Origin of the sequence: Butyrivibrio fibrisolvens, from assembly GCF_023206215.1 — a bacterium.
Lineage (GTDB): Bacteria > Bacillota > Clostridia > Lachnospirales > Lachnospiraceae > Butyrivibrio > Butyrivibrio fibrisolvens_C.
On record NZ_CP065801.1, the window covers coordinates 230,686 to 336,856 of the forward strand.

The 106,171-nt window shown below is 39.7% G+C and carries 117 protein-coding genes and 5 pseudogenes; 19 read left to right on the plus strand and 103 right to left on the minus strand.

Annotated elements, in window-relative coordinates:
• Positions 1-171 precede the first annotated feature (171 nt).
• The 6 genes from I7804_RS18310 to I7804_RS18335 form a co-directional block, all read right to left on the minus strand.
• A complete protein-coding gene (locus tag I7804_RS18310; RefSeq protein ID WP_248406031.1) occupies positions 172-1,335 on the minus strand; it encodes a tocopherol cyclase family protein in 1,164 nt (387 codons plus the stop codon).
• Between the two features lie 89 nt (positions 1,336-1,424).
• Positions 1,425-1,868 (minus strand): DUF3237 family protein, encoded by a 444-nt coding sequence (locus tag I7804_RS18315; protein WP_248406033.1) that lies wholly within the window; start codon positions 1,866-1,868, stop codon positions 1,425-1,427.
• 59 nt (positions 1,869-1,927) lie between these two features.
• Positions 1,928-2,599, minus strand: a complete 672-nt coding sequence (locus I7804_RS18320; protein ID WP_248406035.1) for a hypothetical protein — start codon at positions 2,597-2,599, stop codon at positions 1,928-1,930.
• Between the two features lie 15 nt (positions 2,600-2,614).
• The gene (locus I7804_RS18325) at positions 2,615-3,280 is read right to left on the minus strand and encodes a hypothetical protein (protein WP_248406037.1); all 666 of its coding nucleotides are present in this window, start codon (positions 3,278-3,280) and stop codon (positions 2,615-2,617) included.
• Positions 3,277-4,206 (minus strand): ATP-binding cassette domain-containing protein, encoded by a 930-nt coding sequence (locus I7804_RS18330; protein ID WP_092046558.1) that lies wholly within the window; start codon positions 4,204-4,206, stop codon positions 3,277-3,279. Before I7804_RS18330 ends, I7804_RS18325 begins: the two co-directional genes overlap by 4 nt.
• A gap of 3 nt (positions 4,207-4,209) precedes the next feature.
• Entirely contained in the window at positions 4,210-4,587 is a 378-nt protein-coding gene (locus tag I7804_RS18335; protein WP_022754496.1) for a GntR family transcriptional regulator, read from the minus strand.
• A gap of 312 nt (positions 4,588-4,899) precedes the next feature.
• Between I7804_RS18335 and I7804_RS18340 the strand changes: the two genes are divergently transcribed.
• On the plus strand, positions 4,900-6,420 hold the full coding sequence (locus tag I7804_RS18340) for a 4Fe-4S dicluster domain-containing protein (RefSeq protein ID WP_334303710.1): 1,521 nt from the start codon (positions 4,900-4,902) through the stop codon (positions 6,418-6,420).
• 170 nt (positions 6,421-6,590) lie between these two features.
• Here I7804_RS18340 and I7804_RS18345 read toward each other — a convergent pair whose 3' ends face one another.
• Entirely contained in the window at positions 6,591-7,196 is a 606-nt protein-coding gene (locus I7804_RS18345) for an LURP-one-related/scramblase family protein (RefSeq protein ID WP_092046552.1), read from the minus strand.
• Between the two features lie 221 nt (positions 7,197-7,417).
• Between I7804_RS18345 and I7804_RS18350 the strand changes: the two genes are divergently transcribed.
• The 3 genes from I7804_RS18350 to I7804_RS18360 all read left to right on the plus strand — a co-directional run bounded on the left by I7804_RS18350 (position 7,418) and on the right by I7804_RS18360 (position 11,432).
• Positions 7,418-8,890, plus strand: a complete 1,473-nt coding sequence (locus I7804_RS18350; RefSeq protein ID WP_143057290.1) for a glycosyltransferase — start codon at positions 7,418-7,420, stop codon at positions 8,888-8,890.
• Between the two features lie 52 nt (positions 8,891-8,942).
• Positions 8,943-10,637: an alpha-glucosidase gene (locus I7804_RS18355; protein WP_248406040.1), complete on the plus strand. Its 1,695-nt coding sequence runs from the start codon at positions 8,943-8,945 to the stop codon at positions 10,635-10,637.
• Positions 10,638-10,823: 186 nt separating this feature from the next.
• Positions 10,824-11,432 (plus strand): 5' nucleotidase, NT5C type, encoded by a 609-nt coding sequence (locus I7804_RS18360; protein WP_248406042.1) that lies wholly within the window; start codon positions 10,824-10,826, stop codon positions 11,430-11,432.
• Between the two features lie 187 nt (positions 11,433-11,619).
• On the opposite strand, the gene I7804_RS18365 is transcribed toward I7804_RS18360, so the two are convergent.
• Positions 11,620-12,177, minus strand: coding sequence for an ECF transporter S component (locus tag I7804_RS18365; protein ID WP_022757679.1), 558 nt, complete (start codon positions 12,175-12,177; stop codon positions 11,620-11,622).
• Positions 12,178-12,640: 463 nt separating this feature from the next.
• Between I7804_RS18365 and I7804_RS18370 the strand changes: the two genes are divergently transcribed.
• Together I7804_RS18370 and I7804_RS18375 are read left to right on the plus strand one after the other, a co-directional pair.
• Positions 12,641-14,248 (plus strand): CTP synthase, encoded by a 1,608-nt coding sequence (locus tag I7804_RS18370; protein ID WP_248406051.1) that lies wholly within the window; start codon positions 12,641-12,643, stop codon positions 14,246-14,248.
• 137 nt (positions 14,249-14,385) lie between these two features.
• Positions 14,386-15,624, plus strand: a complete 1,239-nt coding sequence (locus tag I7804_RS18375; RefSeq protein ID WP_092046506.1) for an LL-diaminopimelate aminotransferase — start codon at positions 14,386-14,388, stop codon at positions 15,622-15,624.
• A 168-nt stretch (positions 15,625-15,792) separates the two neighbouring features.
• On the opposite strand, the gene I7804_RS18380 is transcribed toward I7804_RS18375, so the two are convergent.
• Positions 15,793-17,493, minus strand: a complete 1,701-nt coding sequence (locus I7804_RS18380; protein WP_248406053.1) for a methyl-accepting chemotaxis protein — start codon at positions 17,491-17,493, stop codon at positions 15,793-15,795.
• A gap of 364 nt (positions 17,494-17,857) precedes the next feature.
• Between I7804_RS18380 and I7804_RS18385 the strand changes: the two genes are divergently transcribed.
• Positions 17,858-18,991: a hypothetical protein gene (locus I7804_RS18385; RefSeq protein WP_248406054.1), complete on the plus strand. Its 1,134-nt coding sequence runs from the start codon at positions 17,858-17,860 to the stop codon at positions 18,989-18,991.
• A gap of 81 nt (positions 18,992-19,072) precedes the next feature.
• Here I7804_RS18385 and I7804_RS18390 read toward each other — a convergent pair whose 3' ends face one another.
• From I7804_RS18390 to I7804_RS18410, 5 genes are all read right to left on the minus strand, one after another.
• Positions 19,073-19,396, minus strand: coding sequence for a hypothetical protein (locus tag I7804_RS18390; RefSeq protein WP_110074381.1), 324 nt, complete (start codon positions 19,394-19,396; stop codon positions 19,073-19,075).
• 239 nt (positions 19,397-19,635) lie between these two features.
• Positions 19,636-21,414, minus strand: a complete 1,779-nt coding sequence (locus I7804_RS18395; RefSeq protein ID WP_248406055.1) for an ABC transporter ATP-binding protein — start codon at positions 21,412-21,414, stop codon at positions 19,636-19,638.
• A gap of 29 nt (positions 21,415-21,443) precedes the next feature.
• Entirely contained in the window at positions 21,444-23,180 is a 1,737-nt protein-coding gene (locus tag I7804_RS18400) for an ABC transporter ATP-binding protein (protein ID WP_110074383.1), read from the minus strand.
• A gap of 51 nt (positions 23,181-23,231) precedes the next feature.
• Complete coding sequence (locus I7804_RS18405; protein ID WP_248406056.1) at positions 23,232-24,383, minus strand: class I SAM-dependent methyltransferase; 1,152 nt, start codon at positions 24,381-24,383, stop codon at positions 23,232-23,234.
• Positions 24,384-24,393: 10 nt separating this feature from the next.
• Positions 24,394-25,059, minus strand: coding sequence for a YoaK family protein (locus tag I7804_RS18410; RefSeq protein ID WP_022755489.1), 666 nt, complete (start codon positions 25,057-25,059; stop codon positions 24,394-24,396).
• Positions 25,060-25,398: 339 nt separating this feature from the next.
• Here I7804_RS18410 and I7804_RS18415 point away from each other — a divergent pair, with 339 nt between their 5' ends.
• Together I7804_RS18415 and I7804_RS18420 are read left to right on the plus strand one after the other, a co-directional pair.
• Entirely contained in the window at positions 25,399-25,836 is a 438-nt protein-coding gene (locus I7804_RS18415; protein ID WP_022755490.1) for an Hsp20/alpha crystallin family protein, read from the plus strand.
• Between the two features lie 164 nt (positions 25,837-26,000).
• Positions 26,001-26,435 carry an Hsp20/alpha crystallin family protein gene (locus I7804_RS18420; protein ID WP_248406057.1) on the plus strand — a complete coding sequence of 145 codons (435 nt, stop codon included), beginning with the start codon at positions 26,001-26,003 and terminating at the stop codon, positions 26,433-26,435.
• 135 nt (positions 26,436-26,570) lie between these two features.
• Here the strand turns inward: I7804_RS18420 and I7804_RS18425 are convergent, their stop codons facing one another.
• The gene (locus tag I7804_RS18425) at positions 26,571-26,810 is read right to left on the minus strand and encodes a hypothetical protein (protein WP_092046534.1); all 240 of its coding nucleotides are present in this window, start codon (positions 26,808-26,810) and stop codon (positions 26,571-26,573) included.
• 447 nt (positions 26,811-27,257) lie between these two features.
• Positions 27,258-35,540 carry an Ig-like domain-containing protein gene (locus I7804_RS18430; protein WP_248406058.1) on the minus strand — a complete coding sequence of 2,761 codons (8,283 nt, stop codon included), beginning with the start codon at positions 35,538-35,540 and terminating at the stop codon, positions 27,258-27,260.
• Between the two features lie 395 nt (positions 35,541-35,935).
• On the opposite strand from I7804_RS18430, the gene I7804_RS18435 reads away from it, so the two are divergent.
• Together I7804_RS18435 and I7804_RS18440 are read left to right on the plus strand one after the other, a co-directional pair.
• Positions 35,936-36,961: a J domain-containing protein gene (locus tag I7804_RS18435; protein ID WP_282570534.1), complete on the plus strand. Its 1,026-nt coding sequence runs from the start codon at positions 35,936-35,938 to the stop codon at positions 36,959-36,961.
• Positions 36,962-37,059: 98 nt separating this feature from the next.
• A complete protein-coding gene (locus I7804_RS18440; RefSeq protein WP_248406060.1) occupies positions 37,060-38,247 on the plus strand; it encodes an acyltransferase family protein in 1,188 nt (395 codons plus the stop codon).
• A 132-nt stretch (positions 38,248-38,379) separates the two neighbouring features.
• On the opposite strand, the gene I7804_RS18445 is transcribed toward I7804_RS18440, so the two are convergent.
• Together I7804_RS18445 and I7804_RS18450 are read right to left on the minus strand one after the other, a co-directional pair.
• Positions 38,380-38,874, minus strand: coding sequence for a hypothetical protein (locus I7804_RS18445; protein WP_092046545.1), 495 nt, complete (start codon positions 38,872-38,874; stop codon positions 38,380-38,382).
• A gap of 190 nt (positions 38,875-39,064) precedes the next feature.
• Positions 39,065-40,459: an MATE family efflux transporter gene (locus tag I7804_RS18450; protein WP_248406061.1), complete on the minus strand. Its 1,395-nt coding sequence runs from the start codon at positions 40,457-40,459 to the stop codon at positions 39,065-39,067.
• 341 nt (positions 40,460-40,800) lie between these two features.
• Between I7804_RS18450 and I7804_RS18455 the strand changes: the two genes are divergently transcribed.
• Together I7804_RS18455 and I7804_RS18460 are read left to right on the plus strand one after the other, a co-directional pair.
• Positions 40,801-41,292, plus strand: a complete 492-nt coding sequence (locus tag I7804_RS18455) for a hypothetical protein (protein ID WP_248406062.1) — start codon at positions 40,801-40,803, stop codon at positions 41,290-41,292.
• A 222-nt stretch (positions 41,293-41,514) separates the two neighbouring features.
• Entirely contained in the window at positions 41,515-41,874 is a 360-nt protein-coding gene (locus I7804_RS18460; protein WP_248406063.1) for a hypothetical protein, read from the plus strand.
• A gap of 113 nt (positions 41,875-41,987) precedes the next feature.
• Here the strand turns inward: I7804_RS18460 and I7804_RS18465 are convergent, their stop codons facing one another.
• From I7804_RS18465 to I7804_RS18630, 36 genes are all read right to left on the minus strand, one after another.
• Complete coding sequence (locus I7804_RS18465; protein WP_074757477.1) at positions 41,988-42,185, minus strand: hypothetical protein; 198 nt, start codon at positions 42,183-42,185, stop codon at positions 41,988-41,990.
• Positions 42,186-42,198: 13 nt separating this feature from the next.
• The gene (locus I7804_RS18470) at positions 42,199-42,420 is read right to left on the minus strand and encodes a hypothetical protein (protein WP_026661844.1); all 222 of its coding nucleotides are present in this window, start codon (positions 42,418-42,420) and stop codon (positions 42,199-42,201) included.
• A gap of 112 nt (positions 42,421-42,532) precedes the next feature.
• Positions 42,533-42,772 carry a hypothetical protein gene (locus tag I7804_RS18475; RefSeq protein ID WP_248406064.1) on the minus strand — a complete coding sequence of 80 codons (240 nt, stop codon included), beginning with the start codon at positions 42,770-42,772 and terminating at the stop codon, positions 42,533-42,535.
• Positions 42,773-42,801: 29 nt separating this feature from the next.
• Positions 42,802-43,407 (minus strand): class I SAM-dependent methyltransferase, encoded by a 606-nt coding sequence (locus tag I7804_RS18480; RefSeq protein WP_331477892.1) that lies wholly within the window; start codon positions 43,405-43,407, stop codon positions 42,802-42,804.
• 197 nt (positions 43,408-43,604) lie between these two features.
• Positions 43,605-44,330, minus strand: coding sequence for a MerR family transcriptional regulator (locus I7804_RS18485; RefSeq protein WP_248406066.1), 726 nt, complete (start codon positions 44,328-44,330; stop codon positions 43,605-43,607).
• Between the two features lie 195 nt (positions 44,331-44,525).
• The gene (locus I7804_RS18490) at positions 44,526-44,882 is read right to left on the minus strand and encodes a dihydropteridine reductase (protein ID WP_027218515.1); all 357 of its coding nucleotides are present in this window, start codon (positions 44,880-44,882) and stop codon (positions 44,526-44,528) included.
• A gap of 36 nt (positions 44,883-44,918) precedes the next feature.
• A complete protein-coding gene (locus tag I7804_RS18495; RefSeq protein ID WP_248406067.1) occupies positions 44,919-45,938 on the minus strand; it encodes an NAD-dependent epimerase/dehydratase family protein in 1,020 nt (339 codons plus the stop codon).
• A gap of 201 nt (positions 45,939-46,139) precedes the next feature.
• Positions 46,140-47,342, minus strand: a complete 1,203-nt coding sequence (locus tag I7804_RS18500; protein WP_248403507.1) for an IS110 family transposase — start codon at positions 47,340-47,342, stop codon at positions 46,140-46,142.
• A 350-nt stretch (positions 47,343-47,692) separates the two neighbouring features.
• Positions 47,693-47,827, minus strand: coding sequence for a hypothetical protein (locus I7804_RS19020; RefSeq protein ID WP_278246684.1), 135 nt, complete (start codon positions 47,825-47,827; stop codon positions 47,693-47,695).
• Positions 47,828-47,839: 12 nt separating this feature from the next.
• Complete coding sequence (locus I7804_RS18505; RefSeq protein WP_248406068.1) at positions 47,840-48,058, minus strand: hypothetical protein; 219 nt, start codon at positions 48,056-48,058, stop codon at positions 47,840-47,842.
• Positions 48,055-48,606, minus strand: coding sequence for a flavin reductase family protein (locus I7804_RS18510; RefSeq protein WP_027218519.1), 552 nt, complete (start codon positions 48,604-48,606; stop codon positions 48,055-48,057). Before I7804_RS18510 ends, I7804_RS18505 begins: the two co-directional genes overlap by 4 nt.
• A gap of 27 nt (positions 48,607-48,633) precedes the next feature.
• A complete protein-coding gene (locus tag I7804_RS18515; protein WP_248406069.1) occupies positions 48,634-48,864 on the minus strand; it encodes a hypothetical protein in 231 nt (76 codons plus the stop codon).
• A 437-nt stretch (positions 48,865-49,301) separates the two neighbouring features.
• On the minus strand, positions 49,302-50,645 hold the full coding sequence (locus I7804_RS18520; protein WP_331477893.1) for an MATE family efflux transporter: 1,344 nt from the start codon (positions 50,643-50,645) through the stop codon (positions 49,302-49,304).
• 37 nt (positions 50,646-50,682) lie between these two features.
• On the minus strand, positions 50,683-50,817 hold the full coding sequence (locus tag I7804_RS19025; RefSeq protein WP_282570535.1) for a hypothetical protein: 135 nt from the start codon (positions 50,815-50,817) through the stop codon (positions 50,683-50,685).
• Positions 50,818-51,061: 244 nt separating this feature from the next.
• On the minus strand, positions 51,062-52,057 hold the full coding sequence (locus tag I7804_RS18525) for a serine hydrolase domain-containing protein (RefSeq protein ID WP_248406071.1): 996 nt from the start codon (positions 52,055-52,057) through the stop codon (positions 51,062-51,064).
• 323 nt (positions 52,058-52,380) lie between these two features.
• Positions 52,381-52,995: an MBL fold metallo-hydrolase gene (locus I7804_RS18530; RefSeq protein ID WP_248406072.1), complete on the minus strand. Its 615-nt coding sequence runs from the start codon at positions 52,993-52,995 to the stop codon at positions 52,381-52,383.
• A 69-nt stretch (positions 52,996-53,064) separates the two neighbouring features.
• On the minus strand, positions 53,065-53,751 hold the full coding sequence (locus I7804_RS18535; protein ID WP_248406073.1) for an MBL fold metallo-hydrolase: 687 nt from the start codon (positions 53,749-53,751) through the stop codon (positions 53,065-53,067).
• Positions 53,752-53,825: 74 nt separating this feature from the next.
• Positions 53,826-54,413, minus strand: coding sequence for an HD domain-containing protein (locus I7804_RS18540; RefSeq protein ID WP_027218524.1), 588 nt, complete (start codon positions 54,411-54,413; stop codon positions 53,826-53,828).
• Positions 54,414-54,427: 14 nt separating this feature from the next.
• Positions 54,428-54,595 carry a hypothetical protein gene (locus tag I7804_RS18545; RefSeq protein WP_248406074.1) on the minus strand — a complete coding sequence of 56 codons (168 nt, stop codon included), beginning with the start codon at positions 54,593-54,595 and terminating at the stop codon, positions 54,428-54,430.
• A complete protein-coding gene (locus tag I7804_RS18550; RefSeq protein WP_027216758.1) occupies positions 54,567-55,079 on the minus strand; it encodes an NUDIX hydrolase in 513 nt (170 codons plus the stop codon). Before I7804_RS18550 ends, I7804_RS18545 begins: the two co-directional genes overlap by 29 nt.
• 51 nt (positions 55,080-55,130) lie before the next feature.
• Positions 55,131-55,376 (minus strand): hypothetical protein, encoded by a 246-nt coding sequence (locus tag I7804_RS18555; protein WP_248406075.1) that lies wholly within the window; start codon positions 55,374-55,376, stop codon positions 55,131-55,133.
• Positions 55,377-55,563: 187 nt separating this feature from the next.
• Complete coding sequence (locus tag I7804_RS18560) at positions 55,564-56,310, minus strand: N-acetyltransferase (protein WP_027206936.1); 747 nt, start codon at positions 56,308-56,310, stop codon at positions 55,564-55,566.
• Between the two features lie 140 nt (positions 56,311-56,450).
• On the minus strand, positions 56,451-57,140 hold the full coding sequence (locus tag I7804_RS18565) for a GyrI-like domain-containing protein (RefSeq protein ID WP_248406076.1): 690 nt from the start codon (positions 57,138-57,140) through the stop codon (positions 56,451-56,453).
• A 12-nt stretch (positions 57,141-57,152) separates the two neighbouring features.
• Complete coding sequence (locus tag I7804_RS18570; protein WP_248406077.1) at positions 57,153-58,079, minus strand: helix-turn-helix transcriptional regulator; 927 nt, start codon at positions 58,077-58,079, stop codon at positions 57,153-57,155.
• 246 nt (positions 58,080-58,325) lie between these two features.
• Positions 58,326-59,453, minus strand: coding sequence for a hypothetical protein (locus I7804_RS19195; RefSeq protein WP_331477894.1), 1,128 nt, complete (start codon positions 59,451-59,453; stop codon positions 58,326-58,328).
• Positions 59,454-59,461: 8 nt separating this feature from the next.
• Positions 59,462-60,004 (minus strand): flavodoxin family protein, encoded by a 543-nt coding sequence (locus I7804_RS18580; RefSeq protein ID WP_248406078.1) that lies wholly within the window; start codon positions 60,002-60,004, stop codon positions 59,462-59,464.
• Complete coding sequence (locus I7804_RS18585; protein WP_248406079.1) at positions 60,001-61,134, minus strand: hypothetical protein; 1,134 nt, start codon at positions 61,132-61,134, stop codon at positions 60,001-60,003. Before I7804_RS18585 ends, I7804_RS18580 begins: the two co-directional genes overlap by 4 nt.
• Before the next feature lie 107 nt (positions 61,135-61,241).
• Entirely contained in the window at positions 61,242-61,664 is a 423-nt protein-coding gene (locus tag I7804_RS18590; RefSeq protein WP_027218531.1) for a hypothetical protein, read from the minus strand.
• Positions 61,665-61,688: 24 nt separating this feature from the next.
• Positions 61,689-62,150 carry a GNAT family N-acetyltransferase gene (locus I7804_RS18595; RefSeq protein ID WP_248406080.1) on the minus strand — a complete coding sequence of 154 codons (462 nt, stop codon included), beginning with the start codon at positions 62,148-62,150 and terminating at the stop codon, positions 61,689-61,691.
• Positions 62,151-62,320: 170 nt separating this feature from the next.
• Positions 62,321-62,824: a GNAT family N-acetyltransferase gene (locus I7804_RS18600; RefSeq protein WP_027218532.1), complete on the minus strand. Its 504-nt coding sequence runs from the start codon at positions 62,822-62,824 to the stop codon at positions 62,321-62,323.
• A 27-nt stretch (positions 62,825-62,851) separates the two neighbouring features.
• Entirely contained in the window at positions 62,852-64,114 is a 1,263-nt protein-coding gene (locus I7804_RS18605) for an ATP-binding protein (RefSeq protein ID WP_248406081.1), read from the minus strand.
• A 226-nt stretch (positions 64,115-64,340) separates the two neighbouring features.
• On the minus strand, positions 64,341-64,526 hold the full coding sequence (locus I7804_RS18610; RefSeq protein ID WP_074758683.1) for a hypothetical protein: 186 nt from the start codon (positions 64,524-64,526) through the stop codon (positions 64,341-64,343).
• Positions 64,527-64,531: 5 nt separating this feature from the next.
• Positions 64,532-64,951, minus strand: coding sequence for a DUF523 domain-containing protein (locus I7804_RS18615; protein ID WP_248406082.1), 420 nt, complete (start codon positions 64,949-64,951; stop codon positions 64,532-64,534).
• A 17-nt stretch (positions 64,952-64,968) separates the two neighbouring features.
• Positions 64,969-65,274: a hypothetical protein gene (locus I7804_RS18620; RefSeq protein WP_248406083.1), complete on the minus strand. Its 306-nt coding sequence runs from the start codon at positions 65,272-65,274 to the stop codon at positions 64,969-64,971.
• Between the two features lie 107 nt (positions 65,275-65,381).
• Positions 65,382-65,750, minus strand: a complete 369-nt coding sequence (gene crcB, locus I7804_RS18625; RefSeq protein WP_074758679.1) for a fluoride efflux transporter CrcB — start codon at positions 65,748-65,750, stop codon at positions 65,382-65,384.
• A gap of 313 nt (positions 65,751-66,063) precedes the next feature.
• Positions 66,064-66,834, minus strand: coding sequence for an ATP-binding protein (locus I7804_RS18630; RefSeq protein ID WP_248406084.1), 771 nt, complete (start codon positions 66,832-66,834; stop codon positions 66,064-66,066).
• A 106-nt stretch (positions 66,835-66,940) separates the two neighbouring features.
• On the opposite strand from I7804_RS18630, the gene I7804_RS18635 reads away from it, so the two are divergent.
• Positions 66,941-67,600, plus strand: coding sequence for a Crp/Fnr family transcriptional regulator (locus I7804_RS18635; RefSeq protein WP_248406085.1), 660 nt, complete (start codon positions 66,941-66,943; stop codon positions 67,598-67,600).
• On the opposite strand, the pseudogene I7804_RS18640 reads toward I7804_RS18635, so the two are convergent.
• The 19 genes and pseudogenes from I7804_RS18640 to I7804_RS18730 all read right to left on the minus strand — a co-directional run.
• A pseudogene (locus I7804_RS18640) lies at positions 67,597-67,743 on the minus strand (TIGR04076 family protein); the annotation flags it as partial. The gene I7804_RS18635 and the pseudogene I7804_RS18640 sit on opposite strands and share 4 nt — an antisense overlap.
• Positions 67,744-67,842: 99 nt before the next feature.
• Positions 67,843-68,313, minus strand: a complete 471-nt coding sequence (locus I7804_RS18645; RefSeq protein ID WP_026508169.1) for a GNAT family N-acetyltransferase — start codon at positions 68,311-68,313, stop codon at positions 67,843-67,845.
• Between the two features lie 80 nt (positions 68,314-68,393).
• Entirely contained in the window at positions 68,394-68,849 is a 456-nt protein-coding gene (locus I7804_RS18650; RefSeq protein ID WP_248406087.1) for a GNAT family N-acetyltransferase, read from the minus strand.
• On the minus strand, positions 68,850-69,638 hold the full coding sequence (locus tag I7804_RS18655) for a GNAT family N-acetyltransferase (protein WP_331477895.1): 789 nt from the start codon (positions 69,636-69,638) through the stop codon (positions 68,850-68,852).
• Positions 69,639-69,810: 172 nt separating this feature from the next.
• Complete coding sequence (locus tag I7804_RS18660; RefSeq protein WP_248406088.1) at positions 69,811-70,254, minus strand: GNAT family N-acetyltransferase; 444 nt, start codon at positions 70,252-70,254, stop codon at positions 69,811-69,813.
• A 158-nt stretch (positions 70,255-70,412) separates the two neighbouring features.
• Positions 70,413-70,856, minus strand: coding sequence for a hypothetical protein (locus I7804_RS18665; protein WP_248406089.1), 444 nt, complete (start codon positions 70,854-70,856; stop codon positions 70,413-70,415).
• A complete protein-coding gene (locus tag I7804_RS18670) occupies positions 70,843-71,058 on the minus strand; it encodes a helix-turn-helix transcriptional regulator (protein ID WP_248406090.1) in 216 nt (71 codons plus the stop codon). Before I7804_RS18670 ends, I7804_RS18665 begins: the two co-directional genes overlap by 14 nt.
• A 698-nt stretch (positions 71,059-71,756) precedes the next feature.
• Complete coding sequence (locus tag I7804_RS18675; protein ID WP_248406091.1) at positions 71,757-72,143, minus strand: hypothetical protein; 387 nt, start codon at positions 72,141-72,143, stop codon at positions 71,757-71,759.
• A gap of 328 nt (positions 72,144-72,471) precedes the next feature.
• Positions 72,472-73,269, minus strand: a complete 798-nt coding sequence (locus I7804_RS18680) for an ATP-binding cassette domain-containing protein (protein WP_248406092.1) — start codon at positions 73,267-73,269, stop codon at positions 72,472-72,474.
• A gap of 763 nt (positions 73,270-74,032) precedes the next feature.
• Positions 74,033-75,568, minus strand: coding sequence for a hypothetical protein (locus I7804_RS18685; protein ID WP_248406093.1), 1,536 nt, complete (start codon positions 75,566-75,568; stop codon positions 74,033-74,035).
• Between the two features lie 113 nt (positions 75,569-75,681).
• A complete protein-coding gene (locus I7804_RS18690; RefSeq protein ID WP_248406094.1) occupies positions 75,682-76,701 on the minus strand; it encodes an NAD-dependent epimerase/dehydratase family protein in 1,020 nt (339 codons plus the stop codon).
• A gap of 220 nt (positions 76,702-76,921) precedes the next feature.
• Positions 76,922-77,236 carry a hypothetical protein gene (locus I7804_RS19200; protein WP_331477896.1) on the minus strand — a complete coding sequence of 105 codons (315 nt, stop codon included), beginning with the start codon at positions 77,234-77,236 and terminating at the stop codon, positions 76,922-76,924.
• On the minus strand, positions 77,223-78,170 hold the full coding sequence (locus I7804_RS18700; protein WP_248406095.1) for an L-lactate dehydrogenase: 948 nt from the start codon (positions 78,168-78,170) through the stop codon (positions 77,223-77,225). The genes I7804_RS19200 and I7804_RS18700 overlap by 14 nt, the downstream gene beginning before the upstream one ends.
• Positions 78,171-78,251: 81 nt before the next feature.
• Positions 78,252-79,022 carry an ATP-binding protein gene (locus I7804_RS18705; RefSeq protein ID WP_248406096.1) on the minus strand — a complete coding sequence of 257 codons (771 nt, stop codon included), beginning with the start codon at positions 79,020-79,022 and terminating at the stop codon, positions 78,252-78,254.
• Positions 79,023-79,202: 180 nt separating this feature from the next.
• Positions 79,203-79,400 carry a hypothetical protein gene (locus tag I7804_RS18710; protein ID WP_248406097.1) on the minus strand — a complete coding sequence of 66 codons (198 nt, stop codon included), beginning with the start codon at positions 79,398-79,400 and terminating at the stop codon, positions 79,203-79,205.
• On the minus strand, positions 79,397-79,582 hold the full coding sequence (locus I7804_RS18715) for a hypothetical protein (RefSeq protein WP_248406098.1): 186 nt from the start codon (positions 79,580-79,582) through the stop codon (positions 79,397-79,399). Before I7804_RS18715 ends, I7804_RS18710 begins: the two co-directional genes overlap by 4 nt.
• Positions 79,583-79,687: 105 nt before the next feature.
• On the minus strand, positions 79,688-79,924 hold the full coding sequence (locus tag I7804_RS18720; RefSeq protein WP_248406099.1) for an L-2-amino-thiazoline-4-carboxylic acid hydrolase: 237 nt from the start codon (positions 79,922-79,924) through the stop codon (positions 79,688-79,690).
• Positions 79,925-80,155 carry a hypothetical protein gene (locus tag I7804_RS18725; protein WP_248406100.1) on the minus strand — a complete coding sequence of 77 codons (231 nt, stop codon included), beginning with the start codon at positions 80,153-80,155 and terminating at the stop codon, positions 79,925-79,927.
• 128 nt (positions 80,156-80,283) lie between these two features.
• Positions 80,284-80,970 carry an alpha/beta hydrolase gene (locus I7804_RS18730; protein WP_248406101.1) on the minus strand — a complete coding sequence of 229 codons (687 nt, stop codon included), beginning with the start codon at positions 80,968-80,970 and terminating at the stop codon, positions 80,284-80,286.
• Between the two features lie 120 nt (positions 80,971-81,090).
• Between I7804_RS18730 and I7804_RS18735 the strand changes: the two genes are divergently transcribed.
• Positions 81,091-81,579, plus strand: coding sequence for a TetR/AcrR family transcriptional regulator (locus tag I7804_RS18735; protein WP_022759583.1), 489 nt, complete (start codon positions 81,091-81,093; stop codon positions 81,577-81,579).
• Positions 81,580-81,634: 55 nt separating this feature from the next.
• On the opposite strand, the gene I7804_RS18740 is transcribed toward I7804_RS18735, so the two are convergent.
• The 16 genes and pseudogenes from I7804_RS18740 to I7804_RS18805 all read right to left on the minus strand — a co-directional run bounded on the left by I7804_RS18740 (position 81,635) and on the right by I7804_RS18805 (position 93,349).
• Positions 81,635-83,185: a TipC family immunity protein gene (locus I7804_RS18740; protein WP_248406102.1), complete on the minus strand. Its 1,551-nt coding sequence runs from the start codon at positions 83,183-83,185 to the stop codon at positions 81,635-81,637.
• Between the two features lie 107 nt (positions 83,186-83,292).
• Positions 83,293-83,415 (minus strand): hypothetical protein, encoded by a 123-nt coding sequence (locus I7804_RS19030; protein WP_282570537.1) that lies wholly within the window; start codon positions 83,413-83,415, stop codon positions 83,293-83,295.
• 130 nt (positions 83,416-83,545) lie between these two features.
• Positions 83,546-83,845 (minus strand): TraX family protein, encoded by a 300-nt coding sequence (locus tag I7804_RS19335; RefSeq protein WP_278247036.1) that lies wholly within the window; start codon positions 83,843-83,845, stop codon positions 83,546-83,548.
• A gap of 198 nt (positions 83,846-84,043) precedes the next feature.
• Positions 84,044-84,433 carry a hypothetical protein gene (locus I7804_RS18750; protein WP_248406103.1) on the minus strand — a complete coding sequence of 130 codons (390 nt, stop codon included), beginning with the start codon at positions 84,431-84,433 and terminating at the stop codon, positions 84,044-84,046.
• Positions 84,434-84,528: 95 nt separating this feature from the next.
• On the minus strand, positions 84,529-85,056 hold the full coding sequence (locus I7804_RS18755; protein ID WP_331477897.1) for a methyltransferase domain-containing protein: 528 nt from the start codon (positions 85,054-85,056) through the stop codon (positions 84,529-84,531).
• A complete protein-coding gene (locus I7804_RS19460; protein ID WP_331477898.1) occupies positions 85,046-85,288 on the minus strand; it encodes a hypothetical protein in 243 nt (80 codons plus the stop codon). Before I7804_RS19460 ends, I7804_RS18755 begins: the two co-directional genes overlap by 11 nt.
• A gap of 36 nt (positions 85,289-85,324) precedes the next feature.
• A pseudogene (locus tag I7804_RS19340) lies at positions 85,325-85,648 on the minus strand (flavodoxin family protein); the annotation flags it as partial.
• Positions 85,649-85,771: 123 nt separating this feature from the next.
• Positions 85,772-86,518, minus strand: a complete 747-nt coding sequence (locus I7804_RS18765; RefSeq protein ID WP_248406230.1) for an N-acetyltransferase — start codon at positions 86,516-86,518, stop codon at positions 85,772-85,774.
• Between the two features lie 121 nt (positions 86,519-86,639).
• Positions 86,640-87,563, minus strand: a complete 924-nt coding sequence (locus I7804_RS18770) for a radical SAM mobile pair protein B (RefSeq protein WP_248406104.1) — start codon at positions 87,561-87,563, stop codon at positions 86,640-86,642.
• On the minus strand, positions 87,539-88,237 hold the full coding sequence (locus I7804_RS18775; protein ID WP_022762011.1) for a radical SAM mobile pair protein A: 699 nt from the start codon (positions 88,235-88,237) through the stop codon (positions 87,539-87,541). The genes I7804_RS18770 and I7804_RS18775 overlap by 25 nt, the downstream gene beginning before the upstream one ends.
• Positions 88,234-88,671 (minus strand): radical SAM mobile pair system MarR family transcriptional regulator, encoded by a 438-nt coding sequence (locus I7804_RS18780; RefSeq protein WP_013282512.1) that lies wholly within the window; start codon positions 88,669-88,671, stop codon positions 88,234-88,236. Before I7804_RS18780 ends, I7804_RS18775 begins: the two co-directional genes overlap by 4 nt.
• Positions 88,672-88,812: 141 nt before the next feature.
• On the minus strand, positions 88,813-90,021 hold the full coding sequence (locus I7804_RS18785) for a condensation domain-containing protein (RefSeq protein ID WP_248406105.1): 1,209 nt from the start codon (positions 90,019-90,021) through the stop codon (positions 88,813-88,815).
• A gap of 39 nt (positions 90,022-90,060) precedes the next feature.
• Positions 90,061-91,251, minus strand: coding sequence for a winged helix-turn-helix domain-containing protein (locus tag I7804_RS18790; protein WP_248406106.1), 1,191 nt, complete (start codon positions 91,249-91,251; stop codon positions 90,061-90,063).
• A gap of 190 nt (positions 91,252-91,441) precedes the next feature.
• A pseudogene (locus I7804_RS19345) lies at positions 91,442-91,708 on the minus strand (hypothetical protein); the annotation flags it as partial.
• Positions 91,709-91,794: 86 nt separating this feature from the next.
• Positions 91,795-91,956 carry a hypothetical protein gene (locus I7804_RS18800; RefSeq protein WP_248406107.1) on the minus strand — a complete coding sequence of 54 codons (162 nt, stop codon included), beginning with the start codon at positions 91,954-91,956 and terminating at the stop codon, positions 91,795-91,797.
• Positions 91,957-92,557: 601 nt separating this feature from the next.
• The gene (locus tag I7804_RS18805) at positions 92,558-93,349 is read right to left on the minus strand and encodes an HAD-IIB family hydrolase (RefSeq protein WP_248406108.1); all 792 of its coding nucleotides are present in this window, start codon (positions 93,347-93,349) and stop codon (positions 92,558-92,560) included.
• Between the two features lie 232 nt (positions 93,350-93,581).
• On the opposite strand from I7804_RS18805, the gene I7804_RS18810 reads away from it, so the two are divergent.
• Positions 93,582-94,385 (plus strand): DeoR/GlpR family DNA-binding transcription regulator, encoded by an 804-nt coding sequence (locus tag I7804_RS18810; protein ID WP_248406109.1) that lies wholly within the window; start codon positions 93,582-93,584, stop codon positions 94,383-94,385.
• Positions 94,386-94,505: 120 nt separating this feature from the next.
• Here the strand turns inward: I7804_RS18810 and I7804_RS19350 are convergent.
• The 14 genes and pseudogenes from I7804_RS19350 to I7804_RS18885 form a co-directional block, all read right to left on the minus strand.
• Positions 94,506-95,493: pseudogene (locus I7804_RS19350) on the minus strand (guanosine polyphosphate pyrophosphohydrolase).
• Positions 95,494-95,604: 111 nt separating this feature from the next.
• Positions 95,605-97,506: pseudogene (locus I7804_RS18820) on the minus strand (NAD(+) synthase).
• A 172-nt stretch (positions 97,507-97,678) separates the two neighbouring features.
• Complete coding sequence (locus tag I7804_RS18825) at positions 97,679-98,179, minus strand: ABC transporter permease subunit (protein ID WP_248406110.1); 501 nt, start codon at positions 98,177-98,179, stop codon at positions 97,679-97,681.
• Complete coding sequence (locus tag I7804_RS18830; RefSeq protein WP_248406111.1) at positions 98,157-98,504, minus strand: hypothetical protein; 348 nt, start codon at positions 98,502-98,504, stop codon at positions 98,157-98,159. The genes I7804_RS18825 and I7804_RS18830 overlap by 23 nt, the downstream gene beginning before the upstream one ends.
• Complete coding sequence (locus tag I7804_RS18835) at positions 98,501-99,370, minus strand: carbohydrate ABC transporter permease (RefSeq protein WP_248406112.1); 870 nt, start codon at positions 99,368-99,370, stop codon at positions 98,501-98,503. The genes I7804_RS18830 and I7804_RS18835 overlap by 4 nt, the downstream gene beginning before the upstream one ends.
• Before the next feature lie 115 nt (positions 99,371-99,485).
• Entirely contained in the window at positions 99,486-99,785 is a 300-nt protein-coding gene (locus I7804_RS18840) for a hypothetical protein (RefSeq protein ID WP_248406113.1), read from the minus strand.
• An 11-nt stretch (positions 99,786-99,796) separates the two neighbouring features.
• Positions 99,797-100,315 carry a hypothetical protein gene (locus I7804_RS18845; protein WP_248406114.1) on the minus strand — a complete coding sequence of 173 codons (519 nt, stop codon included), beginning with the start codon at positions 100,313-100,315 and terminating at the stop codon, positions 99,797-99,799.
• 52 nt (positions 100,316-100,367) lie between these two features.
• Positions 100,368-101,246 (minus strand): sugar ABC transporter substrate-binding protein, encoded by an 879-nt coding sequence (locus tag I7804_RS18850; protein WP_248406115.1) that lies wholly within the window; start codon positions 101,244-101,246, stop codon positions 100,368-100,370.
• A 399-nt stretch (positions 101,247-101,645) separates the two neighbouring features.
• On the minus strand, positions 101,646-101,810 hold the full coding sequence (locus tag I7804_RS18860) for a hypothetical protein (RefSeq protein WP_248406232.1): 165 nt from the start codon (positions 101,808-101,810) through the stop codon (positions 101,646-101,648).
• 143 nt (positions 101,811-101,953) lie between these two features.
• Positions 101,954-102,166: a hypothetical protein gene (locus I7804_RS18865; protein ID WP_248406117.1), complete on the minus strand. Its 213-nt coding sequence runs from the start codon at positions 102,164-102,166 to the stop codon at positions 101,954-101,956.
• Positions 102,109-102,393 carry an alpha-amylase family glycosyl hydrolase gene (locus I7804_RS19360; RefSeq protein ID WP_334303711.1) on the minus strand — a complete coding sequence of 95 codons (285 nt, stop codon included), beginning with the start codon at positions 102,391-102,393 and terminating at the stop codon, positions 102,109-102,111. Before I7804_RS19360 ends, I7804_RS18865 begins: the two co-directional genes overlap by 58 nt.
• Complete coding sequence (locus tag I7804_RS18875) at positions 102,360-102,917, minus strand: alpha amylase N-terminal ig-like domain-containing protein (RefSeq protein ID WP_248406118.1); 558 nt, start codon at positions 102,915-102,917, stop codon at positions 102,360-102,362. Before I7804_RS18875 ends, I7804_RS19360 begins: the two co-directional genes overlap by 34 nt.
• A 136-nt stretch (positions 102,918-103,053) precedes the next feature.
• Positions 103,054-103,515, minus strand: a complete 462-nt coding sequence (locus I7804_RS18880; RefSeq protein ID WP_248406119.1) for a hypothetical protein — start codon at positions 103,513-103,515, stop codon at positions 103,054-103,056.
• A complete protein-coding gene (locus tag I7804_RS18885) occupies positions 103,427-103,723 on the minus strand; it encodes a hypothetical protein (RefSeq protein ID WP_248406120.1) in 297 nt (98 codons plus the stop codon). The genes I7804_RS18880 and I7804_RS18885 overlap by 89 nt, the downstream gene beginning before the upstream one ends.
• A gap of 620 nt (positions 103,724-104,343) precedes the next feature.
• Between I7804_RS18885 and I7804_RS19465 the strand changes: the two genes are divergently transcribed.
• The 3 genes from I7804_RS19465 to I7804_RS19035 all read left to right on the plus strand — a co-directional run bounded on the left by I7804_RS19465 (position 104,344) and on the right by I7804_RS19035 (position 106,129).
• Positions 104,344-104,418: a LacI family DNA-binding transcriptional regulator gene (locus tag I7804_RS19465; protein WP_420314871.1), complete on the plus strand. Its 75-nt coding sequence runs from the start codon at positions 104,344-104,346 to the stop codon at positions 104,416-104,418.
• A gap of 118 nt (positions 104,419-104,536) precedes the next feature.
• Complete coding sequence (locus I7804_RS18890; protein ID WP_248406121.1) at positions 104,537-104,935, plus strand: hypothetical protein; 399 nt, start codon at positions 104,537-104,539, stop codon at positions 104,933-104,935.
• Between the two features lie 1,068 nt (positions 104,936-106,003).
• Complete coding sequence (locus I7804_RS19035; protein WP_282570538.1) at positions 106,004-106,129, plus strand: hypothetical protein; 126 nt, start codon at positions 106,004-106,006, stop codon at positions 106,127-106,129.
• The last annotated feature ends 42 nt before the right edge of the window (positions 106,130-106,171 follow it).

Here is a 106,171-nt window from a genome sequence, read left to right on the forward strand (position 1 = left end):
TACTGTATAATGTTTTTTTCTTTTACAGATTCAGAATTATCAATAGTGCCAAAAAGCCAGTAAATAGGCCCAATGCCTTTGGCATTGGGCCTATTTACTGGCTGATTCATTGAATTACGAAATCTGCAGCTGGTGCGTATTTCTGTAATATACTCACAAGAATACATACCTTTATTCGCCGTATTCTCCATATTCACAGCCGATATGCGTTGCTTCGATCTCATCTACCAAGACAAGGTCATCACCTTTTTTGTCATAAAGCTTTATGATCCCGTATCCATTACCGCCATTCCACAGGCGATTGTGGTTTTTCCTGCCGTCAGGTGATTCATAGTTTATGAAGAGCATGTCCTTCTTAAGACAGTGAACTTCTGTCTCCATAACAGCATGGATGTTCTCCTGTCTTACATGCCAGATGACTTCGGTTTCTTTTTCCTCAAAACTAAAATCAGTCTTAACATGAAGATGCAGTTTGGAGAAATTAAAGTCGTATTCTTTGCCCTCGTAATACATAACTCCAAGAAGGCGCCTGTCAAGGGGCACGAAGTAGATCTTAGGACGTCCGCCGCCTATATCGAAGACACTGTTTGTAAGGAGCCTGCCTGTCTTTTTGCTAACAAGACAGTTAGATGACAGCCATACCCAAGGGCTTGTGAAGTCCCTGCCCCAGTTCTTGTCAGCGTAGCCGTAGCTCTTGCCGGGAGTTACTATGTAGGTTCTGCCATTGAAGGTCACGGTTCCGCCGTAGGCACTCTTCATACCCTCAGCATGCCAGTACATTGCAAATGCCTCCATGTCGCGCAGAGGCTTACTTGCGCCGTATCCTACATTGAAGGCTATCTGCTTGTCTATTACAAGGTCAAAAGATATCTCGCCTGCATCGCACATCCATTCTGGGTGAGCCATAACCTCTTCTTTTGATATACATATGTGACCCTTAAGTGCAGTCTCACAGGCAAGGCAGTCGTCAGCACTTATCCTGTAGGGAGCGCTTTTATGGATCTTAACATCTTTTAAGGAAAAAAATCTGTGGAGTTGACAGGCATCTTCGCCCCAGGTTCCGGCCTTGACCATCAGATAGGATGGGTGTTTGCCGGATGCTTGATTGGCCGGGAGCTGGCCAAGTACAGGCTTATCCTCTGCAAGTGCAGGATTACAGATGAAGAATTCTATAAAAAATGGCTTATCCTCTCCTGTCTCTATGTCCTGCGCAGTGAACGAATGCCACCACCAGTCATATCCAAGATGGGCAAGTGGACCATGTAGCATCAGTGCATTTCTTCTCTTATTATGGACATTGAATCTATCTATCTTCATTTCCAAACTTAACCTCATATACGACATAACTATTGCTTTTTATTCTGGGGTCCCAACTCGCTTTTCTCAGACATGTGGACTCCGGGCAGAATGAAAAACTCCATCTTTTATTTTACACAGATATGGATCTGTATATGACCTTCTTCGTCCGTGCCGCTGATACTTCCTATAAGATCAGTATCTTCGAGATCTTTTAAAGCTTCGCTGTCTGTGAGGATCTTTGGAGTTGTTGTAAATCTGCCGCCATCAGACGTGCCATTATTCTCAATAAAAATGCGGCATTCTTTGCCTTCAAAATCCTTGCCCTTAAGGATATATCTTGCGGACAGAGTCCTTAAATTACTGCCTGCATCTTGCTTTTGAGTATCAACGCCGCCGTTTAATATATCTCCATCAAATATATCGCTGTGGCAATATCCGTCAAAGAGTATCATTAGAGCTTCGCCATTGTGTCCTTTGACTTCGTTAAACTCTTTTAACAGTACATCTATAGTAAGAATTTCTGTGCCTTGATCAAGGCATTCTTTTAAATTTGTAATCTGTGAGTTCATTAGATATGCTCCTGCTTTTTATTCTTACTCTATCACTTGAGATTATATCTAACAAGCTATTACCATTGCATTTTGCCAACGCTTCTTTTGATCATATATTCTGATAGGCTGTATTTATATACTAAATTGGATATTATAAGCGATACCAGATTGCCACTTATAAATAGTATGATCGTAGCTATTACAGCTGACCTGAAATCGATTGCCAATAATCTGGAGATTCCAAAAGTGTCGTTCTGAACTATAACCATACCAGGAATCATAAATGCGATAAAAAATATAAAAGATGGGGCATAAAACTTATATACTAATGCAAAATATATAAAGCAAAAGAACATAAAAATGCCTATCTCAAGGAGCGATGTCGACTGGATCATGCGGTTTTCTGCATCAGTAAGACCTTCTACACCATTATGAATAAGCCATACGCGATGAGCGATCACAACAAGCAGTGACAATAACATCAGTGGAAAGGATACAACATAAGGATATAATACCTGCAGTTTTTTCTTTAAAACTGATGACTGAATAAGGCCTGACATAGAAAGAGATATAAACATATGTCCTATAGTTATAGGGAATAGGAATATATAAAAGCCTCCGATAAAACTATTTATCGATCTAAATTCAAGTATCATACCTATTACAGCTATGACCAGCATAAATGTCAGCTGTTTTCTTACGCAGCTTCCGTATTTTAAAAGTTTCAAACATCTTATAAATGATCTCATTTTCAAAAATCCTCCTTAGCTTCTTCGAGATACCACATCCAAAAAGCTCTTATCATAACTATGACTTGCATGAAGATAACTGATAATAGTTACGATGATCCCCAGTACAAGTGCTGCTAACATGAATATCCCCAGCTTTAAGGCGTCAAATCTGATACCAAGAGCTGTTAAAAAGGCTACCGGTATAATAGTCAATATAACGAAGGGGGTAGATATTATCGGATATATGGTAAAAGTACCAAAGTATCTGACTACATTCACTGCAAGTGTATTCATGGTATATGCTATTAGCACTACTATTACTTTAATTGGTATATAATATGGATCATAGTGATCTGCAAAAGCTGTAATAACTGAGCATATGCCGATCACTAGCACATAATGTACAAAGTTTCTGGCATGTTCCTGCATGATACCATTTATGAAGGTTCTTTTGCCATAAAATGAGCTTCTAAGGATAGTATTGTGTGAGTCACTGGAGTATGCTCCGTTAAAGCTAAAATAATCTCTGAATATCTCTGCGATCATGGTATAACATAATGTTATGCCGGTAGCTCCCTCTACAAGGCCAAGCGTTATAAAAAAGTGAACGACGATGATGACGATAGGGGCAGCTAATCCGAAGAGCAGTGTATCCCAGATGCTATGATACATATTGTATGTCTTTATAGCGTTTTTCATGATGCTTCCCTCTTATTATTGACGCCTCCTAAAACGGAGTACTCTTTCATTATGTGTACTGAAATCTGAGAAAGTGTAGGTCTTTCTACTGCAATATCCATACCTGATAATTTATCGAGATCATCTGAAAGGCAGATTCCTTCGAAGCCAAATGAGTTTGTAGAAATATTTCTGATGACTTTTGATGCGTAGCTTTCGTCTTTTTTCTCGCCTTTAACGAGGATATATTTTTCTTTTAAGTCTTCTACAAAGCCCTGTTCAACTATCCTGCCCTGCTCTACTATAATGACGTAATCTGTGATATTCTCCATATCAGAGATATTGTGAGTTGAGAAAAGAACACTTCTTTCGCCATCATTCTCACTAAGATAATCACGAAGCATATTGCAAAGCTTATCTCTCATAAGAGGATCAAGGGGTGATGCGGGCTCATCCAGTAACAGAAGATCTGTATCCCTTGCAAGGATTCCTGCCAGCATGAGCTTTACTTTGTTACCATCAGAGAGGTCTTTGACTTTTTTATTTTTTTCAAAAACACCGCCCTGGTAAAGAGCCAGATCGTTGCATATCTGTGTGTATCTATCAAGATGGAAATTGTCGAACAAAAGGCTCTGCAGATCTTCTATCTGACTTAAAGTCCAATGAGGGAAGAAATAGTTGCCTGTTCCAAGATATCCGATCCTGTTCTTGACATCAGCAATCTTCTCTCTGTCCTTGTCATTGTATTGGTCAAAAAATCTAAGGCTTCCTTTGTAATCCAGTTTGATACCTGCAAGGATATCAAGAAGCGTTGTCTTACCTGCGCCGTTCTCGCCAATAAGTGCGGTTGCAAATCCTTTGGGAATCTTAAGATTCTCTACATCCAGTGTGAAATTCTTATATTTCTTGATAATATTGTGACCTTCTATTACATAATTGCATTCCATAACTTATTCCTCCAAATCAAGACTTAATAATGTCTGTAGTGTCTGGGTGAGCTCTTCACCTGTCATGCCGGCAAGCTTGGCGGAGTTTATAGCGCTAAGCAGAGCGTCCTCTACCTTGCGTCTGTGCTGCTCGATGAGCATCTGCGTATCCTGGGCATTGACATAGTAGCCCTTGCCTTGAACTGCTGTTACAAGTCCTTCCTGCTCCAGCTGTTCATAAGCTTTAAGCGTTGTTATAACGCTTATCTTCAGATCTTTGGCAAGTCCTCTGATAGAAGGAAGATACTCTCCTTGAGCTAGTCTTCCTTCCAGGATATCTGATCTGAAGCTATCAGCAATCTGCTGATATATTGGTATCCCTGATGACTGTAATATTTTCATTACTTCCTCCGGATTAGCATAGATTGAGATTGCTTTGTTCTATAAACAGAAAATGTAAAGCATGTATAACTGTTTATGTGTTATATATACACCTATAACAGATTGGTGTCAAGCCATCCCCTGGAAATAATTTTTAGAAATAATTGTTAGAACTGATATTTAGAAATGATTTTTAGGGTACAAAACTAAGATTACTCAGTATATAATAGTTTTGTAAACAATTTATAGTTAATGGCAGATTGGCAACTGCAGTATTAACCTGTTTCTATAAATATCAGTTTTAAAAGCTAAAACAAGGAGATTTATATGAGTATTCGTGGTATTTATACGTCGGTCAATGATATCCGTAAGCGTGTATTTACAGAAGTAGCAAGATTGTCATACAACTATAAAGATGGCGATCTGTCTGAGATGGAGATGATTCCATATCGCATAGTCCCCGGTGAAGAGTCCAAATACAGGGAGAGCGTATTCCTTGAAAGGGCTATCGTTAAAGAAAGAATGCGTCTTGCTATGGGTCTGTCCCTTAGAAGCGCTGCAGAGCATGCTCCGGTATCTACAGGTGCTGAAGAATGTGTTAAACCGGAGAAATATTATCAGCCTCCGCTTATAAATATCATTAAATTCGCATGTAACAAGTGCCCTGACAATGTTGTTACAGTCAGCAATCAGTGTCAGGCATGTCTTGCTCACCCTTGTCATGAGGTATGTCCTCGTGATGCTATCAAATTCGATCACGGTAAATCTGTCATAGATCAGGAGAAATGTATCAAGTGTGGCAGATGTATAGAGGTGTGCCCTTACAATGCTATCATCCGTATGGAAAGACCATGTTCCAAGGCTTGCGGAGTTAAGGCTATAGGTACAGATGAACATGGACGTGCAGATATCGATTATGATAAGTGTGTAAGCTGCGGTATGTGCCTTGCCAACTGTCCGTTTGGCGCTATCGCTGATAAAGCTCAGATATTCCAGACAATTCAGGCTATAAAGAGTGATACACCTGTATATGCTGCTATCGCTCCTGCTATTGTAGGTCAGTTCGGACCGGATCTTACTCTTGATAAGATGCGCTATGCATTTAAGGCCCTTGGCTTTGAAGATGCTGTAGAAGTTGCTATTGGTGCAGACCTTTGTACACTTCAGGAAGCAGATGACTTCATCAAAGAAGTTCCTGAGAAGCTTCCATTTATGGGTACTTCCTGCTGTCCTGCCTGGTCAGCTATGGCCAAGAGAGACTTCCCGGAGCAGGCTAACTGTATATCCATGGCCCTTACTCCTATGGTTCTTACAGGAAGACTTCTCAAACAGCAGCATCCTGACTGCAAGATCGCCTTTATAGGACCTTGTGCTGCTAAGAAGCTTGAAGCTATGAGAAAATCTGTTCGAAGTGATATTGACTTCGTTCTTACTTTTGAAGAAGTTATGGGTATGTTCGAAGCTAAGGGTGTTAACTTCGCAGAGTTCGAGACACATAACACCATGCATGGCGGCTCCGGTGATGGTAGAGCCTTTGCTATAGGCGGCGGTGTTGCCAATGCTGTGGCCAATGTTATCAAAGAAAGATATCCTGACAGAGAGGTTAAGGTAGAACGTGCCGAAGGTCTTGATGAATGTAAGAAGATGCTGATGATGGCCAAAGCCGGCAAATATAACGGCTATCTTCTTGAAGGAATGGCTTGCCCAGGAGGCTGCATCGGCGGTGCCGGAACTGTAATGCCTATTGCCAAGTCCAAGGCTGCCGTACTTCAGAACCAGAAGCAGTCAAGTAAAGCTCATGCATATGACAGTACATATGAAGAGTGGCTTGAAGAGCTTGCAGAAAGAGACTGAGTTTAACCTCATGTTTTTTACAAACAAACTTTAAATTAATAAAAATAAAGCGCCGAGGTAATAGTTCCTTGGCGCTTTGATACATTAATATGATCGTTTATGCAAAAGATATAATAGCACAGGTTATTTTATCAGAAAGACTTTATTATTAAGCTTTTGTTTTGTAGCTTTTAATTTGAAGATGATGAAGACGATGATGATGAAGCAGAAGCACTCTCCCTGTCTCTTATCATATGCTGAAGTGTTATGAGTATAGCTACGATTATCTTCTCATATTCAGGCTTATATATATCAACACAATACTTGTCGTGGATAGACAGCATCTTTTGGGATATAACTGCGATAATATCGCCGTTTTGATCATATATCTCGAAGTTAAGACCCAGTATATTGCCCTTGAGCTGCCAGCCAAGACCGACTATATTGGTGATATCCTTGATGATATGGAACAGTTCGTTGGACAGCTCAAAGGAAAGACCATCATCCATGGTGATGTAATGTCTCTCATGCAGGGAAAAGAATTTTTTCTCAATATGAGCAATCTTGCGGTCCTGAGCATCGAATACATCAGTTTTGTCATGAAGTGAGAGAAATTTAGTCCAGGTATGATATACGATATTCTCATGCTGATCTGTTATATCGATCTTATGATGAAGTGTAAAAACTTTGGTACTTGTAAATAAGGACTTGGCAGGAGCCCCGAAATGATCTACATTATTGACATTGGCTTCTTGTCCTGCCTCGCGGTATCTGTGAACTTTAGAAAATACACCCATTTTTTAAAAACCTCCCACTGGTATATTTGATTTTTTGAGTCATGAGGTACAAAATATGAGTATAAAGGTCATAAGTAATATCGATTCAAGCCTTCTCGAAAATGAATCTGAATGTGACTATGAATAAGAGTATTTGACCCGGCTCATAAAGTATATTGATAGTACATATAAGTTGTAATAAGTATAATTGGTATTGGCTTGTACAGCAATACTAATTATGTTTGATCAATAAAAAGTATAAGGAGATAAGAGCTGATAGATTCTCTATCAAGGCTCATAAAGGACACGTATATATGAAGATAAGTCTTTTGAATGATTCTTTTCCACCGGTTATAGACGGAGTTGCCAATGTAGTCATGAACTACGCTTCTATCCTCAATGATATGGATGGCAACAGTGTTATGGTCGCAACTCCCAAGTATCCTGAAGCTGATTATTATCAGTACCCATATCTTGTTATCCCGTATCAGAGCTTTGATACAACTCAGATCATAAAAGGATATAGAGCAGGCAATCCTTTTGCCATAAGAGAGTTTCAGGATATGAAGGAATTCGCTCCGGATATCATACACTCTCACTGCCCTGTCTCATCTACTGTACTTGCAAGGCTCCTTCGCCGTGATACAGGGGCTCCTATCGTCTTCACATATCACACTAAGTTCGATGTAGATATTGCAAGGGCTGTTAAGGCACAGATAATCCAGAAGGAAGCCATAAACGTACTGGTATCCAATATAGAAGCCTGTGATGATGTCTGGGTTGTAAGTAAAGGAGCCGGCGAGAACCTTAAGTCTCTTGGTTATGAGGGTGAGTACCGTGTCATGAACAATGGCGTAGACTTTGCCAAGGGTTTATCATCACAATCTGCTGTTCTTGAAGCGACTAAGGACTATGACCTTCCGGAGGGTGTTCCTGTATTTATATATGTTGGCAGGATCATCAAATATAAGGGACTGTCACTGATACTCGATGCTTGCGAGATCCTGGACAAGGCAGGTATGGATTTTAGGATGGTATTTGTAGGAAGCGGCCCCGATGCAGATGAACTGAAGGCTAGAGCTATAGGACTTGGCGGCAAAGTTATTTTCACAGGACCAATATATGACAGAGAGGTGCTAAAAGCGTGGAATACAAGAGCTGATCTCTTCCTGTTCCCATCAGTTTATGATACCAATGGTCTGGTTGTAAGAGAAGCAGCAGCATGCGGCCTTGCCAGCGTCCTTATCAAGGATTCATGCGCATCAGAAGGCATCACAGATGGCAGAAACGGTTATATCATCGAAGAAAGCGGTCAGGCTATGGCTGATCTATTACTGCGTGTATGCAAGGATATGGACAATGTCCATGATGTTGGCATGCATGCTATGGATGAAATATATATATCATGGGAAGATAGTGTTCATAAGGCTTACGAGCGTTATGGCGAAGTCCTGGATCTTAAGGCTGCCGGCAAGCTTGAAGATCATAGGAAGCTCACTGCAAGGCTTGAAGACTACTCGTATCTGTTCGAGAAGTATTCAGATGTCCTGACTCACTTCCCTTTCGATATACAGGATGATATCAAGGATTTCTCACACGGACTGTATCATGAAGTTAAGAACTTCTCGATTAATTCAACTAATAAGATCAATGAGAAGATTGAAAAGTTCTATAACGCATATGATAAGTTCATATCTGAGATTGACAGATCTTAAATACTAAATGAATTAAATATATTTTTTTACCATATTCTATAAGGAGCGGCCTATGACGGAGTCTAATAAGAACACTATTATCAAAGACTTTAGAAGTATGTCTTTCTATCAGATATGGATCAGGAGTTTTGCGGATGGCAATGGCGACGGGATCGGAGACCTTATAGGGGTCTATGACAAGCTTGATTATATTAAAGAGCTGGGAGTTGACGGTATATGGTTCTCTCCCTTGTATCCCTCTCCCAATGCTGATTTTGGGTATGATATCTCGGATTATTATGATATACATCCGGACTATGGCAACCTTGATCTGTTCAAGAAGGTACTAAAAGGCGCTCATGAAAGAGGGCTTAAAGTCCTGATGGATCTGGTAGTCAATCACACGTCAGATGAGCATAAATGGTTTCTTGAAAGTAAGAAAAGCCGGGACAATGCTTATAGCGACTACTATATCTGGAAAGATCCCAAGATCGTCAAGGGCAAAAAGTGCCCTCCAAATAACTGGGATTCTCTTTTTGAAGGCAAAGCCTGGGAATATGTCCCCGAAAGGGATCAGTACTATCTTCATATTTTTGCCAGAAAACAGCCTGACCTTAATATGGACAATCCTGTAGTAAGGCAGGAAGTCAAGAAGATCATGCGCTTTTGGCTTTCGATGGGTGTTGATGGATTCAGAGAGGATGTCATCACCTTCATATCCAAACATCCTGATCTTCCAGATGGCAATCCGTTTATTCCTATAGCTAATGGTATGCCATTTTATAAGGATGGGCCCAAGATTCAGGAGTATCTTAGGGAGTTTAGGGACGTATGCCTTGAATATGGTGCTCTTCAGATAGGTGAAGCGCCCATGACTACAGTAGAAACTGCCCTTTTGTATATAACAGGCAAAGAGAGAACTCTTGATATGATGTTCCACTTTGACCATATGATGGCAGACTGCTTCCTTACTGAGTATATCCATAGAGATTTTAACCTTGTTAAGCTTAAGAGCGCTTTTAGCAAGTGGCAGACAAGACTTCTTGGTAAAGGCTGGAATGCTCTGTATCTTGAGAATCACGACCATCCCCGTATTATAAGCCGTTATGGTGATGAGAAAAACTTCTGGAGAGAAAGCGGAACTGCTCTTGCGGCATGTTACCTGTTCCAGCAAGGGACACCTTTTATCTATCAGGGTCAGGAAATAGGTATGACCAATATAAGCCTTAGCTCTATCGATAAGTATATAGATGTCTCTTCTAAGAATAATTATAACAATTTCCATACAAACTGGCCCAAGGCAAAACGCCTTAAAAGGATCAGGGATTCAAGTCGCGACTCTTCAAGAACGCCCATGCAATGGAATAGCAACAAGTATGCAGGATTTTCAAGCGTTAAACCATGGTTTTATATAAATCATAATTATAAAACCGTTAATGTGGAAGCCGAAGAGAAGGATCCTGACAGTATACTCAACTTCTACAAAAAGTGCCTTGCTATACGAAAAGAAAACAAAGGACTTATCTACGGCAGATATTTTGAGCATTTCCATTTTAGTAAGAAGTTATATGTTTATACAAGAAGATATAAAAACGAACGTTATCTTATCATGATCTCCTTCTCTGATATTGAGGAAAAGATCAAGGTTCCAAAGGGATACGATCTTAATGAGATGGAGCTTCTTATATCCAACTATAAAGATACTGATAGTATTGATTTCTATGCCAACTTAAGGCCATATGAAGTCAGAGTCTTCAAGAACAAATGAGCAATCTTACATCGGAAGATGCCCCCTGGGAACGAAGATAAGGGACTATTTTGCATCCTAATATGGTCCTTCACCTATGCCGCCAGGGGTCATTTTTGGGTCTGGATATGGTCCCTTGACTATGTCACTAGAGGTCATTTATTATAGTAATCTAACTAATTTTGATTACTAAGGAGCATAGCAGATTTGAATATTTATATTGATTTTGATGATTGCCTCTGCGAGACAGCAAGAGCACTTTCTGGTCTTGCAAAAGAGCTGTTTGGCAAAGATGTCCCATATGAAAATATACAGTTTTTCAACCTTCAGAAGTCTTTTGATCTTGATGAGGCTCAGTATGAAGAGCTTATGATCAAGGCTCATCTTCCGGAAGTTCTTAGGGCTTATGAAGAGACTAAAGGAGCATCTGAAACAGTTAATAAGTGGCTTGATGAAGGACATAATGTATCAATCATAACAGGCCGCCCCTCAAGTGCATATGAACCATCCCGCAAGTGGCTTGATGAGCACGGTTTAGAGCGTGTTAAGCTTTTTTGCCTTAACAAATACGGCAGGGATAGTTTTATCAAGAACAGCGAGTTCACTCTTGAACTGGAAGACTATTATAAGATGAAATTTGATGTTGCTATCGAAGACTCTCCTCTTGCATTTAAGTTCTTCGATCATCTTCCTGATCTTAAGGTCATGGTATATGACCGCCCGTGGAATCATAATGCAGAGCTTCCCGGCGACAATTTTAAACGTTGCATGGATTGGGAGTATATCAGTAAGCAGGTTGAGCAGATAGAAGTTTGAAAATGCTTCATTTGGCAAAAATAGCAAACGGCGACAGCAGCGCTACCCCTACAAATTACGGCATAAATTAAAGAGCAAAACAAGGGTTATGAATGCTAGCATGCATTTGTAAATGATTAAAACCTCCTCGCCTGATAGAGTTTCTATCCGGATGAGGAGGTTTTTCTAAATAAGATCCCTGGGGGCATTAATTATTCGAATTTGCAAGATATTTCTTGAGCGGGATCCATATTACAAATGCGATAACGCTTCCGATCAAAGCTGTTATGAGCTGCACTGTTGAGAACTGAGCCTGAAGAACTGGCAGCATCTTCTCCTGCATTGGCTGTGGAAGGAATGTGGGAAGCAGCCACAGAGAGATTGTAAGTCCCATAACTGCGGCCTTTACGACACTTCCGACTACCATTCCTATACATAGGCGGATATTCTTATCAATATTTTTTAAAACTTTTTGATAGAAAAGCCATACAAAGATTGCAAGGATGGCATTGCCAAGCATTACCATAGGTATCATCATAGGAACAGCAGCCATTACAGGGCTTCCTGTGATTATGAAAGCTGTAACCGGAGTTATGATACTGAGGATTATGCCGCACCACAGTCCTGCGGTCAGAACTGCGATGATAATGCAGGCATTGATGATAGGACCTGTTATAAATACGCTTAAGTTTTTGAAGAACTGGCTCACAATACAGATGGCGAGCAAAATACCTGTTAGTGCAATTTGTTTTGTAGTAATTTTCATATTGCTCATTTCCTCCCATGGATGTAATGAATTTGATTCATATTAGATACAAGTAAAAGTTTTCTAAAGATAAAAAGTCATACAACTATATGAATTGTATAAATAAATATAGAAATGTACAAATAGTATCGATAATAAATACATTATACATTTAATTATCGTTAATTACTATAGATAGGTTTTATTGTATCTCCTCCCCAACCATATAAAAAGTATACACTAAAACGAGGGAAAATGCTCTCCTGAAAGCGGAGGCAAGGGATCAAAAAAGCGAGCATTATTTGCAAAAAAGTGGCGCGTAATTTACTCTTGACAAATTAGTAATATGGTCACATAATAAAGCGTCAAATTAATAGATTATTTTTTATATACGAAGAACCGACAAAGGCGCCGGGTATCTTTTACGGGATACCTCTCACCCTTTATACCGGTTCTTTTTTGTTTGTAGAAGAAGGAGACTTATATGGCGACAAAATATGTATTTGTAACAGGAGGCGTAGTTTCAGGCCTTGGCAAAGGAATCACAGCAGCATCTCTCGGAAGGCTCTTAAAAGCCAGAGGATACAAGGTAACAATGCAGAAATTCGACCCATACTTGAACGTCGATCCCGGTACTATGAATCCCATCCAGCATGGTGAGGTATTCGTAACAGATGATGGCACGGAGACTGACCTTGACCTGGGACATTATGAGCGTTTCATCGATGAAAGTCTCGACAAGAATTCCAATGTAACAAGTGGTAAGGTTTACTGGTCTATCCTGCAAAAAGAGCGCCGCGGAGATTTTGGCGGCCACACAGTTCAGGTAATCCCTCATGTGACCAATGAGATCAAGAGCCGCTTCTATCGCAATGACTCTGATGATGAGATGCATATCGCCATCATTGAAGTAGGCGGAACTGTTGGTGATATTGAATCACAGCCCTTCCTTGAAGCTATACGTCAGTTCCAGCATGAGGTAGGCCCTCAGAATTCAATGCTCATTCTGGTTTCGCTTCTTCCATATCTTAAGTGTTCTCAGGAGCTTAAGACCAAGCCTACACAGTCTGCAGTCAAGACTATGCAGGGAATGGGTCTTCAGCCGGATGTCATCGTTGCAAGGTCTGAAGTAGACTTTGACGATGAGCTTAAGGACAAAATCGCACTTTTTTGTAATATTCCATCTGAAAATGTCCTCAAGAATCTGGACCTTAAATATCTCTACGAGGCTCCTCTTGCTATGGAAAAAGAGCACCTTGCCCAGGTAGCATGCAAGTGTCTTGGCATAGAATGTCCTGAGCCTGACCTTACAGACTGGAAAGAGATGGTAGATACGCTCTATTCATTAAATCATTCAGTAAATATAGCTCTTGTCGGTAAGTATACTCAGCTTCACGATGCATATATCAGCGTAGTAGAAGCCCTCAAGCATGGCGGTATCTCTAACAAGACTGAAGTAAATATCAAGTGGGTTGATTCTGAGACTATCACAGATGAAAATGTCAGTGATGCTCTTAAGGATGTTGATGGTATCCTTGTACCGGGAGGTTTTGGTGACAGAGGTATAGACGGGATGATCTGTGCTATCAGATATGCCAGAGAGAACAATGTTCCGTTCCTTGGCCTGTGCCTTGGTATGCAGCTGTCTATTGTAGAATTTGCAAGAAACGTTGCAGGGATACGTGATGCTGATTCTATTGAGTTTAACGCAAGCACACAGCACCCTGTGATAGCTTTCCTTCCTGATCACGATGCTGATGACGAACTTGGCGGTACTCTTCGCCTTGGATCATATCCATGTACTTTGAAAAAAGGCTCTCTTGCTGAAAAGCTCTATGGTACCTGCGAGATCGCAGAGCGCCATCGTCACAGATATGAAGTTAATAATGCTTTCAGAGAAGCATTTACAGCTGCAGGCTTGTCTATATGCGGAACATCACCTGATAACAGGATCGTAGAGATGATAGAGAATCCTTCATGCGATTTCTTCATTGCAACACAGGCTCACCCAGAGCTTAAGTCAAGACCCAACAGGCCACATCCTCTTTTTGCAGGCCTTGTAGAAGCTGCGCTTAAGCATGAGCAGAAATAAATTCATATTAGTATATTCGTCTTAACAGGAATATAGATCATAATATGCATATAAAGAAATATCATTACCCCAAAATCTATTTTTATAGTAATGATATTTCCAAGACATAAAACAAGAAATTATCTACAGGAGGACACATGTACACACTTAACGAAAACTACTTAAAGCTTCCGGGAAGCTATCTGTTCTCAGGAATTGCCAAGAAAGTTGCTGCTTATCAAGAAGCACATCCTGATGCTGACATAATCCGCCTTGGAATAGGCGATGTAACACAGCCCTTATGTAAAGCTGTAATAGATGAGCTTCACAAGGCTGTAGATGAGATGGCTAGTGCAGATACCTTTAAAGGCTACGCTCCCGATCTTGGATATGAGTTCCTGCGTCATGCAATGGCCCAGAATGACTACAGAGACAGAGGATGCGATATAGCTGACGATGAGATCTTCATATCAGATGGAGCTAAGTCAGACTCTGCCAATATCCAGGAGATCTTCGGAGCAGATGTAAGGCTCGCTGTATGTGACCCTGTATATCCTGTATATGTTGACTCCAATGTCATGGCAGGAAGATGCGGCGATTATGATGACAAGACAGGTATGTGGAGTAATGTTATCTATATGCCATGCACGGCTGATAACGGCTTCGTACCGCAGCTCCCTACTAAGACTCCTGACCTTATCTATCTGTGCTTTCCTAATAACCCTACAGGCGAAGTTATAACAAAAGATGAGCTTCAGAAGTGGGTTGATTATGCTAATAAGGTTGGCGCTGTCATCATATATGATGCAGCCTATGAAGCTTATATCACTGATCCTTCTATCCCTCACAGCATCTATGAATGTGAGGGCGCCAGAACCTGTGCTATAGAGCTTAGATCTTTTTCCAAAAATGCGGGATTCACAGGTCTTAGACTTGGCGCTACTATAATACCTCACGATATAGTAGTGGCAAAGACTGCTATAGGCAAAGAAAACGTAGAGCTTCACAGCCTCTGGGCAAGGCGCCACGGCACCAAATATAACGGAGCTCCCTACATCGTGCAGCGCGCTGGATATGCCTGCTACTCAGACGAGGGCAAGGCTCAGATCAAAGAGCAGGTTGCAACTTATATGAAGAATGCCCACTACATCAAGAATGGTCTCAAAGAAGCAGGCTATACAGTCTACGGCGGCGAGAACTCTCCTTATGTATGGCTTAAAACTCCTGACGATATGACCAGCTGGGAATTCTTCGATATGCTTCTTGAAAAGGCTGGTGTAGTAGGAACTCCCGGCTCAGGATTTGGTCCAAGCGGCGAGCACTACTTCAGACTCACAGCTTTCGGAAGCTATGAAAATAGCGTAAAAGCTATCGAAAGAATAAAAAATATGAAATAAGATGATATATTATTTTACAATAGATCTATGTAAATAATTAAAGAGGCAGCTTATAAATGATTTTGAAGATCAAATATAAGCTGCCTTATTTGTTGAGATCAAAAAGTTATTCTATGAATTATATGCGGGCGCTAAGGGCCTGATCATGATAAAAGAAATAATGAAATCTTATATTGTAAAGGAGTTGCGGATTTCTTTAAGCTCATTGGAATTGTCTTTGGTTTCTGCAACAACAGATACAACGCCCTCTGAAAGCTGTGCTACATCAGTAGTCTTCTCTGCTACGGTTGTAACAGCCTGAGCAGCTTCGCCAACTGTCTTGGATATATCAGCAATTGATGTGCTGATCTCTGTTGTAGATTCCTGAAGCTCCCCTATCTGATTGTAGATTGAGCCAAGGGCATCTGCGAATCCCTGAGCATCCTGCTCATATTGCTGGCTCACATCAAGGAACTTGTCATAGTCAGCGGCAACATCAGTGCTTACATAATCAAGCGTTCGCTGGAGACATGTACTCATCTCGTTAACGGCATCCTGAACCTCTGCTACGATCTCCATGATATCTTTGACAGTCTCAGAAGACTGAGTCGCAAGTGATCCGATCTCTGTAGCAACAACTGCAAAGCCTTTACCTGCATCGCCTGCACGGGCAGCTTCTATGGATGCGTTAAGTGCAAGGAGGTTGGTCTGGCTGGCAATATTCTGAATAGCTCCTGCCAGAGTGTTGACCTTTTCCACTGCTTTTGATTTCTCAAGAGCTTCTTTGCCCTGAGCATCAATCTCTTCATATATTTTCTGCGTCTTCTCAGAAGCTGCTATTGTATCCTGGCGGATGCCTGCAGCCTTCTCACTTATCTCCTTAGCCATGTCAGAAGAGTTAAGAGCCGAATCCGCGATAGCATCTGCTTTGTTCTTGATAGTAGCTGTATTGTCACTTATAAGATCAGTAGACGCTGATGTCTCTTCCATTGATGCTGCAAGTTCCTGCGAAGTTGCAGAGTTGTCAGCATTGGCAGAATCTATCTTAAATGTTATATCTGAAAGTGTCTCTGCATGTTCTTCAAGATTGCTGGAAGTATCACTTATCCTTCCTACGATATCTCTAAGGCTCTGTTCCATCTCTCCGATAGCTATGGCCATGATGCCGGTCTCATCTTTATTTTTCTCCATCTTCTCAAGATCACCGCTCATGGTGAAGTTGAGATCTCCAACCTGCTTGATGACACCTGTAAGGATTCGGATGGGTTTTGTGATGCCTGCAGCTGCGATTATACTAAATCCCAAAAGGACAAGGCCCAGAACTGTAGATAGCATGATACTTGCATTTCTTACAGTATTGATATCAGCCATGACTTCATTTTCATTGGCAACTATAACAGCAACCCATTTAGTTGACGATATGACCTGATAAGAGCCATATTTAGTGACTCCGTTCTCATCCACATAGTGGAATACACCGTTTTCTTCGTATTTACCGGTAGGTATTGCTTTGAGGATAGCTGCAACATTATCATTAAAAACAGTGGTGCCAACCTTATCTTCTTTCTTATGATATAAGAATGTTCCCTCTCCATCTACAACGTATAGATAACTCGAGTCAATACCATTTAAGCCTTTACCTTCAAGTCTTGTCTTAAGGACTTCATACGTAGTTCCTTCCTCGCCGTAATCTGTTACAAGCTCATCTACAAGCATAGATGAAAGTGTAGCTATATCCTGCATGTTATTCTCAGTTACCTTTTGAATAGCATTCCTTGACTGAGGGATGATATATACAACATTTAGAAGGAAAAAAAGTAGAACGCAGCCAATTATGAGCATGATTATCTTAGCATAGATAGAATAGATATTTATCGATCTTTTTTTCATGAAGATACCTCCTACGGACTTCACTTCACACTTTACGAATCTATATCGGTGTAAAAAAGTGATAATATTATAGGAATTTATCTATATGAAATTATTTTATCGCTTTTACTAATTTCCCCAATTGGGACGGACCAGCATCCCCAAAGTTTTTACAAGGACAGGCAGTATATAAATCATTGCCACACTGTTAATTATTTTATGAATTGAGGAATTTGCATACTAAACTCTTGCTACAGGATCTTTAACCTGTGTTACAATTGAGAAGACATCATTATTAGTTGGTAGAATATATAGATGCTCTTTTTCTGAGAAAAAAGAATCTATAGTATGCAGAGCTTGCCTTGCGCGGGCAAAAAGGAGAATTATGAATAGAATTAAAAATATATCAAAGGTATTAGGACTTATACTGTCAGTTTCAGTTCTGTCAGCCTGTACATCACCTGGAGTAGATAATAAGGACGTATCAGGGACAATAACACCTGCAAGTAACAACGGCTCATCTATAGCAGGAGCAGCTACTAACGCAGATATATCCGGTGAAGGTGCATCCAATGAAGATGCAGCACCTAATAGCGAGACATCAGATGTGGCAGGTAGCGATAATGCTTCAGAAAAAGGCTCTGATCAGAGCGCATCTGCAGCTACAGAGGCTACTATCTACAGAGATCCCATAAGCAACCAGGAGCCTGTCAAGGACGGTTATCTTAATATAGTCTTCTTAGGAGATGAACAGTTTCTTACAGGAGAATCTGAAGGCAATACCATACCTGATCTTATGACCAACAGGTTCGATTATACCAATATCTATAACCTTGCGATAAAGGATACTACAGGCGCTATCCCTCGTTCTCAGACTTCTACAAAGCCCTCTGATTATAAAGAGCCTAATTTTACAGCTATGGCGCATGTCCTTGCCGGAGATATCAAGGCAGATACCTTTAGCAGCTACCTTGGAACAGACGGCGTTGCGGCTTGTAATAAGATTGATGTTAAGACAGTTGATTATTATGTTATAGGTTATGGATATCACGATTATTACAACGGAATAGAATCAACTAATGAGAACAATCCTGAAGATGAGCACACTCTTCACGGGGCTATAGTAACAGGTATAAAGATCATACAGGAAGTATCCCCTAATGCTCAGTTCATAGTATGCAGTCCTTACTATTGCAGATTTTTTGATGAAAATGGTAAAGATATTGGAGATGCCTTCTCTGTCACAAAAGGGCTTAATACACTTGCTGTATATGCCAATGAGACAGTCCTTGCAGCCGATCAGTGTACCAATACCTTAAAGCTTCCTGCTATAAGCGGTACATTATTTGACCTAAATGGACACACCTATACTCAGTATCTTGAATCTGACGGACTTACCATGAATCTTAAGGGCCGCAGGATATATACAGACGCTCTTGCAAGACTTATAAAATATCACTTGGGATTTATTGGCGAGGAAGAAGCTAATAAAACGATCACAATTGCAGATTATAACTAAGTAAACGATTAAAAAGCGGAAGAAAGTAAGGCATAATAGCTTTACTTTTTTCCGCTTTTTTGCAATGATACATGATCTATATCACATATCTTTAATCTGCATGGCTATATTTTTTGCTTTCTCCGCATACTTATTTGAAAGTGCAAGGAGCTTGTCAGCATAATCTTTAAGATCATCGACCTTTGCTGCTACTTTTCTTTCTTCGAGAGCTTCTTTTCCCTTTTCAAGGGCTTTGGAAGAATACTCCTTAACCTTGGGCTGTATCTTGTCCCAATTAAGGCCTATGGCAAAACCTATAGCAAGGGAACATATTATTCCTATGCAAAGCCTTTTTCTGTTTCTACGGGCTATTTTCTTTTCTTCTTTTTTATCTATATTTTTTTCATCATCTATCTTTTTACTCATGAGCGCTCTCCTATTCTTATTATTTAGATTTGTTATAACAAGTTATAACTGATTCAATTATATCATGCCTTACATAATACATGCTATAATAGCGGGAGTGAAAAAGTAGACTATAGAATAATAATGATTCAAACTTCGCACTTGCCAAACTATCCGCATCGGCGCTGCCTCAAAGGGTGGCGTATGTTTGGCAAGTGCGAAGTTTCAGTTTTTTAAATCAATAAACTTGACAGCCATTTTCATTCAAACTGGCTTGAATACAGCTTATAATATGCACCTTTTCTTGCCATCAGATAGTCATGATTGCCCTGTTCAATGACATCTCCGTGCTCCATAACAAGAATATTGTCTGCGTTTCTGATGGTTGAGAGTCTGTGCGCTATTATAAAGCAGGTCTTTCCTGCCATCAAAGTTCTCATAGCAGCCTGAACCTTCCTCTCAGTTGCAGTGTCAACGTTACTTGTAGCTTCATCAAGAATGAGCATGCTGGTATCATAAAGCATGGCTCTTGCAATGGTAATAAGCTGCTTTTGACCCTTACTGATATTGCCACCGTCTTCACTGATCACCGTGTCGTATCCCTGAGGAAGCCTCATGATATAATTGTGGATATGAGCGGCCTTAGCAGCATTTATAACTTCCTCCATAGTGGCATTTTCCTTGCCATAAGCTATATTGTCAAAGATAGTTCCGTTAAATACCCATGTATCTTGAAGGACCATGGAATAATTCTTTCGAAGACTCTTCAACGTATAGGCCGCATTTTCTTTGCCATCAACATAAATAGCCCCTTTTTCCGGATCATAGAAACGCATCAAAAGATTGATTATAGTGGTCTTCCCGGCACCTGTGTGCCCCACTATAGCTACTGTTTCACCGGGATTTGCAAGCATACTAAAATCATGGATCACTGTCTTGTTCTTAAGATAGCCAAACTCAACGTCCTTTACTTCAACTTCTCCCTTTGCTGAAACGAGTGTGGCAGCATTTACTTTATCTTTTACCTCTTCAGTTTCATCGAGAAGTTGAAAAACACGCTCAGCTGCAGCAAGAGCGCTGAAGATCTCATTAACTATATTAGAAATCTCATTGATAGGCCCACTAAACTTTCTGCTATATAGAATAAAGCTGGAAATCTGGCCAAGGCCAACGATCCCATTCATGTAAAGAAGCGCTCCGCCAAGGCCTATTGCAGAAAGGCCTATATTGTTGATAAGTCCAACTGTTGGACCCATAGTCATACCAAGTCCATCCGCATCACGATAAGCCTCGGCGGCATTTCTGTTGATCTCTTCAAATCTGTCGCAGACATAATCCTCATGCGCATAAGCAAGAATCGTCTTCTGGCCTGTAAACATCTCTTCCGCAAAGCCGTTCATCTCACCATATGCAAGGCTTCGCACCCTGTATAAGGGCCTTGTCTTTTTGCTCATATATCTTGTAAAAAGAATCGAAGCCGGGATCGTAAATACCATGCATAAAACCAGCGGCGGTGATACAAAACACATCATAGTAAAGCTGCCCACAACTGTTACTACGCTGGTCAGGATCTGCACCACATCAGAAGATAAAGAGGTGCTGACAACATCAATATCATAGGAAACACGGCTTATGATATCTCCCGCAAGGTGCTTATCAAAATATCCAACAGGAAGCTCCATCAGCTTATTAAATACATCGCGCCTCATATTCCTTGCAACATATCTTCCGACATGCATCATTCCAATATTTACAAAAAAGCTAAGAAGATTGCTTCCGACATATACAAGCAGCATTAAAAGGCCATAGTGCACTACCAGCTGCATATCAACCATACCTTTACCAGCGCTGGCTGCAGTTATGGCTTTTCCTGCATAGTTTGGCCCTAGAAGATTTCCAATATTACTTAAAAAAGCACAGATTAGTAGTAATAACACTACCAATGCATATTCAAACATATATTTAAGCAGCCTTCTAAGGCTCTTTCTGGCATTCTTTGGTTTTTCTTTTTTACCGCCTCTATCCCCTGGTCCCGGCATTTTCATACTCCCAATTATAGTAGTTATTTTTATGTGGTCTGCATCTCATAGGTCTCTCTGTATACGCTGCAGCTTTCCATCAGCTCATTGTGACTTCCAAAGCCGATGCATCTGCCATTGTCCATGACCATTATCTTGTCCATACCCATTACGCTGCTGACTCTTTGAGCTATGAGGATCAGTGTACTTTCCTTGTGATTCTCCCTTATAGCTCTTCTCATAGCCGCATCTGTCTTATAATCAAGCGCGCTGGAGCTGTCATCAAGGATCAGTATCTGCGGCCTGCCTGCAAGGGCTCTTGCCACAAGAAGCCTTTGTTTCTGACCTCCGGATAAGTTCGCACCCTTGATATCAGCCTGATACTCAAGTCCCTTTTCAAGCTCAGAGATATAGTCATATGCCAGAGAATCCTTAACCGCACTTTCAATCTCTTCTCTGGAAATACCCCTGCCAAAGTCTATGTTATTATAAAGAGAGTCTTTGAACACCATGTCATTCTGGAAGACTACGCCAAAGAGCTGTCTTAACTCATCTTTGTCAAAAGAGCTGACTTTCCTTCCGTTTATCCTTATAACGCCCTCGTCCACATCGTAGAATCTCATTAAAAGATTTATGATCGTAGTCTTGCCACAGCCGGTAGGACCGATGATACCAAGGCTCTCACCCTTCTTTAAGCTAAAGCTTATGCCATCGATAGCCTTTTCTCTCTTACCACCGGCAAAAGCGCCTTTAGTCTTACTCTCTTTTCCATAAGAAAAGCTAACATTATCAAAGCTTATAAAATCAGATGAGTCTGCGTAATCCTCTTTTTCCTGCACCCACTCATCATCAGCACTTAAAACGCTGTCGATTCTGTCGGCACTGGCACTTGCCTTGGAAAGGCTCATGAATATTCGGTTAAGTCCCATGACACCCATAGTTATCATGTTGAAGTAGGTCAAAAAAGCCAGGATCACACCGGGCTGTATAAGTCCGTCGTCAACTCTTTTTGCGCCATATATAACAACCAGAGTAAGGCCGATATTAAGACACATCTGCATAAACGGTCCCGGAATCGCCATGACTGTTCCGGCTTTTACATCGCTTCTTGCCATCTCGATGTTGGCATCACTAAATCGCCTTTTTTCATAATCAGTCTTGCTAAGAGCCTTAACGACTCTGATCCCCGTGATATTCTCACGCATGATCCGAACGACGGTATCGAGCTTTTGCTGCACTTTGGTATACATAGGAATACCCTTTGATGAGACAATTAGTACGATTCCTATCAGGAAAGGCAGCATGATTATCAGGATCATGGCCAGATGAAAGTCCATAAAAAGAGTCATCACAACTCCGCCAAAGAGCATCATAGGTGCTCTTACGCAAAGGCTCTGAAGCTGCTGTACCGCGGACTGTACATTGTAGCTGTCAGATGTCATCCTGCTTATAAGGCTTGGAAGTGAGAACTCATCGAACTTATCTCCCGAGAGATTCGCTGTCTTTTTGAAAAGATCTCCTCTTACATCGTAGCTGACCTTATGGGCGTTATAAATTGCCTTTTTGTTGGCCATTACGTTGAACTGCCTGCAAAAAACTGAAGCAGCAAACATAAGCAGCCCCCAAAGAATCACCTGCCCAAGATTCTTTGAAGGTACTACTGTATCAATCATGTATTCCAAAATATATGGAAGCGTAAGCTCAGACATCGTTCCAATGAGCTTAATGAATATAGCAAGAAAAATTGCCCCTTTATACTTCCCCATGTATCTGAATATAAGCTTCATTCTAGTTTGCTCCTCCCCCAGTAATATGATCCCTTACCCTATCCCCACGGGTCATTTCATGAGCAGATTGTAGAGGGTTGGCGCAAAGCCAAACTCCTGAATCATGCTCTCAATCTCCTTCTTGGCAGATTCGATCTTGGATTTAGGCGTTGTAGGCCTTCTGACAGCTCTTATAAGAAGGTTTTTGGGAGTATTATCAAAGTCTACAAATTCAAGTATCTGGGTTTTATATCCCTGGCACTCTAATATATTGGCTCTTATTGCATCTGTTGCAAGGGCGCAGAACCTTTCTTTGATAATGCCGTATCTAGAGAGGATGTTAAGATCCTCAGTCTTTATCTGCTTATTAAGTTCGTGCTGGCAGCATGGAACAGAGAATATCATCTTGGCATTCCACATAACGGCATTGTATAAAGCAAAGTCTGTTGCTGTATCGCAGGCATGAAGAGTTATAACCATATCTACGTCAAATGGTGTCTTATACCCATTGATATCTCCAAGTTCGAAGTGAAGATTATCGTAGCCGTATTTCTTAGCAGCTTCGTTACAGTTTTTGATAACGCTTTCTTTAAGGTCAAGACCTATCATGTTAACTTCTATATTCTTTATCTTGGTAAGATAATAATAGACTACGAATGTAAGATATGACTTGCCGCAGCCAAAATCTATAACATTGAGCTTAGTGATATTGCCTTGGGATATCTCATCATCAAGGATCTCAATGAACCTGTTGATCTGTTTATATTTGTCATACTTGGACTTAACAACGCTTCCATCGGAAGTAAATACACCCATATCAACAAGCGGAGGTATCTTCATACCTTCTTCAAGGATATAATTCTTCTTGCCTTCAAGAGCTTTCTTATTAAGGACAACCTTATCATCAGCTTTCTTCTTAACTTTATAGGTAGCCTTACCCTTCTTGGATATAAGGATTATATGCTCTTCAGAATCAGACATTCCGTTGATCTGCTTGAAAAGCCCCTCTGTAAGCTCATAACATCTGGATGCGATATCTTTTTTACTAAGGTTCTCATGGAACACCTGAGTCTTAGTGTACTTGGATATCTGGTATTTGGCACCAGACTTGATCTCTACAACAAGCTTTTTGAACTCGTTGGTACCACGTGTCGGATTACTGATGATCATCTTCTTAACATCAGCATCTACCATCATTTTAATATATTGTTCTAATTCATTCATAATCTAAACCTCAGTTCTTATTGCTATCTTTAAACATAAGTGCAAAAGCAATAACCAGCATTCCTGATGCAACTAGTATAGCTTTTTCATTATATATATCGCAGAAATATTTGCCGACAATAGCTCCTATGACAAAAAATAATATGCATCCATAATATGTCATCGACTTAGTAAGCATATTTCTGTCTTTGTGTATTATATACTGGCATAGGCTTTGGGTTCCGCTTCTAAGATTGCCTGTACACATAGTCGTAGCCATTGCATATCCATGGAACTTGGCAAAGGTTGCAACCTGAGTTCCGCAGGTAAAAGAGATAAGTGAATTGACCATAAGATTCATGCTCTGAGGCATGAACGCGCAGATAACAAGTGCTATTATTTCCAGTAGTAGAGATATCTGCCTCCAATGGAACAATCCCTCTTCGTTATTCTTAAGTCTTATTATCTCTGATATTACTACTCCTATTGCAAAAGCTGTTATAGGTACAAGATAGTGCAGCGCTTTGGATATATTAAGTCCGGCCATATTAATAGCCATAAGTACTATATTGCCTGTCTCTGCATTAGCAAATACCCCGCCCCTGCATATATATGAATATGTATCCATGAATCCGCCTGCAATCGCCAGAACCACTGCAAGAGCAAAGGATTCAGACATCTGTTTATGCTCTTTCATGTTTATCTTGCCTTTCTGATATCCTTAAATAATGTGAAAAATGTAACTCTGTAAAAAATCCCAAGTTCCCCTGTCAGATAGTTCTTTACAGCCGTGTGGTATAACTGCGAATATCTTAAGATTTTTATCAAAGTGTATTATACTCCAACTTTAATTCATATGGCACACCAATTATAAACTGTTATATCCCGAATAGAACATAAATTCTTTATAATTATATAATTCCTATTTAATTGGATCTCTGTTCTATCTGTGCTATAACATAGTCACAAGGAAATGATAGTTCTTTTCCTTAAGAAAAAACAAATAATGATTTATCACAGTAAGGAGATGAATATTATGATAAGAACAAGAAGAAATCCAAATTATAACGGAAGGTATTATAACGATGCGTTCGATTTTATGGACGACATGCTCGGAAATTTCTGGGGAACAGGACTTGAATCCACCAGCAACATGAGAACAGATGTCATAGAAGAAGCTGATGATTACAAGCTGATCACTGATCTTCCGGGATTTACTAAGAGCGATATCGGCATCTCTTTAAAGGAAGACATCCTGACAATAACAGCAAGCCACAAGGATGCTGATAACAAGGATGCTGAACCTAAGTACATCAGAAGAGAGAGAGTTCAAAGCTCCTACGAAAGATCCTTCAGAGTAGAGAATGTTACAGCAGAAGATATCAGCGCTTCTTATGAAAACGGTGTACTTACTGTAACAATCCCTAAGAAGCAGCCTGTAGAGCCTGAAACCAAGAAGATTGCTATTTCCTGATAATAAGTTTTAAGAAATGCTACATTATGTATTCTCTCTTTGAAGTTATTACCTTAACTTTAGATGATAACAATAATTCATACGAGCAGTTTTACGCCCGGGATTTATATGACAGCTATATAACTGCCATTTATTGAAAGGAAGTGTTTATTATGTTGATGCCTATGTTATGGAGAAATGATCTTGATGATATTATGGATCCCTTTGATATGTGGGACCGCGAAGCTGATAGCTTCTTTGGCAACGACCTGATGCATTTCGATACTATGAAGACCGATGTTATCGAGGAAGACAATGATTACAAACTTAAGGCCGATCTCCCTGGATTTAACAAAGAAGATATCGGTATCGACCTTAAAGACGGCGTACTTACTATACAGGCTTCTCACAAGGAAAATAATGACGAAAAAGATTCAAAAGGTAAATATGTAAGAAAAGAGCGTCGTGAGATGTCCTATCACAGAAGCTTTACAGTAGGTGATGACATGAAGCCTGAAGATATAAATGCCGCATATGAAAACGGCGTCCTCACAGTAACCCTGCCAAAGAAACAGCTGGAGCAGAAAAACGAAGATGTAAAAAGGATTGAAATAAAGTAAATTGAAATAAAGTAAATTGATCTACTGCCCCCGCTTTTGAGGGCAGAAAGAATCCCCCGACTTAGCCCACAGATGTCTTTCTGGGAAGCAGAGTCGGGGGATTTTTATAGCCTTCTTTTTTATAATATTTACAATTTAAGCTGTAACAGCTTTAAAGATGCATCCAAATGCAACAGCAAGAAGTACGAATGGGATTATAAGGAAAGCGCCGATGCCTACGATGAATCCGATCAGGATAACCGGGAATGCAATAACTGCAATTAAAACACCGATCATTTTCAGAAGGCCCCACGTTGCTTTTAATGCAAGTGATATAAAGCCTCCAACCATACTAAGAATGAATAATACAAATAGAATAATTGATATTGAAAACATAATATGCTCCTTTCTATCATAAGCTGATTTTTACAGATGTTAACCGCTACCGGCTATTGCCGACCGGAAAAAGCTTCCTTTTATGAGTATCATAATAGCTCAAATGCATATGATAATACATAGCATTATCTGCAAATTAACCCTTTATAATTTGCTCATAGTGCAGTTTTGCAACAAAGCACATTATAACACGAATCCAGTGTATATACACGCTTATATATGACCATCCTGCAGTAAGAAATGTTCAAAGTAAAGAGTAGCTTGCCAATAAATAGTCTTGTCGTATCAGTTTATTCTTTTCTTAGATTCTTTATTTTAATCACAGCATAAAAAAAGCAAGGCCGGCAGGTCAATCCTACACTTGGATCTACCTGCCGGCTTGCATATTAGCTTAACTATTATGAAAAAGAAAAATGTAACAGCCTAATACTATCGTCTAACTATCAGTTATCTGATAAAAGAAAGGATCTTAAGAAAGAAGCCGGATTTGATACCTGCAAAGATAAGTCCTGCAAGGATTACAAATACTGATGCTACAGCAGCTGCAGTAGCTACCGGGTTATGATGTGGTGTATCTGCCTGCGCTGTATCTGACTCTTCGATTGTAGTACTCTCTCCCTGCTCAGTAGTAGTCTGGCCTTCGCCTTCTGTTTCTAAGGACTGGGTGTTATCAGACTGATCTGATTCAACGTTTTCTTCTGTACTTTCTGCAATATCTGTATCCTGAGTAACTTCTGCAACAAGCCCCTGTGTATCATCACCACCATTATCTGATGAACCGGTTGCATTGCCTGCGTTACCTGTAGATGTACCTGAAGATGTTCCACTAGGCTGTGGTCTTGTAGCACCAGCTACTTGACCGGGAGTATTGTCTGCATCTGCAACCAGTGTTCCATCCTGAGTAGTCGTGCCGCTTCCTGATGATGTTCCAGATCCTGTAGTAGTACTATTATCTGAAGTATTACCGGAAGCTGTTGTTGAGCTTGTACTGCCTGTTGAAGAACTTGAGCTTCCTGTTGATGAGCTTGATCCTCCTGTAGTGCCTGTTCCGGATCCTGTGCTACTTGAAGTATTGCCTGTTCCGGAACTCTGTGTTGATCCTGAAGAACTATTACTTTCTGTATTTGTATTATCAGTATTAGTATTTCCAGAATCTTTGTTATCTGTATTTGTGTTATCGGTGTTACCTGTTTCCTGATTATCTGTTTCTTTATTGTCAGTTTCCTTGTTGTCATCTGTAGGATCATCGCCAGGTGTATTGTAGTTTGAACCCACTTTTCTTATAACAATACCATCAACTCTAGATGTAGCGCCTGCTGCAAACTCTATAGTAAGCTGACCATCAGTTACACTTACTGTATAAGTTCCTATACTATAAGTAGATGCTGCATTAGATACAGTTACTGCAGTACCCTCTATAGTAGCCTTAACAGTTGATTTGTAATATGAACCTGAGACAACATCAACTTCATAACTGCCGTTTTCTACATCAACAACAAATGTCTGACCATCAGGAATTATGAAATCAGTATATACATTCTTGGGGATCACGCCCTGAGTATATTCATAGCTTTCTGACCTTCCCTGACATGTGGCTGTTCCATCTGTAAAGCCGTAGCCTTTTTCCTTGGAATATGTAAGTCCAAGGCTGTCAAGCGTTTTGCTGCCGCCTTTAGGATTGGCTGTCAGTGTAGTCCAGCCATCAGCGCCTGTTCCTGAAGATATACCAAAATCAAAGCTGTAAAGAGCTTCATATCTTACTACAAGGTTAAGAGTGAATGTCACATCTGTGCCATTAATAGTACCAGGAACTTTATAGGTTGCAGATGTGTTCATATCTACCTTGGAAGTATCATATGATGCCTGTGCCTGTTTAACTGCTCCGCTATAATAGGTCGCTGCAACTGTATCCGGAAGATAGTCTTCTACTTTGCTGCCATATACAGCTTCTACATAGACATCACCTGCAGATACGATGTAGTCGTCTACTACGATAACTTTTACTGTTACACAGTCCTCATCGCCTTCTACAGATCCTTTAAGGGTGTACTCTCCTACTTTGTTAAGGTCAAGTGAGGATGTGTCCCAGGTTACGTTTACGCTGTCAGATGTTCCGTCAAGGAATGTTGCCTCTACAGTCTCAGGCAGTGTTACGCTGCCTCCGACTATAACAGTGATATCGTCAAGCTTTGCATAACCTGTTGCTCCGTTTTCAATTACGTTAACTGTAATCTCTACAGTCTTTGAACAACCCTTAAGTGTTACATCAGCCTTGTAACTTCCAACAGCGCTCATATCAATCTTGGATACGTCTATACTCTTTACTGCAAGATTTGATACGTTGCCGTTTTGATCCTTAACTGCATAAGTTTCTTTTAATGAGATGATATAAGCTTCAAGAGCATCATCGTCATCAAATTTCATGGAACCTGGTATATCAAAAGAAACATCTGTATCAATTACAGTAGATACATCAATACCGCTTGTGATAGTGAGTGCCTTGGAATTATAGGAATCCTTACCATCTACAATTGCTGCTATCTTGTATGAATAGCTGTGACCTGCTTCTACATCCTTATCAGTATATACGTATCTTCCTGTTGTATCAGCATCGTCCTTGTTTGTAGCATCATCCTTAGTACTTGAAGCTTTGCTTTCAGACAGATAGTTGTCATAATCTACGTCTTTGATCTCGATTCCTGTAAAATACATGGAACCATATCCGCTCTTACTGGTCTTTACTACGATATTAAGAGTTCCGTCTGATACTGTAACTGTAGCTGTTATCTTATCAATAGTTATATCACTCTTGCCATGACGGAAATTATTAATAGTAGATACTGTCTCTCCTTCGCAGGATATAGCCTGATAGTAAGCTCCTGATCCGTTTGCTACTATAAATGTTACTTCATAGGTTCCGTTTGGAAGATCTGCATCAAACTCTGCACTTCCATCTGTCTCAAAACCAAATACGGAGTCATACAGAAGATCTGCGTTGTCTTCATCAGTCCATGATCTGTAAGTTTTATTTGATAAAATATTCTTCTTAATAGTGTCACTACTAAAGCCGTATCCTGTATCTGAGCTATAAGCAGTATCTGCAAGTACCTGTGTATAGCCATCTTCGACTCTTCCGTTACCAAAGTCAAACTTAAGATATACAGGCTCTGATTCAGAAGAACCTGATCCGGATGATGATCCACCTTCAGAAGCTTTGACCATATCATCTGTATCAATTTCACCTATCTTAGTATAGTCACCTACTGTCTCATTGCCATTAGAATCTACTGTTACATCAGCTCTGTATACGCTATATCCCTCTACATCGTGACCATATACTGATCCATCACATGCCTTGGTATAAAGAACATCAATACTATTTGAGCTTACATCGCCTTCTGAAAGTTTCGATGTTACAAGGCCTTCTGATATCAGATAGCTTGTATGTGCAGGCTGATTGTATCCAACATTCTGCCATGCAATAGCTTCTCTGTACTGAAGATCTGTAAGTGAACATGGGATCACATAATCTGTAGTAATTGTTGTAGAGTAGATTCTGATCTTTGATGCATCATCAGAACATCTTGCTACTATCTCATCTCTCCAGTCACCAAGGATATCGCCTACAAGTCCTAAATTACCTTTAGTTCCATTAGAGGTTAATACTTCTGAAGATTCAAAAAGTGTGTAGGATATACCATTTTCATAGTCCCACTTCTCAATTGTTGTTGTAAGAGGCACATATGCTGCTGAGTTAAAGGTATGATCCTGCATCTCTGCAAGGAGATCACCATCCCAGTACAGTGAGAAGTTAACAGCTGGTGTGCTTCCTTCTGTAAGTATTATAAGGTTTGATCCATCTGTATCTGATGAATTAAATACACCGGACTGGCCAGAATATACACTTGCATTTCTTGAATTCCAAGACGGCTCATCATTGGATGAATAGCTTGGATCTGCTATTGACCAGTACTCAGCGCCTTCTGCTGTAGGATCGATATCAGAAGCCATGCCTCGTCCTGTATCCTTACCTGTGTAGTATCCTGTAAGGATCTCACCAGTCTGAGCATCATGGATCTCAACATGATATGTTGCATTATCATGTTCATGAACATCCATTACCTCAAGTCCGTCGTTGGATGATACAAAATCACTTACATGCTCTGCATCACCATGTCCAAGTCCTGTAGAATACAGAACACTTCCATCATTATCAAGTGTAAGTGAGCCGTATATTATCTCATCTTTGTCATCATTATCTACATCAGCAACTATTACTGCGTGGTTGCCCTGGCCTTCATACTGTGAACCTGCATCGTTGGTATCGAATGTCCAGTAAGTACCGATAGACTGAGTACCGTCATCTGCTGTAGAAAGATAATATGCTGTAAGACAAGTTCTTGTATAATAGCCTCTGCAGAATACTGCAAAAGGTGTTGTTCCATTAAGATAAGCTGTACATGATAAGAATCTGTCTACTCTGTTGCCGTAGCCATCACCCCAAGCAGATACAGAGCCTCTTTCAGGAGTGTACTTAACAGTATCTATTATGGTTCCATCTTCACCGTTGAACATTGTAAAGTACTCAGGTCCGTCGAGAACATATCCTGATGTGTTACGATAATCATTTTTGGTAGAAATAGTTGCTGTATCAAGATCAGCCATGGAGCATGCTCCGACATAACCTGTCTCTTGAAGGTCAGCGTCGTATGTTGTAGTTCCGTCAGCTGTCTTTACTGCGATCTCTGCACATCCATCCGCATCAAAATCCCATACCTGGAACTGTGTATAGTGAGCACCTGAACGGATGTTAATACCCATGTCGATCCTCCACATAAGGCTGCAGACGCCTGTTGCGAAGTTAACATCATAGGCATCAAGGAAAGTTGTTCCGGTATAGCCTGATCCTGAGTTATCCTTGGCATTGCTTGGATACCACTTAACTATAAGCTCAAGCTCTCCGTCGCCGTCAAGGTCACCCACAGACATATCATTGGCTGTATATGTACATGTAGATCCATCAGGCATAGTCTGATCAGAGGGCTTTACCAGCTGAAGCTCAAGATACTGATTGTCCCAGACATTGGTTCCGATCGTTTTAAGACCAAGTGATGAGTCGTTGGATCCTACAACTCTGTATACATCAGAAGATGATCCGCCTTCATCGATACAGTTCGTAACACTTATATTAGTAGCGATCCTAACGTCATTACGATATACGGTAAAGGTTGTTGTAAGATTTTTGCCGCTAAAATCACCCTTGTAAGCTCTCCAGCTAAGATATACACCGCTCTTTATTTCTTTTCCCTCAGAATCAGTTGCAGTCACATAGGTGGATGCTCCTGAACTTCCGGACAGGCTTATAGCTACGAGCTGTCTGCTGGAGTATGTCTCAAGACCGCCTGCTACAAGTGTTCCAACTACAGGTGTGATGCATACCTCAGAAAGCTCACCTATACCACCTGCATTCATTGCAGCTACCTTGTAATAGTAGTGAATGTTAGTTGCAACATCATCTTTGTCTGTATAAGTTGTCTTAGTTGTAGTACCTACTTTGGTGAATTCTTTAAAGCCCTTGTCGCTTTCGGCCTTATCACTTCTGTAGATCACATACTTGATAACCTTGTCAGAGGTGTCATTGGCATCCCATGAAAGAGATATATAGTTCTGAAGCTCTGATGCGTCTTCCTTAGGGCTTGTGCATTCTACATTTTTGACTGCGCCAGGTACTGCTACTGATGGATCGATCATCTCCTGTGTTACGATGTTACTTGCAGGAGACTCTACTCCGTCTGCTGTAGTACATGTCATATAGTAAGAATATGTCTCGCCAAGGTCAGCAACCATAGCTCTGCAGTCAAGATCTTTTTCTACAAGCTCATCTGCTGTATAGGTCTTAGCAACACTATAATCTGTATCAGAACTCGTCTTTTGGTATACTGTATAGCTCTTTGCCTCTTCTACAGTATTGAATGCAAACAGGAAAGAAGCTGTAGTATCTGTAAAGGAAAGCTCTGTAATAGTAAGGTTACCGGGAGCAGTAAGAAGGCTTGTGATAGTAAGACCATTGATGTAATTGTTGGTTCCGCCTACTACTATGTTAAGCTGTCCGTCTGTTACGTTAACAGTTGCCGTACATGAGCCAAGAGACTGCTTGCAGGCAATGGATCCTATAGATACGCCTTCTGCAGTATACGCACACTTGATAGTGCTGGTACCTGGTAACAGGTCACCTGCATAGATAGTAACTTCGTAGCTTCCATTAGGAATATCTACTGCAAACTCACCTGCTCCAAGGCAGAAATCGTCTGCCATATCAGATGAGTCAGCCTTGCCGTTGCCGCTTCTATAACGGCCGTTGCCAGGTGCTTTGATCCAGCCGTATCCTACTGAGGAGCTATAGCTCTGGCTCTGTGTTACGCCGTTCCATCCCTCCATTGTAGGGGATGAATTGTAATTAAAGTCGAATCTGTATCCGGCATTCTTGGTTGTAACTTCTATATAATCTGATACCTCGCCAAGGCCGTAGCTGTTATAAGCTGCAACCGCGTATACATAGGTAACTCCTGCGCCGCAGTTAGAGTCTGTATAAGTACGCTTTGAGGATACAGAATATTTCTCAGCCTTGGTAAAATCAATATCTTCTGCCTTCTGGCCATCTTCAAGAACAGCTCTGTAGATATAGTAAAGCTCTGCGCCTTCTGCGCTGTCCCATGAAAGAGATACGCTTGTAGAACCTTTACTTGTTATCTCAAGTCCTGTAACCTTGGAAGGAGCATCTGTTGCAGCTGATATCTCAACAAGTGATGCAAGAGCGTCAAGCTGATCATTGCAGGTTCCTACAAGCTTATACTCATTGTCTGTATTATCTGCATAGTCAACGATACCCTGCGCAACTGCCTGCGAGAACTTGAATGCGCCATACCACTGAAGGTGAGTAGCATCTGAAGATCCGCCTGTATATGCGCCTTCTGAATAGTCACCAGCTTCTACACCTGTCAGGAAAAGAGCTTTGGCACCTTCTGCACCAAGGCTTTCGCAGATATCACCTGAACGACTTGTAAGGTCAATGATCGGAATATCATATTCTCCTGCAAGTGATATCATAACCTGACGATATGCTTCAAAGTCTGATTTCCATGTAAGTCTGCCATTAGAATCATAAGTATAGCTGTATCTTGAAACAGGTGTTACAAGGATAGGTGTTGCACCTCTTTGATAAGCACCTCTTACATACATCATGATCCATTTGGAAAAATCTGATGTTGACACATATCTGTTAGGGCGGGACGATGTTGCATCATTGTGACCCCACTGTATGAAGAGATAGTCTCCTGCGCCGATATCTTCAAGGATATCTTCAAGTTTACCTTCTTCAACATAAGATTTACTGGAACGTCCGCCTATAGAGCGGTTCTCTATTGTAGCATTTTCTGCTTCATATACCTGTGACTGGGAAAAAGAGGCATTTACTGCTTCTCTTTCTTCTACAAGATCACCAAACCAGTTGCTAAAAGTCTGTCCCCATCCTGTCTGAGGATAGTAATATGCATCATAGGTCTGAACTGTAGAATCCGATGCCACATATAATGTAGGCTTGGAAGATGCATAATCTGTTGAAAGTCTTGTGATAACGACTTCCTTGATATATACGGATGAAGTAGCTGCATCTGATATAGATGTTGCAGATCCTGATGCAAGGAACTTCATATTAAGGGTTCCGTCTATAAGACTCACTTCATAAGATGCAGTTGCCTCACCGCCTGCGGATATATTAATACCGCTTACCTGTCCGATATCCTCTGCTTCAAGATAAGCAGAATATGAAGATTCAGTCGGGTTAGCAAAAGTAACTTCAACCTTGTAATCAGCATTATAAAGGTCTACGTCCAGTGTAGAAGTGTTCTCATAAGTATAGACACCATAACCTGAGCTTTCAGTTTCAGTCCATACCTTGGACCTGATCTCAAGGTAGTTCTCAGAGTCACTTACATAGGAAGCACTTCCTGTAGAGACATTGGCCTTTCTTTCGTAATATACGCCGCCTGACCAGCCCGTAGGGTCGGTATTATAGTCTACATCGCTAAAACCATATCCCTTGTCGCTACTATATGTATCTTCGGAAGAGATATTGCCATCTGTTCCAAATACAAAGTCTGCAACCTGAGTATCGCTTGTAAAGTTCTCATATCCGTCATCACCCTGATCAGACATAGGTGAAGTGGTCCTGCTTGCACCCAAGACGGTGCTTTTAGTCTTAGTTTTATCTTTGGTCTCATCATCCGATGCACCAGTTGAAGCACTCGATGCTGCATCAGAAGAGTCTCCTGTTGACGCACTTGATGATGCATCTGCACCATCTTCTGAATCTTCAGCTGTTGCTGCATCAGAAGTCTCCTTAGAAGATGAATCAGAACTTCCCTGAGCCGGATCATCCTCTGCTGATGATGCTGTTGCTGCATTATCAGAGCCTTCAGATCCTGTACTATCTTCTGCACCAGACCCTGTCCCTGATGAGTTATCTGTAGAACCCTGAGAGCTACTATTCTGCTCATCAGAAGATGAAGATCCTGATGAGCTACCAGCCTCTGCGTTTAGATCATCTCCCGGATCTGATAGCTGCTCAGCATATGAAACAGTTGATATGCCTGATAAAACTGCAGGCTCAAGCACGACCAGCGACATTATGATAGCTAGAACGCGCTTCGTTCCCCATTTTTTGTTAAACATGCTTGCTCCTTCCCTTTTTTGATATAGTTTGTAGATGTTTTGTATACATTTGATATATGTTTCCCCTTATACAAAACTGCTGTTAATTGTAATTTTATATGGGATGAGCGGCATGTTTCCATGCAGACAGGTTCAAAGACTTTGCAATATCGACCTTTTTAAAAAATGCTAAATTATTTTGCATAGAACAAAGGAGCATATCTTTACATGGCGGTCTACAATATTTCGCACATCTAAAGCACGGATATGTAAAATTTATTAAAACTTAATATATCCAAGGCTCAAATCTATTGAATCATTGTTCTATTTGTGATAGAACATAAGTAACAAAAGTATGATCTATTACTTAATAAAATGCAGAAATATTAAGGCATTGTCGAAAGGAGGCGATGCTTATGGCAAAGAGAGATTATTATGATGTCCTTGGCGTAAGCAAGAACGCTACTGATAAAGAGATTAAGACAGCTTACAGGAAGCTGGCCAAGAAATATCATCCGGATACAGCAGGCAGTGATGAACAGTCCAAGAAGAAGTTCGAGGAGATTGGCGAAGCCTATGCAGTACTAAGTGACCCTGAGAAAAAGAAGCTATATGATACTTACGGCTTTGCAGCATTTGAAAATGGTGGCCTGCAAGGCGATAGTAATAATAGCTCCTATTCAGGTTTTTCAGACAATGGCAGATATTATACCCACTTTACTAATGATCCCGGAGATATGGATGATATATTCGGTGATCTGTTCGGAAGCATGTTCGGCGGTGCACACTCTTCAGGCAAAAGATCTTTTCATTTTAATAAAGGTCCCTTTAGTTATAGCAGCGAGGATGAAGGCTATTACAATGATGCCTATAGCGGCGGGCCCTACTATGAAGGCAGTTCACCCTTTGAAGGGGCAGATACAGGAATGCTAGATATCCATTCTGATATAGATGTCTCTTTTGACGATGCAGCCTTTGGAGCAGAAAGAAGACTCCAGATCACAGAAGGTGATGGCAAGACAGTGACTTTGCAGGTCAAGATACCCGCCGGAATCGAAGACGGCAAGAGTATCCGCTTAAAGGGCAAAGGCAATCGTATGGGGCGAAAGTCAGGAGATCTGTACCTCAAAGTACATATTCTTCCAAAAGACGGCTTCGAAAGAAAGGGCTCTGATGTCTATACTATAGCTAGGGTACCATTTACTACAGCTGTCTTTGGCGGGGAGGTAATGGTAGATACACTTTACGGCCAGGTAATGTGCAAGGTCCCTGCCGGCATGCAGTCAGGCGGCAAAATAAGACTTAAGAATAAAGGCGTACCTGTAATGGGCCACAAAGATAAGAGTGGCGACCAGTACGTGACCATAGAAGTCATAGTACCCAAAAACCTCTCTAACCAGGCCTGTCAGAAGCTCAAGGAATTTGAAAAGCTTGCAGGATAAGTAATCGTAATATTCGCAATATATGAACAATAAATAATCATAAATGAGAAGCGGTCATACCTCCAATAAACTACGATATATTTATTGGAGGTATAGTTATGCAACAAATGGTATATGCAGTCTATGTAGTACTGCCTGTTATCTTGTTATGGGGAGCAAGATATACAGGACATGGGAAATTCAACGATGAATTTCTGTCTTTGGAGCAGTCCAAGATGTTGCAAGGATTCCTTGCTATATGCATCATGCTCCATCACATCGCACAAAAGACCTGTGCGCCTTGGATGTATCCGCCAAGTCGTATAGTACACGGTCTTGATATCTTTGTGCCAAGTGGATATCTATTGGTATCCGTCTTTTTGTTTTTTAATGGATATGGGGTTTACAAAAGTTTCCATGCAAAAGAAAATTATCTGAAAGGATATGTAAAAAGAAGAATCCTTCCTGTAGTTCTGGCTCTTTACACTACTACTTTTATCTTCTTTATTGCAAGACTTCTTGTTGGCGAGAAGATGGATGCAAATCAGGTACTGCTCTATCTTACAAGTATTGACCTTTGCAATCCCAACACCTGGTATGTGATCGTATTACCATTCCTTTACCTGTTTTTCTATATTTCATTTAAGATCTTTAAGAAAGACGGCCTCGCAGTCCTTTCTACAACCGCATTCGTTGTCTTATATCTGCTTCTGGGAACCAGTATAGATCACAACGATTTCTGGATAAGAGGAGAATGGTGGTATAACTGCGTATTCTTATTCCCGATAGGAATCATCTTTGCAAAATTTGAAAATAAGATAATCCCGCATCTCAAAAAGTATTACTGGGTATATCTTATCGCAGCACTTGCCGCATACTATCCGCTCTACAGATACTCAGATTTTATCTGCAACATATTTGGCTATTACGGCGAGAACTGGGGAGCACCTGATACGATCCTGAGAAGAAGGATAAGCCTTCTGTCACAGATAGTTCTAACATCAGAATTCGTATTCTGTGTACTGCTTCTCAACATGAAACTTAAAATCGGCAATAAATTCCTTAAGTTCATGGGCAGCATCACACTTGAATTCTATCTGATCCACGGTCTGTATGTAGAGCTCTTTGGATGGCAATTTGATGGCGGAGTTCCATCTCCTCACCATATCAAATATGTGATCGTATATGTCCTTGTAGTATTTGCCCTTGGCGTAGCATCTGCTGTTCCACTAAAGATGCTGCACGAACTTATACTTGGCAAAAAGAAAGCCGGGCCTGCTTCTAAGAAGCAGCTTAAGGCAAGCTGATCTATGATTATATGCCTATCTATTATCAGATCAATTTGCTTATAATGTGACATTACACAGTTTTTTATCTAAAATCCCCATAAAAAAACCGCCTCCATAAGGAAGCGGCTTTTTTTATTGATAATCATCTAATTAACGAACATCATCATGTCTGAATCTTAACTGAACCAGATTGTTATCTGCTGCAAGTGCCTTGACAACAAATATGATAGATATGATTCCTGATACAGCACCAAGAACTGTCTGATCCTCAACATTAGTATTATCGAATGATGCATATACTCTTGAATACATATCACCATAATAAATAGCTGCGAAAATATAAGAAATTGTTGTGCCCCATCCACCGAACAGAAGAGATACTGCTAAAGGAAGTACCCATAAAAATCTGTAAATATTAACATCAAGTTCGAATGCTCCAAGTACCTTTACTTTAGATACCCCTGTTGTTACGATCGTAGCCAGGATAAAGATGTTGAGAATCGGAACCCATCCAAGTCCCGGGCTCTGATAACCGAGCTTTCTGAAAACTTTTACGAACGCAAGGGATGATAACACATATAGAAGTGCTAAGATAACAAATCCCCCAAATATAAATCCACCAAATAAACCAAATAATAATTCCATAAACTTTTTTCCTCCTAAAACTAAAGCGGTGTTTTTTGATATGACAACTATACTATGTCATAAGACATAAATAAATATGCAAAAACAGCAAATTAAAGGGGGTTATTTTGTATTTTTGTTATATTTTTCACAAGGAGACATGTTTTATCTGGCTTTGGAGATACCATTACGTCCAAGTATAAGGATTAAATCAGATATTATCTCTTGTAATGTTTTTGACCCATTTATAGCTAAAATACCTTTTGAATACTACAGGCCACTTTACAAACTCATCTGTAAGAAGCAAAAAGTATACCCATTTGACAGGCAGCTTTAAAACAAAAGCTGCTATAAAGCCAAGCGGTACGGCATATACCCACATATCGATCGTGTCACAGATAAAGCCAAACCTTGTATCTCCGCCCGCCCTGAATACACCTACTATTATAGATGTATTAACAGTCTGTCCCATACAGTAATAGCTTTGAAGCATGAGCATGAACTTAAGAAGGTCTTTGGCCTGAGGTGTCAGTGAAGCTCCTGATACTATTAGAGGCGATACCAGTAGTATGATAAGACCACCTATTAGTCCTGTTACCGCTGATAGTATGACTAGTCTGTGAGCTCCTGCTTTTGCTTTTTCAAAATCATTACGTCCAAGCATCTGACCTAAGATGATACCTGTTGCTGATGCAAGGGCAAATCCTACTACCGTTCCAAAATTCCTAGCAACTGTTACAACAGAATTGGCAGCAACAACGTCCGAGCCCAGATGACCCATTATGATAGAATACGTAGAATATGCAAGTCCCCAGGATACATCATTTAAAACTGCAGGTATTGCAATCTTAAGAAAATCTCTCCACAAGAGCTTATTACTTTCAAATATCTTGGCAAAGTTTAATTTGACATCCTTGGATTTTTTGGAAAAAACAAGGCAGATCACAAACTGGATAAAACGTGACAGACTGGTACCAAGAGCAACTCCGGCTATCCCCAGCTTTGGCATTCCAAAAAGTCCGAAGATAAATACAGCATTAAAAAAGACATTGAGAACAGGCGCTGTGATACTAATGATAGTAGCTTCAGAAACTCGTCCTATACTTCTTATTACAGCTATGTATACTTCTGATATACACCAGAATATAAGGCCAAATGAAACAATCCTTAAATAGATGATACCAAGATCTATTATCTCTTCTTCAGGAGTAAATAACAGCATCATATATCTGGGAATAGTGACAGAGCAAAGCGTCACCAGGATTCCAACTATAATCGTAATACGAAGAGCTATACCCTGGACCTTCTCTACGGCTCTTGGATCACCCTTGCCCCAGTACTGGGCACAGAGCATAGTAGCACCTGTTCCCATTCCGTAGATAACCATACTTATAACATTCACATACTGCACAGCAAGCGCAGATGCAGACAGAGCGCTCTGCCCGACATAATTGAGCATGATAACATCAGCCGATGATACGGCTGCGCTTAATAGATTCTGTATGATTATGGGGAATACAATCCTCCATAAATGCCTGTAAAAAGATGTGTCGATCAGTTTTTTCCTTGCTTCCACTTCTACTACTATTACTCCTAAACTATCCATTTAATTTATTGTCAGTATATACAGCAACGTCTAATTATACGCAAATTTATTGCATGACATACTTCTCTAGAGGATTCTAGCATATATAGCTTATTTAATCACTTGAATACCACTTTTTTTACATAAAATTTTAGTAAATTACTAATACAAAATCAGCGGCAAGATACCATGATCATATTCAGTAATGTGGTCTTAATCTAGTCTAATTCGCCGTTTTTACTGTTTTATATATAACAATTGATATATACTAAATTCATAGTAGAGCTCATGTCATGAGCGGCTAATGATCCGACATTAGTGGCAACAACGCCATATATTCAAACGCAAAGGGGAATTATAAGATGAGACAATTTTTAACATTATCAGGTGGATTTGGTTTTGGAAGTTTTACTATGCTGGCTATCGATTACATAATAACTTCTCTTACACTTGTCAAAATACTGAAAAATATTGGATATCCAAAGAGCGAATATGCCTGGATCCCTGTATTTAACATCTACGTGCTGGCAACCGTTATGACAAAAGGCATTAAATCAACCAACGCATTCTTTGTTAATATTCCGACTAACCGATACCGTCTTGGGTGGCTTGTTATCATGCTCCTTAGTATTATCCCAAAACTTGGAACTCTTGCACTTCTTGCAAGGATATTCTATTATGGAGATCTGTATGCAAGAGTATATGCATCTTTAGAGCATGATAGTGTTGATAACTATAATGGTATTGGAATCATCTCCGCACTCGTACCTATCATTGTAGTCATAAAGACACTTTCTGCACCTGATATGCCTATCAAAGTTGAGCATAGAAACGCGGATATAATTGAATTATAAATTCAAGAAGTCATTTAGTGTGAGGTTAAAAGTTTGAAAGTGTTCCACTTTCAAACCCAAATTGATGGCGCGAGCTCCATCAATTTGAACCATTAGCCACTCGCTTAGCTCGTGACATGAGGTTAAGTTTGAAAATGTCCCACTTTCAAACACAAATTGATGACGCGAGCTCCATCAATTTGAACCATTAGTCACTCGCTTTGCTCGCGACATGAGGTTAAAATGTATAAAGAATTTGAAAGCTGGCTTGATACTACAATAGAAAAAGGCCTTCCTGTTGGGAAGGGCCTTTGCTTTAATATATATGATGATGGTAACTATTCATGGTCAATAGATGTGATCATATCATCTTCTTTTGATCCCGATGATGACGACTGGGCTACAGATGTAGTCTTTTCTTCAGAAGACGCATTCTCCTTTCGACAAGTTGCTGAGTGGGATGATGTGTTAGAAGATGCTATTCAGGATATGCTTAGATATCTTGATGAAGGCAAGTACGCAGATGATCTCAAAGAAAGATACACCGGCATATCAACCGGATTTGTAGACGGAGATCTGGAGCATCTTTACATACGAGAATAATTTTCAACGAAAGCGCTAGCATCTCCGGCCCTTATCCCACCTTTTACTGTTGCTCATATACAAAAGGGAAGTACAATGACGTTGGATTTTCAGATAAAAGAAAATTTAATTATTTATTTGTAATATGCAGAGACTTCAAGAAAACTCTTGTTGCCATCTATGTAATCTTTATATGCAGTTTCTGCATCTTTTCCGCGGAACACCTTACAAAGTCCGCACATGTCACAGTCAGAAATGCATGGATATCTTTCTTTTATATATGCTCTGCGCTCTTCCGAAGTGGAATTTCCTATCTCAGGTGCACCTGTCATAATAACTGTCTCCTTAGTGTATCTGCCTGTCCTGGCGATACTTTTCCATATACTCCATGTTTATCTCACGAATCTCCTTTTTACCATCGATGTAATCCTGGTATATGTCCCAGGGACTTCCGCCTCCAAGCCAGCATGAAGAACAGTTCTCACAACCACCTCCGCAGTCAAGAGAGTTCTTCACTATCTGTTCCCGTTCTTCTTTAGTTGTATCTTTGATAAGGATAGACTTCATGCTTATTCCTCCCAGTCTTTGCAAACTAAGGCTCTGTGCATCGCATTTCCATTATTAAGTGTAGCATTTGTGCTTCCAAGTCGATAGCCCTTTATACTGAACTTTATATTCGCTATGAGTTTTTAAGAAATTCTATTGTCCGTTTACATACATCGACCATAATTTCATCTGATGGTAAATGCTTGCTATCTATCTCTATTGTAGTAACCGGTCCTGCAAAGATTTCTCTTGCCCTTCTGAATACTCTGCCTGCCGGAAAAAAGATATCCTTTTCCGATGCGATTATCAGAAGAGAAGACTTAAACGATATCATCTCCCTCTTCTTATATTCCCTGGGAGGTCTCATCTCCATCTTGTATGATGACACTTAGGTTTATCGTTCTATCCCATTTTTCCATTTTGAAAATCCATTCTGATAAATGCCTTTCCATTAGGAAGCGGGATCCTTGTTTGGAGTATGTCCTTATATCCTATCTCCTGCATTTTTGTTAAAAGAGATTTCTCATCCATCTGATGATGTACCTCATCCAGCCCGTCAAACGCATGCAAATATGGAGAATCTGATACCCACTGCTTATCATCCACATTGATCTGAATCAAACATGAAACATATTCAGGAATTACTTTACAAACTACTCTCTGAAAAACATCATACCCAATATATTCTATGAGAAGGTTTGCTATCAGCAACTGTGCCCCGGGAAGCTGATCCGCATCGCCAATCAGATCTATCTTCAAGCATTTCAGTACATCAGACAAATATGCATATCGTTCCGAAACTATTCGAAGATAATCTTCATTGATATCCACTCCATAAACAGTCCGGTATTTATCCCGGCTTACATGTTCCAAGCCATTTCCACCGGCGACTCCAAGGATCATAGCCGTCGAAACCGGATAAGATTCAAACTGCTCCTTCATTATTGAATTCATAATTTGGAGTTGTTTAACAGAATCGAGGCTCATATGATTCTCATAATCATTCAAACTGATTTCTTCCCACGGATTACTCATAATTCTTACCTATCTGAACTTAGAATTGCATACCAACTGGAATCATTAAGTCCCTTTCCGTATCATCTTTTTCGACAACTTATGGATTATCATACCTTTTTTCAGACAAAAATAAAATAGCTCTGGACATCAACTAATCAATTTTTGATTCCAGATCTACAAGAAATGCATCATCCGCAGTAGATCTGTATCGCCCGATGAGTAAATTCAGCAGTTCCTTCTCCACCCATCTTATCAATATTCTCGGTGAATTCGCCGCCACCGGCATACATCTTACCAAGTCCGGAAAGAATTTCATTAGAACACTTATAAAAATGCTCGGTAATAAAACTCTGCAGCTTCCTTACCTGATTCTGTACTTCTGCAGAAGCAGGATCCTGATCCTTCATAGCTCCGAACTCTTCAAAGATTTTCATAAAATCGGCCATCATACTTTTTTCTTCGCTCTTTGACCGCTTACCGTTCTTCTCTTCGAATTCCTTATATTCCGGAGTATTGCCCCACTGCTCTTTTGCGCGCTTAGCGTATTCGTCTAATTTACTTGAATCAAATGCTGTAAAATCCAAATGTCTCACTCCTCTCAGTTTTAATCCACGGCACATACTGATCAGATTTTCGATATGTTCCTTCTTTAATTCAAGAAGTTCTATCTGCTGATCAAGTGCCAATCTCTTGTCAAAATCAGATCTGGTTACGATATCCTTGATATCCTTAAGCGGAAACTCAAGCTCACGAAACAGTAAAATCTGCTGAAGTCTCTCCAGCGCCGCATCGTCATACAGCCTGTATCCGGACTCGGTATACTCCGCCGGCTTTAAGAGTCCTATCTTATCGTAATACTGCAGCGTGCGTATACTCACTCCAGTCAGTTTACTCACTTCATTTACTGTCTTCATGGCTATCATCTCCTTCACGTGTGATTACATCATAAACTATTACGTTACGTCATAGTCAAGCAAAAATAAATAATTTTGCCTAAAATCCTGTGTCAGATCAATGATAAATTTCCCACTCTGACATGTCATATTTAGCACAAGACCAAGCCTTGTCACCATTCTTAAGTATTGTTTCTACAGTCTTATTTTCAGTCATTATGCTTCTCCTGTTATCTCTTTTGCAAGTTCCAGAATCTCAAAGGCATATTTTTCCTTGCCCTTTTTAAGGAGCTTTTTGTATAAAGGATAGTTGATGATACAGACAGCAGCACCTACTATTCCTAGCAGCACCCCAATGACCATGAAAATTACTCCTGTTCCAAAGACGCTAAGTCCAAAGCACATTCCTGTGCCAAAGATCAAAGTCCCAATAATTCCAAGCGTCATGGCTGTTATAAATGCCGGAAGCTTTGCTCTTTCATCAAGCTTTTTAAGCTGCCTTACCTTATTTGTTTCCTTTGGCATGTAATCCTTTGCAACACTTTCTGCATAAACCTTATCTAAATCGTTCATCGTATTCTTCTCCTTCTTTTCTCTTGAATGTCCTTTTTATGCGATCTTTCCTGTTTCTTTGAGCCATCTGATCTCGTCACGTATGGTCTCTCTATACGACCTTGTGGTATAACCCAGATCCTTACTTGCTTTACTTGAATCAAATCGGTTGTTTCTTGCAAGATTGTAAACGGAGAAAGTTGTCATAAGAGGCTTTTCTCCAGTCTTCTTAGCCTTTTTCTCAAGTACCCCGGCAATCAGGTTTGCTACTGATATTGGTAAAAAGAACTTCATCTGCTTGCAACCGCTCTCCTCTGAAACAAGCTTTGTAAAATCCTTAAAACTAACAGGCTCATTTCCAAGGATGTAGCACTCTCCGCTTTTGCCCTTATCAGCTGCCCCAATGAGTCCGTCAGCCAGATCTCTTACATCACACAGATTAAAGCTTCCGTCAATTCCGGCGGGCATCTCACCATTGATGATATCAACCAGAGTCTTTGTGGTCTCACCCATTGCAAAGTCTTCAGGTCCAAGGATTCCTGATGGATGAACAACACAGGCGTTAAGGCCTTCCTTTGCAGCTTTGAGCACCGCGTTTGTTGCCATAGCCTTTGACAATGAGTAGCAGCCTTTGATTCTCTCAGGATCAAGGGGAATAGATCCTTCGCACTCTCTTATGGTTCCTTTTTCTTCCTCAGGTATTGCTCCTGTTGATGAGCAATAGACAAGCTTTGATACTTTGTGCTCTTTGCACATCTCTATGATGTTTTCTGTTCCACCGACATTTACATCCATAACTTTCTGACTGTAATCAGGATTTACTGTTACGATGCTCGCTATGTGGAGCACGATCACTTCTGTATCTTCAGGCGTCTCAAAGAATCTTTCCAGGTCATCTTTGTTACAAAGATCGCCGTATGCTATTTCAACTTCCTCAGGAAGATATTTTGCTGACTTGTCGCCTTCAAGGACAAACGCCCTTACTTTTTTATTTCTTTCAACAAGCTTTCTGCAGACTGTGCTTCCAAGAAATCCTGCTGCTCCTGTTACCAGATACATCTTATTTGTTTTGCTCATTTATCTTTTCCTTTCTTATTCTCAATTTGTTTTTCGCTCTTTGCTTTGAGCTTGAAGTCATTATAGGAAAATGAGCACATAAACCTGCTAACAAATGTCAATAGCGAAACGGCTTATTTTTAAGTGTTTTCAATTTCACCATTTTTAAGTATCACAAAAAGGCTGGATGAATAATTCCAGCCTTTTTATAGCTGTTGCTACTTATTTGTAGACTGCGGTTACTCTTGCATAATATATACGTAGAAATTTATTTAATCCCGCTATTTTAGCGTGTTTTTTGCACTTTCCCTCATTTTCTTTCTTGATTATATAATTATATACAGCAGCATCTTTGGGCGCCGGATGACTCTTAAGTACCCTCATTACTTCATATCCTACTTTTCGTAAAGTTGATGATCCTCTCTTTGTCATCCTTCGATTTGTGCCCACAAATTGTCCTGACTCGTAAGGCGGTGGATCTATACCGGCACAAGCAATGAGAGCTTTTGCACTATGAAGTTTTCTTACATCTCCTATTTCTGCAATTAGTTTTGGCGCTAGCACATCTCCAACACCACCCATTTCTCTAACTGTAGAGTATTCTGGTAAGGACTTAGCAAGAACCTGCATTCGTGCTAATATAGTAGCCAAGGAGCTATCTATAGCCCTTAATACTGATACTGCTTCCTGTACTAACATTTTGGTCGATGGGGTACTGGAAGATAGTGTAGGAATACCACCGGATGCTAATTCATAGACTTCTTCAGCTTTGGATCTGCTCCGGTGATATTTCTTTTCTTTTGCCCAGAGAAGGTACTCATCTGTGAACTTTTCAAGACTCATGGAAGTAATTACATCATAATGCCAGAACTTTTCCACAAAATCGCTTAACTTGTCCTTGTTGTTTGATTCGTTCCAGCTATTAAACTTTTTCTTGATTCCAGGCATGACATAATCGAGGATATGAGTTAATTCTTGTAAAGCCTTAACATGGAGTTCCATATAGTACCTATATCTGCGCCCTAGCAGCTTCAACTCAGCATATACCTCTTCGGCACCTTCATACTTTTGGAGTTTAAACCACTTTTCAATTCCATAATTAGCAATCATGACCGAATCAAGTTTGTCAGTTTTTGCACCCCTAAAGTTGTTATCCTTTGCGAATGACTTCATCACAAAAGGATTTACTACAGATACGAAATAGCCTTTCTCTGTAAGATAAGTCAATACTGGCAAGTGATAGATGCCCGTTGCTTCCATGACTATACGTATTTCACCATCTAACTTCTGGAGAATACTATCGAGTCCGTCTAGCCCCTTCTCAACATGTTGCATTTCAAAAGGACTGCACACTATTTCTCCATACGGCTTAAGTATGCAGACAGTGCTTTTTCCTTTTGATACATCAATTCCAACACTAATCATTCTGAACCTCCTCCAACTGTAAATAGTAATTGTTCCAGCCACACTTATTACCATTCAGTTTAGTTGGTTACACGGGTGTTTCTCCCTACCTGCTTAAGCGAATGCTTATAATAAGGGGTTGGCTAACGGTTTATGTGACGGATGCGCTGATCCAAAAAGAGCCACGTCAGACCAATTACTCCCCTTATTATAAAAAAATAAGTGCAGATGTCAGAGTTAATTACTCTCTAGCAACTACACTTTTATGGTACTAAAAAGAACAACACTTTTTGCAAAATGTGTTGATTTCAGGAGTACAGGTCCCGACACGTTTTGTAAAAAGTGTTGATTTGTAAATCCGATATAGTTTTTTACTGCTCTATGGCTTGATGAATATTTCCACCTGAAGCCTTCCATATTGACAGAAAAACGAAGCACATATAAATATTTTTGCCCATAGGATTATCAGCACCGATATCACCATCGATACAGATGGCCTGTTCCATACTATCACCTTCTTATTCAATAATCTGTACTCTTCCGGGCTTTCTCGGCTTGCTGACCGGTTGTTCTCCGTCGGTATATCCGAGGATCACAAAGCCCTGACACCCACCATGCTGGGCATACTCGACCAGGTCATACAGATCAGACGTATCTGACATTGCGAAAGCAAGTCTATCCTGACCGTAGATTTTTTCTATGTAAAGACCACTTACCTCTTTGAATCTCTTTATCATTTCAACTGCATGCCGTCCTTAAAAGCATTGCCCACCTTTTCTCCAACTCCGTAATATCCATTACCAAATGGATCAAAGCTTATAGGCTTAAGCTTTGTGATATCAACTGCTCCATCTGTCACTACGCTCTCATCTGCAGAGACATTTACGATTTCTCCAATCAGAATGCCATCTTCAAAGCTCTTTACCTTACACTCAAGAGCAACAGGAAGTTCATCAATCAAAGGTGCATCAACAAACTCACTCTTTGTTGCGTGAAATCCGGCCTTTTCAAATTTATCAGGTACTTTTCTTCCTGATTCTATCCCAACATAATCGCAGGGAATTACCTGGTTTTCAGTAGCAAGGCTTACTGTGAAAGCTCCTCTCTTCGCGAGATTGTCAGTAGTCTTGTGCTCAGACAAACTGATTGAAATCTCTTTAAAATCAGTGGTTATGCCCCATGCTGCGTTCATAGCATTCGGCACTCCATTCTCATCATATGTTGCAATGATAAGAACCGGCTGCGGGTACATTAGTGGTTTTGCTCCAAAATTAACTCTGCTCATCTGTTTCCTCCTTTAGCACAAACACTTTTACTCGTCTTCTTCCCATCCCTTGCACACATCACACCAACCCTCGGCTCCAGTAACAGCTTCAAGCTCTGAAGGTGTAACTTTAACAGAAGTAAACTCATTACCTCCTGCAGGATGTACATATTCAAATCTCTTCATGGATACATCCTGCCAGATAGGGATGTCATCAGCCACAGCAAAAGGACATACTCCACCTGGCTCCTCACAAGATGTATCGGTCTCTGTTACCATTATATAGTTAGTAGCGCTTACTCTGCGTATGTATTTACCTATGGCTGATGATAACCTGGGGTTATATCAGAATTATCTGTTCAAGATCAGGAAGTTCCGATGGCAGCTTCATCGGTTTGAATATTAATCTCTAACGCGTCTGTTAATCTTTTAATGGTATCAATACTATGTTTATATGGGCTGCTGATTGCGACATCCCTTATTCCATATAGTTTTCCTCCAAAATTCTCAGTCCTTCCTTATAATCCTGTCCCAAAGCTTCTGAATAGCATCTTTAAATGTTGCTTCCTTCGTCAGCAATTTCTGTATTTCTTTATTGTTTTCTGACCATGATTTGTCCATAATCTATCTTCTCTCATCGATTAATCCGGCATTATTCCATATTGCTTTCTTGCATTTTAACAAAAATCCAAGGAGTCTTTTATTGCTACTTTATGCTATTGCTTTAGTTCTTTGCCAATTAAACAATAGTATGTCACCATGAGCATCAGAAAAGCGCCTATCCATGCAGATACTTCAGAAATGGCAATTCCTTTAAATCCGTTCCTTCCTACCAAAAAGCCAAAGATCAGTCTCATAATGACTTCGAGCCCGCCTGAGAGCATTGGTATAAAGGTATTGCCCAACCCCTGAACAGAGTATCTGTATACAAAAAGCCAGCCCAGGGCAAAAAAGCTTATTCCCATGATCGGCATGAAATCGGTACAATAACCGATTATCATGTTGTCAGTCAGCAGCATCCTTGCCAGGCTTCCGGGCACAAATATCATAAGGAGCGATATAGGCACATTCACAAGTGTAGAGATCATCAGGCCCTGTCTTACTCCTGTGCGTATCCTGTCATATTTGCCAGCGCCCTTATTTTGCCCCACAAAGGTCATCATGGAAAGACCTACGGACATTCCAAACTGCTCAAAGAGTGATGCAAATTTCATGCAGGCTGAATAGGCTGCCACATATGCGCTTCCCATAAGATTTACGAAGTACTGCAATACCATGGCCCCTGCAGCTGTGACCGAATTCATAAATGCCACAGGAAGTCCTATTTTCATCAGTTCAACCAATATATTCTTTTCATCTGCTATTTCTGACGTGTCTTTTCCCAAACTCATAAAATCGATGGTTCTAAGCTTTTTAAGGCACAAAAGGTATGATACAAACTGAGAGACCACTGTTGCCACTGCTGCTCCGACAACTCCTGTGCCAAAGGCCATTATGAAAATAATATCAAGCATGATGTTCACGAGTGATGAACAGATCATGGCAGTGAGGGGCGTTCTGGAATCTCCCATTGACTGGAGAATTGTAATCTCTAGGTTATTCATAACCGTCACTACAATTCCCAATAAGATCACAGCAAAATATCTATACGAATCATCAAAGATATCTTCAGGAGTGTTCAAGAACGTCAGCATCTTATTGAGCAAAGAAACGCATACAACAGTAAAGGCTATTCCAAACGTGATACTGAGCTTCTTGGCTGCTCTGATGTATGCATTCAGCATAGCCATATCGTTTTTTCCAAAGCTCTGGGCAAAGGTTATGCCAAATCCTCTGGTCATCCCCACAACAAATCCAAGTATAAGGAAGTTAAGTGTCCCGGTTGCCCCAACAGCAGCCAGCGCCTGATCCGAGATTCCCTTGCCAACTATAATGCTATCCACAAGACTATATAGTTGTTGGAAAAGATTTCCCCATAATAAGGGCAAAAAGAACAGTATGATCTGTTTCATACTGTTTCCTGAGGTCATATTTTGTGTGGTCTGTTCTGTATTTGTCATGGCCGCTCTCTTTGGTCTTTCTCTTGATGTTAATTATTTAATAGTTAAGATTATTTAAGTATCCAGGCTCTGCACCAAGCTCATTTGCAGCCCTAAGCACTTCTATTCTTGTAGTAACAAGCATATCAATATCTTCTAAAGTTGCCTTTCTGAAATCCATTTTTAACCTCATGTCGCGAGCAAAGCGAGTGACTAATGGTTCAAATTGGTGGAGCTCGCGACACCAATTTGGGTTTGAAAGTGGAACACTTTCAAACTTCGTCCTCTTATCCAATACCATATACTTTAGCAATAATTATAATTCATTTGAGACATTTATTGCTTCTGTATTTTTTGAAAAAGGACATAAATATCCGCTCCGCACATTTCTCTCATTCAGAGCTTTAGTACCATCATGACAATTACTAAAAAAACTGTCATCCTACGCCAATGGCAGGCAATACCTTTTGCTCGATAAAATCCACTCTGTCAAATATCCTCGGCTTAAACGTACCTGTCACTCCAACAGATACTTTTTTCTCTTTGTTTATATAGATGATATTTCCGCTGTCACCAATCGCCGCATATACCTCTTTATCATCATAGGGTTTGTACCATAAGTAGCCATAGTTCATGAAGCCAAACCGTTCGCCTAGCTTGAGATGGGGAGAGAGCATATCTTTCAGATATTCTTCTGAGATTATTCTATTTCCGTTATACAGGCCATCATTCAACACCATAGCGCCGATTACAGCCATATCTTTCGCTGACATACATAATCCCCAGCCCGCTGTAACGCAGCCCCGAGGGTCGCTGTACCATTCATATTTCCTTGGATTCTTATTCATGAAAAAATCAAACTGATCTTCTTTGGAGCTGTCTCCATGCGCTATTCGCTCAGGAAGGTTCAACGGCACAAACAGATTATTGTTGGCAAAATCTATGCACTTCTCATTGGCTACCTTCTCGATTATCCCTGCCAAAATCTGAATACCAAGCGTAGCATATCTGAACTCACCTGTAATCCCGCTACGTCCTCCGAGATAATCAAGTATCGCATATGTAAAATCCTGTGAAGTACACACCTTCTTCCAGGGTTCTGACCTGCCTTTATAAGGAGCTGTCATAGTGAGCAGATGCTTTATTGTTACATCGTATATGGTTTTCTCTCCACGCTTAACAGTATAATCCGGAAAGAAATCCATTACTTTCTGATCCACACTCTTAATGCAGCCCCTGTCTAATGCGATTCCTGCAAGCAATGCCATCACACCTTTGGTCACCGAATTGACATTCATCGCATCTTCGGTCTTAAATCCGTGCCAGCAGTCGTCATAAACATCCAGCCCTTCTTTAATCGCATAAATCTGGCAAATGTTACTCTCGTTTCCGGTGCTTTCAGAAACGTATTTATGAAGTTGTTCTTTCGTCATAAAAAGCCTCCTCTTAGGAATGATTCGGACGTCCTAAGAAAAGGCTAATATGATTTAAAATTGTTTTCAAGAAAAATCTTAAAAATCTTTATATTCCGATAATGCGTTTCTTCTGCTGTCTGCTTTATGTAGTCCAGCATAGTAACAGCATCTTAGTCATGCCAACCAGATGCCTTGCATATGCATTGGTAAAGGTTGACTTTCCACAGCCGCAAGGCCCTGAAACAAATATTATCTTAGCCACAAATCTATCCTCTGATTTCTTAATTTTTCTTTACTTCTTTATCTTTTTTACTTCGTCATTTTTTACTTCTTTATTCCTCTTACTCCAAAACAAGCTCTTCTCCAGGCTTGAGTATTATCTTCCCTGGTGCATCAAAGCTCTCTGCAACACTTATATCAAAACCGCTTTTATCCTTCACCGGTTCCATGTGGTAAGGAATCGTATGCTTTGCACCAATTGTCTTTGCACATTCTGACGCTTCAGCCACATCCATGTTGTATACTCCATCGCAGCACAGAAAAGCGTAATCCAACTTCCTATCTGCAAATCCTGCCATAGATGGAGTTGTAGATGTATCTCCGGAAAAATATGCTTTTACACCGTCAGAAAATGTAAGTATAAAACCGACACATTCTGTGACGTTGTGATTCTTGTTATATCCAGCTTCTACAGTTTCAATAGATACAAAACCAAAATCATAATTCTGATATTCGCCATCTTTGAGAGCATCTGACCATTTAATTACAGAGCATTCTTCATTCTTTGTAGAGATAAGATCCACCTGCGTGTGATCATAGTGTCCATGTGTCATGAGAATAAGATCCGCCGGAAGATCATAGCCATCCCCCAAGAATGGATCAATAAAAATAACTTTCCCCTCACCTGTAACAATCCTTACGCTTCCATGTCCCTGATACAGTAATGTTGCTGCCATGTCATTTTCCTCCGTGTTTTCTATAAGTTATTTCTTTCCATTTTCTTTTGGTAAATCTATAATCTTCATTTATTCTTTTACATCCTCTAACAAATCTTTAATTGTATCTTCTTTTGGAACCGGAACCCAATGTCCTTCAAGACAGGTAGTTGCCTCTGAGCTTCTGATCGTTTCTGCCAAACGCTTACTTAATTCAGGGTCTTTTTCCCATTCAGGGAATGTCCCACAGGTTGCATCTCCAACAAACAAAACGCCTTCCGCTGGAACCTCAATAAAAGTCGAATCATTTGTATGCGGCGCATCAGCCTGAAAAATCTTAATAATGCAGTTGCCTGCATCCAGCGTCATGCTATCATGAAAGATCATGTCTGCAGTAGTTACGATTACCGGTTTATTTCCCGAGTATTCTTTTCGTATACTCTCATGCATGTTCAGAAAAAACTCCGGTCCTTCTTGCGATAATCTGCGCTTAAAATCAATCAGATACTGATTTGTGCGCTCATTTGCAATGCAAAGTCCATTAACTGCATGCATTCCAAATGTATGATCCCAGTGCCAGTGCGTGATTACTGTGAGCTTTGGAAGTGGTAAGCCATTTTCTTCCAATGCTCTATAAAACTCTTTGGTATGTGCCTCTGAATGGCCAGCATCAATAGCAATACTCCAGTTATCTCCACGTATATATCCAAGATTGGGCCTGTCCCGTTCTTCTTCCATGGGATAGTACCATATTCTATCAGTTAATCTCTTTAACATCTTTGTATAACTCCTCATTGAAAAAAGCTATTAGCATATTTCAAATAGTTTTTCTTTTTATATACTCATATTATTTATATTGTATAGCTATCTTTTTCCACCAGATCATAGATATCCTTGCCGGCTTTTTCTTCGAAATATGCTTTCAGCCTCATGTTTGAATCCCACTTCGCCTGCGGGAAATTGCCATAACGCCTTTTTACATCATTCATACGATCCTCGATGTTCATGACGCTTTCACTACCGGCAAGTGCATCACAAAGCTGGATAAGCATGTCATATTCATCAGCTTTAATCTTCCCCAGTTCTGTCTGAATCAGCTCATACTCATCTTCCGAAGTATCAACCTTTCCGATGTACTCATCAAGTCTCATATTATTGAATGAGTGTGTAAGACAAATTCTGGCAACTTCATCATATCCAAGTGACATCATATATGAGTATCCATCCGAAACATGGCCCAAATGCCTTACTCCGAATTTTCTTCCTATATCATGAAGAAGCCCCAAGATATAAGCTTTCTCCGGGTCCATTCCGCCGCAGCCTAATGCGATCTTCTCTGCGCAGTGTGCTGCCACACGGCTATGATTCCCCCATGGTCCGGGATTGCACTTCTCTGCTTCTTCTAATAATCTTTCTGCTTCTGATCTTGTCGGTAACATATTTTCTCCCCAATTTACTGTCTCTCAGCCCACTCAAGAATTATTCTCTTATCATATTCATTAAGGTTTTCAGGCAATTCCTTTTTCTTAAAAAATCTATGTTCCATTATCTCTTCGGGATCATTGACTTTGACCTTTGATGTGCTTGCTACCTCACCTGAGGGTATTAATGTATTTTTCAAATCTCTGATTATGTGACCCGATGGTATTTTCCGAATCAACATATTCAAGAAAAGCCTCTTTATCAAGCCATTTATATGCTACTGTCTCGCCTTCCTGCAAAGTTACACTGTCTTTATCACAGCTCACTCTGGCCAGATATGAATAAAACATAGCTCTGCTTGGATCTTTGAACAGAACATTGACAAGTTCCATGCTATCGGGAACAAGTCCTGTCTCTTCAAGGAGTTCTCTTGTAGCCGCTTCAAGCGGCTCTTCTCCGCTAAGAGCTGATCCACCTGCACTGGCTTCCCAAAAACCTGGGTATACGTCCTTATCATCACTTCTCTTCATCAAAAGATACGTTCCATCCTCATGAACCACAAGGATATCTACGCCAAGGTGATATCTTCCTTCCGGAATATCTTTGTAATTACCAAAGCCCCTTACCCATGTTTCTCCGGTTCTATTTCCGTCGCGATCATACAAATCCCAAATTTCAGCCATAATATCTTATTCCTCCACTTGTTTTCCATGTTTCTTCTAACAAGACCACATTTACCAATGCACAAATTCTCCGGCTATAATGCCTCGAACATTTTCATCTGCCAGAATATCATATCTCTCAGGATGCCTGTACTTATCGCCCATGATATCACCACTTCTGTGCTTCCTAAGGCTATCAAGGTCAAGATCTGCAACATAAACTCCCGGCTCACCTGAAGCCTCAAACACGCATATATCACGTCCCCACGGTACTCCGTCAAAAAGAGTCGAATGTCCATTGCAATCAGGATGCCCCATTATGTCTTCCCCCACAATATGCATTACATCTGTGTTTCTTTAATGATACATTATTAAATCATAGAAAAAAAGAGGCTCCTACGAATCATCTTTCGCAGAAACCTCTCATAACTTGTTGACCACGTTCCATCATCTTTTGGAAAATGGAAGTAAAGGCCATTATAGAAAACGTATTTTTTATATTATTTTACTTCCCGATCAGTTTCAGGAACTTCTTGTCATTCATCTGCTCATTGGTTACATACTCACCATCACAAAAGAATGCATACGTTGTAACAGGTGTAGGTGCACTCTGCGCTTCATCCTTTGTCTGTATCTTGACCGCCTTGAAAGGAATCTTGTTCTTCTTTGCTGTTTCTTCAAGGACCGGAACATACTTGGCATTGAAAGGACACTGATTTGTGTAATACAAAACATACCCTTTCTCATCTATATGCGGATGCTTGGCACATTCCTTAATTGAAGGCACCTTAGCTTTTTTATCAAAAGGAAGATACATAAGCTGTATTCCGTTGTCCGCTTCATCGCACACTTCAAAGCCCTTGTACTTTAAGAACTTTGGATCTGCAAGGAATGGCTTTTTCTTAGCTGATGAAAGAATACAAAGACCTTTTTTGCCTTTCTCTTTACTATCCTCAATACATGCGTTTAGAAGATCAGAAGAATATCCGTGTCCCTTAAATGAACCGGATACCCATAGGCAATCTATGTACATATAACCATCTGCATCGATCGGAACCCATGCGTTCTCGGCAGGGATATACTCTATAAAACACTTACCGCGCTCTGCACTCTTTAAAAAGACAAGCCCCTCATCAAATCTGTCCGCAAGCCAGGCTTTCTTTGACGCAACCTGAATATCTTTATTATTTGAAATTGCGCAGCATATGTGCTCCTGTTCCAGATTGTCCTTCGTAACTTTGATATACTCCATGGCCTTAACCTCCATCGTCAAACAAACTCATCTGCTGATATTTTTCAGGAAATTCACTCATGAACCTAAAGCAATCTTCCGGATCTGACATGATCCCGTTTTCTTTGCAAGTCTTTTGAAATAGCTCTGGTGCATTCTGCTTAACTTCCTTTCCGTTTAATCGGATGCCTTATCACTGTTTTTAATTTCTCCGGAGCAACTTTCCTTACATCACTTAGATATATTTCATGATGAAGGCGTTTATCAGTAATATCAAGAACATATCCCTGTGCCTCCATAAATTCATGCATCATCTTAACCGTTGCAGGCTCATCATCATAAGAACCTATGTGCATACACTGAACGCAAAGCCCTTCATCTACAGTCAGGAACTCCACATTTGAAAAGTCCATTTTCTTTTTCTTCGTCGCCTCAGATACTGCCCAGTTGAAGTCTTCCTTTGTAACAAAATCAGGAACTCGGATCACAGAGATCCAGTGAAAGTCTTCTTTATGGGAGTAATCGATTCCTGCTACCATGCTTCGCTCAGCTGGGTCAGTTTGTGTTTTAGAATTTTCTGATGGTCGTTCCTCCTGCCACCAAAATCCTTCTAGCGGTGGAACCACATAATCGAAATATCCTTCGATACGATGATCACCTTTCTTACTCATCTTTATTGTAAAGGCAATCCCATATAGTAATCCAATAGATTTTTTATAATCACTATCTTCCTGGTTCGGATCTCCCGCTCCTCGTACAGCAATATAATTCATGCTCGGAACCGTAATAATACCAGGTTTATTCTTGGGAAGATAAAACTCTTTATATTCTTTCTTAAAATCAAAAGCCATATTTATTACCCTCTAAGTCTTTTTACACGTTCGACATGAATAATTTCTTTCCATAGCCTCAACTATCTTCCGTATTTTCTCTCTTGCTTCCTTGGGTTCAAGTAGCTCTGCCTTATCTCCAAACGTCAGTATCCAGGTAACCAGATTGTCCATATCAGTATAGTCAGCTTTAAACAATAATCTTCCGTCCGGCTCCTGAGTAAAGCACTCCGGCCCAAACTCTTCTACAAGCCTCCATTTAACATCCTCTGTAAAAAGAGCTTTAACCTTAATTCCACCATGAAATATCTTTTCTGTAGACAAGTCTGGCGTTGGAACATCTCTGCAGACAAACTCCGAATCTGTCATTGTAACCTTATCCATTCGGTTAAGTTTGAATAGACGAAATTCATTCCTTTTTAAGCACCACCCCCATACATACCAGCTGGACCATTTGAATACAATATAATAAGGTTCAAGCTCGCGAATACTCTCGCCTTTTTGATTGTAGTAAGTAAACTTTAATGTATGTCTACTTTCAATCGCATTTTGTATAACTTCTATCTTTGGAGCAAGTGATTCCCGGTACCAGGATGACAGATCGATCAAAATAGAATCCCTGCCGCTTACAAACTCAGAGGAACCTGTCTTTATCTTCTCCATGAGCTGCCCATAATACCTGCTTCCGCTCACACTATCAAGGCTTCTGAGTCCTGCAAGTATCATCTGCATATCCCTAGATGTCAGGATTGTCCTGTCCATACGATATCCATCCATGATACTGATTCCGCCGCCAACCCCCTGGGATGTCTGTATCGGAATCCCAGCCTTGCACAAAGCTTCGATGTCTCTATTGATAGTCCTTTTGGACACCTCGAAACGCTCTGCCAGCTCAGGAGCTGTAGTTTTCTCTTCCTGTAACAATACGGAAAGTATTCCGATCAACCTGTCTATCTTCATTTTCTTTACTACACATTCATCATATCAACCCAAACATGTCATCTATATGTCATGTTTATTATATCAATTTTTTTACTTAAAACCGTAATGTGATTTAAAAAATAAACTTCCAACTCATTAGACACAAAAAAGGCTGATGAAGACTTCTAATCTCCATCAACCTTTTCCTACAAAATCTCACACATATTAAATTGTCTAAAGCCTTGCATATTCCCAAGGCAACAATTATTTATTTCTCCTTCTTAATTAAATTTCCTGACTCAGTGCATCACTTAATTTTCCAGGTATTCCTCTTGGACCTCTTACTGCATAGATACTGTAAACATCTTTGAGCTTTTCAAATGTGAACTGCTTTGGATCATACCTCTTTAATAATTTTATCTTCATTAGTGCAGTGATCTTCAAGTTCTCATTTTCAAAATCGTATGGTATGTCAGTTTCAGTAACACTACATTTATACATGATCGCAGAAACCGGTGCTCCAACATACATATAGACGATATCATCCTTAATTATCCCGGCGCCCTGCTTCCAATCAATTTCTTCAGCATCGTCAAAGGCATGAACTATATCATAATACTTGGGATTCGCCGGAACCAGCCATTCTTTAGGCTTTCTGTTACTCTTTTTCCTACTGCCTGACGGACCCGCGCCAGTGAGAATCCTTTTTATCTGTGAATCTGTAGCGACAGGATATATATCTTTTATATGGTCCGCGATAGCTTTACCGGAATCTTCAGGTTTTTCATTGTACCTTGAAGTAACATGCTCATACCCCCAGATTGCTTCAGGCTTAGCGTAAACTGCTATCGGCCATCCGTAGAATTCGCCCTTTTTATTCTTCCTCTGCCTGAAGTCCCTAACGCATAGATAAGTTTTCATCTGAAGATCTGTGACTGTTCCATCAAAGCCCTTTTCACCATCTTTTCCAAATCCGGCCCTTGCTTTGACTTCATTGGAATATAGCTCATCTTCAGACTCGAACAGATCCATTATCTTCTTCTGGCGTCTTGACGCTTTCTCATCATCCCAGAGTGCGTCAAAGTCATAACCATCACGGCGAAGATTTACGAAATAAGGAAGCCACTTTTTTGATATAAAACCGGCCTTCTTTTCAAAGAATTTACCGTAAGCAATCTCGCCACTTCTTGCGATGATCTCGCGCCATTCCCACGGGTCAACTTCAGGATCACCGCACCACCAATATTCCGGCACTGTCCTTTCTTCTAGAGAAAAGCCCGGAATATCATTTTTGAATAATGGCAAAAAGCCTATATCATTTATATAGTCTATTGCTTCCTGTACTGTATGGATGCATTCCGGATCGTTCCAGTCTATGCCATACATGATCCATGTTCCGCTTTCGTTTCCCATATACTCCCCTATAATATATCTTTACAGAAGTCGATTATTTCTTTTTTCCTTGGTTCAACATTTTCTTTGTACTCAATTGCTGTTAAACCAAGGTGTCCAGCACATTCAATATGCAAATGTCCGTAGAAGTGTTCGATGCTCTGAACGATTCTGTCGCACTCACGCATACTTTGGCCTGTTCTAAGCGCAACGGAGTATCCCCTTTTACCCTCTTTTATAGAGGCATGAGGCTCATGAGTGTCGCACCAAGGAGTACATCTGTCTATGAAAGCTTTGTACTGCCCTGGTATATCAGCCCAGTATGATGGAGATACAGATACAATGATATCCGCATTATCAAATTCTTCCATGATCTTAGTAATATCGTCATCCATTATACATTTTGCTGTATTGTGACATGTTCTGCATCCTTTGCAGAAGTCGAAAGAATAGTCATCTATACATATACTTTTTGTATCATATCTTGAAGAGAGCTCATTATTTATGATACTTGCAATCTCTGCGGTAGCACCATTTTTGACAGGACTACAATTAATGATCAGTGCTTTCATTGGTTCTCCTTTACAAGCGGTATCTTATAAAGTCTTACTACATCCTTAGGTTTAAAGTCATGGCTGTATCCAAACCCCAGAATATTACTTGAAGTAATGACATAAAGGTTATCTTCATCATCGATCATTTTGGTAATTATGTTTCCCTTAACACTTTTCAATAATAGACGTTGATAATCCATATCAAAAGCCATTAAATTCTTTGAAGATTGAATACGCAAAACATCATTAACATTATGAAGTTTAATGGGATTATACCGGTCTTCTGGTATTGCGCCTATACTTTCAACTTCTGCGATCTCATCCTCATCATAAAATTCGTGAACTATACATTCCCAATCATTATAAATTGCCAGTGTGCCAGGAAGATTTACTAAAGCTCTTGACTGTTCACCGGGAGCCCATTTTTCAAATGGCAACTTATAGTCATATATCTTCTGCAATGAAGGATTTTTGTCGCCTGTTATCTGGTAACAGTGAATATGGCTATAGTCTATTTCTCCATCCGAAGGTTCAACCACTCTGACCACTCCATGCTTCCCATCTTCGTAGTCGATTGTCTTATCTACTACCATTCCTGGAATTTCGCATAGCAGCTCTACAGTGTCAGAAGCTTTACTTTTCTTTTTGGTTTTGGCATTTTCTGCCTCAATTTCTTTAAGAACCGCCTCTTTATCAGGAATCAGCCTATCCGGCATATGATCATACATAAACTTTTCTATATAAAATGGAAGTCCGCTAATAGCTGAAAGCTTGCTTATAGCATCTCCTGCAAACATCTCTTTTTTCAAAAGGTACCTGAAGGCTTTTGCTGCTATAAAATCAAGGTCAAGCATACTCACCATCGCAGAATAATTTTTTGACTCTATTCCGCCATATTCATTATAGTAATATGCTTTCTTTTTTCCGCTGCTGTATATGCTCAGTTCAAAAATGTCATCATCAAAATAGATGGTTGTGACTATGTTTGTATCAAGCGATTTTGACAAAGATACTGCAAGATTGCAGATTCTGTCAAAATCATGCTCGTGTTCATTTTCGAGAATCGTATCCCAATCCTCTACAATATTCGCTACAAAATACTCTTTTCCCGGATCATATTCTTTTTTATCCGGATTATATACGTTCAAATTACAAAGTGAAGTCCCCATTTTCTATTTCTCCGCCACGAATAAACTTTTTGCATTGTTTCAATTCTTTTACTATATATATTTACATGTCTTTTTGCATAGTAACTTTAACAATTAGCACCCAATTCATATCCGTATTTCAGATACGCTTCAAGCATCTCCATAAAGGTATCGTACTCACCAAAATCATTGCTGCCAGCCTCTCCTATGGCATACTTGTGGGTATTAGCATCATAGATGAAACTGTTATCATCTACGCATCCAAACCATATGCATTTCTGATCATCGTCCCACCATTCGAATAAGCTTTCTTCATCGCATCTAAAATAATCGAAGAAGTTGTTATTCTGCCTGTAGTATTCCTCAAGTTCAGCAACGATTTTCTGCTCAACGCCATATTTATCACATATAGTCCTGAACGCCTTAATTTCTTCCTCCGAAGCAGGTGTAAGTTCAACACAATGTCCGTTGCAGACATATCCCCACTCGCTCATAGCGCAGTACTTCTCAAACAATTCCTTTAATGTCATGTCTTATTCCTCTTTTCAATATTTCTAGCTGAATGATTCAATCTTTTTTACATATACTCTGGAAAGTTCCCCGTTCATATCCTTCAGCTTTGTTTTAAGTTCGCACCCATACTTCTCATAGAGCCCGACATGGCTTGTTGAGATGTATACTTCTGATATACCTTCTTCCCTGGCAAGTTTTTCAACTTCTTCCATCAAAAGAGCAATGTAGCGATGCCCTCTATGCTCAGGGCGCGTAAAAACAAATCCCATCCACGGTGTTAGATCTGTAGAAGGAATATCATCTTTTTTAGCATAAGTACAAAATGAGATCAATTCATCTCCGTCTGTAAGTAGCAATACTTTTGAGCCTTCGCCTACGAAGTCAAAAAAAGTCTCATTACTGAGCATATCATAAATAAATCTGGCTGCTTCCCAGTCGCATTTTTGAATCTCGCCTAGCCAGTACTCTTTTTTATCACTATCAAAATAATTGATTATTCTCATAAAATGCCCCACAGTCTTTTTCTCAAATAACCTTCTTCATATAACCACATGTAAAAGGGAAGAAATCAAACTTCTTTGTACCTATATGAACAACTCCATTTTGTTCATACCATTTGCGCAGAACAGCATTTTCTCCTCTTTAGCAAGCAATAATCAAATGTCTAGTCACATTAAAGCAGTTTTGATATCACCATATTACATCTACCCCAAGCTTCATCCTTGAACATAAATGCATTCTCATCAGTTCTTCGCTCTTTAAATCCAATCTTTTCATAAAACTTCTTAGCTCGAATATTCTCTGGAAATACATTAAGATGAACTGCATTAGCATTTGGATTATCAAAGGCGTCTTTAAGCGCAAGCTTTATCATCTCCCCAGCTACGCCTTTTCCTCTGACTTGAGGTGAGACAACTACGAATTTAAGCATTCCTTCGTTAGTGGTGTTATTAAGCGAATAACAATAGAAGCCCACAACGCTACCCTCATCAGTAACCGCAACGAACGCCTTATCTCCAAACATCTCCTTTATTTCAGATAAGATCTGCTGCAAATTACTTTTATCAAGCGGATATATCAAATGGTTCGCACTCCACATAGCATGCGTTCTCTCGTCTGTGATCCAGTCCTTTATTATGTCAAAATCGTTATCTATCTCAAACTCTCTAATCTTCATAGTCCTCATACCTAAAAATTATGAATTTCATGACAAAAGAAACTTGTGTACAGGAATTACTTCTATTGCATATCCATCTTCTTCTATCGTTCTTTCTTCTTCGCTTGTGACTATTACCAGTCTTTTTACCTCTTCAGTTTTTTGGGCAAGTGATACAAGACTTTTAGTTTCTCTTTCTTGTGCATCACCTAGCGCGTATGCAACCTGAACTGCCATTCCTTCCTCTGGAATATAAAAATCAATATCTATTCCTGTCTGGTTGGATTTGAAGTAATATACACCGTCTTCATATTTACGCTTAAGGCAGATTCCTACTGCATTTTCCAGTAGTGCTGAAGGTTTATCTACAAGAAACAGCGACAAGATTCCATTATCATAGAAATAAAATCTTGGAGTGCTTTCCTTTTCAGCAAACTTGGAAACATAATTTCTAGTCCTGAATATAAGATACGCATTCTCGGCATGAGAAGTATAATCTATCATCGAGTCAGTAGATGTCTTTATTCCTGTAGCTTTTATATTACCGGAAAGTGTATTAAAGGAAATCTCGTGCATTACCGTCTCAGCAATCTTTTTTACCATAAGACGAAGTGCCATTTTATTCTTAACCTGCTCACGCTCAATAATGTCACCTAAAAGCACTTTTTCATAAACACTCTTTATATATTCCCTCTTATTCTTCAAAAGAAGAGCATCCGGAAGCCCTCCACCGGCAATATATTCCTGGCACGCCCTTTTGATCTTGGCAGCCTTTGCTGTTGTAAGCAGCGCCGCTTCATCATGAGCTATCTTCTGAAAATCAAGCGCTTCACTTAGAGAAAATGGCATGATCATTTTAGGAATATATCTGCCGCCCAAAACTCTGGCCATTTCTGAACTGAGCATTTTGGCATTACTGCCTGTAATGTAAACATGCCTTTTCTGGTCAGCCATTCTTCTTGCAAAGTGCTCCCAGCCATCTATTATCTGAATCTCGTCAAAGAAAAAATAAATATCTTTGGAATCATTAAGTTCATATGCAGTCTCTACGACATCATTAAAGTCTTCCTTTGTAAATCCCAATAATCTATCATCCTCAAAATTCACATAGATTATCTGAGACCAATCACAACCTTCAGATACAAGCTCTCTGGCAATCTTATATAAAAGGGTAGACTTACCGGATCTTCTAAGTCCTACCAATACATAATTAACGTTCTTCTCAAAAAAATAGTCTCTCGGGATGATCTCTGCATTCTGAATAACTTCGATTTGATCAAAAATGACTTTTTTTAATATATCGTGATTCATTTTGCAACCTCCGACGAACATTTTATCGTGTATACACGATGATATATTTTAATTTTATCGTGTATGCACGATAATTTCAACCATTTTTGTCGTGTATACACGATGGTTTTACTTATTTTTATCGTGCATACACGACAAAAACATAGTTGTACTATAACAGAAAAAGAGCCATCTAACAGCAATTAATACTGTCAAATGGCTCTTATCCAACTCATCTTTAACCCTCTCATACTCCTGCCGGCCACTCAGAGCCAACGTCCAGCCCATTCTCCGTAAGCCAGTCATCTTCCACTGACACAAGTTTCTCATTCCCCGCATCATCCGCAAGAGTAACTGATGCCTTAGGCTTCTGTCCCGGCTGTAATTCCTCGCAGCCATAATCCCCATCAAATATCTGCTTTATCTTCCACATAAACCTCAGTCCAAGTCCTCCACGTCAATCAGCTTAATCGAAGTTTCACTAACCATCTGCGCAAAGACTCCCATGCCAGGGATCTTCTTTCCTGTAAAAGAGCCATCGTAAACCTCTTTTACTCCGCAGCTTGGGCTTCTTGACTGAAGAATACAAACCTGCGCACCAGAATCCATAATCTTCTTAAATGCTGCCTCTGCTCCGGATCTGAATTCTTTATCAACAACCTTGCCTTCTCTGTTGGTAACAACTCCGTTCACTATCTCAGCCGGAACCCTTGGAGTAGGAAGTCCTCCCATTACTTCAGGACATATAGGAATCACTTTATGATCTTCACAGAAAGCCCTGACTTTCTCGCTGCAGTTATTTCCACCGTTATATTTGCAGTTCTCACCTAAAAGGCATGCGCTAATAGCAATGACCATTACAGTTTTCCATCCTTCTATGCTTTTCTTCGATTCTTTCTATAGGTCTCAATTTCTTCCGCTATTGTGTTACAGACTCTCTCAAACAATTCCTCATATGCCTGCTTCCACAGGATTTCACCGGGAACTTTTTCAAGGAGATTTTCCTGAACAAACAGCTTGCTCTTTTCTTTATATTTGGGAAGATCATTTCTCTCTAAAAGATGATTTAACTCAGTCCTCCACAGAATGGAGATTTTCCTCTTATCCTTGACTCTGGGATTTACCTCCATCATACTCATCCTGGCGCCTGTCCTGCGCAGGCAGATAGTATTATTGGACATAGCAATAGTGCCATGCACTGCTTAATTCTTTTCACTAAACTCTCCTCATATAAATTCATCAAACGTCAAAGCAAAAAGCTTACTTCCTTAGCACGTTTTGCTGAAATTCAAAGTTTAATTATCGTCGCAAGTTTCTTTCCACATAGAATTCCAAATATGCAGCAACAACAACTTAGTGCTACATATAATCCGCCATTCATATATTGTTTCTTCTCAAACAAATTAAAAGCTTCAAGGGAAAATGTAGAGAACGTGGTAAAACCTCCGCACACCCCTGTCTTCCAGAAAAGAATGGTATTATCAGATACACTTTCTCGATTACTGGCAATTCCAACAACGAATCCAATTAGTATGGCACCGATGATATTTGTAATCAGAGTTAATATCGGAAAATAAGTCTTAACAGGAATCAGACTTATTGCATATCGCGCTACTGCACCCAAGGCACCACCAAGTGCTACAAATAGAAAATTCATATCAACCTCTCCGTTAATTTCTGATATTTATCTTCTACTATATCCGTTTTCCCAAAATAAAAAAAGTCATCTGACAGTTTTATCCGCCAGATGACTTTAAAATCGAATTCTGTTGTGATCACCTTCCGCAATGGATCTTAATTGCATGGAAGATAAACTCTCATCACTCCACACATGAACTTCAAAGCGATTCGTTAATTACTGCTTTCAGAGTTTCCGATGATTTCAGTAATGCCTCTTTTTCCTGCTCACTAAGTCTGATCGGCACAGAACCTTCAACGCCAGCTCTTCCGACAAATGTTTGTTGGGAAATTTAATCAAGTACCTCTCCGTTACGAGAGATGGTTACAACATGCCAGGGAAGGAACTTTCCACTGTTCTTTATAGCATTCTCTGCGGCCCTCTGGAGTCCTCCGCAGCATGGAACCTCCATCCTTACTATGGTCACGCTAGCGATGTCGTTATTTGATATGATTTCTGTCAGCTTTTCTGTGTAGTCGCCATCATCCAGCTTTGGGCATCCTATCATTGTAACCTTCCCCTTCATGAACTCCTCGTGCATGTTTGCATAGGCGTATGCTGTGCAGTCAGCTGCAATGAGGAGCTTGGCCCCATTATAAAAATTTGCCTGCGTCGGCAAAAGTTTTATCTGACATGGCCACTGCATCAGTCTTGAGGGATGTGAGCTCATTCTTGAAATCATGTCCTGACTGGGATCATTGTCTTCCTGGTTGCTTCTCTTAAGCGTCATAAATTTTGACCCCGGACATCCATGTCCAGCAGCATGTTGTTCCATTTCATTCATCATCTTGTTCTCGCACTGATGCATATCCTTATCCAATCCTTTCTTTTCCTGTGCTGCCTTTACTGCTGCTTCATCATAAGCAGGCGCTTCCCTTTCTTCAAAAGAAATCGCTCCCATAGGACAGCCCGGCAAACAGTCCCCAAATCCATCGCAAAAGTTCTCTCTTACTAGCTTTGCTTTTCCATTCACAATATCAATAGCTCCTTCGTGGCATGCGCTAGCGCAAATACCACAGCCATTGCACTTTTCTTCGTCGATCTTTATTATCTTTCTTACCATCTTTAAACCTCTCTGTTCTTTGCTTTATCCTTGTTCTGATGGTGTCAGTATAATATACTATCCTTAACAAGTATGTTGTTTAAACCACATTTTAGGAGAAATATTTATGAATCTTGAAGGTATAGAAAAAAGCAGACTGTTCCAGGGAATGACAGCAAAAGAGCTATCCTCGTGCCTTGACTTCCTGGATGCAAAGGAAAAGAGATTCCGAAAAGACGATGTGATCCTCCATGCCGGAGAACAGACTTCCCAAATAGGCATGGTGCTTTCTGGTAGTGTTACTGTTGAAAGCAATGACATCTGGGGCAACCGAACTGTATTAAGCCATGTGGGTAAGAACCAGTACTTTGCCGAGACCTATGCTCTTCTTGGTGAAGTCCTTCTGGTTGATGTCAGAGCAAATGAGGAAAGCCGTATTCTCTTTTGCAATATAAAGAACCTTCTTGAAGATAGCAAAAAGAGCTCTCCCTGGAAGGAAAAGCTCCTTAAAAATATACTTATCATCTCATCACAAAAGAACCTTATCCTCTCCGGACGAAGCTTTTATACTTCTTCCAAGAGCTGCCGCGGACGCCTCCTGTCTTATCTCAATGCCATTGCACTACAGACTGACTCCAGAGAATTTGATATTCCATTCAACAGACAACAGCTTGCTGATTATCTGAACCTTGAGCGCACCAATATGTCAAAAGAACTCTCACGCATACAAGATGAAGGGCTTATAGAGTATAGAGAAAGTCATTTCAAGCTTCTTAAGGCTGATTAGCCAATATATGCATCATCTGCAAAGTTGTGGAAATTCTGCTTTTCCAACCACTCTTTCTCTTCGTCATTCTCCGGAATATCAACACGCTCGATTTTAAAGATAACAGGTCTTGTCCCGTCATTGCAGCATGCGATCATCATTCGATCATCATTAGTCTACCCCTTCATAATGGATCCACCCCAGAGGGTTGGAGCTCCCCTCGGCTATCAAAATCCAGCATAAAGGCAGATCCTTTCATCTGATCAAAAATTATACTGCATGAAATTTCCGTTATGCTTAAATCCATATGATTCGTACAACTTCACACCCATATTCGATGCTGTAATATAGATTGTTCCGCAGCCATATTCTTTTGCCTCTTTTACTACCCTGTCCAGTAACTCTGTAGCGATTCCCAACCTCCTATAGTTCGGATCGGTATACATGCTGGACAAGATACCTAATTTCCCTGAAGGGCATGTGAAGTATGGCGGTTTTTCCGCGAAGGACATACCACTTGTTCCGACTATCTTATCTCCATCAAATGCCAGCCAGGAAATATAGGTTCCGGCAGCCATATTTCTTTTATAAAAATCCAGCAAAGCCTCTTCAAGATTTACATCATTCGGTACAGTTTTTCCCTCTGATGTGTATTCTTCTGTCAGTTGATCTATTCTCATTCTTATGATCCTGTTTAATTCGTTCTCTGATAATCTTTTATAAACAATATCCATAAACATATCCTTCCATTATGTCTATTCTATGTGGTTGTATTTCATTACTTCATCAGCCTTTTTCAGTAATATTCCTGCTATTACCTAAGTTCCATTTCATCATTCATTTTTACAAAGCCATACTTCTCATACAGAGGTCTTCCCATCTCAGTAGCTTCAAGAGAGATTGCTTTGATTCCTCTACTCTTTGCATCCTGTACAAGAAGGTCCAAAGTCTTATAAGCTATTCCCTGCCTGCGATAATCAGATGCCGTGTACATATTCATGATGTATGCTTTTTCACCTGATGTATTATGATATGTTGGCATTACTCTGTAATAGCTCACTCCGCCGGCACCTATAAATTTGTCCTCGTCAAACACCAGATATGCTGTATGTGAGCCATCAGCCATAGCTTTAGAATAGTAATCTCTGGATTGCCGCTCTACCTCTGACATATCAATGCTTGCATCAAGCCTATTTGCTGCCCTCAAAACTTCTATTCTTGTGGCGACAAGTATATCCAGATCTTCTATTGTTGCCTTTCTGAAATTCATTTATTTACCCGCCTCTGAATTAATCTCATCAACTATATTTGCTGGTTTTATAGTCATCTCAACCCATGCCGGAGCAAATCCACTCTTCGCTGCATTTCTAGCTGATCTTATATTTGACCATGCAGAACAGTAAAATGGCACCTTTCCTCTTTCAAGTATTTCTTTTGCCAACCTGCTTGTAAGAGCAGATGCTATTCCTTTTTGTCTGTACTCAGGAAGAACATCTACCCCTATCTGCCACATGTCATCACAATCAGCTGAACATGCAGCAAATCCTACCAGATTATCCTTGTCATAGGCTCCAACTCCCAGAACATCCAAATTTTTACGATCACTGCATAGCGCATTACTCCACTCAGGTAGATATAAGTCCTTAAAGTCATCCTGTTCAAGTATTCTTGTTTCATATAAGCATTGTTCATTGGGAATCCTCTCCACATCAGGAAGATAGTACTCCGCCATAAAACATATCTTGTACCCACGCTCTGCAAGACGTTCCTCAAGCCAGTGCATATTGGGAGTCTCAAAAAGATGGTAGAACTCATATTTATCTACGTATTCAGAAACCAGATCTTCCACTTCGCCCATTGTGGCAGCTACAACATTATTACCATAAGAAACAAAGTTACAGGTGATTGGTTCTTTATAATACCTGCGTGCATTATCTCCCAAATGAAACTTACAGATTATATTTTTCTCAGATAAAAAATCCTCCGCTTTACATCCTATATCTTCAGCGGATTGTCTCATTGCAATTTCTTTAATCTCTTTATTTGTTAGCATTTTCATATTTTAATAGATCCTCTCTATTACCGGAGATTTATCAGTTGTTTTTTCGCATATATCCGACCAGAATCATCCTCCAACGAAAACATATTTTTACTATAACAAAAAAGAGCCATTTGACAGTAATTAGCACTGTCAAACGGCAATTTTATTTCTTTCAAAAATAATCCTAGTTTCAGTCTCGCTCTAGCATCACGATATATTCAGGTGTGCCTTCTTCTAATTGTCTTTTTCCGTTAAGCTTAAATCCATGTGTCTTGTAAAAATGTATAGCTTCTTTGTTCTTCTCCAGCGTCCATAGGTGTCTGCTATCATATTTTTCTTTTGCGAACTCTAACAATTGGGCTCCTATGCCTTGGTTCCAAAAGAAGTAATCTACATATAATTCCGAAATTTCTTTTCCCTCCAGATGCATCATTCCCTTAACTATGCCATCATCATATACCCAAACTTTATTGAGAAGTTCAGAATCCTTGAATTCATTGGCGACCTTTACTACCTGCAACTCGTTAAAAGAGTAATCATCATTATGAAATATTGATCTGTACTTCATTCTTTTTGTAAACACCAGGATTTCGGCAATTCTTGATATATCTTTTGGTTCTGCTTTTCTTATCACGTTTCTGTATCCGCCTTAAATCTCAATCATTTTCCTAATGCCATTAGGAATCACTTCGAAGCCAATTTTCTTGTAGAAGCCCTCTTTACCATTGGCGGAGACTCCACCAATGGTGGTAAACTTGCCTGTTGATGAATTCTTTAATAAGGGCAATTAAATCAGTATTTCTTCCTCAATTGATAATACACCACTTTATCTATTGCAATCTGTATAATTAACAATCCAAACAAATACCAAACTATAGTCTTATGATTGATAATCATTCCTGCTTTTCCAATAATAGAGAATGTCACCTCGGAAATGCATATCAAGAAAAAAATGATATTATAAGCTATTCTACCCGATTTGTCGCGTAGTTTCTCGTTCAATTCATCATGTAGACTAATATCTTCCTGTTCCTTAATTTCACTGTATCTTTTCTTGTTTTTGGGAGCAGACCAGTAAAAATGCTTTATAATCCATCCAATACCGGGTCCTAAAGCGCCTCCCGCCAACCCCCAGAGCAAGCCGTCTACTTCACTCTCGGTAAAAACCGCTGCTAGAACAAAGCAACTTCCAACGAGTATACATAAAACACCTTTATTAAGATCACTTATTTTCATCGTTTCCACCTCCCTTATGAATAAAAATATCTTCAATTGCCATTCCAAAATAATCTGCTATGGTAAACGCGAGATCAAGCGATGGATTATACTTACCATTCTCGATTGAACTGATCGTCTGCCTGGAAACTCGGATTATTTTAGCAAATTCCTCCTGGTTTAAACCGCGTTCCTTCCGCAGCTTCTCTACATAATTTTCCAATGCATATCCTCCAATTGAAATTTGTCAAGGTTCCTTTACATTTTGAATATATCATAGTGTGTCATCTATGTCAAGGTTCCTTTACATTTATTCTGACAATCTTATTCTGACAATTACATCATCTTAAAAACAAACTGATTATCAATGTGCCACTACAACTCTTCGGTCAAGGGCGTTTTCACGCCCCTGCCTACTGCTATCAGTTATTCATCTCTCAGGTCTTAGATTATTCCTATTAAGATTTGGACCTTGCTCCTCTTTCCTCTGATCAACTATCGCCTGGCTTTCTCTTAACTTTTGTAAAATGCTTGTTTTAGCCTTTTCAGCTATCTCAGGCTTCTTTGTCTTGTCCGAGGCTGAATACAATTATAGATAAAAGAAAACCCCAAAAAACACTGAGTTTCTGAGGTAAGCAACGAGCCACTTCGATTCCGCTTCGCTCCATCTTTGTCGCGACAGTCGTCGCGAAAAATCAAAAAAATAACGCCCTGTGAATGCAAGCATTCCAGGACGCAATTTTTCGATTTTTTGTGCCTCGTTGTTTCGCGAAGATTATCTCTTTGAGAACTATTAATGAAGTGAAAGATAACACGCTATCACATCATCCCGACAAACTTGAAGTTATCGAACTCTTTAACATAAAAATGTATCTTATCAAATATCAACTTATCATCAATTGTGTTAAAGCAATCTACATACTAATATCTGAACTTTTTCTTTTCTAACATTTTTATTTTTACTATCATAATTAGTAAACAATAAACCGCCAAGTGCATACATATCAGCATCATCTCTCTTGGTTCAAAATAACTATTGCTTCCCACAGATTTGAGCCCATCAGTGATAGGCGGGAGTATAAAGTTCAAAATACTAAATGCTGATGAACAATCAATAAGTCCCTCCTTAGAGACTGCAAGCAGGGAAATCGCTATTGCTCCTATTATCGCATTCCTTCTCTTTCTAAAAATTCTTGGGTGAAAAAAATCTCCTGTCATCATACCCCCGAGTCCACACATGAAAATATGTCCCCCTCCACATGCAATATCTGCAAGTTCCATCTGCCTGGTAAATCTGCCATTATCCATCAAAAACAGTATCGTAGGCACTAATGTCAGCACAAGTGTATAGCATAAATCCAATGTAATTAATAACAGTTCGCGCGAAAAGTAATAGCTATGAATGTCCAAACAATGCAGGAATAGCGTTTCTTCATATATATCATTCTCTCCACCATTCAAGTATATAGACAGAAACAGACATATAAAGTATATGAAGAGCGCAGACAGTAAAAAACTACTACATATATTATGCGGTGCTACAGAATACATTGCTCCGAGAAAAATCAGAGTGACAACTGTAGGAATCGTTAATGTAGAGCTTTTCTTCAGCATTTTTAACCTTAATCTATATATTTCAATCAAGTTTCTCAATCCCAACAATTTCCCAACCCTCATCGTATAGTTTTAGCACCATTTCCTTTAACACTGCTTCCTTTGCCGTAATTTCATACCTATCACCATTACTTTTCATACCAAGCCAAGCTTGTAGCTTGGGGCATTTTCTAACATAGACCAAATATTGTAACTCTCCTGGGTTCTTTACTTCCATGAGTTTTCCTTTATCTATCGTATAGACCTTGTCAGACAACTCATTTATCAGCATCTTCTCATGACAAGCCATGAAGATCGTAACTCCCTTGTTCCTCAATTCATTCATTTTTGTTATAAACAGTTTCTGAGAGTCTGCATCCTGACCTGAAAGAGGTTCATCAAGAAAAATCACATCCCGCGGTGCAAGAATAGCCTGAATAACTCCTACTTTTTGAAGGCTTCCCTTCGATAGTTTGTTTAATCTTGTTTTGATCATGGATTCCAAGTAGAATTCACTGATCAGTTCATTCACTATCGAAAAATCCACTCTTTCTATCCTGGCAATGCCTTGAAGATAATCAATCATCGATATTTCCATACCTGGAAACTTTTCAGGTACATAACCGAATTTAAGTTTCTTTTGATACACTATTTTTCCAGAGCTTAACGAAACAATGCTAGCTAATAGCTTAAGCATTGTACTTTTGCCACATCCATTATGTCCACATAATGCTATGGATTCTCCTTGGGCAAATTCATGTGAAATATTATTTATCACATACTTACCATCATATACCTTTGAGGCATTTTCAAGTGTAATTACTTTTTTGTTTAGACTCATAATTATTCTTAAAGGTTATAACTTCAAAACCGTTATAGTCCTTAAACTTCTCCCTACAGATATCAGCCAAGTTATTCCCATACTCAATAGCTATTATATGGCATTTCTTTTCAAGATTTCTACTTTATATATTTCAATAAAAATTCAGTAACCCCTATAATTGAGAATCCATTCTCATCTAGTGTTTCACCAATCGGTCTATTTACAACAAGTATCTTTTGTACTTGATCATTTAACTTAAAATAAGGACGTATTTCTCTTTCTCTTGTTTCTGCATTAGAGATATCAGCAGTTACCTGTATATAAAGAGATCTAAGCCCATTAGTGGCATAAAAATCCACTTCACATTATCTTAATCAACAAAGTTGTAGAATTCTACACTTTTAGCGATTATCTCTTAGAGAACTTTTTCACTGCCTTAAATACCTTGTTTTGGGCATTTGTAAAGCAAGTTGCTGTTTACCTGCTGCGTACGGTAGAAAGCTCAGGTCTACTGTATGCTGCTGGTGGCAACTTTGTTATTCTTTATTGTCAAACCATTTAGGAACTTTGTGTGACAATCTCACAAGACTACCATCTTTGTAAATTGCAAATCTTTTAAAATCTTCTGTGTTATCATATACCGCAAAAGGCATTCTCACTGACACATTTACTGCGGATAAGTTTTTCCTTTACATCGCCGCCGAATTTTTGCTTTAAATCCTTGTATGTCAGATCTCCAAGAATCTGATCCGTAGACTCCTGAATTTATTTTATTGAATATTTACGAAATAAACAATGAGGGGGCATTTTCCACTAGTTTCTGCATCTCTTCCTGAGTATTCTTAGTTGGATCAAAGCTCTTCATTGTGCCTGATGCAGCATCATAATATAGCGCAGTAATCTGAGGGCTCATATTTCTGGCCGCTTCTGCACGTTCCTTTGCAGCCTGCGATGAGGCCTTTGCAGCAGCAACAAACTTATCAAGCCAGTCTCTTACCTGTTCCCCAGTGTCTGCCGGTGATGTTATGATTTCTGAGAGTTCATCAAATGGCGTTTCAAATATGATCTCATCAGATACTACCAGATCTATTCCTGCCTTTTCAAACTGCTTCCTAAGTGCATTTACATATTTGTCAGTCGAAAAATCCTGTGTCAGATCAATGATAAATTTCCCACTCTGACATGTCATATTGAGCACAAGACCGCTTGAACAGTTTGAATACAGGTGTACCTCATCCACAAGTTCACCCGGCATATCAAACTGACCTACGTAACTTATAAGATAAGTGTCCAGCGCAAGATTTTCCATGAATCCAAGGAGTTTCTGTCTTCCTGCAAATGAATGAAAATGTCCTATGACACTCAGAAGCATATTGATATTATTAAATTCCTTTGCACAGTAATCATGCTCTTTCTGGGCATTGAGAAGCCTTTTATATTTCGCAGCTAATTCACTGTCTGAAAGGTTCTCTTCTTCTCTTCCGTAAGGCAGAGTCATACTCTTAACACAGTTTTTGAAGGTGTCATCACAACCTAATATATGTCTTGCGTCCATAGGGAAATTACTTACTATAGTCTTATCACAGTCTAAAGAAATCTCTTTTATCCCTCTGCTCATCAATATGCTCAGATATGTGATCGGAGATGCGCCGATGCTCTTGCAGGCATCCATAAACTGCTTCTGTGAAAAAGTGATCTCATAACGCCTATGATCATCTTTATTCTTTGTTTCAGGAAGCTTATATCCTTTATCGGACAGGCCTTCAATCTTCATGCTTTTTCCATTTAGTTCATACTTCTTTTCACACGGATCAGTAAGTTCGGCTACCGATAGTTCAGATGCCAGCAAGTGGTGCTCTTCTCTTATCTGCGCATATTCACCCATGTCAGCATTTTTATAATCACTGTAGAATCTGAGCAATGTCTCGAGAAATGTCTTTGCACCTCTTCCATCTGTAAGTCCGTGATGAAAAGAGAGTTTAAGGCTCTTTTCCCAATATGTAACTCCCATAAGATGATAGTTGTTACTATGTCCGCCCAGTGGGATAAATCCATCTTTGTGATGTGCCTCAAGCTTCATTTCATTCCTTACCGCATAGAAATCTCCATCTTTTTCTATGAATCTGACGCCAAAGTAAGGGTATCTGATGACAGTGTCTGCTATCGCCAGTTTCAGAAGTTCACCATTTATATCTTCCTTCATCCTGACATCATAAACCTCACTTGGAAGGCCCTTGGATCTGTATAAATATGGCATTCCAGACAAAGCCTTGTCACCATTCTTAAGTATTGTTTCTACATTCTTATTTTCCATCATTATGCTTCTCCTGTTATCTCTTTAGCAAGTTCCAGAATTTCAAAGGCATATTTTTCCTTGCCCTTTTTCAGAATCTTCTTATATAAATGATAGTTAGTGATGCAAATTGCAGCTTATGCTATTTTTCCTGTTTCTTTGAGCCATCTGATCTCGTCACGTATGGTCTCTCTGTATGATCTTGTAGTATAACCAAGTTCCTTACTTGCTTTACTTGAATCAAAGCGGTTGTTCCTTGCAAGATTATAAACGGAGAAAGTTGTCATAAGCGGCTTTTCTCCTGTCTTTTTGGCTTTTTTCTCAAGTATCTTTGCAATGAAGTTTGCTGCTGATATAGGTAAAAAGAACTTCATCTGTTTACATCCGCTCTCCTCTGAAACAAGCTTTGTAAAATCCTTAAAGCTGACTGGCTCATTCCCAAGAATGTAGCACTCTCCGCTTTTTCCCTTATCCGCTGCTCCAATGAGTCCGTCAGCCAGATCCCTTACATCACACAGATTAAAGCTTCCGTCAATTCCGGCGGGCATCTCACCATTGATGATATCAACCAGAGTCTTTGTGGTCTCACCCATTGCAAAGTCCTCAGGTCCGAGGATTCCTGAAGGGTGAACTACACATGCATTAAGCCCTTCCTTTGCAGCCTTGAGCACCACATTTGTTGCCATAGCCTTTGACAATGAGTAGCAGCCTTTGATTCTCTCAGGATCAAGTGGGATTGAACCTTCACACTCTCTTATGGTTCCTTTTTCTTCCTCAGGTATTGCTCCTGTTGATGAGCAATAGACAAGCTTTGATACTTTGTGCTCTTTGCACATCTCTATGATGTTTTCTGTTCCACCGACATTTACATCCATGACTTTCTGACTGTAATCAGGATTTACTGTTACGATGCTTGCTATGTGGAGCACAATTACTTCCGTATCTTCAGGCGTCTCAAAGAATCTCTCCAGGTCATCTTTATTACAAAGATCTCCGTATACGATTTCTACTTCTTCCGGAAGATATGCGGCTGACTTATCACCTTCAAGGACAAATGCCCTTACTTTTTCGTTTCTTTCAACAAGCTTTCTGCAGACTGTGCTTCCAAGAAATCCTGCTGCTCCTGTTACCAGATACATCTTATTTGTTTGACTCATTTATCTTTACCTCTCTTATTTTCAATTTGTTTTCTTGCTCTCTGTTTTGAGCTTGAAGTCATTATAGAAAAATGAGCCTGCAAAAAGAACAACACTTTTTACAAAATGTGTTGATTTAAGGATCACAGGTCCCGACACGTTTTGTAAAAAGTGTTGATTTGTAAGTCCGATATACTGTTTTTACTGCTCTATGGCTTGATGATACACTTCTGTATAACGCTTATGATCTCATCTTTGGACTCGGCGCATCCCCCTCGTACCCACTCAGTGACAACTCCGATCCTTCCAAAAAGCCGTACTTCCTCGCGAAATCATTCAGAGGACATCTTGTAAAATAATAATAGCTACCGTCTTTATGTTTCGAATTATCAAAATTAAAATCCCAGGTTTTATCCCTATACTGCGGATGTGCATCTGCCCAATCCTGCAGGTATCTCTTCCACTGAGCACTCATATGTATAATCCCTGTTGAACCATATCTGGCCGTAATATCCAAAAGATGTTCCGAGTAGGGCATATACTCAAAGCGATTCATTAATTACTGCTTTCAGAGTTTCAGATGACTTCAGTAATGCCTCTTTTTCCTGCTCACTAAGTCTGATCGGCACAGAACCTTCAACTCCACCTCTTCCGATAATTACAGGCATGCTGAGCGCCACTCCATCAATACCGTTTTCACCATGCTGCATGCTCGATATAGGCAGAACTGATTTTTCATCACGTATTATAGCCTCACAGATACGTCTTACACTCATGGCAATTCCATAATAGGTCGCGCCTTTTTTCTCAATGATCTCATAGGCACTGTTCTTAACATTTTCAGCAATCTCTTTCATGGCTTTTTCATGTTCGAAGTGACCTCTCATCTCACAGAAATCATGAATTGGAATCCCCGAGACATTTGCACTGCTCCATGCTGCAATCTCACTGTCCCCATGCTCACCTATGATAAACGCATGCACTGAACGGCTGTCCACACTCAGGTGTTCGCCAAGAAGATATTTGAATCTTGCTGTATCAAGGACCGTTCCTGAGCCAAACACCCTGTTCTCAGGGAAACCGCTGAACTTGACTGCGGCATACGTAAGAATATCAACAGGATTCGCCACGATAAGAAGTATTCCTTCTTTGTTATACTTTGCAATCTCAGGAATAATAGACTTAAAGATACCTACATTCTTTTTAACGAGATCAAGCCTGGTCTCCCCCGGTTTCTGTCCCGCACCTGCCGTAACAACTACAACAGCAGCATCGCCTGCATCTTTATAATCACCGGCATATATCTGCATTGGCTTTGCAAAAGGAAGTCCATGGCTGATATCAAGAGCTTCCCCCTCAGCCTTCTCTTTATTTACATCTATCAGCACCATCTCGGAAAAAAGCCCGCTTTCCATAAGGGCAAATGCTGATGCTGAACCAACAAATCCACAACCTACTACTGCTACTTTTCTTTCGTTTAATGTTGCCATAGTGTGCCTCCTTATCTTTCACTATATTAAGTATAAGCTCTCTTCCCTGAGGCTTTCGCAAAAAAATGTTTATTGGGAAATTTAATCAATTACCTCACCGTTACGTGAGATAGTTACAACCTGCCAGGGAAGGAACTTTCCACTGTTCTTTATTGCATTCTCTGCGGCTCTCTGCAGGCCTCCGCAGCATGGAACTTCCATCCTTACTATGGTCACGCCGGCGATATCATTATTTGATATAATTTCCGTCAGTTTTTCTGTGTAATCTCCCTCATCCAGTTTTGGGCATCCTATCATTGTAACCTTACCCTTCATAAACTCTTCGTGCATGTTTGCATAGGCGTATGCTGTGCAGTCAGCTGCTATGAGGAGCTTGGCCCCGTTATAAAAATCCGCCTGTGTTGGAAGTAGTTTTATCTGGCAAGGCCACTGCATCAGTCTTGAGGGATGTGAGCTCATTCTTGAAATCATGTCCTGACTGGGATCATTGTCTTCCTGATTGCTTCTCTTAAGCGTCATAAATTTTGACCCTGGGCATCCATGTCCAGCAGCATGTTGTTCCATTTCATTCATCATCTTGTTCTCGCACTGATGCATATCTTTTACCATTCCTTTCTTTTCCTGCGCTTCCTTTACTGCTGCTTCATCATAAGCAGGCGCTTCCCTTTCTTCAAAAGAAATCGCTCCCATAGGGCATCCCGGCAAACAGTCCCCAAATCCATCACAGAAGTTCTCTCTTACCAGTTTTGCTTTTCCATTCACAATATCAATAGCCCCTTCGTGGCATGCACTGGCACAAATACCACAGCCATTGCACTTTTCTTCGTCGATCTTTATTATCTTTCTTACCATCTTTAAACCTCTCTGTTCTTTGCTTTATCCTTGTTCTGATGGTGTCAGTATAATATACTATCCTCAACAAGTATGTTGTTTAAACCACATTTTGGAGAAATTATTTAAAAAAATCGGGTAACCACGCCAGAAACGCAGCTACCCGCCATCTCAAAAATCTTTATCAATATATACTTCTCTTCAGAGTATCCGTCCGGTATATGATTTTGCCGGATTATCTTTTCTCTCAAGCGGTTCCCTGATTGGTTCTCCTGCCTCAGAATATCCCAATATCAGGCCTCCGGTTATCGTTTCATCTTCCCTAAGACCATACTTATACATGAAGTTCCGCACAGCCTCATTTTCATCGAGCCAGTGGAGCTGGTTGATCTTTCTCATACTCCTACCGGCCACTCAGAGCCAACATCTAAATCATTCTCCGTAAGCCAGTCATCTTCAACTGTCACAAACTTCTCATTTCCAGCATTATCCACAAGAGTAACTGATACCTTAGGTTTCTGTCCTGGCTGTAATTCCTCGCAGCCATAATCTCCATCAAATATCCGCTTTATCTTCCACATAAGCCTCAGTCCAAATCCTCCACATCAATCATCTTTATTGAAGTTTCACTAACCATCTGCGCAAATACTCTTTTACCATCTGTAATTTTCCTATGTCTATAGGCCTTATAGCGACTTAGTAAGTCTATAGTCGCAGCAATCGTCACCTTCCGCTACTGATTTTGTCCTCTTATAATTAACTCCTCTAAAGCCGTTCATGTATTCTTTATCCATACAGCAGATCATCTGGACAGCTTCCGGAGTACCAAGTTCTAAAGCCTTATCATAAAGAGGGCAGCTTACTACATCCATAAAGCACTTTTCTTTAGTAATTTCAAGATTTTTTATAAAAGCGTTAATCATTTATTTTGTCTTATTATCAATAAAGGCAATCACTCGATCAAAAGCTTCTTTGGCAGTCGAATCCACTCGTTCAGCTGCAACGAAGCAGTGCTGCTTTTCTTCACCTTTTTCTGCTAAAGGATCTATCAAAACATTTTCTACAGCAACTGCATCTAACTGATCATGCATCACATTCATATCGTGACGATACTCACTTCCAAGCATAATAGCTGGAGGATAATCTGCTGTCATATATGGGATGCAGTCATATCGTTCCAACTCACTTTTGCTCAAGAAAATTGATCCTTTGACATAATTTCCAACCAGGATTTTGCACGCAAGTGAAAAATCTTCGTATATGAGAGGAGCATCATCTACAACTATTGCGCTAATCTGCTCTTTTTCAGAACAGGCTCTATTCCAAGGAGTTTTGCATATTCAGGATTGCTTACCGCAGTTCCTATCTGAGAAACCATGATTGCTCCTGCAGATGATCCCATCAGAACAATTTTATCTGTATTCAAATGATACTCTTCACCATGCTCCATGATATATGCAAATGCCTGATTTGCCTGAATCAGAGGATCCGGAAAATGTCCTTCGGGAACCAACACATAATCCACATTTACTATGTTATACCCCTTTGCACAAAGATCATCGATAAGATAAGTCGCTTCACTGGCTGCAAGCGGATCACCCATGTTCTTGCTCCCTGCAAAAAAGCCTCCACCATGAAAGTAAAACAATGTTGGTCTGTCCGCTTCAAAATCATCATCCGGATAAGTTATATCTAAAAAGCTGTTAGGGTAATCGCTTCCATAATTGATCTCACTGATAAGATACTGCCCATTTTCCTTTTCCCCATTGACCGGATCATACAAGGGTTCATAAGAATTGAGAGGTTTGCCATTAACCATAGCTCCCTTCTGGATAATATCAATGACTATCTGTGTATGTGTGGCAAGATAAAAGGCTCCTCCTACGATACTAAATGCAAAAACTGCAAAAACTATCAGCAATATATTTAGCCCTTTATGCTTCTTTTTTGCCTTCTTCAAATCGTCCATTTATATCACCTCTTTGACTTTTGAAAACAAACATGTTACTTTATGGGTACAATTGTACCTCATGTTTTCATTCGGTCAATATCCCAATAAAAAAAGGTACAAAGGAGGACTATTTGTACCATGAAAGAATCAACCAAATATGTTATGGATAAAATCACCTTTTCCCTCATTGAGCTAATGAGGAAAACACCTCTAGGCAATATATCCATTTGTGCCATCATAGAAAATGCAGAGGTAAGCCGTAACTCATTTTACCGCCATTTTCAGGATAAAGATGATATACTCCGATATTACATTTCTTCAGAAACAGAACAGTGGCTGGAACAAACAGGTATAAATTATCTGAATGTTCCATCTCCACAGGAGTATATCGTTTTTCTTTTGAAGCATCTTTACGAATATCGGGATATCATCGATCTTCTTATCCGTGATAATAAGATGAACCTTCTGGAAGAAGAATTTGACAGGCGTTTTAATGCCATTCTATCCAGCATTACTGATCCATGGCATATAGCCTTTACTATTGGCGGCTTCTATAAGCTCTTTTGCTACTGGGCAAAAACCGGATATGAAAAGACACCTGAAGAAATTGCAGCCTATATTAAGTAATCTTTGTTCACATGTGACAAAGCTGCTGTATAGCGCTTAGCAAAGTATAACCAATTCATGCACCCATTCCATCATTTATATATGCACTGTCAACACCTGTAATCTCCGTATCCCTATCGCATCTGATTCCATATATTTCTGTGAATTGTGATAAATCCATCTGTTTAATCTGTGTTCCTTTAATATCCAGATAGCCAAGTTCAGTGTTATTAGTTAAATCGATGTCCTTTATACCTGCACAATTGCTACATGACAGATGTCTAAGCTTACTATTTTGTGAAAAGTCTGTATCACTTATATCTGTATCTGAAATATCAAGATACATGAGATTTTTATTATTACTGACATCAATCTCGTTTATCCGGCTCCCTGCGCAAATAAACGTTTCCAGATTTGGCAAATCAGATAATTCTACCCTTGTTATGGCTGATTTACTGCAATCCAGGTATTCAATAGATTTATTTGATGAAAGATTGATTGCGCTTATTTCTGTGTTCTGAAATACGAGTTCGGTTAATTTCTTATTCTCTGACAGATTCAGTCCTGTTATTTTGGTCTCGGAACACTTTAACTTCTGCAAATTGACGTTATGTGACAAATCAAGTTTTTCTATCGCTGTATCGTTGCAATAGAGTTTTTCAAGCAACTCATTTTTTGACAGATCAATGTCTTTGACCGACGAACCACAACAATCAAGATACTTTAATTCAGTAAGGTATTCTATCCCCGCAAGACTCGCCATATTTCTACATCCCTGGTCACAATTAATGTATAGTCTTTCAGCAAGGCCGATCTCATCACCTGACAATATGTTATTTTTATCCATATCGAATTTTTCTTTCAGATAATTTCTGAAACACTCGTCAGGAAAGTATTCTTCATTAAGCGGAATACTTTTATGATTTTCAGAATCCGCTTTTTCTGACAGATGATTATCTATCAGATCATCATCTGTCACCTTATAATCACCATAATTATCAATACTATAAGTAGTCTTATCATTATAAATAACCCAGTCCTTCAGTATCTTATCATAGATAAACCAATGCTTTTTCTTTTTGAGATCTTCTTCGGATATTCCATTGCTTTTAAACCAGTCCATTATCTCTGCTTCACTGTAGTCAATATCATTGCCATCTTCACCGTATAACACCTTACCATTTTCAATCTTATACAGATGTATTTTGTCGAATGAGAGTGTGGAATCTGCCAGATCATATCTGAAGTACATGTAATACCTGCCATTATCATATTCTTCACATAATTCAAATGATATATACCTTGGTTTTTGGTAATAATATATGACTATATCCTGATTTGGATCCAACTCATCATCTCTGTATTCGGAGGTGATTAATCCATATTCATGTAAATTGCGGTATTCTCTTTCAGGATCTTCATATTTAAATTGAGGCAACTTATCATATACAGTCTCCTCTGCTTTAAAAGTAGCAAATACAGGTTCTATTTTATGCTGTCTTTCATAGTACATTTCATCGAATATATTGCTTTTTGTTTTCTGTGCAGGCATGAACAATTTTGCTGCAAAAATAAAACATACCACTATTACTGCGGTTACAATTATGTGTATAGTCTTCCTTTGCATATCTTTCGCCTTCCTTATCCTTCAGTTTTTTCTATATGTTCATGACCTGTAAGACTTATACTTCAACATCATTAAATGAAATAAACAATAACCTCCTCATGCGTAACTTATTTTTCCCTAATGATATTGTTACAGCCTGTTATGAATTCCTGCAGATCATCATAATACTCTTTGCTGTTTGCGCCATCTGAAGTGTCATAATCCTTAAGTGTAAAGTATTTTGCATACATATCAGCTATGTTTATCGCACTAATACTGTGTTCAACGCTTAATATTGTATCACACATGCTCCACATATAAAAAAATAGAGGGGCTGTCGCTTAGATAAGTTCCTAGAGGTACTGTAAGTTGATAAGGCATTTAGAAGATTGTTGATATGTTGCCATGCAACAAAATCCGGACAATTCCTATAACAAACAAGTGTACCGGATAGTAGAAATAAAACAGCCACTTCATGCCCTTCCACTCACCACGCTTTCCGTTATATTTTGCCAAAATCGGAATCGTGAGGAAAGTAAACATCTGAAGTATTCCATAAGGCTTATCCAAAAACAGAAAATATACCGAGGCATAGATTGCTGACCATAACACAATATCTCGTGCCTGTGCCTTAAAGTTTCCTCTATGAAGATACAGATAAAAAGGACACATCGCAGCTATGCTTGACCAATCTGATTAGAATTTAATCCCGTTTTTTAGTCTCCATTTTTTAACCTCATGTCGCGAGCAAAGCGAGTGACTAATGGTTCAAATTGATGGAGCTCGCGTCATCAATTTGGGTTTGAAAATGGAACATTTTCAAACTTCAGTCCTTCCAATTCGTTGGTACTATTTTTGCACCATTCAAGAAGCATAGTTTCAAAGGATTTCCAAATATTGCATCTTTACGACATTTTCATTAAAAAATATAAATGCCTTGTGTGATAAATCTGCTATAGGATTATAATGGAAAATCATAATAAAACATATACCCAAGGCAATGGTATAACTAACCAATATAGGCCATATCTTATACGTTAATTTTATTTTTTTATTCAATAAATCTATAATCAACGGAATAATCATTATGATTGCAAAAATAGCGCTAACTATATTATTTATTAACCTTCCCGCTTCTGTATAACATACTGCGTTCATAGTACCATCGCCAAAATCTACCGAAAGTGAAGGTTCCTGAAGATTAAATCCATAAAAAAAAGATATAAATATAAAACCATAAATAATAAATAATAATAATTTCTTTCTCATCATGTCCTCTGGCAATTTGAAGTTATCAAGCTTTTCGCTTATAGAAGAGCCCTACAAATATCGATTAAAACTTCCTTTATACTAACAGCCCCAGACTACCTACCAACTTTCTTAATGGCACGCATAGCTAAAAATGTAGGTATGCTAAGTTCATGAAGACGCCCTTCTCCGTTGGTATCTTCATACAGATCAAGAAGAGTAAATCCTGCTTCAAGCTGCCCACCAATCTGTTCTTCAAGAGAATGTGAAAACTGCATTCCGCAATCAACTTCTTCTAACTGTTTTCTTTGCTCTTCATTGGTCAGTGGGTCAAAAGGAAGGCTGTTCACAATCTCTTTTTCCTCATCATCGACTATGTAGTTAATGTAGTGATCAACTCCAGAAAGTAGTATTCCTCCTGCCTTTAAGACTCTGAAGCACTCTTTCCAAATTGGTTTTACCTCTTTAACATAACAATTAGATACAGGATGGAAAATCAGATCGAACTCCCCATCCTCAAAAGGCAATCTCTTAGTCATATCGCCTCTGATAATCCGAATGTTATAGCCTTCGCGCTGCGCCACAATTCTTTCACTTTCTATCTGCTTCTCTGAATAGTCCAATACTGTGCATTCAGCACCCAACGCTGCAAAAAATAGGCATCTGCTGACCTCCGCCGCTTGCAAGTCCAAGTATTTTCTTGCCCTTTAGTTTTCCAAACCAATCGTGTGGCACAAATTTAGTTGGTGTAAGCTTAACGTCCCATTTTCCATTTATAGCATTTACATATTCTTCATGGCTAAGCGGTATTCCCCATTCCCAGCCTTCTTCAATCCATCTATCGATGGTTTCTGCATTTATATCCTGATAATTCATATATACCTCTTTCTACCTGATATTCATTTGTAAGTTTTACTGTAATAGAACCTTCTTACAAAACTCAATTATTTCTTGTTTCCTGGGTTCTACATTCTCTTTATACTCAATTGATGTTAGGCCAAGATGACCTGCGCACTCAATATGCAAATGACCATAGAAATGCTCAATGCTCTGAATAATCCTGTCGCACTCATGCATGCCTTGTTCTGTTCTAAGAGCAACTGAGTATCCCTTTTTGCCTTCTTTGATTGAAGCATGCGGTTCATGTGTATCGCACCAAGGCGTGCATCTGTCGATAAATGCCTTGTACTGTCCTGGAATATCAGCCCAGTAGGAGGGTGATACAGATACGATGACATCTGCATTTCTTTGATGATACTATATTGAAGCGCAAGAAAAAAGAGGTTCTCACGAATTACTATCGTAAAAACCTCTCTGCGACTCTTTTTCTGACATGAATCACGCATCAACTATGTATTATTACTTCCCAATCAGCTTAAGGAATTTCTTATCATTCATCTGCTCGTTGGTCACGTACTCGCCATCACAGAAGAAAGAATATGTTGTGATAGGAGTAGGTGCGTTCTGAGCTTCATCTCTGCTCTGGATCTTAATTGCTTTGAATGGAATGCTGTTCTTCTTGGCGGTTTCTTCCAAGACAGGAACATACTTAGCATTGAATGGACACTGGTTTGTGTAATAAAGCACATAGCCTTTTTCATCTATGTGTGGATGCTTGGCACATTCCTTAAAAGCTGGCTTGCCAGCCTTCTTATCAAATGGCAGGTACCAAAGCTGAATACCATTATCAGCTTCATCGCATACTTCAAAGCCTTTATATTTCAAGAACTTAGGATCCGCAAGGAATGGCTTTTTCTTGGCTGAAGAAAGAATGCAAAGACCTTTCCTACCCTTTTCCTTACTGTCAGCAATACAGGCATCCAGAAGCTCTGTGGAATAGCCATGTCCTTTAAAAGAGCCAGAAACCCACAGGCAATCTATGTACATATAACCATCAGCCTCAATAGGGACCCATGCACTCTCAGCAGGAATGTACTCAATAAAGCACTTGCCACGCTCTGCGCTCTTAAAAAAAACAAGTCCTTCGTCAAATCTGTCTGCAAGCCAGGCTTTCTTTGATGAAACCTGAACATCTTTATTATTGGATATAGCGCAGCAAATGTGCTCTTCCTCTAAATTGTCCTTGGTAACTCTAATATATTCCATGATTAACCTCATGTCGCGAGTGAAACGAGTGACTAATGGTTCAAATTGATGGAGCTCGCGTCATCAATTTGAGTTTGAAAGTGGAACACTTTCAAACTTATTCCTCCAATTTATTCTTCCATCAAGGATTATGTATTACATTTCTCTTTCCACTATTGGCAGTTCCTCTTACTTCTTCGTGGTAAAAGTAATCTACGATTGTTGGATGTCCTTTCTCTACTCTCTCATACGGAGTTTCATTATCAACAAACCTGCAATCATACTTTTTAGCCAGCTCTTCTGCTTTCTTTTCCAGCGCTTCAAAATAGCTGCGGTTCTTTTTGTTATAAATTTCGTCATACAGCGGCACCAGATCCGGATGTTTATCGGAAATGTATTTCATGATATCTGCCTTAAAACCTCCGCGAAGATTCAGATTCTCAAGCCATACAAGGTCACACTGATCTTTTGTCCTGTCTATGATTGCTTCTATATCCGTAATCCCTGGGAACACGGGTGAAATGAAGCAAATTGTACGAATGCCTGCCGCATATACCTCTTTCATTGCAGCAAGCCTTCTTTCTATGCTTACTGCCGCATCCATATCATCTTTAAACTCTTCATCGAGAGTATTGATTGACCATGATACTGTAAGTCTGCTATTTTCATTGATCTCTTTTAGCAGATTCAGATCTCTTAGTACAAGGTCTGACTTTGTGCAGATAAGTATGTCCGCACCACTGTCCTTTAGTTCTTCCAGAAGTCTTCTTGTATTTTTATATGTTTCCTCTAGCGGATTATAACCATCCGTAACTGTTCCAATGATCACCTTCTGGCCGGCATACTTCTTTGGATTCTTTATTTCAGGCCAGTCTTTCACATCCATGAAAGTTCCCCATTCCTCCGTATGCCCTGTAAAGCGTTTCATAAAAGATGCGTAGCAGTATTTACAGGCATGGGGACACCCCACATAGGGATTCACCGAATATCCTCCAATAGGAGTATTCGATTTTGTCATTACACTTTTTGTTTCTATATGATTTACTTTGATTTCTGGTTGTTCCATATCCTCTGTTCCTCCAGCACTTTGTTAAAAGCATCCGGCATTTCCTGTATCATTTCTTCTCCCATAATCGGAACAAGATCTTCTTTCCAGAATACAGGAATGTTCAGTTCATGAGCCTGTTCTGTCAATGAATAAGCCCACCCGGGATCTGTTTTAACAGTCCTGCTCTTTGCACCTGTCATGGTTCCCACCACAATCCAGTCAATGCCTGTAAGATCAACCTTACCCGGATCATCGAACAAAGGCTCAAAGGTAACATGATATTTTTTTGCCTTTACATTGCTCCGCAGTGCATCAATACGCCATAACTCAGACTTTCTCGTAACTGTAACGCCAAACCATGCATTATCAAGATCTGTTTCAAAAGACAGAAGATCCGGTCGTTTGGTAAGAAAAAGAAACTGGTGCTGAGGATTCTCTGCTATCTTTTTAAAGACTTCCTCTCTCCATTCCTCATGCCAGCCCGAGAGATCGCTCATGCCGGTCAGCAGAAAATTCTGCGGCTTTTTCTTTTCCATCATACGAAGCTTTCCTTGAAAAAACTGTGGTTTTTCAAAATCATCTATGATGTGATAACGCCTCGTATTGTTTCTGGCATAGCAGTACGGACATCCAACAGTGCACCCTATAACAAGATTCATGTTCTGAATCTGATCTTTAATACAGATACTCATTTGTCACTCCATTCCTCAAGGTTTACCCTGATGCGGTTAAGATACTCTTCAAACTGAAGAATCTCTTTATCCGTAAAATCACGATAATAAATATTCCCCATCTCATTGGATACGGAGTCATAAGCTTCTTTAAGTTCTTTGGCTTTATCTGTGAGGAACAGAAGAGTTTTTCTCTTATCAGCTTCATCCGTTTTGCGGCTTATCAGTCCGTTTTTTTCCATCCGCTCAAGCATGGTCGTAAGTGAAGTAATTGCAAGTCCGCTTTTCTCGGAAATAATTTTAATAGGAACACCATCTTCCTGCCATAAGACATAAAGAATCCTTCCCTGAGCTCCGTTAAATGCATCAATGTTTTTTTCTGCCAGTATCCTTTCAAATATACGATCACCCAGCTGTTTTATTTTTGTAACAAGAAATCCACCATTTGTCTTCATAATTAAATACTCCTATATCGTAGTTTTATACTACGATATAGGAGTATTTTTGTCAAGCACACATATCATAACTTCGGAGATAACTTACTACTGTTATCCTGGAATATAATAAAAGTTGAGAAAACTAATACTATTTCAATTTTACACTGAATGTATCGAGCATATCCTCATCTTCTTGTTAATCGTCAGAACGCCCCACGCCTTCCGGTTTGCAGGAGATGCAGGCGGAATGAATACAGCCTCGCTTATAACGCTACTCTCTACCCTGCCAAGGTTTGTTATACAATGACCGTCACGCTTTTCATAGCCAAACATCTTGCTACCGACAAATCTACCGGCCTTGCTTTCAAAACTCCCAAGAGTCGATATTGCTATGGCATCAAGAAGTTCCGGATCCATATTGAAATAACACGAGAGAACAAGCATTTCCTTATCAGGCTTACTCATGATGCTCCTGACTTCATGATCTACAGCCTTGGCAAGTTCCATGATCTCAGATCTTTTCTTCTTAACCACCACTCCGAAGGCAGTAGCATAGTTTCCAAGAGCACCTTTCTTATAGTTTTTGATTTCATTCCTTATGTCAGAAGCTATGACCACCTTATCCGTACCCTCATTTATCATCATCTTAGCAACAAGATAGTCATTGAGTGATACCCCATTTTTCCTGCATAGATCAAGGAGAGAATCAAGTTCTTCTTCGTCAATCTTCTTTATTTCGCGCTTTATATCCTGTTTTGAATCATGATCACGTTCAAACCTAAGATACTCTTCGTAGCTGACCGTATGCCCTTCACCGCGCCACTTCTTATTGGCATACTTTATAAGCACCTTGCTGATAAACCCAAGGTCGCTGCCGCTCGGAAGGTCATCAAAACTTTCCATAAGCTTCTCATCAACTGGGTGCGGCTTAACATCGTTCACATAAAGATCTGCAAACTCCTGCATCAGCTGAAGAAGTCCTCTTCCGTCACAAAGAAGATGATGAGTTATAAAAAGGACTCTCGTTCCGCTCTCTGAAGGATAAGCAAAGACCTTAAGTAGTGCTTTCTTTTGAACGTTCCACCCGGCAGAAGATACCGCCTCATAATCAGTCTGCCAGTCATCGTTTGCTTTTTTGATTGTTACCGGGATTTCAAGTTGCGATTGTTCCTCATAATATATTCTGGCGCTTCCCTGCTCCTCGGCTATCAGACTTCTCATAAGCGGATGAGCTGATTTTAGAACACCAATGCTCTCGATGATCCTGTTCGCATCAAACTCTGCCCCAATCTCCGCCACGATGCCAAAGTGCATATTGGGGCACATGTAGTGCGCCCTTTCCGTATATAAATACTTCTTCTCAGCCAATATCGTCCCCTTTTATGCAGATAGATTATTAAGTTCTCCTTACTCTCCCAGTATACAATCATTGAACTTCGCAAAATTCTTTAGTGTACGCTCCAACGCAGCACTAAGCTTTTTCGTCTGACGGATTCCGTCTTCCCACCATAGTCCTTTGACTCTCAAAATTCCCTCTTTGCGATCCGGTATGGCTTCAATACGCCCTACGAACTTATCTCCGTAGAGGATAGGCAATGTGTAATAGCCATATTTCCTTTTCACAGCCGGAGTATATATTTCCCAGGAATACTGAAAATCCCACAAAGCCTTTATAAGCGCTTTGTCCCACATTAGCGGATCAAGCGGAGCTATGAAAGACATTCGGGGCTTAAGATCAGCATCTCCTTGAAGCACCTGCTTCATCAGCTCTTCATCTTCTACGCGGTAATAAAATAGCGGCTTAAAGCCTTCCACAATTACCGGAACTATTTCCCCCTCAGTTGTCAGCCTATCAAGTATCCCTTTACGCTTCTCAGCATTTATGTTTATTCCAAGAAGTGCTGTACTGTTTTTATCCCACAAAAGACCTACCGCACCGATTCTGCGAAGAACACGCCACGTGATAAAATCGTCTTCATTTTTGCATGGATTATCTGCATTCAGAATTTCCTCAGATATATGACTTTTAGCCAAATCATAGTACTTTCGGCTGCCCTTTTTGTGATGTATAACAAGCTCACCGTCTGTATATAACTGCTCCAGTACAGATCTGGCAGCCTGGGACTTTTTATGCCAATTACCACTCCAGTGCATCGAGGAATGCCAGAATATCTCTCCTTCAATAGGCAGAGTATCGCTGGACACAGGACCGTTCTCTTTTATGTAGGAAATAGCCTGTTCCTCTAGTTCAGCCAGGCCTTCAAAGGTATCTCCCAGCTCATTACTACGATCCCTGTAAGAAGAAAAATACGGCCAGTCTTCCGTAGGCCATATGGATAACTCTTTGTCCGCATAGTCCACAAGTTTGCGGTCTTTATACAAAAGATCCTGCAACATAGATTTCTTAAATCCTTTGACTCTGGACTGCAAGGTCAGCTCTGCATTTTTCCCGCAAACATCCACAGGATCATACTGTATGCAGCCTGCCTGACGCACATACTCATATGCTCCATCTTTTCCTATAAACCGATATGTTCCTATCAGTCCCTGTTTTAAAAGGATAAATTGTCTTGCTTGTTCATTAGTAATTGTTTTCATCTATATTCTTTCCCGATATTTGAATCAATAAAGACCATTCGTTCCGAATCAAATTCCAGGTCCGTTCCAACCGGCAAATCATATATAGCTAAAACTGCAGGCTCTATTTAAACAAGCCTGTCAAAATCTACCTACTCCAACGATCCAATCCTCTATATACTTCGCCGATTATTCTGAAATATATTCCGGTTTACTGTTCCAACACTTTAAGATCAGATCTCTCATATTTGTTTTGACCTTTGAGGCTCTTCTTATACTTCCAGCATCTTATAGCATCATCCAGCGAAGCACCTTTGTTATCTGCAAAGAAATCCCTGATATAGGTATTATACTCGAACTGCTTTCCAATAACGGTCTGCCCCTGCTTTGCCGTTCTCTTGATTTCATAATAAGCATCAATGGCATTACCATATGTTTTCCCAGCATTCGCTTTGAGCCATTTTTGAAATGTTACATTGAAAGAAAATGACCCCTATTTTGCTCAGAAAAGGTTTCATACCCTTATATCTTAATAGTTGAAACAAATAAAGAAAAGCCTTGTCATCAAGGCCTTTCTATTATAAAATCCATCTTTACGTGATACCTGTACAGTTCATTACCTGGGTGCGGACCGTCAAATTGAAGGATGCGCTTGGTTTCAACATGATAATAGCCTATTCCTGATCCTCTTCCGCCCTCGAACTTTTCGCAGCCACATTGCTTCATAAGTGCCGATATTTGGTCTTCGAATACTTTTCATGTGCTGTCAAGACCATTTATCTGCTTGTTTGTGTAGATATTTGGTCTTTTGCATGATATAAAGATATTACATAGTATATCCTGATAAGGAGATTTATGCGAAGTTAAATGTACTGATTCTGCATATGTTGTGTCTGCAGATTATGAGAAAGAACTTATTAACAAAAAGTCAGTATTTAAAGATATGACAAATACAAAAACGCGATAAAAATCACCCTTATTTCAGCAAAAGGGACTTCCGGAACAGCGCATATGGGACATATATCAGAAGTGCTTACGCTTGATGATCTCTTCTTGCCGCTATGAGTATATTAAACAGCATAGAAGAAGATAAATATACTAAGCAGCATAGAAAAGGAAAGGAGCGGCAACTCCTGTCCTTTTCGCTAATCTCAGAAAACAAGTCAGAAGATGAACTGATATCCGGCCTAAGGAACAACCAATATCAATTTATTATCCTTTCCCATCCATGCAAAGACTTTGGGGATGCCGGCCCGTCCAAGTGGGAAGTTTTAGTACTTTTAATTTTATATTCATTACGCTCCGCTCGGATAACGCTGAAAATTTTTTAACAAGTAACAGGTGTGTAGAGGCCTAATTTCTCACAGGCATTATATATTCCATTTTTATCTACATCATCTGTTACATAGTCAGCCAGTTCTTTTAATTCAGGTATTGCATTGCCCATTGCTACTTTGGTCCAATCATCTTTAAACATTGAAATATCATTTCCTGAATCGCCAAATACTACTGCATCTTTGTAATCTGCACCAAAATAATCCATTACCTTTTTTATTCCAACAGATTTATATGAAGGTTCAACAAACAAGTAATTTTCATGAAATCTATACCAAGGAAGATTTTTCAAAGATTTAAGTGTTTTCTCTTCTTCTATACTGCATGCCACATATGCCTTATAAATATTCTCATAATCCTCGGGATCAAGCCCTTCTACAATTCTTTGTTTCATGTAAATATCATGTGCGACTTTCTGAAAGCGGTCATCCGGAACAGTTCTTGTAGCAGAATTATCTATCTGTATTCCCCAAGGAAATCCCTTTTCCTGGCATTCTCTAATTAGTGCCACTATCTCCTTTTTAGGAAGAGGTTTAATACCAATAAGAGAGTTGTTGATTGTTACACCGTAGCCACCATCACTAACCATATTTTCAAAGCCAAGGTCTTTCATTGTATCTATTGCAAGAGCTTGTGCTCTTCCAGTAGCAATACATAGAAAGTGTCCTGCTTTTTTTAGCTTATCTATCGCCAATTTAGCTGAATCCGGTATATAGAAATTTTCATAGCCGCCTGCAGCAAGGGTTCCGTCGATATCAAAAAACAAGTATTTTTTCTTACTCATAAAATATTCCTTTCAATAATCAATTGAAGTATATAGATAATACCACGCAAATAAACACAGTATAATGTTTTTTGATGTTTATTTTTGGCGTTTATATGGTATATTATTGTTAGATTAAACATTTATCAGAAATGTGGGTTAAGTTTGAAAATGTTTTATTTTATTTTCAAACCCAAATTGAAAACGAAAGTTTCATAAATTTGAACCATTAGTCACTCGTTTTTCTCACGACATGAGGTTATCTATGAATAACAAAAATGAACTTACAGGCATAACACGAAGAGCCCAGATCTATGAATTATTAAAAGAAACATTAACAGTAAATGTCAAAGAATTAGCTGCCAGATATGGAGTGTCCGATATGACTATAAGAAGAGACCTTCATATCATGGAAGACCAGGGAATACTAATCTCGCATTATGGGGGAGCTACACTCCGCCACCCTTCTTCCTCGGTATATGATTTCGATATTCGAAAAGAAAAGTTCTACTCTGCCAAGGTTGCTATTGCTCGCCGTGCTTGTGAACATATAAAAGAAAATGATGTGATCTACCTGGATCAAAGTACAACAGTTCTACTCATGACTCGTTTTCTTCCGGCATTACATCATACAGTAGTGACAAGTTCTCTATCTGTAATGCATGAATGCGCCCACAATCCATATGTGAATCTGTACATTGCTCCAGGTAAATATAATGAAACCACCGGCGGTGCTATGGATATTGATACCATGACATACTTATCAACATTTCATTTTAATACAGCATTTTTGGGAACAGGATTCATAGATACCAAATATGGAGTTACAAGTACAGAAATGGACAGCTCTATCAAGCAGCTCATCATGAAGAATTCTGAGAATAACATCCTTTTAGTCGACCATTCCAAATTTGGAAAACATGTTATGAAAAAATTTGGGAATATCAGAGATTTTAATACTATTATTACTGATTCGGGCATTTCTGCAAACGATGAGAAAAAAATTTTAAGTGAAAATGTCACACTTAATATATGTGATATAAAAAGTGGAATTTAACTTCCACTTTTACATCTCTATCACACTTTACATAAAAAATCATCCAGTCAGGATCAATTGTAGAAAAATATTTTTCTCATTTTCAAAAATAGTCGTTTACTATGAGCCACCATGGCACGATCAATACTTGACATCATTTTGAAAACGAGACAAGTGTTCGAAAGGAAGAATAAGCCGCCCTCTATAAAGGCCGCAGCCATCGTTGATAAGACTATTATTCACTGCGCTGAACATATTTACATCTACCTTTGACAGATCCAACTGTTGCAAAAGCATCCCTCTTTCATATGCCTCATCAAAATATATATTTTCTCCAAGCGGTATTGCATTCCTGCGGCTTCGCTCTTTTTCCTGCCGCTTCTCATATCCAAGATGGTTTGCAGGGCCTATCTCTGCATTATCATCCATCTTTTTTGTTCTTAACTGCACCTCCACGAAGCTTCTTGATTCATTATCATATAAGGTAATATGAAGCGACTGATATCCATAGGCCCGGGATTTTCAATATAATCCTTAAAGTATGGTCTTACTGATTCACTAAGTCTTCCTGATTCAAGCTTTGCTCCCCTGTTGAGATCTCAACGCTAAATCCCCGCCTTTCAAGAAAATCCGGAAGCATATCAGATATCTCATAAAGATACTTTATCTCTGCTTCTTCTCTTTCATTTTTATCTGCAACATGACATCTTGGCATAGACACGACAATTCTATACGCTATCAGATCCCTGAAATGATCTATACTGTTTTTTATCTCAGATGGACCTGGGTAACTTTTGCTATCTTTGTATTTTTCATAAACTATTTTCAAAATATAAGCATTAAACTTTTCTTCTGCACGAATAAGTGACTTGATCCTTCCCTTAAAAGTAAATGCCAGAAACGGATATTCATCTGTCATGTACTTATACAATTCCCTGATACGCTGCGACTGTGATGTAAGAAAGTCATTATGTATGAGGAGTTCTTCCATTCTCAGAAGAAAGTTACTATGAAAAAGATCTACCGTATTCCCTGTTTCGATAGATGATTCTTTTAGTGCTTCCGAGTACTTTTGTATTATTCTAAGAACTGTATCCCCACTATAAAGATAATCATTCAAAGTTACCATATCCACCTCCGCAAAAAAAACAGGCAAAGACGCTCAACAAAAGCGCCTTTGCCTTCATAGATAATAATAACATATTATTTTGACTTTTATCTTATACTATAAGTATTATTGCTAAATTTGTTCAAGCCATGTATTTACACACGCGTCAGACGGCATTCTTAAATCGCCTCTTGGAGATACTGCAACAGATCCAACTTTCGGGCCATCCGGAAGACAGCTGCGCTTAAACTGCTGCGAGAAGAATCTCTTATAAAAAGTCTTCTCCCATTTAAGGATAACATCTTCTGTGTACACATCAGCAAAAGCCAGTTTTGCAAGCCTGTATATCTTGGAAGGACTTTGGGATAGTCTTAGCATATGATAAAGGAAAAAAGTCATGAAGCTCATATGGACCTACCAGATCCTCAGTTTTCTGCATGATCTTATCACCGTCCGGAGGCAACAATTCAGGTGATACAGGTGTATCTAAAATATCATATAGCGTCTTTTTAAGATCTAAGTTATCTGACGTATCAGCATAGTACTTCACAAGATAGCGCACCAAAGTCTTTGGAATAGAACAGTTCACCGCATACATCGACATGTGATCGCCGTTATAAGTTGCCCATCCAAGTGCTAGTTCTGATAGATCACCGGTTCCTATCACTATTCCATTTTCCTTATTGGCAATATCCATAAGTATCTGGGTTCTTTCTCTTGCCTGGCTGTTCTCATAAGTAACATCATGAACATTTTCATCCTGACCTATATCATCAAAATGCTGTCTTACCGCCTTACTGATATTCACGTCTTTAAATGAAGCTCCGATCTGCCTGATGAGCATTACTGCATTATCATATGTTCTGTCTGTAGTTCCAAAACCAGGCATAGTCACAGCAATTATACCGATGCGTTCAAGATCAAGATAATCAAAAGCCTTTGCTGTTACTAAAAGAGCCAGTGTAGAATCAAGACCGCCTGATATACCGATAACTACCTTCTTACAGCCTATATGCTCTATCCTTTTCCTAAGTCCCATCGCCTGTATAGTAAGGATCTCGTTACATCTGTATTCCCGTTCCTGTTCTATGGAAGGCACAAATGGGTTTGGATCTATATATCTTGATAGCCTGGTCTCTTCAATATTTAGCGTGAATTCGATCTTGGTATATTGACTGCTGCAATCAGGTTCAAATGTTGTCATCCGTCTTCTTTCAGATTCGATATACTCAAGGTCAATATCTGATATGGTCATGTTCTTTATAAATCGCTCAGACTCCGCTAAAATAGTCCCGTTTTCGGCTATCAGATTGTGGCCTGAAAAAACAACATCCTGAGTGGATTCTCCCGGGCCTGCAGATGCATACAGATAAGCGCATACAAGCCTTGCAGACTGAGCACTTACAAGGCTCCTTCTATATCTTCCCTTACCTATTATCTCATTGGAAGCTGACAGGTTGACTATTACTGTAGCACCGGCTTTACAGTGCTTTATACTCGGGCTTTCCGGAACCCACAAATCTTCACAAAGCTCGGATGAGACCCTAAGAGATGGCATCTGCCTGCACTCAAATATAATATCTGTGCATGCTCTTACTTCCATCTCGCCTATCCTTATCATGGTATTTAAGTCTCTTCCTGAGTGAAAGTGTCTTGTCTCATAGAACTCGTTATAACCCGGCAGATAGGTCTTTGGTACAATTCAAGGATCTGTCCATTACATATAGCTGCAGCTACGTTGTATAGCTTTCCTTCTATAACAAGCGGTAATCCTACAAAGATAAGAGCGTCAGCGCCCTGACTGTGCTTTACTATTTTTTGAAGTCCTTCCAATGCTCTTTGCAATAACTGATTTTGGAAAAAAAGATCCTGGCAGCTGTATCCTGTTATGCAAAGCTCCGGGAATACCAGTAGCTTAACCTTTTTTGCCAGAGCTTCATCTATGCAATTACATATTTCTTTAGTATTAAACTCCACATCTGCAACTCTTACCATAGGAGTAATAGTAGCAACTTTCAAATAACCGTCCTGCATTATTTGTTCCTCATTTCTTTTTCTTTTCAAAATACAAAAAAAGCAAAGTGCGCAAACTATCTGTAAGCGCCTTTGCTTTAGCTATATGATATCACACTTTTATGAATATTGTTTTTAAATGTAATTGGAGTTTAAAGTCCCGATTCCTCACAGGCATTAAAATGGAACCACCTTACTGTTTGACTGCTCCGTCGGACACTCCGGCCACCAAAAATCTTGATAGTGCAAAGTACAGGATCACGATAGGTACTGCGATGAATATGGCACCTGCCGCAAATCTTGAAAACTCCGTTTCGCCAAGATGTGTAAGTCCTACAGCTACAGTCCACAAGTCCCTGTTCTTAAGGAGCATGTTAGGAAGTATGAAATCGCTCCAAGGCCATGCAAAAGAAGTAAGCGCTGTATATACAAGGATTGGTTTGGACAAAGGCAGCGTTACCTTAAAGAATATAGTCGGATTGGAAGCTCCATCTATTGTTGCAGCTTCATATATTGATGTACTGATCGTATCAAAATATCCTTTTTGGACCAGATATCCCATAGGTGCACCTGCTGAGTAGATCAGTATAAGGCTCCACAGATTATTGATCATATTGAAATTGATCATGATAAGGTATACTGCTGTCATCCCCATAAAGCTTGGGAACATGCTAAGTACCAGAGTTGTCTTCATAAGAGGCTTTCTCATTTTGAATTTGAATCTGCTCATGGTATAAGCAGTAAGTATCACAAGCACTGTAGAAAGTATGCATGAGCAGGCAGAAACAAAAGAGTATTCCTAAGCCATGCCGGATAATCATACATTGCAGTATCATTAAAAAGCTTATAATAGGTTCCTGTACTAAAGCTCTTTGGAAAAATCCATCATAATCGTATATTGACCCTGTTGCAGAAAAGGATGCCATTACAAGCCAAAGTACGGGGAAAAAGAATATGAAGGAAACGAGTATGAGAATGATGTATGTAATAACCACTTCAGATATTCTTTCTTTTCTCATCTGAATGTATCCTCCTTCTTAAATGCTGATGAATTAACATAAGTTGACAGCGATATCACTGATGTGATCACGAATATGATAAGGCTCACCGCAGCTCCTATTCCATAGTAATTATTATCAATTGAAAGATTATACAGCCAGTTGATAAGAAGATCTGTATCGCTGGCAAGGAAATAATCGTCAAGATAAAGGCCACCTCTAAGGAAATAGAACACACCGAAGTTATTAAAGTTGCCTACAAATCCTGTTATAAGCGTAGGAGTTGTTGAGAAGACAACAAATGGAAGTGTCAGTTTTGTGAACTGTTTCCATCTTCCTGCTCCGTCAAGGCTTGCTGCTTCATACAGTTCATTGTTCATATTAGAAAGGATTCCTGTTGCAAGCAGCATCGATGTGGGTACAGATATCCATGCATTTACAAGAAGGCCTATAAGCCTTGCCTTATTGCCGGCATCGATATCAAGAAAGCCAATGCTGCTCCCGCCAAGAGCCTTAATATAATAGTTGATAGGGCCGCCATAAGAGAACATGAATTTAAAACCAAGAAGGGTTATAAATCCGGGAACTGCATAAGCGATAATTGGAAATGCCCGCCAGAAGGTCTTTCCTTTGACACATCTCTTATTAAGAAGCAGCGCAAGAAACAAACCGCAAAAATAATTGATGACTGTAGCACAGACTGCCCAGACTATATTCCAGCTAAGAATCCTAAAAAATGTCTCTTTGATGCCGGACATAGCGAAAATCTGCTTGAAATTATCAAATCCTACCCAGTCGATAAGCTTTGGCGGTACAATATTGCCGCCGTAGTTGGTAAAGGCTATGAGGATCATAAAGACAATTGGAAGAACATTGAATATAAGCACACCGACTACAGGAGCAAAAGAGCTACAACATAGAATTTTTTGTCCACAAACGATTCCACCGACTTAAGAAAACCAGGCGCTCTCCTGCCGCTTTCTGCTAGCTTTTGAATATTTTTTATATCTCTGATATTGCAAAGATAAAAAATGATAACTGCTCAAGTATCATGAATGAAAGGATGCCCTTCAACATCATAATAATTGAATCATCGCCCTTGGTCCCAAGCCAAGGATCACCCTCGATGGTTCCGAGGGTGAAGAGTCCTGTCATGTCAGAGATTCCCTGAGTAAAAAGATATATAAGATATATTGCCAGAATGCCCATATACAGTATTCCTTTGATCCTCTGACCATATAGAAACTGGCCAAGTCCCATCACTACATAAGAGCATTTGGTTTTTAGATTACTGTGTTTCATGCCGGCACCTCTTAATTAGCAAGAGTATAGATTGCGTCATAGATGCTTTGGTCAGCTTTGTCAAGGGCATCCTGTATTGCCGATGTATCTTCGTATTTGACAGTTTCTCCTTTGGACTGTCTGAAAGCATCCTTGGCAACATCGCTCAGAAGAGTCTGCATCGGGTCCCAGATCTGATCGACTGCTTTGACAGAAGGCATGAGATATATATGTCCTTCATTTAGGCTCTCAAATATCATACCTGTCACACCGCCTATTTCATCTGCTACGTCTCCCCTTGTAGGAGCTATTCCAAGGATCTGTGCTCTCTTTGTGATCATCTCATAGCTAGTAGCGAAGTTAACGAATTCTATGCAGGCATCGCGATGCTCTGTATAAGCACTGATGCCATATCCATTCACGCCGCCCATTACGATCGTGTCTGTATCTGCTGTACCGGATTCAAGATCACCGTCAGATGGCATCTTGCCGGGGAGCTCGACCATACCAAGGTTCTCGGTGGCCTTCTTGTCAGCCTCTTCTTCGCTCAAGCCTTCGCCTGTATATACTTCTTGTAACCTGTCATAGAAAAGGACGTAAGTGTCAGGGGGTTGAGATTGAGCAAAAATATGATCCATCAGCAACCTTAGAATATCTGCTCTGCTTGATGGAATCGTCAAGGCACTCTTCGCTCATGATCCCGGCAAACTGTCTCATAGCCGCTATACCATTGGCTGTATCCCCGGCTGCAAAGCCGATATCTTCTGAGTTAAAGCTTCCATCTTCGTTTTGACCAAATACATATCCGCCATATGAGAATATGAACTCAGCCATCATATAAAGGTCATTGCAAGGCGCAACAAGACCGAATTTCTCGCCATTAGATGACTCATAAAGCTCTTTGGAATATGAATATAAGGAGCTCCAGTTTTCGAAGAAATCAGGAGTACCGCTTCCATCACTATCCCATGTACTCTCCCAATCTTCCGGCAGAAGATCTTTCCTGTAAAAGAGCATCGGCTCCTGAACATTAACCGGTACTCCGCAGGTGTACTTCTGACCGTCAACAGTTACGGAAAATGCATCCCAGGCTTCCTGCGGTATCTGGTCTGCGCATTCAAAATCCTCTTTGTTTATCGCCATGAGATGTTTGTCTTCTGCATAGGCCATAAGCTTATCGTTGGCCTGGTACAAAACATCAGGGCCATAGCCATAAGGGCCGTTTTCTGCAAGATTACTGTATTCTTCCATATTGGCATCAACTGCCTGAATGCCCTTGTCTTTATAGGCTTCATTAAAGGCATTTAAAAGTTCATCAAGATAGCCTTCTGATTTGGCCGTATCATTTTCGAGGATTCTGAGAGTGATAGTCTCTCCGCCTTCACCTGTCCCTGTCTGTGTCTCTTGACTTTTGCCACAGGCGCAGGTTCCAAGGGTCATAACTGTTGTCAATACAGTAGCAGTAACTTTCTGATATTTCATAATATTTCTCCTCCATCTGCAAATAGCCTGAAACTCCGGGGGCTATCTGTAATTCGTTATAAGTACCTACCTCATCTGTCTGATTTATATAAAGCTCGGCATCTGCTCTTTGGCCATGTCTTTTCAAAATCAGTACCCTTCCATCTTGTGAAGCATTTACCAATGTACCTTCAAAGAGAATTCACATTTTTTTCTAATTAGGGATAACTTACTAAGCAATAATACTGCCTTATTGTCCTTATTAAGAGCTGTCTCCCAGTCCATACATCTGCGGCAATCCGGATCATATCCTCCCATGGTATAGCACTCCCGTACCGTAGAATATGGATGGAGCACCGAGGAAAAGATATAAAAGGCAGAGTGCAGCATAGAGTTTGTCCTTATCTCCCTTGACCTCATTTAAAAATCTGTCGGTATCGTGACTGTCCAAAGGTTCAGCATCATATCATTAACTGTATCGGTATTTCGCATAAGTATGTCATTAAGCTTTTGTGCCGTCTTCGTGGCATCCAGTTTATTATATGCGAAATAGTCAAGGCATGCCTTAGTAAAAGCGTAATTCATGATGCTGTCATACTGATCGCCTCTAAGGTAAACCGATGCGTCGTGCCAGTTCTCCCCGATTATGGCTGCATCTTTTTTGACAGATTTAATCGCTTTTCGATTTCCTCAAAAATCGTGGCTGATCTCATCAGATACGTCAAGCCTCAACCGTCAATATCGTACTCCTGTATGTAGTATAGGGCTATTGCGATAAGATAGTCCTGCACTGCCGGGTTGGAGGTATTCCATTTGGGCATATAATCGCAACCAGCAAAGACTTCATAATTTAGAGGATTCTTACAGGGTCTGTCACCGCGGATCACAAAGTAATCAAAATATTCAGAGTCTTTGCCTTTCTTGATGACATCCTGAAACAACTCGTTTTTTCACTTACATGATTAAAAACCGCATCCAGAACTATTCGCATGTTACGCTTATGAAGCTGTTCCACAAGGTCCTTAAAATCTTCCTTGCTACCAAAGTGCTCATCTATATCATAGTAATCAACTATGTCGTATTTGTGATTGGAAGGCGATCTGAATATGGGCGTAAGATAAAGGGCATCGCAGCCTATACTTTTGATATAGTCAAGTTTTGAAATGATCCTTTAATATCTCCTCCTGCAAAACTCTTTGGAGTTGGCTTATCTCCCCACTTAAGGTTGATATAGCTCTTATCTTTGTTATCATCTCCTATACAGAATCTGTCTATGAATATCTGATAGAAGCAGCTATTACATAGCCATTCAACCTTATGATGGATGTCAGCTTCGTTTATATACGGATACTGGAAAAAATTGTAATATCCCTTACTAAAATCATAATCAAGTGAAGCGCCGTCTTCTGAAAAGTAGTAATAATTCTCTCCGTCATTTAGATAAAAAACATACGCAAGCCTTGTATCATCAAGCTTTAAGCGAATAGAATAGTAATCATATATCCTGCCGGTACCTATTTTGGTCATTGGCTTTTTGTATCGGCTTTCTGCAATCTTGTACTTGCTCTCGTATATTATATAAGCATCCTTGATATCATCAGCTGCTGTTCTGAGCCTTATAACAATTTCATTGTCTGATACAGGAAAACAATATGCAGAATCTGTAATGTGCTGTAATGCTAATTGATTCATACCTAACCTCATGTTGCGCGCAAAGTAAGCCACTAATAGTTCAAAATGATGGGCTCGCAATATCAATTTGGGTTTGAAAATGAAACATTTTCAAAGTTGGATTCTGATCAGTTTGCCCCTACCGGGTCAGAATTTCTTACAATAGTAAGCGTGTCCTGAGCCTGATTGTCAGGATTGGTTGTAAGAGTGATGGTGTAGTTGCCGTCTTCTTTAACCTGTACATTAGCTTTGTCAACTGAGTCTGCAAGGCCGCCTGCATTCTCCATCTGAGTATCATCAATCTGTGTGAACTTGCCGTAGCCTTTTTGACCATCCATGACCAGTCAGGAATGATCTGGAACTGATCGCCTTCATAAAGATCTATTGTAAGTGAGAATTCATTAACTGCATTACCTGTAGGAACAAGCTCAAACTGGGCCTTGTCTTCATCACTAAGGTCTGCAGCCCAGTTGTTAAGTGCAAGTGATCCTGTCTTGGAAGTTCCTGCAATGTACCAGTGACGTGTATCTTCAGATACTTCTGCAGCTCTGAAATCTCCATAAAGAGTTGTATCCTTGGTAAAAGAATCTGTTTTTAAGATCCTTCTTGCTGGATTCAAGATATGAAGGTGTCTCATACCATCCGTTAAATTCACCTGACTCTGCTGTCTCAAATGCTTCATATGAAGACTTATCAAGAACTTCTCCGACGTTAGCTGTTGCTGTTCCGATAGTCTCGTCCTGATTCATAAATGTTACTGTTATCGTCTCTGCAGTACTTGCAGCGCTACCGGCCTGACTGGAAGTATCTCCGCATCCTGTCAGCAATCCTGCTGTATGCAGAACTACTCCTGTTAAAAGAGCTGCGACTTTAGATAATACGTTATTCTTTTCATATTTACCTCCCTTGTTTGTATCATGTGATTTTTGCGCCGATCGTGACTTAAGTTGATCGATGTTTAAGTTGATCGTTTCTTAAATCGATCGGTGCTTAAGATTGATCGTTGTTTAAGTTGATCGTTGCTTAAATTGATCGGTGCTTAAATTGATCGGTGCTTAAGTTGATCGGTGTTTAAATTGATCAGTGCTTAAATTGATCAGCGCGTTTTTGTTAACCTTGTTAACTTAGCTGTTAAATTATAAATATCACTTTTGCCCAAACTTGTCAATATGGCATATTTTTTGGTATTATTGGGTTAACTTGTTAACTTAACTAATCTAAAGGAAGAGCACCAGTTTGAAAGTATTCCACTTTTAAACCCAAATTGATGACGCGAGCTCCATCAATTTGAACCACTCGTTTCACTCGCGACGTGAGGTTAAGTTTGAAAGTGTTTCACTTTCAAACCCAAGTGTGTCATGACTCCACCAATTTGAACCATTGATCCTCGTTTCACTCGCGACATGAGGTTAAAAATGGCCAAAGAGAAAAAAGCCACTGTAAAGACATAGCAAAAAAAGCAGGTGTATCCGTGGCTACTGTTTCATATGTTTTAAATGATAAAGGGAACCAAGATAAGTGACGCCACCAGAAAAAAAAGTCCTTCAGGTGGCTAATATCTAAACTACCCAGATTCCGGAAAAATATAAAAATAATGACACTAAAAAAGCAGCTATACAATTGGTATCATCTACAGCATCTTGACTGGGATAGAAGTACATCCCTGTACTTCCGGAATTCTTTTACATCCTGTAATGGCAGGAACCCCTTCGCGAAATGCCCGAATCATGCAGCTTATAAATCTTCTTGCAGAACGCTTTGAACGCATGAAGTTTAACTGTGTGCTGCTTCCGCTAGAACCTGATATCGACAGATACGAACCTGTTCAAGGGCTTGACGGGATCATTGCAATAGATCTTCACGAAAGAGATTTTAAGATCATGTCAGGCAGTTATTTTATCCCTATTATGTGCCTTGACATGATGATCAATGATTTTCTTTTCTACCAGATACATACTGATTTTGAGCAGATTGCAGATAAAGCCGCAGAAATGTTCAAAGAAGACTACTACCTTCTTACAGACAGCTGTTTTCAATGAAGGATACAGCACATATATCTCGTCTGTTTTTGGCAAAGACAGAGTTCTGTTTTTGATAAATTAACAAAAAGATCTCTCTTCACTAAAAAAGCAAAAAGCTCCTTGTATGGAGGATTATCTTGGGATGATCATCTCCGCTTTACAAATGACGAAAACGTAGTGGTCATCTCCGGTACGTATGGCAACATGCCTGGTATGGAAGGACTTAGGATCATCCACAATGATCTTGAAAAAAGGCAAATCTTGCCATGAATATTATGATGAATGCTCTTGAAAAAGAAATTCGATGTCAAGCATGAGTATAAAGTGCTTTGACGCCCCCAGTGACGAAGTCGATGTATCATTTGATATCAAAACTGATATCTTAATCCAACCTGTAAAAAAGGTATGACCTACTATTAGGCATACCTTTTTAGTAGCCGTAGATTACTAAAATATGATATATGTATTCTTTATATTATCTATTATCCTGCCGATATTTATAGAAAGCGCCTTATCAAATGCAAAAAAAAATCATTTACTAAAGTTTTTCCGCTTACGGATAGTATATAGATCATTGCCATACTTTTAATCGCTTTTTTAAAGGGGACACTATGACAACAGACCAGATCAAAAAAAATCTTGAAGAAATGATAGCTCACGCAGTATTTCCAGCAGACAGTAAGTGATCCAATAAATGCAGATATGTGGTTTTGCATTCAGAACAAGTCTCCAGGATGCGGAAAATCAGCTTCAGAGCATGGGAAAGCCAAGCCCAAGCTCCCAAAAGCTGATCTGTACATTGGTGCGTATGTTCTGTATATGTGTCAAAAGTATCAAAAGTTGACCCGCAAAGAGTCTCTATATCCCAATATGCAGGAACTTAGGTAGGTAAGACTTTCAAGCTTGTCAAGATTATTGCAAAGAAACTGTGGGCAGAGATCTAAACTGGTGCAAACTAAGCTTCTCTACCGGCCATGGTGATCTTATGATCGCGTCCAATGGCGCCGACAAGTCTGGAATGAGCTTACATTTGGCGCATGGGCTTCAAGCTTCAAATACAGCATCAACAATAATAAACCGTGAGGCATGCTTCTATGTAGATTAAAGCCTGACGAAACCTTTGATACCGACAAAAGCCCCGAAGCTCTAAATAAGTACATGGCTCTGGAGACAGGCTTTGACAGCTGGTTTGATAAAAACACTGATCATTAAACAAGTCATTAAAAAGCAGGCAACCTTCAAAGGTTACCTGCT

Coding starts and splice junctions, on each gene's coding strand:
- I7804_RS18535 (WP_248406073.1), bottom strand. CDS start 53,751: ATGTTAAAGAGATTAACTGATAGAATATGGTACTATCCCATGGAAGAA.
- I7804_RS18690 (WP_248406094.1), bottom strand. CDS start 76,701: ATGAGTCAAACAAATAAGATGTATCTGGTAACAGGAGCAGCAGGATTT.
- I7804_RS19030 (WP_282570537.1), bottom strand. CDS start 83,415: ATGTATGCAAAATACTTTACACTTAAGGATTATGACACTTCAGATGGC.
- I7804_RS18495 (WP_248406067.1), bottom strand. CDS start 45,938: ATGAGCAAAACAAATAAGATGTATCTGGTAACAGGAGCAGCAGGATTT.
- I7804_RS18765 (WP_248406230.1), bottom strand. CDS start 86,518: ATGGAATATATTAGAGTTACCAAGGACAATTTAGAGGAAGAGCACATT.
- I7804_RS18630 (WP_248406084.1), bottom strand. CDS start 66,834: ATGGTAAGAAAGATAATAAAGATCGACGAAGAAAAGTGCAATGGCTGT.
- I7804_RS18655 (WP_331477895.1), bottom strand. CDS start 69,638: ATGAAAATGCTAACAAATAAAGAGATTAAAGAAATTGCAATGAGACAA.
- I7804_RS18735 (WP_022759583.1), top strand. CDS start 81,091: ATGAAAGAATCAACCAAATATGTTATGGATAAAATCACCTTTTCCCTC.
- I7804_RS18715 (WP_248406098.1), bottom strand. CDS start 79,582: ATGTGGAAGATAAAGCGGATATTTGATGGAGATTATGGCTGCGAGGAA.
- I7804_RS18710 (WP_248406097.1), bottom strand. CDS start 79,400: ATGAGAAAGATCAACCAGCTCCACTGGCTCGATGAAAATGAGGCTGTG.
- I7804_RS18355 (WP_248406040.1), top strand. CDS start 8,943: ATGACGGAGTCTAATAAGAACACTATTATCAAAGACTTTAGAAGTATG.
- I7804_RS18410 (WP_022755489.1), bottom strand. CDS start 25,059: ATGAAAGAGCATAAACAGATGTCTGAATCCTTTGCTCTTGCAGTGGTT.
- I7804_RS18675 (WP_248406091.1), bottom strand. CDS start 72,143: ATGGATAATGGCAGATTTACCAGGCAGATGGAACTTGCAGATATTGCA.
- I7804_RS18780 (WP_013282512.1), bottom strand. CDS start 88,671: ATGAAGACAAATGGTGGATTTCTTGTTACAAAAATAAAACAGCTGGGT.
- I7804_RS18555 (WP_248406075.1), bottom strand. CDS start 55,376: ATGGGGCATCCTGATTGCAATGGACATTCGACTCTTTTTGACGGAGTA.
- I7804_RS18720 (WP_248406099.1), bottom strand. CDS start 79,924: ATGATTAACGCTTTTATAAAAAATCTTGAAATTACTAAAGAAAAGTGC.
- I7804_RS18620 (WP_248406083.1), bottom strand. CDS start 65,274: ATGTCCAATAATACTATCTGCCTGCGCAGGACAGGCGCCAGGATGAGT.
- I7804_RS18420 (WP_248406057.1), top strand. CDS start 26,001: ATGTTATGGAGAAATGATCTTGATGATATTATGGATCCCTTTGATATG.
- I7804_RS18520 (WP_331477893.1), bottom strand. CDS start 50,645: ATGACAAATACAGAACAGACCACACAAAATATGACCTCAGGAAACAGT.
- I7804_RS18825 (WP_248406110.1), bottom strand. CDS start 98,179: ATGAAGACAACTCTGGTACTTAGCATGTTCCCAAGCTTTATGGGGATG.
- I7804_RS18615 (WP_248406082.1), bottom strand. CDS start 64,951: ATGGTCATTGCTATTAGCGCATGCCTTTTAGGTGAGAACTGCAAATAT.
- I7804_RS18775 (WP_022762011.1), bottom strand. CDS start 88,237: ATGAGTATCTGTATTAAAGATCAGATTCAGAACATGAATCTTGTTATA.
- I7804_RS19195 (WP_331477894.1), bottom strand. CDS start 59,453: ATGGGAAACGAAAGCGGAACATGGATCATGTATGGCATAGACTGGAAC.
- I7804_RS18600 (WP_027218532.1), bottom strand. CDS start 62,824: ATGAAGATTAGAGAGTTTGAGATAGATAACGATTTTGACATAATAAAG.
- I7804_RS18685 (WP_248406093.1), bottom strand. CDS start 75,568: ATGATGGAAAATAAGAATGTAGAAACAATACTTAAGAATGGTGACAAG.
- I7804_RS18595 (WP_248406080.1), bottom strand. CDS start 62,150: ATGAGAATAATCAATTATTTTGATAGTGATAAAAAAGAGTACTGGCTA.
- I7804_RS18860 (WP_248406232.1), bottom strand. CDS start 101,810: ATGAATTACGCTTTTACTAAGGCATGCCTTGACTATTTCGCATATAAT.
- I7804_RS18515 (WP_248406069.1), bottom strand. CDS start 48,864: ATGGTAACAGAGACCGATACATCTTGTGAGGAGCCAGGTGGAGTATGT.
- I7804_RS18505 (WP_248406068.1), bottom strand. CDS start 48,058: ATGATAAAGAGATTCAAAGAGGTAAGTGGTCTTTACATAGAAAAAATC.
- I7804_RS18565 (WP_248406076.1), bottom strand. CDS start 57,140: ATGGCTTTTGATTTTAAGAAAGAATATAAAGAGTTTTATCTTCCCAAG.
- I7804_RS18390 (WP_110074381.1), bottom strand. CDS start 19,396: ATGAGTAAAAAGATAGATGATGAAAAAAATATAGATAAAAAAGAAGAA.
- I7804_RS18805 (WP_248406108.1), bottom strand. CDS start 93,349: ATGAGTAAGAAAAAATACTTGTTTTTTGATATCGACGGAACCCTTGCT.
- I7804_RS18705 (WP_248406096.1), bottom strand. CDS start 79,022: ATGGTAAGAAAGATAATAAAGATCGACGAAGAAAAGTGCAATGGCTGT.
- I7804_RS18310 (WP_248406031.1), bottom strand. CDS start 1,335: ATGAGGTTAAGTTTGGAAATGAAGATAGATAGATTCAATGTCCATAAT.
- I7804_RS18740 (WP_248406102.1), bottom strand. CDS start 83,185: ATGCAAAGGAAGACTATACACATAATTGTAACCGCAGTAATAGTGGTA.
- I7804_RS18435 (WP_282570534.1), top strand. CDS start 35,936: ATGGCAAAGAGAGATTATTATGATGTCCTTGGCGTAAGCAAGAACGCT.
- I7804_RS18530 (WP_248406072.1), bottom strand. CDS start 52,995: ATGGCAGCAACATTACTGTATCAGGGACATGGAAGCGTAAGGATTGTT.
- I7804_RS18580 (WP_248406078.1), bottom strand. CDS start 60,004: ATGAAAGCACTGATCATTAATTGTAGTCCTGTCAAAAATGGTGCTACC.
- I7804_RS18645 (WP_026508169.1), bottom strand. CDS start 68,313: ATGGATATTGTTTATAAAAGATTATCAGAGAACGAATTAAACAGGATC.
- I7804_RS18680 (WP_248406092.1), bottom strand. CDS start 73,269: ATGAGTCTAAACAAAAAAGTAATTACACTTGAAAATGCCTCAAAGGTA.
- crcB (WP_074758679.1), bottom strand. CDS start 65,750: ATGAATTTTCTATTTGTAGCACTTGGTGGTGCCTTGGGTGCAGTAGCG.
- I7804_RS18810 (WP_248406109.1), top strand. CDS start 93,582: ATGAGGTTATCTATGAATAACAAAAATGAACTTACAGGCATAACACGA.
- I7804_RS18725 (WP_248406100.1), bottom strand. CDS start 80,155: ATGACAGCAGATTATCCTCCAGCTATTATGCTTGGAAGTGAGTATCGT.
- I7804_RS18650 (WP_248406087.1), bottom strand. CDS start 68,849: ATGAATTTCAGAAAGGCAACAATAGAAGATCTGGATATACTTGTCGCC.
- I7804_RS18485 (WP_248406066.1), bottom strand. CDS start 44,330: ATGAAGACAGTAAATGAAGTGAGTAAACTGACTGGAGTGAGTATACGC.
- I7804_RS18415 (WP_022755490.1), top strand. CDS start 25,399: ATGATAAGAACAAGAAGAAATCCAAATTATAACGGAAGGTATTATAAC.
- I7804_RS18605 (WP_248406081.1), bottom strand. CDS start 64,114: ATGAATCACGATATATTAAAAAAAGTCATTTTTGATCAAATCGAAGTT.
- I7804_RS18460 (WP_248406063.1), top strand. CDS start 41,515: ATGTATAAAGAATTTGAAAGCTGGCTTGATACTACAATAGAAAAAGGC.
- I7804_RS18395 (WP_248406055.1), bottom strand. CDS start 21,414: ATGCCGGGACCAGGGGATAGAGGCGGTAAAAAAGAAAAACCAAAGAAT.
- I7804_RS18730 (WP_248406101.1), bottom strand. CDS start 80,970: ATGGACGATTTGAAGAAGGCAAAAAAGAAGCATAAAGGGCTAAATATA.
- I7804_RS18465 (WP_074757477.1), bottom strand. CDS start 42,185: ATGACAGGTGCACCTGAGATAGGAAATTCCACTTCGGAAGAGCGCAGA.
- I7804_RS18470 (WP_026661844.1), bottom strand. CDS start 42,420: ATGAAGTCTATCCTTATCAAAGATACAACTAAAGAAGAACGGGAACAG.
- I7804_RS18475 (WP_248406064.1), bottom strand. CDS start 42,772: ATGGAGATGAGACCTCCCAGGGAATATAAGAAGAGGGAGATGATATCG.
- I7804_RS19460 (WP_331477898.1), bottom strand. CDS start 85,288: ATGAATTATCAGGATATAAATGCAGAAACCATCGATAGATGGATTGAA.
- I7804_RS18750 (WP_248406103.1), bottom strand. CDS start 84,433: ATGAGAAAGAAATTATTATTATTTATTATTTATGGTTTTATATTTATA.
- I7804_RS18405 (WP_248406056.1), bottom strand. CDS start 24,383: ATGAATGAATTAGAACAATATATTAAAATGATGGTAGATGCTGATGTT.
- I7804_RS18425 (WP_092046534.1), bottom strand. CDS start 26,810: ATGTTTTCAATATCAATTATTCTATTTGTATTATTCATTCTTAGTATG.
- I7804_RS18790 (WP_248406106.1), bottom strand. CDS start 91,251: ATGAAAACAATTACTAATGAACAAGCAAGACAATTTATCCTTTTAAAA.
- I7804_RS18560 (WP_027206936.1), bottom strand. CDS start 56,310: ATGGAGTATATCAAAGTTACGAAGGACAATCTGGAACAGGAGCACATA.
- I7804_RS18610 (WP_074758683.1), bottom strand. CDS start 64,526: ATGTGGAAGATAAAGCAGATATTTGATGGGGATTATGGCTGCGAGGAA.
- I7804_RS18440 (WP_248406060.1), top strand. CDS start 37,060: ATGCAACAAATGGTATATGCAGTCTATGTAGTACTGCCTGTTATCTTG.
- I7804_RS18380 (WP_248406053.1), bottom strand. CDS start 17,493: ATGAAAAAAAGATCGATAAATATCTATTCTATCTATGCTAAGATAATC.
- I7804_RS18830 (WP_248406111.1), bottom strand. CDS start 98,504: ATGAGAAAAGAAAGAATATCTGAAGTGGTTATTACATACATCATTCTC.
- I7804_RS18365 (WP_022757679.1), bottom strand. CDS start 12,177: ATGAAAATTACTACAAAACAAATTGCACTAACAGGTATTTTGCTCGCC.
- I7804_RS18430 (WP_248406058.1), bottom strand. CDS start 35,540: ATGTTTAACAAAAAATGGGGAACGAAGCGCGTTCTAGCTATCATAATG.
- I7804_RS19020 (WP_278246684.1), bottom strand. CDS start 47,827: ATGGAACAGGCCATCTGTATCGATGGTGATATCGGTGCTGATAATCCT.
- I7804_RS18400 (WP_110074383.1), bottom strand. CDS start 23,180: ATGAAGCTTATATTCAGATACATGGGGAAGTATAAAGGGGCAATTTTT.
- I7804_RS18510 (WP_027218519.1), bottom strand. CDS start 48,606: ATGAGCAGAGTTAATTTTGGAGCAAAACCACTAATGTACCCGCAGCCG.
- I7804_RS18445 (WP_092046545.1), bottom strand. CDS start 38,874: ATGGAATTATTATTTGGTTTATTTGGTGGATTTATATTTGGGGGATTT.
- I7804_RS19025 (WP_282570535.1), bottom strand. CDS start 50,817: ATGAGGTTAAAAATGGATTTCAGAAAGGCAACTTTAGAAGATATTGAT.
- I7804_RS18455 (WP_248406062.1), top strand. CDS start 40,801: ATGAGACAATTTTTAACATTATCAGGTGGATTTGGTTTTGGAAGTTTT.
- I7804_RS18700 (WP_248406095.1), bottom strand. CDS start 78,170: ATGGCAACATTAAACGAAAGAAAAGTAGCAGTAGTAGGTTGTGGATTT.
- I7804_RS18330 (WP_092046558.1), bottom strand. CDS start 4,206: ATGGAATGCAATTATGTAATAGAAGGTCACAATATTATCAAGAAATAT.
- I7804_RS18800 (WP_248406107.1), bottom strand. CDS start 91,956: ATGAAGCAATGTGGCTGCGAAAAGTTCGAGGGCGGAAGAGGATCAGGA.
- I7804_RS18635 (WP_248406085.1), top strand. CDS start 66,941: ATGAATCTTGAAGGTATAGAAAAAAGCAGACTGTTCCAGGGAATGACA.
- I7804_RS19200 (WP_331477896.1), bottom strand. CDS start 77,236: ATGAATCGCTTTGAGTATATGCCCTACTCGGAACATCTTTTGGATATT.
- I7804_RS18525 (WP_248406071.1), bottom strand. CDS start 52,057: ATGACGAAAGAACAACTTCATAAATACGTTTCTGAAAGCACCGGAAAC.
- I7804_RS18550 (WP_027216758.1), bottom strand. CDS start 55,079: ATGGCTGAAATTTGGGATTTGTATGATCGCGACGGAAATAGAACCGGA.
- I7804_RS18570 (WP_248406077.1), bottom strand. CDS start 58,079: ATGAAGATAGACAGGTTGATCGGAATACTTTCCGTATTGTTACAGGAA.
- I7804_RS18665 (WP_248406089.1), bottom strand. CDS start 70,856: ATGAAAATAAGTGATCTTAATAAAGGTGTTTTATGTATACTCGTTGGA.
- I7804_RS18540 (WP_027218524.1), bottom strand. CDS start 54,413: ATGTTACCGACAAGATCAGAAGCAGAAAGATTATTAGAAGAAGCAGAG.
- I7804_RS18450 (WP_248406061.1), bottom strand. CDS start 40,459: ATGGATAGTTTAGGAGTAATAGTAGTAGAAGTGGAAGCAAGGAAAAAA.
- I7804_RS19035 (WP_282570538.1), top strand. CDS start 106,004: ATGCTTCTATGTAGATTAAAGCCTGACGAAACCTTTGATACCGACAAA.
- I7804_RS18335 (WP_022754496.1), bottom strand. CDS start 4,587: ATGAAAATATTACAGTCATCAGGGATACCAATATATCAGCAGATTGCT.
- I7804_RS18500 (WP_248403507.1), bottom strand. CDS start 47,342: ATGATTAGTGTTGGAATTGATGTATCAAAAGGAAAAAGCACTGTCTGC.
- I7804_RS18850 (WP_248406115.1), bottom strand. CDS start 101,246: ATGAAATATCAGAAAGTTACTGCTACTGTATTGACAACAGTTATGACC.
- I7804_RS18490 (WP_027218515.1), bottom strand. CDS start 44,882: ATGAACGATTTAGATAAGGTTTATGCAGAAAGTGTTGCAAAGGATTAC.
- I7804_RS18370 (WP_248406051.1), top strand. CDS start 12,641: ATGGCGACAAAATATGTATTTGTAACAGGAGGCGTAGTTTCAGGCCTT.
- I7804_RS18770 (WP_248406104.1), bottom strand. CDS start 87,563: ATGGAACAACCAGAAATCAAAGTAAATCATATAGAAACAAAAAGTGTA.
- I7804_RS18320 (WP_248406035.1), bottom strand. CDS start 2,599: ATGAGATCATTTATAAGATGTTTGAAACTTTTAAAATACGGAAGCTGC.
- I7804_RS18875 (WP_248406118.1), bottom strand. CDS start 102,917: ATGAATCAATTAGCATTACAGCACATTACAGATTCTGCATATTGTTTT.
- I7804_RS18840 (WP_248406113.1), bottom strand. CDS start 99,785: ATGAAACACAGTAATCTAAAAACCAAATGCTCTTATGTAGTGATGGGA.
- I7804_RS18590 (WP_027218531.1), bottom strand. CDS start 61,664: ATGACATTAAAGGAATTGTTTGAGAAGTACTGCGCTATGAGCGAGTGG.
- I7804_RS18375 (WP_092046506.1), top strand. CDS start 14,386: ATGTACACACTTAACGAAAACTACTTAAAGCTTCCGGGAAGCTATCTG.
- I7804_RS18385 (WP_248406054.1), top strand. CDS start 17,858: ATGAATAGAATTAAAAATATATCAAAGGTATTAGGACTTATACTGTCA.
- I7804_RS18325 (WP_248406037.1), bottom strand. CDS start 3,280: ATGAAAAACGCTATAAAGACATACAATATGTATCATAGCATCTGGGAT.
- I7804_RS18315 (WP_248406033.1), bottom strand. CDS start 1,868: ATGAACTCACAGATTACAAATTTAAAAGAATGCCTTGATCAAGGCACA.
- I7804_RS18345 (WP_092046552.1), bottom strand. CDS start 7,196: ATGGGTGTATTTTCTAAAGTTCACAGATACCGCGAGGCAGGACAAGAA.